Raw genomic sequence first — 112,044 nt, 5'->3', positions numbered from 1 at the left:
GCCGCGGCCCGAGTGCCAGCAAGAGCCCCTCATGGCCCACGGCGGGATAGAGCTTCAGTTCGACGGGCTCCCCCTGCTGCCGGTAACGCCCCTCGAACGCGACGGCCTCCGCCGGCGAGACGATCGTATCCTTCTCCCCCTGCAGCAGAAGCGCGGGCGGCTCGTCACCATCCACGAAGTTGATCGGCTGCGAACGCGCCTGCTCGGCAGGCGTGTGTCCGAAGATGTCCGCGAACTCGGGTTCGTCGAAAGGAATGAAGTCATAGGTGCCGGCGACGCCGATGAACCCGGCGAGGTCGCGCGGGCGCATACCGACCGCACCAAGCCACTGCTTGTCGACAGCGAGCATCGCGGCAACCTGTCCGCCCGACGAATGACCCATCACGAACTCGTCGTGCGGATCGCCACCGAATTCCCCGGCGTGGTCGTGTGCCCAGCGCACGGCTTCCGCACCATCATGCAGAAAGCCATCCTGTCGCGCGGCCGGCCAGAGCCGGACGTCGGCAACGATTGTCACGATGCCGCGAGCGGCCAGTGCCTCGCCCACCCAGCGGAACCACTGGCGCTTCCCGCTCATCCAGCTGCCGCCGTAGAAGTAAACGACGACGGGCGCGTGGGTCGCCTGCGCCGGAGCGTAGACGTCCAGTGCGATATTCAGTGCGCGGTCGTAAACGAGATCGCGATGTGCCACGACGCCATCGGTGGACTGGCGAGCATTCATCGCGCCGAAGAACGCCGACTTGCAGCCGCCGAGGAGCACAACGAACAGAAGGATGAAGGCGCGAAGGGACATGAGCGGGATTGTAGCCGTGGGCGCCTTGCATAGGCCTTCCTGCGGTCCAGCGGCTAGAATCCGGACATGACCGATGTCCGCACGATCCTGCGCCAGGCCGCCGAGGCCCTTGGCGACCGACTCGAGGCCGAGCTGCTGCTAGCCCATGTGCTGGGGGTGAATCGCGCGTGGTTCTTTGCGCATGCCGATGACGAACTCGGCACCGACGCCACTGCGGCTTTCGGAGGGCTCGTGCGCCGACGTGCGGAAGGCGAGCCGGTCGCTTACATCACGGGCACGCGGGACTTCTGGTCGATGACCCTGGAGGTAGGGCCCGCCACGTTGATACCGAGGCCGGAAACCGAGCTTCTGGTGGAGCTCGTTCTGGAGCGACTGCCTGCGGGAGGACGCGTGCTCGACCTCGGTACGGGCAGCGGGGCGATCGCCCTCGCCGTGGCGAAGGAACGTCCCGATGCTTCGGTCACGGCCGTCGACTTCAGCGAGCCGGCGCTGGTTGTCGCTCGGCGAAACGCGGAGCGCCACGGTCTGCAGCGCGTACGCTTCGCTGCCAGCAACTGGTATTCCGCGGTGGTTGACGAGCGTTTCGACGTCATCGTCAGCAATCCTCCGTATATCGAGTCAAGCGACGCGCATCTCGGGCAGGGCGACCTGCGTTTCGAGCCGTCAAGCGCGCTCGCTTCCGGGGCGGACGGTCTCGACGACATCCGGCGCATCGCCTCCGGCGCATCCGCGCATCTCGTCGACGGTGGCTGGCTGCTCATGGAGCACGGCTGGAACCAGGGGCAGGCTGCTCGTTCCATTCTCGAGCGCACGGATCTCATGGACGTCTTCACCGCACAGGATCTGGAGGCGCGGGATCGCGTGAGCGGAGCGAGGTTGGCAGTCCGATGAGCCTGACGAGCGAAAACCTGCCCACGGTCTTTGCTCTTTATCACGTGCACTCGATCGGCCCAGGTGCCGGCGACGTCAAAGATCTGGGCATGCATGCGTCGCGTGCGAACGCCGAAGCGTCCGTCGCGGCTTACCTCGATTTGCCCGGTTTCAGGCGAACCCTCGATGGATTTCGCGTGATCGCTTACGCCATCGACGTGCTGCTCTGGCCCATGGGATTCGCCGTCGCGGACGGGTTGCCCGGGCTGCTCGCCCGCCACTCTCCGGAGGGTGCGGCGACGGAGCTGGCCGAGGTTCACGTGGTCTGGCATGAGTTCGAAGAGCCCGCGGAAATCGACCATGAGCGCGTGGTCGGCGTCTTCTCGACGCGCGCGCTTGCCGAAGAGGCGGTAGCCGCCAGCAGGCGACTCCCGGGTTTTGCCGACTATCCCGATGGCTTCATGACCGGAGCCGTTACGCTTGGAGAGCGTGGCTGGACCGAAGGATTCGCCACCGTCGACGGACGCGAACCTCCATCGCTTTCTTCATTGCTCGCCGGGTGCTCAGGTCGCATCACGCGGCATGGTGATCTCGCGCTTCTCGACGTGGCCGCCCTGTCCGACGTGCTTGTGGCGATGGGTGATATCGGTGTTCGTCCCCTTGGTATTAACGGATTCGTGTCCGGTGGACATGGGATCAATCCCGACCCTGATCAGACACTCGATCTTTCCGGCTGCGCGACGGTTCGCTGTTCGCTTGATGAAGCGCAGCGGTTCGTCGGGACGAGCGCGCGGGCCGATCGGCTTTATGAGCTGGTGACAGCGGATGCCGGGCGTCCACTACTTGTGCCCGAACGCGCGTTGCTCGTGCACGTGATCGGCAAGGCAGGCATGGCTGAACCCGAGGCCGCGTGGCTTGATGCGCTTCGTGTAACCGATCTCGCGAATGGTGGCCTGGGCGGGTTTCGTGTCGTGTTCCCGGAGCCGGGTGACTACACGCGAGCAGTAAGCGACTTTGCCTTCGACGATAGCGACGGCGTACAGGTGCAAGGGCGGTTGAACGTCGACGATGACGGCATGCCGTACGAGGTCGAGATGTCGCGAGTCGACTTGCTGCCTCTACAATCACTTCCCAAGGACTGGGCCGACGGCTGAGTTGCCGACGGCCCACGTGCGATGACTCAGCCCGCGCTGGCCACTTCCGTCGCCACGAACTGCGGAAACCGCGCAACGATCGCGCTGCGGATCTGCGGGAGGTCGAGCCCGGCCATCGTGAGGACTTCCTCGCGGCTCCCGTGCTCGAGATAAGCGTCCGGCAGCCCCAGATGCAGGATCGGCAACGTCACGCCATTGGCGGCCAGCAATTCGGCCACGCCCGCACCGGCACCACCGGCGATGGCATTGTCCTCGATGGTGACGAAAGCTTTGTGCGTCCGAGCCATCTCGAGGATCAGTTCCTCATCCAGTGGTTTCACGAAGCGCATGTTCACCAACGTGGCATCAGTCTCCGCGGCGATAACAGCGGCAGGTGCCAGCATCGTGCCGAAGGAAAGAATCGCCAGACCGTGGTGCCCGCGACGGCGCACTTCGGCCTTGCCGATCGGATACGTCTCCAGCGCCTCGACCATCTTCGCGCCCGGACCGGTACCGCGCGGATAGCGAATGGCGGCCGGGCCGTGGTACTGATAGCCCGTGCTCAGCATGATGCGGCATTCGTTCTCGTCGGCCGGCGCCATGATCACCATGTTCGGCAGGCAGCGCATGAACGACAGATCGAAACTGCCCGCGTGCGTGGCGCCGTCCGGACCGACCACACCCGCGCGGTCGACCGCGAAGGTGACATCGAGGTTCTGCAGGGCCACGTCGTGGATGGCCTGATCGTAGGCGCGCTGCAGGAACGAGGAATAGATCGCCACGACGGGCTTCGCACCCTCGACCGCCATGCCCGCGGCAAGCGTGACCGCATGCTGCTCGGCGATGGCCACGTCGAAATAACGCTGCGGGTATTCCTTCGAGAAACGCACCAGGCCGGAGCCTTCGCGCATCGCCGGGGTGATGCCGAGCAAGCGCTCGTCGGCGGCCGCCATGTCGCACAGCCAGTCGCCGAAGATATCGGTATAGGTCGGTTTGGCGGGCGCGCTCTTCTTGACAAGACCGGCCACCGGGTCGAACGGACCTACGGCGTGGTATTCGATCGGACCTTTTTCGGCAGGCTCGTAGCCCTTGCCCTTGGTCGTCATCACGTGGACGAGCTGCGGGCCGGGGAGGTCCTTGGCGGTCTCCAGGGCCTGGACCAGCTGCGCCATGTTGTGCCCGTCGATGGGACCCGTGTAGTGGAAGCCCAGTTCCTCGAACAGCGTCGACGGCACGAACATGCCCTTGGCGTGTTCTTCCCAGCGCTTGAAGAAACGGCCGAAGAACGACTCCCTCGGCATGGCCTTCTTGGCCCGCTCCCGCCAGGCGTTGAGCGTGCGGCTGGACATGGCGCGGGCCATCATCTTGGTCATCGCGCCGACGTTTTCGCTGATCGACATGCCATTGTCGTTGAGGATCACCAGCATGTTCGGCTCGACGTCGCCGCCGTGGTTCAGGGCCTCGAAGGCCATGCCGGCGGTCATCGCGCCGTCGCCGATGACGGCGACGACCTTGCGGTGGTCGCCTCGGCGCTGCAGAGCGATCGCCATACCCAGCGCGGCCGAAATGGACGTGGACGAATGCCCGACGCCGAAGGTGTCGTACTCGCTCTCCTCGCGGCGGGGGAAGGGAGCCAGGCCGTCCTTCTTCTTGATCGTGGTGATGCGGTCGCGGCGGCCGGTCAGGATCTTGTGCGGGTAGCACTGGTGACCCACATCCCAGACGAGGCGGTCTCGCGGGGTATCGAGCACGTGGTGCAGGGCGACCGTGAGCTCGACGACGCCCAGTCCCGCGCCGAAGTGACCGCCCGACGAGGCGACGGCCTCGATCAGGTACCGGCGCAGTTCGTCGGCGATCGCCGGAAGTTCGTCTTCCGGGAAACGCCGGAGATCCTCCGGCGAGTCGATCTGCGCCAGATAAGGGTAGCGGGAGAGGTCGTTCATCCGCCTATTGTTCGCCTACGGAGGGGCGGGGGCAAGGGACGACGTGTGAAACCTTACGGGCAAAGGCGGGCGGGATTCAGGCGGGGCGTCGATCCCGTGGCAGATGGCTGACCAGAAATTCCATCTGGTCGGCCAGGATATTGCGGTTGGAAAGGATCAGGTGCTCCACCCAGCTGGGCCGGTAGGGCACGGCCAGAAGCGGCATGCGAGCCTGCTGCGGGGTACGGTTGCTCTTGCGCAGATTGCAGGCCAGGCAGGCGCTGACCACGTTCTCCCACTCGTCCGCACCCTTCTTGGACAAGGGCAGCACGTGGTCGCGGGTGAGTTCGTGGCGGGTGTATTGGTGACCGCAGTAGAGACAGATGTGCCGGTCGCGGGCGAAGAGGGCCGTGTTGGTCAGCGCCGGCGCCGGATCGACGGCGTGTTCCCGGCAGTGGCCGGTGCTGGCCACGATGGGGTGAAGCTCGAGGCTGCTCTGCATGCCGAGCGCCCGGTTCATCCCGCCGTGGACGGTGAGGCAGGCGTCGCCCAGTGTCCAGGCCACCACGCCGCGGACATACAGGCAGACGGCGTCCTGCCAGCTGATCCAGTCCAGGATGCGGCCCGCCGCGTCGAGCGACAGCACGCGCGTCGTATGCAGCGCGCTTACCCTCGGCAGGTCCTCTTGGAGCACTTCCATCGTCATCGGGTCTCGTCCTTCACTAAAGCGAAAGAGCGTTCCAGCAAGCCGAACTCCGTGCGGATCGGGGGGCCGATCCCGCCTCCTGGGAGGCGTTCGCCCGAGCATAGCCCATTATTGCGACGGAATCGCGCACGCCCGGTACGGTTCTTGCGGGGCTGTAGCGGTCATGAAGCGCTGATATAGTGGGGGTTCGTTAACGCCTGCGCGGGTTTGGAAGGGGGGCCGGGGTGGCTTCCCAGGTCCGGCGGGTCCATGAGGGTTTCTCAGTGGCAGAAGTGCTTTTCTACGAGCGTCCGGTTCCCCTGAATCGCACGGCGCATCGCGATCTCCGTCTCAAGGCGGTGAACAACATCCGTTTCGCGGCCACGGCGCACTCCGTGCCCCTGACCGGCGTCGAGTTCGCGCCCGCCGCGCGTGACTTCCCGATCCTCTTCGCTGGCAACAGCATGGAAGAGGCCGGCCCGATGGCCCTCCTCGGCCTGCGTCAGGGCGAGAACCTGCTGGTCGGTGAGAACGGCTTCTGGGAACAGGGCATGTACATCCCGGCGTTCGTCCGCCGCTACCCGTTCGTGCTGGCCGAGAAGCCGGCCGGCACCGAGGGCGACGACTTCACCGTGTTCCTCGACGAGGCCTACGAAGGCTTCAACGAAACCGAAGGTGAGCGTCTGTTCAACGAAGACGGCACCGACGCGCCGGCGCTGACCAATGCCGTGAATTTCCTCGGCGAGTTCCAGGACCACGTCGCCCGTACGCAGTGGTTCATGGGCAAGCTCCGCGAGCACGACCTGCTCGAGCCGCGCACCATCACCCTGCAGAAGGAAGGCAAGGGCATCAACCTCAACGGCCTGTTCGTCATCAACGAAGAGAAGCTGCGCGCTCTCGACGAGAAGGTCGCCGGTGAATTCCTCCGCGAAGGCGCCTTCGGCTGGATCTACGCGCACCTGGTGTCGCTGGCCAACATCGACCGCATGGCCGCGCGTCTCGACACGCGCGAGCAGAAAGAAGTCACGACCCCCACGGTCTGATTGTCTGGCTCCATCAAAAAAAGGCCACCCGCGAGGGTGGCCTTTTTCGTTCCACCGCCTCGATCAGCGAACCGGCTTCGCCAGCCGTATCAGGTCCGTATCGAAGCCATGCTTCACATACATGTCGCGGGCCCGCTCGTTGCCGGGGAACACGGCCAGCGTTACAAACTGGCAGCGATGGTCCTTGGCCCAGGCGTAGGCGTGGTCGAGCAGGAAGGTACCGACGCCTTCGCCCTCGTGTTCTTTCGCCACCGCGATATCGGAGATATGGCAGTTGTCGCGATGCGTGAAGAAGTCCTTGGTTTTCTGAAGATGCACGAAGCCCACAGGGTCACCGTCTTCGTTCTCGGCGACGAAGATGTAGCTGTTGGACGGTTGTTCGTCGAGGTGTCTGACCAGGTCCGACTCGATGCCCTTGAGGCAATCGGTCTTGCTGCGCCCGTTGGGCAGCGGGAAGTCGACGAAACGGTGGAGCAGGCCAAGGATGAACTCGTCATCGTCGCTCTCGGCGAGACGGATCAGAAACGGAGAGTCGCTCATCGGGTCGGGCACCGTCGCGGTGGGAAGGCTGGCCAGAGCCTTTTCTACACCTTCGGGGGTGGCGGGGAAACCCCCGCCACCCTCCAGCGGGTTACAGCAGTTCCGGCAACGTCGCTACGCCCGCCTCGATCGCCGCCTTGTGGACGTGGATACGCGGCAGGATGCGGCTGAAATAGAACGTGGCCGTGTCGCGCTTGGCCTGCTTCGCATCGGCGGGGAGGTGTGAGCCCTCGGCGGCGAGCACGCTGCGTGCCCAGCAGTAAGCCAGGGTCACATAGCCCGACAGATAGAGATAATCCACCGCGGCCGCGCCCAGCTCCTCCGGGTTGGCCTGTGCGCTCTGGGCGATCGCCTGGGTCAGATCGCCCCAGGTCTTGGTCGCCACGGCGAGAGGCCCGATGAAAGCCTTGACGCTTTCCGTGGTCTGGTGCGCCTGGCAGAACGCCGAAATCTCACCGAGGAAATGCTTCAGACCGGCGCCCTGCAGCTGCATGACCTTGCGGCCGAGCAGGTCCAGCGCCTGGATCTGCGTGGTGCCTTCGTACAAGGTGATGATGCGCGCATCGCGGACGAACTGCTCCATGCCGTGCTCGGCGATATAGCCGTGACCGCCGAAGATCTGCAGGGCTTCCTTGGTGCATTCCTGCGCGGCTTCGGTGAGCAGGCCCTTGGCGATCGGAATCAGGAAGGACAGCAGTTCACCGGCTTCCTTGCGCGCCTGCGGATCCGCATCGCGCGACTCGATGTCGCTCTGCAGCGCGGCGTAGGCGGCGAGCACGCGGCCACCTTCGACGAAGGCACGCTGGGTCAGCAGCATGCGGCGCACGTCGGGATGCACGGTGAGCGGATCGGCCGGCTTGTCGGGCAGTTTCGCACCGGACAGCGCACGCATCTGCAGGCGCTCACGGGCGTAGTTGAGGCTGTTCTGCAGGGCGCGCTCGGACACTGCAAGACCCTGGATGCCGACGGCGAGCCGCGCGGCATTCATCATGGTGAACATCGCCACCAGACCCTTGTGCGCCGGACCGATCAGCCAGCCTTCGGCTTCGTCGAAGTTCATCACGCAGGTGGCCGAGCCCCGGATGCCCATCTTGTGTTCGATGGCGCCCGCGGCGACAGCGTTGCGCTCGCCCAGGCTGCCGTCTTTGCCTACCTTGAACTTCGGCACGACCAGCATCGAGATGCCCCGGCTGCCGGCCGGCGCGTCGGGAAGCCGCGCGAGCACGAGGTGGATGATGTTCTCGGCGAAATCGTGTTCGCCCGCGCTGATGAAGATCTTGGTGCCGGTAACGCGGTAGCTGCCGTCCTCGTTCGGCTCGGCGCGGGTCTTCAGCAGGCCCAGATCCGACCCGGCCTGCGGCTCGGTGAGACACATGGTGCCGGTCCAGCGGCCTTCGACAAGCGGTTTCAGGAAGGTTTCCTGCTGCCATGCGTCGCCGTGGTGCTCGAGGGCGTCGGTGGCGCCGTGCGAGAGCAGGGGGTAGATGCCCCAGGCCAGGTTGGCCGAGTCGATCATTTCCTTGGTCATTGCGCCCAGCACGGCGGGCAGGCCCTGGCCGCCGAACTTCTCTTGCGCGGTGAGACCGGCCCAGCCGCTTTCCGCGTACTGGCGGTAGGCTTCCTTGAAGCCTTTGGGCGTGGTGACCGACGCGGTGGCCTTGTCGTAATGGCAGCCTTCCTGGTCGCCGCTGGCATTCAGGGGCGCCAGCACCTGCTCGTTGAAGCGTGCGGCCTCGTCGAGCACGGCATCGAGCAAGTCGCGCGTGTGGCCCTCGCCGCCTTCCAGCCGGGCGAGCACGGCTTCGGCGCCGAGTACGTCGTAAAGCGCAAAGCGCATGTCGTCGAGGGGGGCTTTGTAGATCGTCATGGCGAATCCTGGCGTCGCGGCGGGCGCGGCTGGGTGAGGTCAGGGAGAGCGATAGGTATCGGGGATGCCGGGTACCGGCGACAGCCAGTTGCGTCCGTGCACCTCGAAGGTGCGGGGCTTCTTTTCCTGCTCCGGGAGGGCGGTGATCGTTCCTTCGATGGCATAGGGCAACGAGCCGGAGCTGCCTTTGGCGGCCAGTTCGGCCAGCGCTTTCGACATGTCCGGTGTCGGCAAAAGATCGATTTTCGCCACGTCGGCGGCGAACGACGGGATGTCCTGATCGACCTTCGCATCGAGCAACACCCCGGCGAGATTGCCCACCTGCAGGGTGCCCTGGAACGTCTCGAACGACATGCCGCCGTAACTGTTGTTACGGACGCGCAGGGTCAGGTGCCAGACGCCTCCCGGCCTGGCAGTGACTTCCTGCAAGGTCACCGACGGCGGAAAAACACTCTTTTTCGCGGGGCCGCAGGCGGCGAGCGTGGCCACGCCGAGAAGCAGCGCGATGCGTGCGAACGAGTTGCGGACGGTCGAGATCATTCCCTGGGCTTCCGGCATGGGTGCGTCGAACAGGTGTCGGATGGTAGCGCCGGGCATGCATGCGCGCGAGACGTGCGTTTGAAACGCGGTTCCCAAGCGGGGAGCGAGCAGGCATCATCAGCGATCATCATCCAAGACCATCGATTCTCCCTATGACCCGACGCATCGCCGCACGACGTTCGCCCATCCACGGAAACGGCGTCTTCGCCACCGCGCCCATCAAGGCCGGCGACGAGATCGTCGAATACAAGGGCGACATCATCACCCACGCCCAGGCCGACAAGAAGTACGGCGACGGTGGCGAGACAGGACACACCTTCCTCTTCACGCTTAACGAGAAGTTCATCGTGGACGGCAACAGCAACGGCAATACGGCGCGCTGGATCAACCATGGCTGCGATCCCAACTGCCAGGCCGTGGTTGAGGAAGCCGTGGAAGGCAAGCCGTCGAAGAAGGACCGCGTGCTGATCGAAGCCATCCGCGATATCGCGCCCGGCGAAGAGCTGACCTACGACTACGGCATCACGCTGGACATGCCGCATACGGCGCGCCTGAAGAAGATCTGGGCCTGCCTGTGCGGCTCGCCGAACTGCATCGGTACGATGCTCAAGCCGAAGCGCAAGGCCGCCTGATCCTTCTCTTCACGTTTGCTCACGGGGCGCCGACGCCTGCGCGACGCCCCGGTCATGCTCCGCCATTGATCCTCGGAATACACCCTTTCCGAGGAATCATCATCATGGCAAGCCAATCTCTCGACGGTCGTCGCATCGCAGTGATCGCCACCGACGGCTTCGAACAGTCCGAGCTGACCGAGCCGAAGCGCCTTCTCGAAGCCGCCGGCGCGACGGTGGACGTCATCTCTCCCGGCGATGCCACGCAGATCAAAGGCTGGGACAAGAAGGACTGGGGCAAGAGCGTCGATGTCGACGTACGGCTCGACGACGCCGACGCCGGTAAGTACGACGCACTGGTGCTTCCAGGTGGCGTGATCAATCCGGACAACCTGCGCACGGACGAGAAGGTGCTGGCCCTGGTCAAGGCGATCGCTGGCGCGGGCAAGCCTGTCGCCGCGATTTGTCATGGGCCGTGGACGCTGATCAACGCCGGGCTGGTAAAGGGCAAGAAGCTGACTTCATGGCCTTCGCTGAAGCAGGATCTGGTCAATGCGGGTGCGAACTGGGAAGACAGTCAGGTCGTGCAGGACGGCAACCTGATCACCAGCCGCAAGCCGGATGACATCCCGGCGTTTACGGATGCCTTGATCAAGGCTGTGGCGGCCTGATCCGGGAGCACTGCCAGGGCCGGCTTCCAAAGCCTGCCCTGGCGGGAGCCGGCTCCGCTGGCGATCGACCCGCCTCGGCCTGAGGTCCCCGGGATCAGTCCTCGTCCACCCGCGGCCTCCACTGCTCCGCCAGCTTTCGCTGAATGGCCAATGGTGCCGTGTCGTAATGACTGAACGCCACGGCGAACCGCCCAAGTCCCCCGGTCGTCGACTTCAACTGTGTGGGATAGTCGGTGAGTTCCGCCAGGGGCACGCGCGCACGAATGAGCGTCTCGCCGCCCCGTAGCGCGTCGCTACCCATGATCTGTCCACGCTTGCCGGCTAGCCCACCCGTCACGTCGCCGACATAGCGGTCCGGGATCGACACCTCCAGATCCATCACCGGCTCCAGGACCTGTGGCCGTGCTCGTGAGGCGGCATCGAGAAAAGCCTTGTGCCCCGCGCTGATGAAGGCGACTTCCTTCGAGTCGACCGGGTGATACTTGCCGTCATATACGGTCACACGCAGGTCCTGCATCGGGTAGCCCGCCAACGCTCCGATTTCCAGCGCCTGACGCACACCTTTCTCGATCGCGGGGATGAACTGGTTCGGGATGACGCCGCCCCTGGTCTCATCCGCGAAGATAAGACCCATGCCGCGCTCCAGCGGCTCCACGCGCAGGAATACTTCAGCGAACTGTCCCGCGCCGCCCGTCTGTTTTTTGTGCCGATGATGGCCCTCGGCGCGCGCGCCGATGGTCTCGCGGTAGGCAATGCGCGGCGGGTGCGTAACGACATCGATGTCATATCGCGACTTCATCCGTTCGAGCATGAGTCTCAGGTGCAGGTCCGACAGACCTCGCACCACGGTCTCGTTCAGCTCCTTGTGATGTTCGACGCGGAAGCAGGGGTCTTCTTCCGCGAGCCTCGCCAGTGCCTGCGACAGTTTCTGTTCCTGCCCGGGATGTGCCGGTTCGATCGCCAGTCCGAACATGGGCGACGGGAAAGGTGCCGCATCGAGATGGATGCCCGCTTCGTCCGGGGCATCATGCAACACGGCGTCGAAGTGGATGTCCTCGACCTTCGCCACCGCGGCAATGTCACCGGGCAGGGCTTCGTCCACTTCGACATGTTCACGCCCCTTCAGGCGGAAGAGATGCGCCACCTTGAACGGCTTGCGTCCGTCGTCGACGAGCAGTTGCGAATCCCGGCGCACCGTTCCCTGCCAGACGCGAAAAACGCCGAGCTTGCCGACGAAGGGATCGTTGATGATCTTGAACACGTCGGCGACCACATGGCCTCCGGCATCGGCGGCCACCTCGAAACGCGTGCCGGCGTCGTCATGGAAGGGGGGAGGATTCGTTTCACCGGGACAGGGCAGAATACGCTCCACGATCTCCAGCAGTTCACTCACGCCGATACCGTCGCGTGCGCCGGTGAATACGATGGGCACCAGATGACCGTCGCGGAGACAGTGCTCGAACGCGTTGCGCATTTCCGTAGTGCTCAACGCCGACTCGCCCGCGTCGAGATAGTGCGCCATCACGTCGTCGTCGATCTCGACCACCTGATCGATGATGCGCTGGTGTGCCTCTCCGGGGGACGAGAAATCCGTATCTCCCGTCGTCTGGAAAAAGGCATCACGCACGGTGTGTCCCTGCGATGCGGGGAGGTTGAGGGGAAGGCATTCGTTCCCGAATTCGTTACGCAGATCGTCCACCAGCAGAGCGAGGTCCGCGCCCTCGACGTCGATGCGATTGACCACGATGATGCGTGCGAGCCGGCGCTCCTTCGCGTAACTCATCATGGCGCGCGTGCCGTGTTCGATGCCGTTGGCCGCGTTGACGACGATCGCTACCGTGTCGGCGGCGGCGAGCGCCGCGAGTGCCGGGCCTCGAAAGTCGGCATAGCCGGGGGTGTCCAGCAGATGGATGCGATAGCCGTTGCGCTCGATGGAGGCGATCGAGGCATCGATTGAATGCCCGCGCGCTTTCTCCATCGGATCGGTGTCGGAAACGGTACTGCCTCGCTCCACGCTGCCCATGGCGGTCAATGCGCCGCCGGCGTGGAGCATGGCTTCGAACAGGGTGGTCTTGCCGGCGCCGGCGTGTCCGGCGAGGGCGAGGCTGCGGATGCGTTCCGTGGATTGGGACACGATGCGACCCTCCTTCAGTGACACGAAGGATCCCCCCCAGACCGCTAGCCTTCTCCTCCCGGGATGAAGAATCAAGGGGAATCTTCCGGGCGCCGCGCGGTCTCAAGCCCGGGCTTACGTTGCACTCAGCAGTACCCCGCTAACATTTGCGACTTTTCATCGAGCCCAAGGGATATTTCCCCGCGTGCAATACCCCGGCAAGGCGCCACCGCCGTTCGTCGACACCCACCGGCTCGAGCCGGAGGCGTCGTCGCGCCTGCATGGGCTGGTGCCGCTGGACCCGGAGACGCTCGCCGTCCTCAGGGCTATGCGACGGCAGCCGCCGCCGCGGAACCGGGTGCGTTTCATCCTGGCGCTTGCCGCGGTCCTGGTCTTCCACGTCCTGCTGATTCTGGTCATCCGCTACGAGATGGAGCCGCGGGTCCAGGTCGGCTTCTTCGTCCCCCAGGACAAGGCTGACGTACTCGAGGTGCGCTTCATCGAGCCGACCGCGCCGGCGCCCGCGGTCGAGGCACCTCCGCCGCCGCCGGTAAACGAACCGCCGCCGAAAGTCCGCTCACCGGAGGCTACCCGTCCCGAACCGCCGCCGCCGAAAAAGAAGCCGGAGGCGCCGACGCCGGCCGACACTGCGCCCGCCGTGACGTCTGCCGATGCGCGGCCCCCGCCTAACCTGTTCGGCACCGACGGCTCGATTGCCCTGCCGAAGACCGGTGCGAACCCGGCGGGCTCGGACTACACGCCCCCCCGGCCGACCGATAACACAAGCGTGATGTCGCACAAGACCACGGTCACGTACACGCAGACCCGCTTCGAGAAGGACTGGGCACCGCGCGACGAGAACGTGGTCAGTCAGGGCATGCGCCGCGTCATCGAGAAGACCACGGTGAAGAAGACCATCGATCTCGGTCATGGCACGCGGGTGAACTGCTCCACGGTCTTGTTCGTGCTGCCGGTGGGCTGTGGCGGCGAGGACCCCTCGAAGGCCGCGCATAAGGACGGAGACACACGCCTGAACATGGCTAATGCACCGCTGGTAAAGGATCTGCCGGGCGCGCCGCCTCAGCGCACGGAAGCCGAATGCATCGCCGCGTACCGTGCCGACGAGCGGGTCAAGGAGGGCTGCCCGACCGACACGCCGCTGAAGGCGATGGATCAGGAAAACGCCGAGCGCGCACGCCGCACGGGTAACTGACGCCTGCGACGCACGCCACGATTGTGCGGCGCGGCGTCAGCGTGGACACTAGCGCCCGATGCCGAACACTCTGCCCCCGGACAGCGAGCGACCCGACGCCGCCACATCGCTGCCCGTCTCGCCGCGCGAGGCGGCGATGCACGCGCTTGTCTACCGTCGTCTGCTGCGTGAGAGTCCGCGGGCGAGCGGCCGCCGGATCGCAGGCTGGGTCGGCACGCTGGTCATCCATCTGTTGTTTCTGTTCGGGATGATCCTGGGGCCGGCGTATGACGTTCTCCCGCCACCGCCCGAACCGGAGCACCCGGACGCCCTGCAGGTGCGCCTCATCGACAAGCCGCCACCGCCGAAGCCACCCGTGCGCGGCACGCCGTCGACGGCCGCCGTGGCCAAGGTCAAATACACCACGAAGTGGTCCACCGCAGCCAGCCGCGCGGCCCAGGGTTCGCACGCGGCCGCCGTGGCGGCGGCGAAAACGCCATCGCGCCCTGCCGTGGCGGTGCCAGCCGCACAAGCCCCCAGGGTGAAGGCCGCTGCGAAGCCCGCGGCGCCACCGCCGAGCGTGGCGGCGGTGGCGGATCGCCCTGTGGTTCAGCCCAAGGCGCCGCCACCGCAGCCCGAGCTGGAGAAGGTCCCGGTTCCCACTCAGACACCGCCCGATCTGGCGATGGATACGCCCAAGCCCCAGGTCGTGCCCCCGACATTCCAGCCGGAACCCGTGCGTCCGCCGCAAGCGGAAGGCCTCGCGCCGATGCCTCCGCCGGCCTCGCTGGCGATTCCGCCGACGCCAGCGTCGCAGATGACCGTTACGCCGACGCCGCCCACGATCACCTCCGAAAGGACGGCGCCCGTTCCCAAAACGTCGATGACGCTGGCGACGGTGCCGCGTCCGGACGTGGAGGAAAGCGCCGCACCGCCGACGCCACAGGACGCGCCCTTGCCCGAGGTCGCTCCCGAGCCGGTGGCGCCGCCGAAGCCCGACCTGGCGATGGATACGCGCCCCGTTCCGCCGAAGGTATCCGTGCAGCCCGTGACCGCGCCGCCGGTCGAGGCCGATGCCGATCTCGAGGCCGTACCGCTCCCGGACGCGGCCGCCAGACCGACGGTGTCGGCACCCGTCGCTACGGTGGACCGCCCGGCGGTGCAGGCGCCGGCGGTGTCGCCGGGTGAGATGCAGCGTCCGGTGGCCGGCGCCGAGACGGCGCCATCGGCGCCTGGTCAGGCCCCGGGCGACACGGCCGCCGGTGAATCGACGGCACAGGCGGCCGCCAGCCAGGGCAAGCAGGGTGACAACAAGGCGGCCGAGCCCGTGCAAGGCCAGTCGGCGGGTAAGGCATCCCCCGGCGACGCCAACGTCGCCGGCTCGAACACTCCTGGCGCGAACCAGGAGTCCGGCAAGCCGGGCGCGGCCAGGGGCGCGGACGAAGGCGACCGCGTCACCGGCGCCAACGGCACGTCGGATCGCAGCGACGGGGTCGCTGGCGGGCAGGGCGTAAAAGCGGGGCAGGTCGGCGCGTACACCGAGCTGAGGCCACGCGGAAACGTTCTGCCGCAGAACGGCGCGCGCGTGCATATCGACTACAAGGCGACCCGTTTCGACGGCGCCTGGACGCCCAAGGGCGAATCGTCCGTCGATACGGCCGTGCGTCATGGTGTCGAGGCGACGACGGTGAAGTTCGCGGTGCCGCTCCCTCGCGGCATCCGCCTCAATTGCACGGCGGGTCCGGGTAACGCCGGCAGCAAGGCGGCGGGCAATCCGGGAATGAATGCGATCTCCCTGCTGACGCTGGGCTGCAGCGGCGGCGACGGTCCGCCCAAGCCGGCCAGTCAGGACGCCGTGGCGAAGACCCAGACCATGGCGCCGGCGAAGCCGCTGGCGGAGAACCTGCCGCCCGCGAACAGCTCCACCGTCGCCGCCGCACCGGTCGCACTGGATAACACCGCGCTCTGCACGACGGCGCGCATCACGGGCGGGCCCTTGCCACCCGGTTGCGAGGGGTCGATCAAGATCAACGTGCCCGCGCCGTCGGCGAATTCCGGCTCGTGGGTACCCGCGAGCGATCAGTTCAAGTAGGCAGACGGCGAATTTCGGTGCCCGCGACCATGTCGTGGATCGCACGGCGCCGATGATCGAACCAGGCGGGGCTCAGCAGGATCGCCCAGCCGATGACCGGCGCCCACAGGGCCGCCTTCAGCGACGTCAGCGGAAAAATCAGCACGAGCGCGAGCGGAAGCGCCGCGATGACGAGGCGCACGGATCCGCGCTTCCAGCTCGCTCGCTCGCCCCTGGCATCCGTGACACGGATGCGCCACGGCCGCATGCCGAGCGTCTGTCCGCCGCGCACCCACGACAGCAGAAAATAAGCGCCCACCACGAGGCCCTGTAGCGGCTGATACCACCAGGTCAGCATCCGCCCGTGCTCGTCGAACAGCTTCCCGCCGGTGACCATCTGCGCGAGCAGGCCCACCACCATCACGATGGCGACGACCGCGAGCACGTCGTAGACGATCGCCGCGAAGCGGCGCCATGCGGGAGCGGGCGAAGTCGGAGTCATGCGATTCCACGGCGTTGGCGACGCGGCATTGTAGACGGGTCCAGGCATGCGAAGATTTGCGCATGCCCACGGATACCCAGCCTCAGACGGCCGCCGAACTCGCCGCCGACGATACGCGCCTGATCGCCCGCTTCATCGAGCGCGTCTGGTCGGAAGACGGTCTCGCCGAGCGCACGCTCGAAGCCTACAAACGCGACCTTGAGGGGCTGGCGCGCTGGCTCGGCACGCGGGGAAAGGGGCTGGCCACGGCCGGTCGCGACGATCTGTCCGCGTATCACGGGAGCCAGCCCGTCGCCGTGCGCAGCATGGCGCGGCGACAGTCGGCCTTTCGCCGGTTTTACGCGCAGCTGGCGCGCGACGACGGTGCGCGAGAGGATCCGACCTTGCTGATGCAGCGCCCGCGCATGCCGCGTGGCCTGCCCAAGGCGCTTGCCGAGCGGGAGATCGAGTCGCTGATTGTCGCACCGGACAGCGGCACTCCGCTGGGCCAACGTGACCGCGCGATGCTCGAATTGATGTACTCCTCCGGCTTGCGGGTGTCGGAACTGGTCGATCTGCCACTGGCGGGTCTGAACACGCGGCAGGGCGTACTGCGGGTCACCGGCAAGGGGGGCAAGGACCGGCTCGTGCCCGTGGGAGAGGAGGCGCTGGCGCATGTGGAAACCTACCTGCGCGAGGCGCGTCCCCTGCTGGCGAAAGGGCACGGCCAGCCGGCGGCGTTGTTCCTTTCGAAGCGGGGCGGAGCGATGACCCGGCAGATGTTCTGGACCCTCGTCAAACGTTATGCCGTGCAAGTAGGCATTCCATCGAAACGGGTATCCCCGCACGTCCTGCGTCACTCCTTCGCTACGCATCTTCTCAATCACGGCGCCGACCTGCGTGCCCTGCAGATGCTGCTCGGTCACAGCTCGCTGAGCACCACACAGATCTATACCCTGGTGGCTAAGGAAGGTCTCAAGCGCCTTCACGCCCAGCACCACCCGCGCGGCTGACGCCCATGCCACAATCGGGGGAACCGAAAGCGGCGAACGTGTTCCAACGCTCTCCCGCATCCCCCCGGTGACAGATGGAGTCGTACCGATGTTGAAAAAATTCCTCCCGGCGCTGGTGGCTGGCGCTTTCGCCATGGGCGCCCACGCCGCCGACGATACGAAAGCCGTCCGCGACGCGGTCGAGGCGCTTGGCCCGGGCATTACGGTGGATAGGATCTCCGCCGCGCCGATGCCGGGTTTCTATCAGGTCGTGGCCTCGGGCCGCATGGTTTATGTCAGCGCCGATGGCCGTTACATGATCAACGGCAACCTGATCGACCTGAAGTCGAAGACCGATCTCAGCGCCGCCAGCTGGGCCGCCACACGCAAGGTCGAGCTCGCCAAGGTGCCGGCCTCGCAGCGCCTCATCTACGCGCCCGCCAATCCCAGGCACACCGTCACCGTCTTCACCGACGTCGACTGCGGTTTCTGCCGCCAGCTGCACTCGCAGATCGCCGAGTACAACAAGCAGGGTATCGCGGTGGAATACGTGTTCTGGCCGCGCGAGGGCGTGAAGACCACGGCGGGCAACGACACCCCCTCGTATACCAAGGCCGTCTCGGTCTGGTGCGCCGCCGACCGCAAGAGCGCCTTCAACGCGGCGATGAGCGGCGCGACCCCCAAGGCCGCCACCTGCGCCAATCCGGTGAAGGACGAGTTCGAGCTGGGCGAGCGTCTGGGCGTGAACGGCACCCCGACCATCGTTACCGAGAACGGCGACGTCGTAGGTGGCTATGTCACCCCGGCTCAGCTGCTGAAGGCCCTTCAGGCCCCGGCCGGCACCATCCGCGGCGGCTGATCCAGCCGGTCGCCGGCAACATCGGGCCCGCCCCGATGTTGCCGCGCAACATCATGTAGAATGGGCGTTTTCCTTCAGCGCCTATACCTCCCCGCATGATCGCACTCGACGGGCAGAGCGCCCTCTCTCCATTTCGCCTGGAACGACTGAACGCCCACCTGGATGCCCTGCATCACGGAACGCGGGTTCAGGCCGCCTGGTTCACGTACTTCGTGGACGGCTCCGCCGCGCCGGAGGGTGAGGCGCGTGCGCGTCTGCTCGCCGTGCTCGAGGCGAAGACCACGGCCCCCGAAAACGCGACGTTCTGGGTCGTGCCGCGGCTGGGCACCATTTCCCCCTGGTCGAGCAAGGCCACCGACATCCTTCACGGCGCGGGTTTCGACGTGCGCCGTGTGGAGCGTGGCACCGCGTGGCAGGTCACCGGCATGCCGGCGGCCGGCGATCCGGCCTACGCCTCGGTGATGGCCGCGTTCTGCGACCCGATGGTGCAGTCGCCGCTGATCCGTCTGGATGACGCCGCCGGCCTGTTCCTGGCGGGCGAGCCGGGTCCTCTGGGTCATGTGGAACTGGGCAGCGACGCCAGCGCGGCGCTGGCCGCCGCCAACAAGGAACTGGGCCTGGCCCTGGCCGACGACGAAATCGCGTACCTGGCGGATCGTTACGCCGAGATGGGTCGTCCGCCGACCGACGCCGAGCTGATGATGTTCGCCCAGGCGAACTCCGAGCACTGCCGGCACAAGGTGTTCAACGCCAGCTGGACGCTGGACGGCAAACCGCAGGACATCTCGCTGTTCGGCATGATCAAGAACACGCACCAGAAGTCGCCCGCGCACACCTTGTCCGCGTACCACGACAACGCGGCGGTGATCGAAGGCTATGAAGGCCAGCGCCTGTTCGTCGATCCCGCCGACGGCGTGTTCCGCACGGTGGCGGAATCCGCGCCGTACGCCATCAAGGTGGAAACGCACAACCATCCGACGGCGATCGCCCCCTGGCCGGGCGCAGCCACCGGTGCCGGTGGCGAGATCCGCGACGAGGGTGCCACGGGCCGCGGTGGCAAGCCGAAGGCCGGCCTCACCGGGTTCTCGGTATCGCACCTGCGTATTCCGGGCTTGCCGCGCCCGTGGGAAAAAGATCGTCCGCTGCCGCCGCGCATGGCCTCGGCGTTTGAAATCATGCGTGACGGTCCGCTCGGCGCCGCCGCGTTCAACAACGAATTCGGTCGTCCCGCGCTGGGCGGCTACTTCCGCACCTTCGAGCAGGAAACCGGCGAGAAGGGCGTCCGTCGTGGTTACGACAAGCCGATCATGATCGCCGGCGGCCTTGCCGCCATCCGTCCCGACCACGTGCAGAAGCGTGCCGTCCGTCCGGGCGACAAGGTCATTGTGCTCGGTGGCCCCGCGATGCTGATCGGGCTGGGCGGCGGTGCCGCCTCGTCGGTCTCGTCGGGTACCTCCAGCGCGGAGCTCGATTTCGCCTCCGTGCAGCGCGATAACCCGGAAATGGAGCGTCGCTGCCAGCAGGTCATCGACGCCTGCTGGGCGCGCGGCGACCACAACCCCATCGTCAGCATCCACGACGTCGGCGCGGGCGGTGTGTCCAACGCCATCCCCGAAATCCTCAACGACGCCGGCGTCGGTGGCATCATCGACCTGTCGAAGCTGCCTTGCGACGATCCGACGCTCTCGCCCATGCAGGTGTGGAGCAACGAATCGCAGGAGCGCTACGTACTCGCCATCGGGCCGGACGAACTCCCCGAGTTCGAAGCGTACTGCGCGCGCGAGCGCTGCCCGTACGCGGTCGTCGGCGATGCGACGGAAGAAGCCCGCCTGATCGTTCGCGACACGCGTCGCGACATCACCGTTATCGATCTCGGCATGGATGTGCTGTTCGGCAAGCCGCCGCGCATGCACCGCGATGCCGTGACGGTAAAACCGCGCGTCGACCTGGTCGCCGACCTCTCCGGCATGGGCATGGATGAAGCGCTGCTGCGCGTGCTTCGTCTGCCCGCCGTCGGGAGCAAGAGCTTCCTCATCACCATCGGCGATCGCACCGTCGGCGGCCTCAACGCGCGCGACCCGATGGTCGGCCCGTGGCAGGTGCCGGTGGCCGATGTGGCCGTCACCATGACGGACTTCGACGGCTACACGGGTGAAGCGATGGCGATGGCGGAACGTGCTCCCGTCGCGCTTCTGTCCAGCGCCGACGCGGCGCGCATGGCCGTGGGTGAAGCGATCACCAATCTCGCCGCCGCCTCCATGAAGCTGGACGAAGTGCGCCTGTCCGCCAACTGGATGGCCGCGGTCAATCACCCTGGCGAAGACGCCGCGTTGTTCGACGCGGTCAAGGCGGTCGGCATGGAACTGTGCCCGGCGCTGGATATCTCGGTGCCGGTCGGCAAGGACTCCCTGTCCATGCAGACCGTGTGGACCGACGAGGCCGGCAAGGCGCAGAAGACCGTCTCGCCCGTCTCGCTCGTCATTACCGGCTTCGCCCGCGTCGACGACGTGCGCCGCACGCTCACGCCGCAGCTCAAACTCGATCGTGGCGATACGGAGCTCTGGCTCATCGATCTGGGAGCCGGTCGCGATCGCCTCGGCGGCTCCGCGCTCACCCAGGTATTCAATCGTGGCGGCGGTGTGCCGCCGGATCTGGATGACCCGAAGCGCCTGCGCGCCATGTTCGAGCTCATCCAGGAAGCCAATCGCTCCGGCCTGCTGCTCGCGTATCACGATCGCGCGGACGGCGGTGCCATCGTCACGCTCCTCGAAATGGCGTTCGCGGGTCATTGCGGCCTCGAAATCCGTCTCGACGGCTGGGCCGAAGCCACGCTTCGCGCACTCTTCAACGAAGAGCTCGGTGCCGTGGTGCAGGTGGCTTCGGCCAATCGCGAAGCCTTCGAAGCCTTGCTGGTGAAGTACGGCCTCGCGAGCATGACCCACATGGTCGGCCGGCCGAAGGAAAAGCTTGGCATCAAGCTGCACCTGAACGGGGAAACCGCGTTCAAGTGGAACTGGACCGAGCTGTTCCGTGCCTGGAACGAAACCAGTCACGCCATGCAGCGTCTGCGCGACAACCCGCACAGCGCCGGCCAGGAAAGCGAGTGGCGCCTCGACGATGCCGATCCGGGCATCTCGCCGAAGCTCACGTTCGACCCTGCCGACGACATCGCCGCGCCGTACATTCAGTCCGGCAAGCGCCCGCGCGTGGCGATCCTGCGCGAGCAGGGCGTGAACGGCCAGGTGGAAATGGCCGCCGCGTTCGATCGTGCCGGCTTCGACGCGGTCGATGTGCACATGACCGATCTCGTTTCCGGTCGTCATCATCTGAAGGACTTCGTGGGCCTCGCGGCCTGCGGTGGATTCTCCTACGGTGACGTCCTGGGAGCCGGCCGCGGCTGGGCTACCTCGATCCTCTACAACGACGCGCTGCGCGAGCAGTTCGCCCGGTTCTTCGAAGACGGCAGCAAGTTCGCGCTGGGCGTGTGCAATGGCTGCCAGATGCTTTCGCAGCTGAAGGACATCATTCCCGACGCGAAGCACTGGCCGCAGTTCCTGCGCAATCAGTCGGAGCAGTACGAAGCCCGCGTGGCCACGCTCGAGATCCTCGACACGTCGAGCGTCTTCTTCCGTGGCATGGCGGGTTCGCGCATTCCGGTCGCGGTCGCGCACGGCGAAGGCCGTGTGTACTTCCCGAACGTCTGCAGCCCCTCTAAGAGCCACGGCGCCGCACGTTTCGTCGACAACCGCGGCAGGCCGACCGAGAGCTACCCGCTCAATCCCAACGGGTCGCCGGGCGGTCTCGCCGCGTTCACCGCCGCCGACGGTCGCGTCACGATCATGATGCCGCATCCGGAGCGTGTGTTCCGTAGCGCGCAGCTGAGCTGGCATCCGGAAAACTGGGGCGAAGATTCCCCGTGGATGCGCATGTTCCGCAACGCGCGGGCCTGGGTCGGCTGATTCTCCGGAGAAGACGGTGAATACACCCGGCCTCACGAGCGTTGTCGTCGTCCTTGCGGACAGCGGCCCGTTCACCCGCGAGTGCGTGGATCACGCGCTCGCCAGTGACGTGCCCGTCGAAGTCATCGTCGTCGATAACGGCTCGGCCGATGGCGTTCCCGAGTCGCTGGACCGCGCCTATGCGGGCGACGACCGGGTGCGGGTCGTTTACAACCGCGCCAATCTCGGCTTCGGCCCCGCCGTGAACCGCGGTGCGGCGCAGGCGCGCGGGGAACGTCTGCTCATCCTCAATCCCGACTGCCTCGTCGAGCCGGACACCATCGCGCGGATGTCCGCACATATCGATGTCCACACCGGCATCGTCGGCGCGGTCGTATGCGACAACGAGGGTCATCCCGACCCGGCATCGCGCCGCCGCGATCCGTTGCTGGCTCGCGCGCTGCGTACCAAGCTTGGACTGGCCGGTGACGCGGGTATCGATATTCAGGGGCCCATTCCCAGTGGCGCGGAAGAGGTCGAGATCGTCTCCGGCGCCATCATGCTCATCCCGCGTCAGGTGTTCGACCGCCTGGCGGGTTTCGACGAAACCTACTTCCTCCACTGCGAGGATATGGATCTCTGTCGCCGTGCGCGCGACGCCGGATACCGGGTCGTCCTCTCCGGCGACGTGCGTGTCCTGCACGGGAAGGGCGGATCCAGCCGTCATCGTCCCGTTTTCGTCAGCCGCCACAAGCATCGCAGCATGTACCTCTGGTTTCGCCGGCACGATCCCTCCGCGCGTAACCCGTTCGTGCGCTGGGCGGTCTGGCTCGGCATCTGGAGCCATTTCCTGCTGAAGATCCCCGGCCAGCTGATGCGCAAGCCGCGATGAGCGCGCGGAAAGGCGGTGGTCTCGCCACCATCGGGCTGCTATCGGTCACGGCGATCTGGGGATCCACTTTCGTCCTGATCAAGGACGTCGTCGGTCGTATGGCCGTGGTCGATTTTCTTGCCGTGCGCTTCTTTCTCGCCGCCATCGTGATGCTCGTGCTCTTCGCGCGGCCGGTCTGGCGTCTTGGCCGTGCGGAGCGCAGGCGTGGCCTCGCACTCGGCGTGCTCTACGGGTTCGCGCAGTGGCTGCAGACGGAAGGCCTTGCGCTGACCTCGCCCAGTGTCAGTGGCTTCGTTACCGGCATGTATGTCGTGCTTACACCGATTCTGGCGCTCGTGCTGTTCCGCCAACGTATGCCGCTGAGTACATGGCTGGCCGTCGTGCTGGCGACCGCGGGCCTCGGGGTTCTGGCCCTGAACGGCTTCCAGATCGATATCGGTGTGCTGCTGACCCTCGCGTCCGCGGCCCTGTACGCGCTGCACATCGTTGGACTGGGCCATTGGTCGAAACCGGGCGATGCCTTCGGCATGTCGGCCGTCCAGATGGTCGGTATCGCCGCCGTGTGTCTGCTTGCGACGTTGCCCCACCATGGCCCGTCGTTGCCGCCGGACGGCAAGGCCTGGATTGCCGTGCTGTACATGGCGCTGGTCGCGGGCGCCTTTGCGATGCTGGTCCAGACCTGGGCACAGGCGCACATGCCGGCGACCCGCGCCGCGATCGTGATGACGACCGAGCCGGTGTTCGCGGCGGGATTCGCCGTGCTGCTTGGCGTCGACGCGCTTACGACGCGCATGGTCGCTGGCGGAACGATGGTGCTTGCCGCGATGTATCTGGTGGAGCTGGCGCCACGCTTCCGCCGGCGTCGGCCGGCGGAAGCGTTGCATCACGACGTCGGATAGCGGTTACTTCGTGGTCGTGAACTTGTAGGTCATCGTGTTCTTGTAGGTCTTGCCCGGCTCCAGGCGCGCGGAGCCGAAGTCAGGATGGTTCGGGGTATCGGGGAAGATCTGCGGCTCGAGCGCGAAGGCATCGCCCTGACGATAGATACCGCCCGATTTGCCCGACGACGTCGCGTCGAGGAAATTACCCGAATAGAACTGCAGGCCCGGCTGTGCGGACCACAGCGACAGCACGCGTCCGCTCTTCGGATCCGTCACCCGCGCCACCTCGCGCGGCTGCGCGGCTTCCTTCCGTGAGATCACCCAGTTGTGGTCGTAGCCCCGGCCAAAGACCAGCTGCTGTTCTTTCGAGTCGCGGATGTCCTTGCCGATCGGCTTGGCCTTGCGGAAATCGAAATCGGTTCCCGCCACGTTGCGCACTTCGCCCAGCGGAATCGCCGTCGCGTCGGTGGGCAGATAGGCATCGCCCGCGATCATCAGTACCTGGTCCATGACGCTGCCGCTGCCTTCACCGCTGAGGTTCCAGTAGGTGTGGTTGGTGATGTTGACGATGGTCGGCGCGTCCGTCGTCGCGGTGTATTCGATGGTCAGCTCGTTCTTGTCATCCAGCGAGTACTTCGCCGTGGCGGTGAGCTTGCCGGGGTAACCCTGGTCGCCATCGGGACTGACGTAGGTCAGCGTGACGCTGGGGGTGGCGCCGGATTCGACCTTGTCGACGGTCCAGATGACCTTGTCGAAGCCGACCTTGCCGCCGTGGAGGGAGTTCGGGCCATTGTTCACCGGCACCGAGTACTGCTTTCCATCGAGCGTGAACTTGCCCCTGGCGATACGGTTGGCATACCGGCCAACGGTGTTGCCGAAGTACTGCGGATTGTCGAAAGTGCCCTTCAGGTCGGGGTAGCCGAGGACGATGTCACCCGGTTTACCGTTGCGATCCGGCACATCGAGTGCATAGAGCGCGGCCCCGAGCGACAAGACTTTCGCGGTCATCCCCTTGCCGTTGGTGAGGGTGACCACGGTGACGTCCTTGCCATCCGGCGTCGTGCCGAAAGAGGCCCTGGAAGCTTCGCCGGCGGTTGCCGCGGCGGAAGTTGCCAGGAGGATCGCCGAGACCAGTGCGCTTACCGGTTTCATCACAACTCGACTCCTTTGGGTGGGTAGTCCTGCGACCAGATCATATTTGTCCGACAAGTGACAAGTTGCGCTGCATCATCGCGTAACGCCGTTACGTCGCTAGGATGGGCGGGTCGTTGCGGAAAAGGCATGGTGTGATGGCTGGGAAGGCGGGCGGGGCGAAGAATCTGCATGCGAGAGTGACCGAGGACATCGGCGAATCCATCGTCAGCGGCGTCTTCGCGCCGGGCGATGCCTTGCCCGGGGAAGCCGTGCTCGCCGAGCAGATGGCGGTCAGCCGGACCGTGCTGCGCGAGGCGCTGAAGGTCCTGGCCTCGAAAGGCCTGATCGAGACACGCCAGAAGACCGGTATGCGCGTGCGCGAGCCGAAATTCTGGAAGCACCTCGATGCCGACGTGCTGGGCTGGCGCTGCGCGTCCATGCCGACGGAAGACTTTGTCGAGAAGCTGGTCGAGATGCGCGAGATCATCGAGCCCGCCGCCGTCATGGCCGCGGCGCGGCGACGCGAGCCGGAGCAGCTTGCCGTCATCGCCGCGGCACTGAAGGGTATGGAGGATGCCGCCGATCTCGATGCCTGGGCCGCGGCGGACCTGCGCTTCCACGAGGCGGTGCTGGCCGCGACGAATAACGAACTGCTGAGCGCCTTGTTTTCGGTGATCGAGACGGCGCTGGCGACCTTCTTCGTGATGTCCGCGCGCACAGCGAAGCATTTCAAATACTCGCTGCCGCAGCATCGGGCGGTGTACGAAGCCATTCGTCGACGTCGTCCGAATGAGGCCGCCGTGGCCGTGCGTGCCCTGATCGCCGATTCGCGGGCGAACATGCGTAAGGGGCGGAAGAAGTAAGGGTGGCCGCTTCGCGCCGCGTGCCCGGCGGCAATCGTCTTCGATTTTCAGAATAGTTCCATATCCATGGACGCTTGACCTGCTTAGTCTGCCTCATTCGGTTCGCCCGTCGGTGCAAGGAGGCAGAAATGTATGAATCTCGTTTTTCAGTCGGGTTTCGCGAGGTGTCGCCATGAGCTCGCTACCCGTAGCCGCCAAGGGCGACACGACCACCGGCGGCGGGGAAGTCCTCCAGGGGACCCCTTGCGCGTTCCTGCGCGGAGGTGTCCTCGCCGCCTATCTCGGCGCGGCTGTGCGATGCGATGTTCATGGCATGACCGTGATCGCGGAAGCGACGGCCAGAATTACTGGCGGTGACAACCGACTGGCCCGCGATGGCGACAGGCTGGCATGCGGGCATCTGATCGTCGTCCGAGAACCTCATGGCGTGTTCTCAGATCATTGGCTCGAAAACAATGACGATCCGTCCTCTCCCTCTCCCTCTCAGGCTCAGCGCAGAAGAGTCGAAAACTCGGGGGAAGGGCCACGCTCCCGTCGGATCACCCCTGCCTGGCGGTCGATCGGGCGTCTTAGATGAAGCGTATTCCCTCGTAGTCCGTTTTTGCGACACCGAAGGACGCCCCCACGCTTTGCCGCGATGCCTGAAGCAGATAGCCGGAGATCGCGCCTTGTCAGCTGCCGTGGACACCGCGGGCGTCTCACGGCGGGTCACGTATGGAGGCCCCGCTGTCATCGACGTGGCCCACTCCATTCCATTGGTCGAGGTCGCCTGATATGTCCCTCAACAGTTTCTCCGACGCCCTCGATGGTGCCCCTCAAGATGCGCTGGTGAGTCCCCAGCACCTGGATCTTCGGCTCAAGCCGGCCACCGACACCTCGCCCGTGGACATTGTGATCCCTACGATGAAGTTAACGGCCATCCCGGGCGCGATGCGAAAGATGGGATGGGAGGTGGCGGCCTCGCTTATGGATCGTTGGTTTGCTTCTCCGGCATGGGAGATGCCTTCGTACTGGAAAGATCCCGGCAGCCAGCCGCCGGGGAATATCGCGCTACCTCGAGCGACCCAGATCCCAGCGGCACACGTAGATAACCGCATCGTCACGATGGATTGGGCGATGACGTTTCCAAGATGCCAGGCAGCTTGCAGGCAGTTGCTCGAAAAGGTGAGCAACCCAGCCGCAGTAAATCGTCTTCGGCGAGTGCTCAAGGATGCTCGGTGGGACGGTGTTAGCCGGTTTTCATTGGGTCGGGTTGATTACGATGCAAGAGAGATAGATGAGACCTGCCAGGTCAACATGGTGACCCTGGGGACAATGGGCGACACACTCGACGACATGTATGGTGCTCTCGGCGTTGCGACGGTAAAGATTGGAGTTGTTGGCGAGGCGATGCTGGATACCATAACCGGCCGCCAGATTTTCACGGTGCAGAAGGTCGGGATATACATTCGCGACTACTACGATTTCAATGGCTTTTAGTTTCTTGGGACGTGGACTGAGAGCGGCGTCCTATCAAAGGGGCAGATGCTCGCGAATGCGTTTATGGATGCACAGGTCTACGCTTGGCAGGGCGATGGCATCGGGACAGTTTTTAATAGCGACTTTGCCGAATACCGCAAGCGGTACGGCAGAGGGGGCGACTTTGTGATCTATTCCGATGTGCTCTGGATCAGCTATAGCTACGCAATCGACCTCAGTGATCCGACGTGAAGACCGCTCTAGCCTTTGTGTCAACGGCAGCACTCGGCTCACTCTCGCTCTATCAAGTATCGGAGTGGTGGCAGGTCGCGTTGGCTACCCCTCTCTACTCGGCGACGAGTCCGGATACTTGCCTACGACTGGAAGCATATTCTCCGTACTGGGTGCTACCGGGAAACCTTCATCGACAGCCTCATCCCGATCCCGAGTCAGAGGTTCCTTTCCTGCTGCCGTGGAGGTCTCCGGTGTTCTTTCGACTCTACGAGATGTCGTCTAACCGTTTGCTCGGAGAGTCCGTTGTTTTCGAGAAGGAGCGCCTTACGCCCTGGATGAGTTGGGGCGACTGGCGTGTGCCTGGTATGAGAACTGTGTCGGTGGATGGCTTTACAGTCGCGACCACGGACCGGTGCGCAAGTGAGGAAGCTCGTCTGACCATTTCCCGTTTTGATCAAAGGGTGGGCGAGTTCGCTGCCATTCCTCCTTGACGATCCACGGGGACAGAATTTGAGACCGGCCTGGCTTTTAACTTTCGGTCAAAGGCGCATTTGAGGTGAGGTGGTTCCTCCGTACAGGAAGGATCGTTTCGATATCGCTTCTTTCTCTTCACGGAGTATCGCAGTGGTGGGAGCGGGCGTTCGCAACGCATGACTACTCGGCATTGAGTCCGGATGGCTGCCTGAGACTGGAGGGATTTACGCCTTACTGGATTCTTCCGTCGATGTTCCACAATGCGCCCGACCCCGGCGCCGAATCACAATCTGTATTTCCCTACGCCTTCTTTGGTCCCACGTGGGATTCTCCGGTGTTCTTCCGTCTCTTTGACGCTGGGTCCGGCAGCTTTCTTGGTGAGTCCATGATCTTCGACAGGGAGTCCTTCTCGTCTTCAATGAACTGGGGGCTGTGGAGAGATCCGGGCAAACGAAGCGTGACGGTGGGTGGCGTCGAAGTCGGAACGACCGAAAGGTGTGCTGGCGACGACGCCCGGCTCACCATCCGGCGCTTCGTCCGGAGAGAGGGAGAATTTGCTGCTGGTGACGTGGGCGTCAGCAACAACGCCCACCCGTCCCTCGATACCGCGCTTCCTGCCTCTCACGGAAAAACTGCGAGTAAGTAGGAATATCGCGTTCGGGGTGATGCTCGCGCAGGTGTTTCACATACACGTCGTAATCCGGCACGCCGCAGCAGAGGCGGGCGGTCTGGACCGCCCACTTCCATAGCGAGCGCGGCGCGGTCGGTGTATTCGTGTCCATGGCGGCCTCCTCAGTTCGCCACGCTCGACAGCGCGACATAGGGTTCTTCCTGCGCGGTCGGGCGGTTGGCCTTCCACGCGCGGACGATCGCACGCAGCGAGAAGAACAGCATGGTCAGCACCAGCAGCATGAACAGCGCGGTGAGGATCATGTCCACGCGGTTATTGGTGATGATGCGCTGCATTTCATCAGCGGTCTTCGCGGGTGCGAGCAGCTTGCCGGACGCGGCGGCGTCGGCGTACTTCTGCATGGCAGCCGTGAAGCTGATCTTCGCGTCGAACAGCTTCTGCCAGCCGGCGGTGAGCGTGCAGATCACCAGCCAGGCGGCGGGAACCGCGGGCACCAGCACATAGCGCTCGCGCTTCAGCTTCACCGTCACCACCGTTGCGAGCATCAGCGCGATCGCGGCCAGCATCTGGTTGGCGATGCCGAACAGCGGCCACAGCGTATTGATACCGCCGAGGGGGTCCACGGCGCCCTGATAGAGGAAGTAACCCCAGAGGCCGACGCAGATCACGGTGGCGACGACATTGCCCAGCCAGGAATCGGTCCGCTTGAGCGGCGCCCAGGCCATGCCGGCCAGTTCCTGGATCATGAAGCGGCCTACACGCGTGCCGGCATCGACGGTGGTGAGGATGAACAGCGCTTCGAACAGAATCGCGTAGTGGTACCAGAGCGCCATCATGCCTTCGCCGGGCATGATTCCGTGCAGCAGCTGGGCCATGCCTACGGCTAGGGTTGGCGCGCCGCCAGCGCGGCCGAGGATGGTGCTTTCACCGATGTTGCGTGCCGTGTCCGTCAGCTCGGCGGGAGTCACCGTGAAGCCCCAGCCGCTGATGGCCTGAGCGGCCGCTTCAGCGGTGGTGCCGACCAGGGCACCGGGGGAGTTCATGGCGAAGTACACCCCCGGGTGCAGCGACGACGCGGCGATCAGGGCCATGATGGCGACGAAGGCCTCCATCAGCATGCCGCCGTAGCCGACCATACGGGCCTCGCCCTCATTGGCCAGCAGCTTGGGCGTGGTACCCGACGCGATGATCGAGTGCCAGCCCGATACCGCTCCACAGGCGATCGTGATGAACAGGAATGGGAACAGGTTGCCGGCGAAGACGGGCCCGGAGCCGTCGATGAACTTGGTGACCGCCGGCATCTGCAGGGTCGGTGCGGCCAGGAAGATCGCGAGGGCGAGCAGGGCGATCGTGCCGATCTTGAGGAAGGTCGACAGGTAGTCGCGCGGTGCCAGCAGCAGCCAGACGGGCAGGACGGAGGCGAAGAAGCCGTACCCGATCAGCCACCAGGCCAGCGCCCTGGCGTCGTAGTCGAACAGGTTCGCCAGGGCCGGCGTATCGGCCACCGTCTTGCCGTACCAGATGGACGCCAGCAGCAGAACGAGGCCGATGATCGATACCTCGAGAATGCGTCCGGGTCGGACGTACCTCAGATAGAGACCCATCAGCAGGGCGATGGGGATGGTTGCCGCGACGGTGAACGTGCCCCAGGGGCTGTGCGTCAGTGCCTTGACCACGACCAGTGCGAGCACCGCCAGCACGATCATCATCAGGACCAGTACGCCGACCATGGCGATGACGCCGGGCACTTCACCCAGCTCGGCACGAAGCATGTGGCCGAGGGAGCGGCCATCGCGACGCAGGGACAGTCCGAGGATCATGAAATCCTGGACGGCGCCGGCGAAGACAACGCCGACCAGAATCCAGAGCGTGCCCGGCAGATAGCCCATCTGAGCCGCGAGAACGGGACCGACGAGGGGACCGGCGCCGGCGATAGCGGCGAAGTGGTGCCCGAAGACCACCCACTTGTCGGTGGGGACATAGTCCAGCCCGTCATTGCGCAGCACCGACGGTGTCGCGCGGCTCGGGTCGAGCTGAAGCACCTTGTCGGCGATCAGGCGGCTGTAAAAACGGTAGCCGATCAGGAAAACGGCGATGGAAGCCGTCACCAGCCAGATCGCGTTGATAGGCTCGCCGCGTCGCAGGGCGACGACGCCGAGGCACCATGCGCCGACGATGGCGATGGCGGCCCACAGGATTTTCCCCGCGGGACTGGGTTTGGGAATGGCGCTTTGCATCGTTTGGGTGCTCCCCTTGCGGATGTGACAAGGGTCGTCCTGCCCGGGATGGGGGTCAATGTCCCAGGAGCGGTTCACGCATTAGCCATTGGTCGTATGGCTCCGTACCCGGGCGCGTGCTGCGGTGCGGCGACGGGAGGCTTGAGCCCGGCGCCGTCCGCCGCCATGCTTGAGGCAATCCAACTCCCCGGGCACGACCATGATCCGCGACATTCTCAAGATGGGTGACGAGCGCCTGCTGCGCGTGGCACCGCCGGTGCCCGATGCGATGATCGGTTCGCCCGAACTGGACGCGCTGATCCACGACATGTTCGACACGATGCATGACGCAGGCGGCGTTGGCCTTGCCGCGCCGCAGATCGGCGTGGACCTGCAGCTGGTGATCTTCGGCTTCGATTCGAGCGAGCGCTATCCGGACGCGCCGCCGGTTCCGCAGACGATCCTGCTCAATCCGGTGATTACGCCCTTGTCCCAGAATATGGAGGAAGGCTGGGAAGGCTGCCTTTCGGTTCCCGGCCTGCGCGGGGCGGTGAATCGCTATTCGCTGATTCGCTATCAGGGCGTGGACCCCGGCGGGGCGCCGATCGATCGTACCGCCGAAGGCTTTCATGCCCGCGTGGTGCAGCATGAGTGTGATCATCTCATCGGTCGGCTGTATCCGTCGAGGATCACCGACTTTACGAAATTCGGCTTCACCGAGGTGCTTTTCCCCGGCGTGGACATTGGTGACGACTGAAGGCGCTTTGCTTCGAGATTCGCCGTATAGACGCCTATACGGCGAAATTACTTAAGTAATTTCTTGCCGGGATCCTGCTTGATACGGTTCCGGGCCTCGCAGGACATGGCACGGCTGCCGAAGCTGCGGCGATTATTCCGCTTCCGCGAGCGCCTCGACTATCACCAGCAACGCCTTGCGACGCTCCTTCGGAAGCCGGCTTACAAGACCGACAAGGCGTAGCTGCTCACGCGAATCCGCGCGGTAGAGAGCCGGACTCTCGCGCACGCCGGTGGCGCCATTGGGGGAGCCGCGACCTGTCGCAAGCCATTCAAAGTTCACGCCAAATCGGGTCGCCATATCGATCTGGCGCTCGAGTTCGGGAAGGCCAAGATCGCTCAGCCACTTGCGTGCCGTCTCACGGCTGACATCGAAAAGATCGGCCAGCTGCGTGATGCGGCCGCGGCCTTTCTTCACGCCAGCCATGTCCAGCGCGACATGCAGGCGTTGGGAAAAACCTCGGTTCATAGGTGGCATGACAACTCCGGTAGAACGCGGTGGCGCCTTAAGCCCGGTATTGTTGGATAGCGTGCAGCGCGAGCGTAAGCCTTTTGCAGTTGCCAAGTCGTGCAATTTGCGACTGCCTTTTGTTTTGCTTAGTGCTCGCGGTGCAAGTTGACCAACTTTCTCAAGTCATCAGCGGCGCGATGTGCTACGTCCGCAAAGTCCGGACCGCCGCTAGCGTAAAGGATGGCGCGCGAGGAAGAAATCATCAGTCCCGTGCCATCGACGGTCTTTCCTTGCCTGAGAACCGCTTCCACGTCACCGCCCTGTGCTCCGATGCCCGGAACGAGGAGCGGCATGTCACCCACCGCCAAACGCACCCTGCCAAGCTCTTCCGGCCACGTCGCACCGGTCACGAGGGCGCAATTGCCGTTTGTGTTCCATTCGCGGGCGATCGTTTCGGCGACGCGTATGTAAAGCGGCTGTCCGCCGCAATCGAGTGCCTGAAAATCTTTCCCGCCCGGATTGGACGTGCGGCAAAGCAGGATCACGCCTTTGTCCGCGCGTTCGAGAAACGGGGCGATCGAGTCGTGACCGAGGTATGGATTGAGCGTTACCGCATCGGCGTCGTAACGGTCGAAAGCCTCGGCGGCATAGTGTTTCGCCGTCGATCCGATGTCGCCACGCTTGGCGTCGAGAATGACGGGGATGCCTGGCTGGGTCGCATGGATATGCGCGATGACGCGCTCCAGCGCATCCTCCGCGCGCTGCGCGGCGAAATGAGCGATCTGCGGCTTATAGGCGCAGACCAGGCCTGCCGTCGCATCGACGATGGCGCGGCAGAACTCGAAAATGCCTTCGTTGCCGGACAGCCCGGCCGGCAGACGACCCGGTTCCGGGTCGAGGCCCACGCAGAGCAATGAATCGTTGCGACGCCAGGCGTCCTTCAGTGCGGTCATGAAGTTCATGGATGGCTTCGCTCGTTGGATGGAAAGGGTGGTGCGTAAAATTACTTAGGTAATTTCGTAAGCCGCTTCCGGTAGGAGCGCGCCCTGCGCGCGAAAGGCACTCTCGCGACGGGCCTTTCGCGCGCAGGGCGCGCTCCTACACAGGGTGACGACTTCGTCAGACCAGTTTCTTGTATTTGACGCGCTTCGGGCCGGCGTCATCACCGAAGCGACGCTTCTTGTCGGCTTCGTATTCGTTGTAGTTGCCCGGGAAGAACTCGACGTGCGAGTCGCCTTCGAACGCGATGATGTGTGTGGCGATGCGATCGAGGAACCAGCGGTCATGCGAGATGACCACGGCGCAGCCCGGGAACTCGAGCAGGGCGTCTTCGAGCGCGCGCAGGGTTTCCACGTCGAGATCGTTGGACGGCTCATCGAGCAGCAGCACGTTGCCACCCTGGAGCAGCGTCTTGGCCATGTGCAGGCGGCCACGCTCACCACCCGACAGCTGACCGACGATCTTCTGCTGGTCGGTGCCCTTGAAGTTGAAGCGACCGATGTACGAGCGTGACTGGATTTCGAAGTTGCCGATGGTGAGGATGTCCGAGCCGCCCGACACTTCCTGCCACACGTTGTTTTTCGGATCCAGGGCGTCGCGCGACTGGTCGACGTAGGCGAGCTTGACCGTGTGGCCATGCTTGACCTCGCCCGAGTCCGGCTTTTCCAGGTTCATGATCATCTTCATGAGCGTGGACTTACCGGCGCCGTTCGGGCCGATGATGCCGACGATGGCGCCCGGCGGGATCTTGAACGACAGGTCTTCGATGAGCATGCGGTCGCCGAACGACTTGGTGACGTTCTTGAACTCGATGACCTCCTGACCCAGGCGCTCACCGGGCGGAATGAAGATTTCGTTCGTCTCGTTACGGCGCTGGTACTCGACCGAGTTCAGTTCCTCGAAGCGGTTGATACGCGCCTTGCCCTTGGACTGACGTCCCTTGGCTGCCGTGCGGATCCAGTCGAGTTCCTTCTGCAGGGCCTTCTGACGCGACTTCTCCTGGTTGGCTTCCTGCTTCAGGCGCTCGCCCTTCTGCTCGAGCCATTCGGTGTAGTTGCCCTTCCAGGGGATGCCGCGACCGCGATCGAGTTCGAGGATCCACTCGGCGGCGTTGTCGAGGAAGTAGCGGTCATGGGTGACCGCGACCACGGTGCCCGGGTAATCGTGCAGGAAGGTTTCGAGCCAGTCGACCGACTCGGCGTCGAGATGGTTGGTGGGCTCGTCGAGCAGAAGCATGTCCGGCTTGGACAGAAGCAGGCGGCACAGGGCGACGCGGCGCTTCTCGCCGCCGGAGAGGGGGCCGACGAGGGCATCCCAGGGCGGCAGGCGCAGCGCGTCGGCGGCCACTTCGAGCTGGCGCTCGAGCGCATGCGCATCGTTGGCGGCGAGGATGCCTTCGAGGGCCTCCTGCTCCTTGGCGAGCTTGTCGAAGTCGGCGCCTTCTTCCGCGTAGGCCGCGTAGACCTCTTCGAGGCGCTTCTGGGCGTCCAGGACCTCGGAGACGCCTTCTTCGACCACTTCGCGTACGGTCTTGTTCGGGTCGAGGTCCGGCTCCTGCGCGAGATAGCCGATTTTCGTACCCGGATTGGCGCGGGCCTCACCCTGGAAGTCCTTGTCGACGCCGGCCATGATCCGCAGCACCGTCGACTTGCCCGAGCCGTTGATACCAAGCAGGCCGATCTTGGCGCCAGGGAAGAAGGACAGGGAAATGTCCTTGATGATGTGGCGTTTCGGGGGGACGATCTTGCTCACCCCATTCATGGTGTAGATGTATTGCATGCGGCCTCCGGAAGGCGCGGCCGCCTGCCCTCCGAGGTGGAGGGGGCGTCGACGCGCGGGTACAAACTCCCATTATAGCGGGTCGCGGGAGGTGCCAGTGACGCCCCGGGCGGGTCTGCGACCGGTTCCGGGAGCAGGGCGGATATTCCCGTAGGCCAGCCGCCCGGCGGTTGTCCGTGGACCCACCGCGGCGGTCCGAGGCCGGTAACCTTCCTCTCCCCGGCGGGTCTTCCGCCCTCATTCAAGGACTGAATGCATGTTTCTCCCCGTCTTTCGTTCCGGCCCGTGCCTGCTGGCGGCTCTCCTCCTCGCCACGCCGTGTGCGTTCGCGCACGGGCCGGAACATCCGCTCCCGCCCGCCGTGCCCGCCGACGATCCGGTGAGTGGCTTCGTCGAGGCATTCGATAAAGCGGTGGCTGCCGGGCTGCCCGCCGACATCGCCGTGCCGGGCGACGTCCACCGCCCGCGCCGCGACGTCGCGGCGGCGCAGCTCGTCGTGCAGGATGCTCTGAATATCGAGGTGGACATTCCGGGGATGCCGGCCGGGCGCATGTATCGCGGTCTGTTCGGCGGGCGGGAGGCGGCGATCACCCGGATCGGCACTCAGGTAGATATCAGCGTGCCCGTCCGGGACGGCGTCGATGTCACGGGCTATACCGCAGGGAGTCCGGATGTGCTGCGGGAGCGTGTACGGAACCCCGACGCTCCCGCGGCCGGACGCCGTCCCGTCCCCCGGCCGCGTGACGAGTCGCACGTCATGCCGGGGTGGCCGTTCGACATGGACCCGCCGTTATCGTCCGAGCCGGCATCGCTGGGGCGCGGCGTCCGCGCCATCGAGGATCCGCTGGCCTATTCCCCTCATTTCTTCGTTCTGATTCACGACGATCTCGACGCCAGACCGCTGCATATCCATTCCGTGTTCGCCGCCTGGTGGCTTACGGAACTCGCGCGCAAGATTCTGCCGGCGGAGAACATCCGCATGTCCTACCGCTATCGGATACCCGGCGTCACCGACATGCCTTACGGCTACCCCGAGGCGCTGGACAACTGGCACGAGACCGTCAAGGCCTACGCCGAACTTTACGGCCTGGCCCATGGCAAGACCTACAAACACAAATACCTGCTCATGAGCCGCGACCGCCCGATGACGGATGCGTTCGGGGTGGCCTTCGAGGGCGGCAACGAGGCCATGGCGTCCACCGAAGGCCGGGTCAACATCGTGGCCCACGAGTTCGGTCACACCCTGGGCGCCGAGCACGGACTGGCCGAGCGACGTTACGAAGGCTGGTGGTGGTGCGTGACCAACATGGCGACAGGTACCGACGATCTCATCGGCGACTGCCACCGCTTTTCGTACGACAACGCCCGGCGCATCCGTTCATATCTCCGGCACGGTCCCGACCCGGAGGTGCTGGCCGAACGCAGCTTCTCCATGATCCTGAACTGAGCCGGTCAGGGTTCCAGGGCGCGCCTCACGTAGGCGCGAATCTGGTCGTCGTTGCGCCCGGAGTAGTAGCGGCAGCTGACGAAGCCGATGGTGTAGTCCTTCATGTTGGTCACGCACCAGCGGGTCTCGGCGTATTCGTGGCGCGCATCCAGCAGGTGACCGAATTCATGAGCCACGATGTGACGCGGCCCCCAGCCTGTGGCCATGGCCACCCCTCGCATGGCTTCGGACTCCCCGTACGTGCCTTCCTGCCTCCATCGGGTCGGTCTGTCACCGACGAAAAGCATGTATTTGGTCAGTCGATCGGGTCGTTCGCCCCGCGCCTCCGCGTACTTCCGCGCGTTGACCAGTAGCTCCCGATAGAGCGCCTCCGGCTTTGCATTCATGTAATCGAGATCGGTGATACCCGGTACGTTGGCCTGCAGGATGACCTTGATCGCGACGCCGGGCCGCACCGCCGTTTCCATATCCTTGATCCACCAGCCCAGGTACCAGTGATGGAACTTCGCATAGTCGGGCTCACCCGCGCGGTCGTGCAGGAAGATCCAGAAGCGCAACGCATCGGGCCCCGCCGGGTCGTCGTTCTCCGGCGGCGTCGGCGAGCGGTTCGCAAGGGCGGCGGCTCGCCGGGAACGCGCCAGCTTGCCTTCCGCGGGCTCGTCGACGGAAATACTCAGCGTCTCGCCAGTCCGGGAGAACACGGCGTCCTGGCCGGCGACGTTACCCGTATACAACGTGGCGTGATTGCCGTCCGGGAGCACCACGTCGGTGTTGAGGCGCCGGGCCACCAGCACCCGGCGGGCGGTCTGGCCGTCTTCGACCGGGAGGGAGAACGCCTGCGGGAGGCCGGCCGACACGTGCTTGTCGAAGGTGGTGACCCGGGCATCGGCGGTTGTGGCGCCCGCGTGCCACGCGGTGGCGAAGAGAATCAGGCTGACGGCGAGTCGGCCGGAGCAAGGCAGGTGCATCGATGCAGAATCCATTCTGTGTGGGGAAATGCGCACATAGCGCGGACAAACCTTACTTTGCGAGCGAAGGCGCACAGAGTCGGCGCCCGCCCCGGAGTCGGGCGGGGCGTGGCCCCGGCGATACGTAGGTGCGGGTCCCAATTGCCTTGAGACGGGGCGGCAGTGGCCGCAAATCGCCGCTACCGCTACACTTTCGGTCTTGTTTCCCCACCTGCCCCATGAGGTCGAGATGTTCCCGAAGGATGCAACGATCGCTGGCTATGACGACGAACTCGCCAGGGCCATCGCCGACGAGACCCGTCGCCAGGAAGATCACGTCGAGCTGATCGCCTCCGAGAACTATGCCAGCCCGCGCGTCATGGAGGCCCAGGGCTCGTCGCTGACCAACAAGTATGCCGAGGGGTATCCCGGTAAGCGCTACTACGGCGGCTGCGAATACGTGGACATCGCCGAGAAGCTGGCCATCGAGCGTCTGAAGAAGCTCTTCGGGGCGGACTACGCCAACGTGCAGCCGCATTCCGGCTCGCAGGCCAATCAGGCCGTGTACTTCGCGCTGCTGCAGCCGGGTGACACGATTCTCGGCATGAGCCTCGCCCACGGCGGTCACCTGACCCACGGCGCCAAGGTCAATTTCTCCGGCAAGATCTTCAACGCCGTGCAGTACGGCATCGACCCATCGTCGGGCCTGGTCGACTACGACGAGATCGAAAAGCTCGCCGTCGAGCATAAGCCGAAGATGATCGTCGCCGGTTTCTCGGCCTATTCGCAGATCATGGACTGGGCGCGTTTCCGCGCGATCGCCGACAAGGTCGGTGCGTACCTGTTCGTCGACATGGCGCACATCGCCGGCCTCGTCGCCACGGGGCACTATCCGAGCCCGATCGACCATGCCCACGTCGTGACGTCCACCACGCACAAGACCCTTCGCGGTCCGCGCGGCGGCATCATCGTGGCGAAGGGTCTCGGCGAGGAGCTCGAGAAGAAGCTCCAGTCGATCGTGTTCCCGGGTATCCAGGGCGGTCCGCTGATGCACGTCATCGCGGCCAAGGCCGTGGCCTTCAAGGAAGCGCTCGAGCCCGAGTTCAAGGCGTACCAGGGTCAGGTCGTGAAGAACGCCAAGGCCATGGCGAAGACGCTGATCGAGCGTGGCTACAAGGTGGTCTCCGGCGGTACCGAGAACCACCTGATGCTGGTCGACCTGATCGGCCGCGATGTCACCGGCAAGGACGCGGAAGCGGCCCTCGGCAAGGCGCACATCACGGTCAACAAGAATGCCGTACCTAACGACCCGCGCTCGCCGTTCGTCACCTCGGGCCTGCGCGTCGGTACGCCGGCGATCACCACCCGTGGCTATCTGGAAGCGGACACCATCGAGCTGACCCAGTGGATCTGCGACGTGCTGGACGCGCCTGGCGACGAGGCGGTCATCGCCTCGGTCCGCGAGAAGGTCACGGCGCAGTGCGCCAGGTTCCCGGTTTACGGCTGATCGATGCATTGTCCGTTCTGCCAGCATGAAGACACCCGCGTCATCGACTCCCGCCTCACCGAAGACGGGAGCACGGTGCGTCGCCGGCGCGAGTGTCCTCAGTGCGGCGAGCGGTTCAATACGTTCGAAACGGCGGAACTGAAGCTCCCGGCGATCGTCAAATCCGGCGATCGTCGCGAGCCGTTCGACGAACACAAGCTGCGCGTCAGCTTCGAGAGAGCGCTGCAGAAGCGGCCTGTCGCCAGCGATGCGGTGGATACCGCGGTGCGTGCGGTCATCAACGATCTGCGTCGGCTCGGCGAGCGCGAAGTCCCGTCGCGCCAGGTCGGCGAACTCGTGATGCGTGAGCTCAAACCCCTCGATCAGGTGGCCTACGTGCGCTTCGCGTCGGTCTATCGCCGGTTCGAGGACGTCCACGCGTTCCGCGAGGAAATCGAAAAGCTCGAGCGCGATCTGCCCTCGGTCGAAGGCCTGCAATTGCCGCTGCTGGATGCGGCCAGGCGCGGGCGCAAGAGCTGAGGATGTCGCGGCCGTTCTTCCCCGCCGTGGATCACGTCCACATGGCGCACGCGCTTCGGCTCGCCGGGCACGGGCTTGCCACCACCCAGCCGAATCCTCGCGTGGGCTGCGTCATCGCACGTGGCGACACCGTGCTCGGCACGGGCTGGCACCCGCGTGCCGGCGAGCCGCATGCGGAAATCTTCGCCCTGCACGAAGCCGGTGAGTCGGCACGTGGCGCGACGGCTTACGTGACCCTCGAGCCGTGCGCACATCACGGCCGCACGCCACCGTGCGCCGACGCGCTGATCGCCGCGGGTGTCGGTCGTGTGGTCATCGCGCACGAGGATCCCTTCGACAAGGTCGACGGCGAAGGCATCGAAAAACTGCGTGCGGCGGGCATCGGCGTGCAGGTCGGTCTGATGCGTGACGCCGCGCACGAACTCAACATCGGGTTTTTCAGCCGGATTCAGCGCGGTCGGCCGTGGGTGCGCGTCAAACTCGCCATGAGCCTCGACGGTCGCACGGCGCTCGCCGACGGCTCGTCGAAATGGATCACGGGCGAAGCGGCGCGCGCGGATGTGCAGCGCTGGCGCGCGCGCTCCTCGGCGATTCTGTCCGCCAGCGGCACCGTCCTCGCCGACGACCCGCAACTCACCGTCCGCCTGCCGGAAGGCCAGCCCTTCGTGCCTCCGCTGCGGGCCATCATCGATACCTCATTGCGTACGCCCGCCGGTGCGCGCGTGCTCGACGGGTCGGCGCCGACGGTTCTGTTCCATGCCGCGGATGCGGCGATTCCCGCGCATCTCGCCGACGTGCAGCGCGCGCCCCTGCGTCGCGAAGCGTCGGGAGGCCTCGACCTGCGCACCGTGCTCCACTGGCTGGCGCTGCGTGACGTCAACGAGGTTCATGTGGAGGCGGGGCCGGTGCTTTGCGGTGCCTTGTTCGCCGCCGGGCTTGCCGACGAACTGCTCGTTTACGTCGCGCCGATCCTGCTGGGTCACACCGGGCGACCGATGCTCCACCTTCCGCCGCTCGACGACATGGCGTCGCGCTGGCGCCTGACCACGGTGGATCGTCGCCAGGTCGGTGACGACACGCGACTGCAGTTGCGCCCGACGTCATGACGTACGCGCGTGTTCGCTGGGGCATCATCGGCTGCGGCGCGGTGACCGAGGTGAAGAGCGGCCCCGCGTTCCAGAAAGTCCCCGATTCCTCGCTGGTCGCGGTGATGCGTCGCGATGGCGACAAGGCGCGCGATTATGCGCAGCGCCACGCTGTTCCTCGCTGGTATGACGACGCCGCGGCGCTCGTCGCCGATCCCGACGTCGACGCGGTTTACGTGGCGACACCGCCGTCGAGTCATCGCGACTATGCGTTGATGGCGATCGCGGCGGGCAAGCCGGTGTACGTCGAGAAGCCGATGGCGATCGATCGCACCGAATGCGACGCGATCATCGACGCGGGCAGGGCGGCCGGCGTACCGGTGTTCGTGGCCTACTACCGCCGCGCCCTTCCGCGCTTCCGGCGTATCGCCGGGCTGCTGCGTGAAGGCGCCATCGGCACGCCTCGGCTGGTCAATGTGGTCCTGCACCATCCGCTCGAAGCGCGCTACCGCGATCCCGACAATCTGCCGTGGACGGTGCGTCCTGAAATTTCCGGGGGTGGCGTGTTCGTCGATATCGGCTGCCATACGCTGGACATCCTCGACTTCCTGCTCGGCCCCATCGTCGACGCGCGGGGCATGGCCACGAATCAGGCGAACGCTTATGCCGCGGAAGACACCGTCGCCATGGCGTTCCGTTTCGACAGCGGGGTGCTCGGCACGGGCGTGTGGAATTTCTGTGCCGATCGCCGCGAGGACCGCGTCGAGATCGTCGGCGACCGCGGTCGCCTGATCTTCGCCACCTTCGGCGACGGGCCGGTCGTGCTCGAGTCGGACGGGCGCCGCGAAGACATCCACATCGACAATCCCGAACACATCCAGCAGCCACTGATCGCGTCGATCGTGGCGGAGCTGACGGGGAAGGGCGTCTGCCCGTCCACCGCGGAGAGCGGCGCGCGCACCAGCTGGGTCATGGATCAGGTGCTCCGACCCGCTCGCGGCTGATCCGGCCCGGCGGAAGCTTGTATTCGCTGCGTTCGATGCCCATCTCGCTCAGGGCGAGGGATGGCGGCATGCTATTCTCTCGCCTCCACAGCGTCTTCAGGGCGGGGCGAAACTCCCCACCGGCGGTAGGTTTCCGTAAGGAAACGAGCCCGCGAGCGCTCCCGGTGTCATGCCGGGAGGTCAGCAGATCCGGTTCGATGCCGGAGCCGACGGTTACAGTCCGGATGAAAGAAGACGGCGGTCGCACGTTCCCCAGGGAGCGAGCGGCGCCATGCGCCTTGGGGCGTTTTTCGCTCACCACCGCGGGAAACGTTTCATGAAAAACCGACTCTCCATCGCCGCCTCCATCCACGGAGGTCGCTGACATGTTCACCGGCATCATCCAGGCCGTCGGCCGCATCGCGCGGCTGGAGCCGCGTGGCGGTGACGTCCGTCTCGTCGTCGATACCGCTTCCCTCGACATGTCCGATGTCGCCCTCGGCGACAGCATCGCCGTGTCCGGCGTGTGCCTCACCGTGATCGAGTTCGACGCGAAGCACTTTGCCGCCGACGTCTCCAACGAGACCCTCGCACACACCACGCTGGGCCAGCACAAGGCCGGCGACCCGGTGAACCTCGAGAAGGCGCTGCGCCTGGCCGACCGCCTCGGCGGTCACCTGGTCTCCGGTCACGTGGATGGCGCCGGCAAGGTCGTCTCCGTCGTCCCGGACGGGCGTTCTCAGCGCTGGACCTTCGAAGTGCCGGCCGACCTCGCTCGCTACATCGCGCACAAGGGTTCGGTTTGCATCGACGGCACCAGCCTCACGGTGAATGAAGTGAGCGGTCACCGTTTCGGGGTGAACCTCATCCCCCATACCGTCGAACATACGGCGTTCTCGGATCGCCGTCCCGGCGACGCCGTGAACATCGAGGTCGACGTGGTCGCCCGTTACGTCGAGCGCCTCCTCGCCAGTGGCGATGCCCCGCGCCTCGACGAGGCCTTCCTGAAACAGCACGGTTTCGCCTGAGGAATCCCGGCATGTCTTTTCATACCATTCCCGAGATCCTCGAGGATCTTCGTCAGGGGCGCATGGTCGTCATCCTCGACGACGAAGACCGTGAGAACGAAGGCGATATCGTGATGGCCGCCGAGAAGGTCCGTCCCGAGGACGTCAACTTCATGGTCCGCGAGGCCCGTGGGCTGCTCTGCCTCACCCTCACGGAGCGGCATACCCGCCAGCTGGGCCTGAAGCCGATGGTCAGCGACAACACGTCGCCGTACCACACCAACTTCACCGTCTCGATCGAGGCCGCGGAAGGCGTCACCACCGGCATCTCGGCCCAGGATCGCGCGCACACGATCCGCGTGGCCGCCGCGAAGGATGCCAAACCGGCGGACATCACCATGCCCGGCCACATCTTTCCGCTCACGGCACAGGCCGGTGGCGTCCTGAGCCGCGCCGGCCACACCGAAGCGGGTTGCGATCTCGCCGCGCTGGCCGGACTCGAGCCATCGTCGGTGCTGATCGAGATCCTCCACGACGACGGTTCGATGGCGCGCCGTCCCGAGCTGGAGATCTTCGCCGCGAAGCATGGGCTGAAGATCGGCACCATCGCCGACCTCATCCGCTACCGCCTGGAAACCGAGAAGACGGTCGAGCGTGTGCACGAAGAAGATGTCGACACGGAGTTCGGTGCTTTCCGCCTGGTCGCTTTCCGCGATGCGATTCGTGACGGTCTGCACTTCGCGCTGGTGCGCGGCGACGTCGCCGATGGCGAGCCGGTGCTGACCCGGGTCCATGTCCGCAACACCTTGTCGGATGTGCTTCACCTGAAGCGGGACGACCTCGGCCAGACGGTCACCGATGCCTTGCGTCGCATTGACGAGGCGGACCGTGGCGTCCTCGTGGTCCTTTCCGGTGGCGATACGGCCGAATCCTTGCTCGGCCGGCTCAAGCGGGACGTCGCGCCGACGCCCGCCCCCGGGGACGATCAGGAATGGCGACAGCTGGGCCTCGGTGCGCAGATCCTGGCGGACCTGGGGGTCAGACAACTGCGTGTCATGGGGACCCCGCGTCGCTTCGTCGGCATCGCGGGTTTCGGGCTCGAGGTGGTGGAACAGGCAGGCTGAGCCCGGCGGGTTGCCATCCCGCCGCCTACCCCTTATTGCTAGGCAGTCCCTGGCAGATCACGCAGACTCCATGCCCCAGACCTACGACATCCGTCTCATCGCCCCGTCCGGCTACCCGCAATCCGCTGAAGCCATGCAGCGAGGCATCGCCCGCCTCGAGGCCGCAGGCCATCGGGTGAGTGGTCTGGAGGTTCTCTCGCGACGCGAACTCCGGTTCGCGGGCAGCGACGCCCAGCGCGCCGCGGACATCAACGCGCTCGCCGATCCGTCGCGGGAGCTGCCGGATATCGCGCTTGCCATCCGTGGCGGCTACGGTGCGCATCCCATCCTTCCCCTGCTCGACTACGACGGCCTGGCAAGGCGGCTGCGCGACGCACCCATCGCCCTGGTGGGGCAGAGCGATTTCACCGCCGTGCAATGCGCTCTCTATGCGAAGTCCGGCCTGATCACGCTCGGGGGCCCCATGCTCGGCGGCGATTTCGGGGCGTTGCATCTCGACGAACTGACCTGGAAAAGCTTCTGGCAGACGCTCTCCTCGGCGGAGGGCTCGGCGACGTGGGCCGCGCCGGCAACCGTCGACCTCGCCGTCGAAGGTCCGGTCTGGGGCGGCAACCTGGCGATGCTCGCCGGCCTGGTGGGTACGCCTTACTTTCCCGCCATCGAAGGCGGCATTCTGGTGGTCGAGGATCTAGCCGAGCCGCCTTATCGCGTGGAGCGCATGCTTTATCAGCTGCTCCATGCCGGTGTCCTGCGTCGACAGGCCGCCCTGGTGATGGGCGACTTCATCAACTACCGCGTGACCGAATACGACAACGGCTATGACGTCGATGTCGCCTTCGACCGGATCGCCGCCGCCAGCGGCGTACCAGTGGTGCGCGGCCTGCCTTTCGGCCATGGGCCGAGCAAGTTCACCCTGCCTTTCGGCGCCCCGGCACGTCTTCGCGTCGACGCCGGTGAGGCCGCTCTCACGTTTACCGGCCACCCCCGGCCGAAAACCCCGTAAAATACCCGGCCGCGCGGCGGCCGATCCGCCACAGGACAACCGAACATGAAGATCATCGAAGGCGATTTCGCCACCCCCAAGGGCCGTTTCGCCATCGTCGCGGGCCGTTTCAACAGCTTCGTCGTCGAGCCGCTGATCCAGGGCGCGCGTGACACCCTCGTTCGTCATGGCGTGAATGATGATGCGATCGACCTCATCCGCGTTCCTGGCGCCTGGGAAATCGCTCAGGCCGCCTATAAGGTAGCCGGCGCCGGCAACTACGCCGCGGTGATCGGCCTGGGCGCGGTCATCCGCGGTTCCACGCCGCACTTCGACTACGTGGCCGGCGAAGCCGCCAAGGGTCTCGGTCAGGCCGCCTACGCGTCCGGCGTACCCGTGTCGTTCGGTGTGCTGACCACCGACAGCATCGAGCAGGCTATCGAGCGCGCCGGCACCAAGGCCGGAAACAAGGGCAGCGACGCGGCCATGGTTGCGATCGAAATGGCCAACCTCTACACGAAGCTGGGTAAATGAACACTCCTCCTCACGGTATCGACCTCGCCGCGCGTTCGCGCGCCCGCCGCCGCGCGCTGCAGGCGCTGTATGCCTGGCAGGTGGGTGGCTCGAAAATGGGTAGCGTGATCGAGCAGTTCCGCCACGAGCAGGACATGGTCGTCGCCGATCTCGAATACTTCGAGGACATCCTGCGCGGCGTCGAGAAGCACGTGAAGGAACTGGACGACGGCATCAAGCCCTTCGTCGACCGTGAGGTGTCGCAGATCGATCCCATCGAGCTGTCGGCCCTGCGCATGGGCGCGTACGAGCTGAAATACCGCCCGGACGTGCCGTATCGCGTGGTGATCAACGAGGCCGTGGAAGCCACCAAGCGGTTCGGCGCCGATCACGGCCACAGCTATGTGAACGGTGTTCTCGACAAACTCGCGACGCACTGGCGTACGGCCGAGAAGCGATCCTGAGCGGACCGCGAATCCTCGCGGGACAAGGAACCTGCATGGAATTCGACCTGATCGATCGTATCCGTCGTCACACGAGCGTCCATCGCGACGATGTGGTGACCGGCATCGGTGACGATGCCGCCGTGGTGGCGGTACCGGCCGGACGTGAGCTCGCGATCGCCGTGGACACCCTCGTCGAGGGTGTCCACTTTCCCGTCGGCACGTCCGCATCCGATATCGGCTGGAAAGCGCTGGCGGTCAATCTGTCGGATCTGGCGGCCATGGGTGCCACGCCTGCGTGGGCGCTGCTCGCGCTGACGACGCCCGATGGCGATGAAGCCTTTTTCGACGGCCTCGCGCAGGGTTTCGCCGAACTGGCGACGCCTTATCGGCTCGCCCTGATCGGTGGCGACACCACGCGCGGCCCGCTTACCGTCACCGTTGCCGTGCATGGCTTTACCGCACCGGGCGAGGCGCTGCTCCGGTCGGGCGCGCGCGTCGGCGACGTGGTGATGGTCACCGGGACGCTCGGTGACGCCGCCGCGGGTCTGCGTTGCCTCGATGAAGCCGACACGGCGCCTTACGCCGCCATGATCGAGCGACTGAATCGCCCTGTGCCGCGTGTCGCGGCAGGGCAGGCGCTGCGTGGCGTGGCAACGGCGTGCATCGACGTCTCGGACGGCCTGGTCGCCGACCTTGGCCACATCTGCACGGCGAGCAACGTGGGCGCGTCCATCGATGCCGCGCTGCTGCCCCGATCGTCGGCGCTGCTGACGCACTTCGCCGAGGCCGACGCACAGGATTTCGCTCTGAGCGGTGGCGACGACTACGAGCTGTGTTTCACCGTACCAGCCGACAAGGCGGCCGAAGTCGGCGCCGTGCTGTCGCGGCTGGGTTGTGGCGCGACACGCATCGGCCGCATCGTCGATGGTGCCGGCGTGCGCGTGGTCGATGCGGCAGGTGAAACCCTCATGCCCGCTCGCAGCGGCTGGAATCACTTCGCGGCATGAGCACGAAGTACGTCCTCGATCCTGCCGATCGTCGTCGCCTGCTGGCCTCGCCGTGGGGCTGGATCGCCTGCGGCTTCGGCTCCGGACTGACGCCGAAGGCGCAGGGGACGTTCGGGTCGCTGGCGGCGATCGTTCCGTGGCTGTTGCTGCGGGAGCTGTCCGTGCCGGCCTGGCTCGTCATCATCGCCCTGTCGTTCGTGCTGGGCGTATGGGCCTGCGAAGTCGCCGGGCGCCTTCTTGGCGTGGCCGATCATCGCAGCCTCGTCTGGGATGAATTCGTCGGGCAATGGATCGCCTTGCTGCCTGCGCTGCTTGCACCGTGGTGGGCCGTGGCTGCCGGATTCCTCCTGTTCCGTCTGTTCGACGTGTGGAAACCCTGGCCGATCGCCTGGTTCGACCGCCGCGTGAAAGGCGGCTTCGGTGTCATGCTCGATGACGTTATCGCCGGTATCTTCGCCGGTGTCGTGCTGTTGTCGATCCTTCACTTCGTTCGCTAGGAACTCGCCATGGAATACCGTCGCCTCGGTTCGACCGGTCTCAAGGTTTCGGCGCTGTCGTACGGCGCGTGGGTCACGTTCGGTCGCCAGGTCGGCCGGTCGGAAGCGCGTGAGCTGATCGCGCTGGCCTACGACCATGGCGTGAATTTCTTCGATAACGCCGAGACGTACAACGCGGGCGATGCCGAGCGCCTGATGGGCGACGTGATCGCCGACCTGCGTCTGCCGCGCGACGCGTACACGGTGTCGAGCAAGGTGTTCTTCGGCGCGGTGAAAGATCCGAAGCCGACGCAGCGCGGCCTCTCGCGCAAGCACGTGTTCGACGCCTGTCATCAGGCGCTCGATCGTCTGCGCGTCGATTACCTCGACCTGTATTTCTGCCACCGCGCCGATCCGGATACGCCGATCCTCGAGACGGTGCTGGCGATGGACACGCTGGTCCGGCAGGGCAAGGTCATGTACTGGGGCACCAGCGAATGGGCCGCCAGCGAGATCGAGGAAGCGCACCGGCTTGCGCGCGAACATCATCTTATCGCGCCGTCGATGGAGCAGCCGCAGTACAACCTGTTGCATCGCGAGCGCTTCGAGCAGGAGTACGCACCGCTGTACGAGCGCTACGGCATGGGTACCACGATCTGGTCGCCACTGGCGTCGGGGCTGCTCACGGGCAAGTACAACGACGGTATCCCTGACGACTCACGCATGGGCCATGCCGACTACGCATGGCTGCGTGAGTCGCTGCTCGGTAACGACGGCGCGCGGCTTGAAACGGTGCGCTCGCTCGCCCCGATTGCCGCTGATCTCGGCATTCCGCTGGCGCGGTTGTCGCTCGCCTGGTGTCTGAAAAACCCGAACGTTTCGACCGTGATCCTCGGTGCAAGCCGCACCTCTCAGCTCGAAGAAAACCTGAAGGCGCTGGACGCTTTGAAGTTGCTCGACGATGGGGTCATGCGCCGTATCGAAGCCGAGCTGTCGCGCTGAGGCGGGGGAGTCGCCGGCTGACATTCTTGTCGCTAGGTCCTCCTACGGCCTTCGCCTTCGTGCGGAAGCGCTCCAAGAACGCCAGCCGGCGACTCCCCATCCAGCGTTACGGTGCAGTGGGGTGCGAGCAGAGCGCTCTTTGCTTTCCTGCCCGCAATCGCAGGAGTCGGAGGGTGCTGTTGGGTGTCGTTCTCGGAGCGCTTCCGCACGTAGGCGACGGCCGAAGGAGGACTTAGCGACGAGAATGGCACCCAACAGTACCCATTCGTCAGCGCGTGCTGTGCAACGCCGAGGCCGCGCCCGTCACGGCGATAATGCTCAAATGTCGCCGTAAAGCGCCTGCAAGGCTGCGATCGCCGCCAGACCCGCTGTTTCCGTCCGCAGAATCCGTGGTCCCAGCTTCAGTCCCGCAAATCCATGCGCCGCCAGCGCCACACGATCCCTGTCTCCGAACCCGCCTTCGGGGCCAATAGCCAACATCGCCGCACCCGTCAGTCCGAGTTCGCCGGCGCGCTTCGTTCCTTCGGGCAGTAGCGCGAGCCGCATCGGGCCGCCTTCGCCCAGCGAGGCAAGCCAGGTCGCCATCGGTACGGCGGCTTCCACCTGCGGCACCCGGGCGCGTCCCGACTGCTCGCATGCGCTGGCGGCGACCGCGCGCCAGTGGAGCAGGCGTTTCTCGGAGCGCGCCGCGTCCAGCTTCACTTCGGAACGCTCGGTCAGGATCGGCACGATGCGGGCGATGCCCAGTTCGGTGGCCTTCTGCACGATCAGGTCCATTTTCTCGCCGCGCGCCACGCCCTGTGCCAGGGTGAGAGACAGCGGGGATTCGTTCTGGAGCTGCCGCCCTTCGCCCACGCTCGCCACCACTTCGCGTTTGCCCACGCTGGTCAGCGTGGCATCGAACTCCGTGTCGTCGTGGCCCGAAAACAGCACGACCGGCGCGCCGGCCTCCATACGCAGGACGCGGGCGACGTGCTCGCCCGCCTGGGCGGGCAGCGTGATGTCAACTCCGCTGGTCAGCGGCATGTCGACATGGATGCGGATGGTGCGCATGGTGGGGCCTTCTGTCACGGAACATGCATTGTAGCCAGCGATGCGGACGGCTATCGTCGTCCCATCGACGAAGGAGCCGCGTAATGCCGATCGCCTGGTACTTCGATTTCGTCTCCATGTTCAGCTGGCTGCAGTGGCCGGCGGTGCGCGAACTGGCTCAGGAGCGGGAGGTCGTGCTGCGGCCGATCCTGTTCGGCGGCCTGCTGAAGCAGATGGGGCAGCGCGGCCCGGCGGAGATCCCGCGCAAGCGCGAGTTCACCTATCGGTATGCGCTGTGGCGGGCACGGCAGGCGAACGTGCCGCTGAAGTTTCCCCCGACCCATCCGTTCAATCCGCTGCCGGCGCTGCGCCTGTGTGTTGCCGCTGGGTCGACGCCCGAGGCCGTCGGCGCCATCTTCGAGTGGATATGGGTGCATGGCCGTGCGGCGGATACGCCCGAGACGATCCAGCCACTGGCGACGTCGCTGGGCGTCGGCGACGTCAGCGCCGCGCTCTCCGCGCCCGACGTCAAAGCCGCCCTGCAGGCGAATTTCGAACAGGCGATGCGCGACCAGGTCTACGGTGTGCCGACGCTGGCGATCGGCAACGAGCTGTTCTGGGGCGCGGATGCGCATGCGTTTGCGATGGATTACCTCGCTCATCCCGAGCTGTTCGATGACAGTGAGATGACGCGTCTTGGCGATCTGCCGATCGGGCTGTCGCGGATCCGATAAGGCCGTCGCAAAGTCGAAGCTGGCGACCGGTCAAGAAAAACGGATTTTTCAGAATTTTCGCGTATTACGGCGCATGGCCTGAAACCTAGGCTTCACTTGCGGCCGTCGAATGGCGTGACGTCATTCGGCACCTGCATCGTGAATCTACGGAGTCGGGCAGATGATGAGAAGAAGAAATCGCACTAAAGCAGGCTTGTGGATGCTTGCTGCGCTCAGCGTGGCAGCGGGGGCGGAATTGCCAGGCGCGGCAAGGGCAGATGACCAGAATCAGGTTTCGGTGTCGTCGATGAGCATCGATGCCCGCCGTGACGTCGAGCGTCGCGTCGACGAGGTCGCTAATCGCATCGCGAACTCGAAGTCTTTCTTTGAGGAAGATCATCTCCCCATCCATATCAAATCCCAATTTGATCCGGTGGGCCAGTCGCTTCTCATGGAAGTGGATGAAAGGTTCGGCCCGGTTTCCGGCTACGTGGAAATGGAAAATCTCCAGTCGGAAATTGCCAATGAGATCTGGCCGATGCTGGAGAATATCCGTGGATTCCAGGGGCTTGATTGGCGCTACGGTGGGAAAGACTTGTACTTCTGGTTCCCTGGCGACAGGCGTGAACCCGAAAAATCGAAACGAACAAAGCCCACTAGCCGGAACGGTCTCGGGTCAGTCTTGATCAACGATGGACATGGTTACTACTACCACCATGGCTTTCACGACTGGCGATTCCAGCGAGAACCGGCGAATGGAATTATCGAGGACCGGGTCACTTCAGAGATTGCTACCCCACTATGGGCGTGGCTGAGCATGGACGGCGTGGCTGTGAAAAGTAGCCGGGAGTCGTCTTTCGGGAATCACGAGCCGAGCGGCAAACCTCTTTATCTGATGGCCGCTCGTTACCTTCTTGAGCGGTCCCTTCCGGAGAGACCGGATATCTGGCATTCGTTGCCCGATGATGTGAGCGACTTGCGGGAGTATAGGGAAGACATTCGAAGTCGGCCGCTGTTCGCAAATGCGCTTGGCGTAGACGCCATGATAAGCATTCACACCAATGCTTCGGACAACACCAGTGTACGGGGTACAAGGGTCTTCTCTCAGCCCGGTCGCCCCGAGTCGGCTGAATTTGCATCCATGGCTCTCTGCTACATGCGTGAACATATCCATGCGAGCAAAGCTTATGAGGATTTTGCGGTCGCACCGAATCCCCAGTTTTCCGACAAGGGTGAGAATCGCTTGGCCGATATGCCGGCGATTATCGTTGAGCTCGGTTTCCATACAAACGCCGAGGACGCCGCGGCATTGAAAGATCCGCTTTTCGTCGGAAGCGCGATGCGCGGTTTGGCCAAGGCCTATCGTCTCTTCCGTAACGGTGAACGTTGCGAGGAGTTCGCCGTTCGGGTCCCAGACAAAGCAGAGAGCATAGTGGGTGACGTAACCAAAATTCCCATTACCTGGACCGGGCATCCCGATTATCCGATGAGCGTCAGTGCGGAGCGAGGATGGGCTATGGTGCCCGAAGCCCCGGCTGAGCAGCGCGTCGACCTTGGTTATCAGTGTCTTGACGATGACGTAGGGCGGTCTCCGTTCGCACTGAAAGTCGTAGGAAGAGACTTTGCTGGCATAGAGACGAAACCAGCGGAAATCATCATGACCTGTCTGCCCAGGCCTGAGATAGGCGTTGCTCAGCGATAGACAACCGTGCGGGGAAAAGGCGGCAGCGTAGAGCTACGACTCGACGGCGTGATGAGTTGCCGTACCCGGCAGTTCGTCACGCCACAGCCTTTCCGATTCCCGCGATCGCCGTATCCACCATGAAGTCGATCTCGCCCTCCGTAATGCAATACGGCGGCATGAAGTAAACGATGTTGCCTAGCGGCCGCAGCAATGCTCCGTTCTCCAGTCCGTGGCGATACACCCGCAGGCCACGTCGGTCGGCGGCCGGGAACGGCGTACGCGAGGCTTTGTCGGCGACCAGTTCGATCGCCGCGATCATGCCGGTCTGACGCACCTGCGCCACATGAGGATGATCCACCAGCGGAGCGATGCGCATAGCCATGTGAGCTGCAAGCACGCGATTGCGCTCCAGCACCGGATCGTCACGGAAGATCTTGAGCGTCGCGGTCGCGGCGCGGCAGGCCAAAGGATTGCCGGTATAGCTGTGCGAATGCAGGAAGGCCTTGCCCGCCGCATATTCCGCATAGAACGCCTGATACACGTCGTTCGTCGTGACCACGGCGGACAACGGCAAGAACCCGCCGGTCAATCCCTTCGACAGGCACATGAAATCCGGTGACACGACTGCCTGCTCGCAGGCAAACAACGTGCCGGTACGGCCAAAACCCACGGCGATTTCGTCTGCGATGAAGTGCACGTTGAACTCGTCGCACAGGGCGCGTAACCCGGTGAGATACGAGGGGTCATACATGCGCATGCCGCCGGCGCACTGGACCAGCGGCTCGACGATCACGGCACAGGTTTCGTGCGCGTGGCGTTCGAGGATCGTGCGCATCTCGCCGAGACGCCGGGTGGCTATCTCCCGGGGAGTCTCGCCTGGCTCACCTTCAAACGTATCCGCGGAGGGTGCCAGTTCCGGCGTGAGCAGCAGGGGCGCATACGTCTTGCGGTAAAGCGCCACGTCGCTCACCGACAGGGCACCCAGCGTCTCACCGTGGTAGCTGCCGGTAAGGGCGATGAAGCGGGTCTTCTCGCCGTGGCCCTGGTTCAGCCAGTAATGGAAACTCATCTTCAGGGCGACTTCGATGGCGGCGGAGCCGTTGTCGGCGAGGAATACCCGGTCGAGGCCCTTTGGCGTGATCCGGACCAGTTCCTCGGCCAGTTCCACGGCGGGCTCGTGGGTGAAGCCGGCGAAGATCACGTGCTCCAGCCGGTCGAGCTGGTCCTTCAGTGCCCCGGCGATGCGCGGCTCGGCGTGGCCGAACAGATTGGTCCACCAGGAACTGACGGCATCGAGGTAGCGTTTCCCGTCCGCGCCCACCAGCCATGCCCCTTCGCCGCGTACGACGGGTACCATGGGCAGGGTTTCGTGGTCGTGCATCTGGGTGCACGGGTGCCAGAGGACGGAGAGATCGCGTGCGATAAGGGTGTCGGTCATCCGCCCATGATCGCCCCCGGTCCTTCGTGGCTCAAGTGAGGATGTTGAGGTGATGGTTTGAAATGGCTTCGCCGGGTCGCCCTGATCGTTGTCGTACTGCTGCTGGTCTCGGGCCTGCTGTACTGGTTCCTGCCCGCCAGTCTGGCCGTGCCGTTCGCCGCGTCCCGCGCGAAAGGGCTGGTGCTGGACGATCTCTCGGGCACCTTGTGGGATGGGCGGGCAGGGCGTGTCACGGGCCGTGACGGCCGCGAACTGGGCAGCGCCACGTGGCGCCTCGGTCGGGACGCCATCCTCGGCCGCATTCATCTCGATCTTCATCTCGAGGGGCGCGCCGGCCGCTTCGACGGCCATCTCGAACGGACCGATCCCGATGCCATGCACTGGACCGGCATCGACTTCCGGCTTGACGCCGCAGCGCTGGCCGGCCCGGCTCTGCCACCCGAACTGATCCCGATGGGCGTCGTCGACGGCCAGATCCCGCGCGCCGACCTGCAGGGTAACTGGCCTGTCGCGCTCGACGCCGATATCCACTGGCGCGCCGCGGCCATACGCACGCCGGAGGGCTACGTCGCCCTGGGAGGTCTCGCCCTGAAGGCGGCCAGCGTCGGCGGCGTGCTTCGCGCCACGCTCGCGGACGACGGCAAGGGCTCGCTGGCGGTCGACGCCGCGCTCGCCGCGTCGCCGCTGGGCTGGCGTCTGGACGGCAAGCTGGTCCCGCGGGTCGCGGACAGTGCGCTGTCGCACCTCATCGCACGTTTCGGCCCCATCGGGCGCAACGGCTCCGTCAATCTGCAACGCAAGGCCGGGTTAGCGCCCGCGAACACGCCATGACCGACACCCTCGACAAGGCGCTTGCCGCCGCCCGTGACGCCGCCGGCGCCGCCGCGGAGATCATCCTTCACTACTGGCGCTCGGGCGTCGACGTGATCGTCAAGGGCGACGACACGCCCGTGACCGTCGCCGACCGCGAGGCCGAGCTGGCCATCCGTGCGATCCTCTCGAAGGCATTGCCGGAGGCCGGTATCTACGGCGAGGAGTACGGCGCCGACGACACGACGCGTGACTACCTGTGGCTGGTCGATCCGCTGGACGGCACGAAGAGCTTCGTCCGCCGCACACCGTTCTTCTCCACGCAGATCGCGCTGATGCACCGGGGCGAGCTGGTGCTCGGCGTCTCCTCCGCCCCCGTGTATGACGAGCGGATGTGGGCCGTACGCGGACGCGGGGCCTTCCTCGACGGTGAGCCGGTGCGCGTGGCCGCCACCGAGGCCATGTCCCAGGCCTCGATCTCCACCGGTAACGTAAAAACGTTGACGAGCGATGCCCGCTGGGATGCGCTGGGCGCGATGATCCGCGACAGCAACCGCATCCGCGGCTACGGCGATTTCTGCCATTACCACCTGCTGGCACGCGGTGGCCTCGATCTGGTGGTCGAGTCCGACGTCAACATTCTGGATATCGCCGCGCTGGCCGTGATCGTCAGCGAAGCCGGTGGCGTCTTCACCGACCTGTCCGGCGCCGCGCCTGGCCTGGAGACGCGCAGCGTACTGGCCGGTACCCCCGCGATCCACGCCGAGGCGCTCGCCCGGCTTACCGGGGCTACAATCGACCGATGAACAAACGCCCGACGATCCTCGCGACGCGCGACGCGTCCAGCAGCTACTTCCGCCATGCGGAAGAAGTCGACCTCGAATTCTCCAACGGAGAACGCCGCACGTTCCAACGGCTGAAGAGCGGCGGTCACGGCGCCGTGCTCATCGTTCCGATGCGGGATGCGGACACCGTGCTGCTGGTGCGCGAATACAGCGTCGGCGTCGAGCGCTACGAGCTCGGCGCACCGAAAGGCCGCATGGATGCCGGCGAAACCGCGGAAGAGGGCGCGAACCGGGAGCTGAAGGAGGAAGTCGGCTTCGGTGCGCGCAAGCTCACCTTCCTCGGCACGCTGTCGCTGTCGCCGGCGTATATGACCCACCAGATCCACATCGTGCTGGCCGAGGATCTGTACCCGGAACGCCTCGCGGGTGACGAGCCCGAGGAACTGGAAGTCCTGCCATGGCGCATGGATAACCTCCACGAGCTCATCGCGCGCGACGACGTGACCGACGGGCGTTCCATCGCCGCACTCTTCATGGCCCGCGAGTTCCTCGCCGGGCGCTATACGCCGGCATGAGCGGCGCGCACGCCGCATGGCTCGACCCGGTCTGCGCGATCGCGCGCGACGCGGCCGAGGCCATCCTCGCCATCTACGCGCAGGATTTCGAAGTCGTCTGCAAGGACGACAATTCACCGGTGACCGCCGCCGACCTCGCCGCGCAGCGTGTCATCGCGGAAGGCCTGCGGAAGCTCGCGCCGGGCGTGCCGGTGATTTCCGAAGAGGCGCTCGCCGCGCCCTGGGCGGAGCGTCGCACCTGGCGCCGTTACTGGCTGGTCGACCCACTCGACGGTACGCGTGAGTTCGTGAAGCGCAACGGCGAGTTCACCGTGAACATCGCACTGATCGAGGACCATCGCTCGGTACTGGGTGTCGTGCTGGCGCCCGTCACGGGCGATCTCTACGCCGCGGTGGCTGGCGGCGGCGCGTGGCGCCAGCGCACGGTCGATGCACCACGCGAAGCCATTCGCACGCGATCCGCCGACAGTCTGCTGATGGTCACAGGTAGTCGCTCTTACGGCACGGGCGGTCGCACGATGACCTTGCTCGAACGCCTCGGTAAGCACGAGACCTTTGCGCTGGGCTCGTCGCTCAAGTTTTGTGTGATCGCGCGCGGTGAAGCGGACATCTATCTGCGCCTGGGTGCCACGTCCGAGTGGGACACCGCGGCGGCTCAATGCGTGCTCGAAGAAGCGGGCGGCGCGGTGCTCGATCTGGCGGGTCGTCCGTTCCGGTACAACACGCGCGACTCGTTGATCAACCCCGAATTCATTGCCTGCGGCGACACCGGCGTCGACTGGACCGCGCGGCTGATCGACCCGGAGAATCCCGCGTGACACGACCGGTCGACGACCTCATCGCGATCATGGCGCGCTTGCGCGATCCGGAGAACGGTTGCCCCTGGGATGTGAAACAGAACTTCGCCACGATCGCGCCGTACACGATCGAGGAAGCGTACGAAGTCGCCGACGCGATCGATCGCAACGACATGCGCGATCTTCGTGATGAACTGGGCGACCTTCTCCTTCAGGTGGTCTTTCATTCGCGCATGGCGGAAGAGGCCGGGCACTTCGCATTCGGCGATGTGGTCGACGCGATCTGCGACAAGATGGTGCGCCGCCATCCGCACGTGTTCGAGGATGTGACGCACGCGAATGACACGGCACGTTCGCGTGACTGGGATCGTCTGAAGGCTGAAGAGCGTAAGGCGCGTGGCGTGGAAGACACCAGTGCGCTGGCCGGTATTTCTCCCGGACTGCCGGAGTGGCAGCGTGCGGTGAAACTTCAGAAGCGCGCGGCTAACGTCGGCTTCGACTGGCCGGATCACACGCCGGTGCTGGACAAGATGGCGGAAGAGATCGAGGAGGTCCGCCACGAGTTCGATAACGGTGCGGACGAGGACCGGCTGGCCGATGAGATCGGCGACGTGCTGTTTGTCGCGGCGAATCTGGCACGGCATGCGAAGGTCGACGTATCGCGCGCGTTGCGTGGGGCGAATGCGAAATTCGAGCGACGTTTTCGCGGGATGGAAGCGATGGCCGCGGCCGAAGGGCGTAAGTTGTCGTCGTATTCGCTGGAGGAGCAGGAAGCGCTCTGGGTTCGCGTCAAGCGCGACACCGCCATGTAGGAGCGCGCCTCGCGCGCGAACCCAGAACATCGCGCGCAAGGCGCGCTCCTACAGGCAAGAAACGGGGCCTTGCGACCCCGTCGTGTCTTATTTGCCGTCAGCCGACTTCGAAGCGGCCCGTGCCTGCATGCGCTGCCTGAAGGCTTCCATGTCCTGATGACGCTTCTGGTCCTGCGCGAGGTTCTCGTCAAGGCTCTTGCGCAGTGTCGCGATCGCGGCATCGACGTTCTGCGGCTGCATCTGCGCACGTGCCAGGTGACGGTACGCATAGTCACGCACGCGCGGATTCTGCGACTTGGCGAGTACCTCGTTGTACAGCGCCGGCAGTTCCTTCTGGCGACCGGTGGTCACATAAAGGCGCTCGAGCGAACGAAGGTCGCCGATTACACCACCGTCTTCCGGACCGCCATGGCCATGCTGGCCCCAGCCGCCACGCTCGCCGCGGCCGTGCCCATGATCGCCACCGTGGCCCCATTTCGGACCGTCGGGACCCTGCGGGCCCGGGCCACGCTGCGGGCCGCCGGTCTGGGCGGACGAGGTTGCCGGAGCGGCGGGGGTCCTGGGAGCGGCATCCTGCGCATACGCGAAGGCAGCCGAGCCGGCGAGGAGGAGGGAAGCGGCACTGGCGAGAAGGGTCTTGCGTTGCATAGGTTATCTCCCGGTTGGACTTGCACGGTGAAAAACGTGCTGCCGCGCGACCGGTTGACCAACCCGTTGTGATCCAGTCAGCATTCCGTGCAGGCAGCTTGCAACCTTTTCCGTCCGGCCGGCATCCATCACCGGTACACCGAATCACTCCGGAGGGTTTTCCCCATGCGGCACCTGATCTTCGCGTCACTCCTGCTTCTTCCCGCCATCGCTCTTGCCGATGACGTGCCTTCCTGCCAATTTCACGCGGACCGCAACCTCGATCTCGATCTGTCGGGCGTGCGTTCCGTACGTTTCATCGTGAACGCTTACGACCTCTCGGTCGAAGGTGGCGCGGCCGCTGGCAAGGGAACCATCCGTGGCAAGGCGTGCGGTTCGAGCCAGGAACTGGCCGATAACCTCGTCGTGACCCAGGAAAAGCGCGGCGATACGCTCGTGGTCGAACTCACCACCAAGCGCAAGGGCTGGTCAGGCGGCTGGGGCAGCAATTACAGCTATCTCAAGGTCAATGCGAGCATCCCCGCGACGCTGCCGGTGACGGTCGAGGGTGGCTCGGGCGATGCGAAGGTGCGCGGCGTCGCTTCGGTGGAGAGTACGGCGGGTTCCGGCGATATCGAGGTCTACGACGTGAAGGGTGCCGTCAAGGCACGCATCGGTTCGGGTGACTTCACCAGCGACGGCACCGGTCCGATCGAGGTCGACTCCGTCGGCTCGGGTGACTTCAAGGCTCGCCATGTCCATGGCGACGTTCGCATCGGCACCGTCGGGTCGGGCGACGCCAAACTGGTCGATGTCGACGGCAACGTTGAAGTCGGCACCATCGGTTCGGGCGACCTCGAGGTCGACGGCGTGAAAGGCAACCTCACCGTCCGGACCAAGGGCAGCGGAGACATCGAACAGCACGGCGTGAGCGGCAAGGTCGACGTCCCGAATTCGGACCGCTGAGTCCACACGTTCCGGCGACATCGTCTGACGATATGATCCCGCCCTCACCGGCGGGATTTTTTCAGATGGCGTGGCTACCCGAATCGTTGCGCAACCTTCGCCGCGATGTACTTTTTCTCGTACTGCTGGCCGTGGCCGTGGTCTTCGCGGTGGCGAAACCGGCGCATCTGAAGGCGTGGCCTGGCCTGGTCGACTGGCCGACGATCGCGACCCTCTCCGGGTTGCTGGTTCTGACCAAGGCCGTCGAGAACAGCGGTGCGCTCAACGTCGCGGGGCGCTGGCTGATCGATCGTACTTCCACACGCCGCATTGCCGCGCTGGGGCTGATCGCGCTCACCGCGCTGTTGTCGATGCTGCTGACCAACGACGTGTCGCTGTTCGTCATGGTTCCGCTGACGCTGAGCATGTGTCGCATCGCACGCATGCCCGCGACGCGTCTGGTCATCTTCGAGGCGCTTGCGGTCAACGCGGGCTCGATGCTCACGCCGATCGGCAATCCGCAGAACCTGTTCCTGTGGCAGCAGTGGAACAACGGATTCGGTGGCTTCGTGTGGGCGATGCTGCCTCTGGTCGCAATCGTACTGGTCCTGCTGCTCGGCCTGACCGCGGTCGCATTCCCCTCCACGGCGCTCGAAGTTCACGAAGACACGGACGATCGTGTCGATCGCGGCATGCTCATCGTTGCCGCGGCGCTCTACGTTCCCTTTCTGGTGCTGGCCGATCTGCACCACGAAATCTGGGCCCTGGCGGGCGTGCTCGTCGTGTTTCTCGCGTACCGACGCCGCATCGTCGCCGCGATCGACTGGGGCCTGCTGCTTACCTTCGTACTCATGTTCATCGACCTGCGCATGCTCGCGGGGCTCGAAGCGATCAGGTCGTTTATCGGCGGGTTGGGGCTGGACACGCCGCTGCATCTCTATGCGACGGGCGCGCTGGCGTCGCAGGTGGTCAGCAACGTGCCGGCGGCGATCCTGCTGGCGGAGTATTCGCATGACTGGCGCACCATCGCGTTCGGGGTGAACGTGGGCGGCTTCGGTTTCGTGCTGGGGTCGCTGGCCAACCTGATCGCGTTGCGGCTGCTGGGGGAGCGCAAGGCATGGGGCACGTTCCACGTATGGTCGGTGCCGTTCTTCGTGGTGGTCGGCCTGATCGGCTGGGCGTTGTTGTAGGAGTCGCGCGCGGAGCGCCCTCAGACCTTACGGTTGCCCTTGGCGCCCGTGTTGCTGTTGCCTCTGTCATGCGCCTTGATGAAATCGCGCACGTCCGGGTAAACGATGTCGCGCCAGCGACGACCGCTGAAGATGCCGTAATGACCGGCGCCTTCCACCGTGATGTGCTTCTTGCGCTTCTTCGCGATGCCCTTGCAAAGGCTGTGCGCGACCTCGGTCTGACCGGGGCCGGAGATGTCGTCGAGTTCACCTTCGATGGTGAGCAGGGCGGTGTCCTTGATTTTGGCCGGCTGCACCAGTTCGCCGTGGATCTCCCACGTGCCCTTGGGCAGGCGGTGCTCCTGGAACACCGTCTCGATCGTGTCGAGGTAGTACTCGGCCGGCATGTCGAGCACGGCGTTGTATTCGTCGTAGAACTTGCGATGCTGCTCGGCGTCGTCGAGGTCGCCCTTGCGCAGGTTCTCGTAGAAGTCCCAGTGCGACATGACGTGGCGGCTCGGGTTCATGGCCAGGAAGCCCGCGTGCTGCAGAAAACCCGGGTAGACCTCGCGGCCGGCACCGGGATACTGGTACGGCACCTTGTGGATCAGCTGGTTGCGAAACCACGACAGCGGCCGCGTGGTGGCCAGGTTGTCGACACTGGTGGGACTCTTGCGCGTGTCGATCGGGCCGCCCATGAGGGTGAGCGTGGCGGGCGTCGCCTCACCGCGCGCAGCCATCAGCGAGACGGCGGCGAGCACCGGCACGGTCGGCTGGCAGACCGAGACGACGTGCGCGCGGTGCACGCCGACGTGACGGATGAATTCCTCGACGTAGGCGACATAGTCCGCCAGCGAGAACGAGCCTTCGTCCAGCGGGATCATGCGTGCGTCGACCCAGTCGGTGATGTACACCTTGTGGTCGCGTAGCAGGGTGCGCACGGTGTCGCGCAGCAGGGTCGAGTGATGGCCAGACAACGGAGCCACGACCAGCACCGCCGGATCGTTCTTCATCTTGTCGACGGTCGACTGATCGTCGGAAAAGCGTTTGAAACGCTTCAGTGTGCAGAACGGCTTGGCCAGCGCCACCTGCTCGACGATGGCGACGTCGTGCCCGTGCGCGTGCACACTGTGGATATCGAATTCAGGCTTTTCGTAAGCCTTGCCCAGGCGGAACATGAGCTCGTACCCCGCCGCGGCGCGATCGGCGCCGGGCATGCGGGCAAACGGGCTGGCAACGTCGCCAAACATCTTCGCGCTCGCCTCGGCCCAGTAGGTCAGAGGGCTGAGCATCGAGCGTTGCCATTCGTGCATGAGATAGAGCATGCAGGTTCCGGAAGGGGCGGGGAGGGTGGCGCATCATAACCAGTTGCGCCGCGCCATATGTAAAGCCCCTGTTTTTGCTCGATTTAAACGGCGGCCTTGCGGCAGACCAGCAGGACCTCGTCCACGCCCGGGCCCGGCTCGAAGCCCGGCCTGAAGTCCAGGGCCTTCTGGAAACGCACCCCGAGCGGCATGAACACGCGGTTGTACCACCACATGGCGCGGGCGCGCTGGTGGGTCAGGTACCACTGGCCGAGGTCGAGCAGCTTCGAGGATTTGGGCTGCATGCCGTAGACGGCGCTGCGCTCGATGGTGAATCCGTGGCGGGCGAGCAGGTCGCGGATGGCGTCCGGCTCGTAGCGGCGGTAATGCCCGACGAAATCGTCGAAAGCGGTCCAGGCGTCGGGATGCAGCGGCACGGAAATCAGCAGGCGGGCACCCGGCTCGGCGACACGCGCGAGTTCACCGAGCGCGCCTTCATCGTCCACCACGTGCTCGAGGATGTCGAAAGCGCAGACGAAATCGAAGCTGGCGTCGCGGAACGGCAGGGCGCCGATCATGGCGTTGGCGACCCTGGCACCGTTGCGGCCGAGCTCCGCCAGCGCGGGAACGCTGAGATCGACGAACTGGGTGCCCTCGAGCGGCAGGCGCGGACGCAGGCCCGGCGCGACTTCGAGGCGGCGCGACGTCTGGGCCGCCAGTTCGGAAACCAGCGGCCAGGTATTGAAGCGCTTCGGTGAAAACAGCTTCGCTTCGGACCACAGCGCGTCATAGAAACGCTTATTGCTGCCGATCAGGTCGGCGTCGGTCCGCGAGGCCGTCGAGCCCGAGGTGACTGATGCAGTGGACATACGTTACCTCGGGCGGGACGGAACATCAGCGCAGGCGGGAAAGCTCACGCAACAGGGGCAGGCGGCGGACGCGAACCGCGGTGGCGCGGAACACGGCGTTGGCGAGCGCGGGTGCCGCCGAGGGTACACCGATGACGCTGGCGCCGGTGGGTTCGGCCGTGGAGGGCACGATCACCGTTTCGACTTCGTAGGGCAGCGGCTGCGTCGCCGAGACCGGGTAGTCGCGGAATCCCGTCTGCTGCACCTTGCCGTCCTTCACCGTGATGGCGAGGTTGAGGGCGGTCGAAAGGGCGTCCATGGTGGCGCCCTGCAACTGCGCTTCCAGGCCCAGCGGGTTGATCGCCCGGCCCACATCCGCGACGCAGACCGCGCGGCGGATATCGATGCCGTCCGCCGTGGGCGCCACTTCGATGGCGTGCGCCACGTAGGCGCCGAATACGTACGAGCAGGCGATGCCGAGGCCGTTTTCGCTGCGCAGCCAGCGGCTCCAGTCGATCTTCTCGGCAGCCAGCTTCAGCACGTTGGCGAGGCGGGCCGTGTCGAGGGGGCCGCCACGGCCGTTGTAAGGCAACTGGCGTCCCTCGCCGAGCATGGCGAGCCGGAAATCGAGCGGGTTCAGCTTCAGCGAATGGGCGATCTCGTCGATGAAGCTTTCCGTGGCGAACGCGGGTGTGACATGCGGCGAGCCGCGCCATTCACCGCGTGCCAGCTGCGATTCCAGGGGGTACCAGTCGCTGCGGAAGTTCGGTACCAGTCCGGCGGGAAGCGCGTCGGGGACCAGCTCGGACTGCCACAGGCGGCTGTCCGGCGTGGCGCGGCCGACCAGCATCGACGGGCTGGCCATGCGCTGGTGCCAGCCCACGATCGCTTTCTTGCGGTCGATGGACGCGTTCAGTCGATGCACCGCCAGGGGACGGTAATAGTCGTGTGCGAGATCGTCGTCACGGGTCCACAGCAGCTTGATCGGCCGGTTGCGAACGGTGTCGGCCTTCTTCGCCAGAGCGACGGCGACAGCCTCTGCGATGTAATCCTGCTCAAGACGACGGCCAAAGCCGCCGCCACCGCGGGGCACCTGGATATCGATCTGTTCCGGCTTGAATCCGGTCATGCGCTGCACGACGGCGTAGGCCGCGCGCGGAGACTGGGTAGCCGCGATCACCGTGATGCTGGTGTCGGCATCCAGGCGAACCACACAGTTCGGTGTCTCCGCCGTGGCATGGGCGATCCAGGGCTGGAAATAGGTGGCTTCGAGCGCGCGCGCGGCCTTCTTGCGCGCGGCGGCGACGTCGCCGTCGTTGCGAACGGTGGAAGGCTCCGCCGCCCCGGCCTCGTCGCCAAACAGCTCCAGCGCCTTCTGCTCGAGCGTGTAGGCGGAAGGTTCGACGCTGGGGCCCTGCTTCCAGGTGGCCTTCAATGCGGCACGACCGGCGAGGGCGCTCCAGGTATCCGTGGCGAGCACGGCTATCGAGGGCACCTGCACGGCGGTGCCGGCAAGCTGGCCCTGTTCGGGTGTGATGTCGATGACGTCGTAGACGCCGGCAATCTTCCCGGCCGCTTCGCGATCGGCGGTATCCAGCGAGCCGCCCGGGTAGGGGCAGCGCGCGAGCACGGCGACCACGGCGTCGCCGATACTATCGTCACCGGCATAACGAAGCTGTCCGGTCACCGCCGCGCGGGCGTCCACGTCACCGGCAGGCTGACCGATCAGGCGGTAGGCGTCGGTGGCCTTCAGCGGCGGCGCCGTCGACGGCGCATCGATCGAGGCAGCGGCCGATGCGAGATCGGCATAAGAAAGACGACGCCCATCGCTCGCGATGACGACGCCGTTCTCCGTGTGCAGCTGGTCGGCAGGCAGGCCGAGGCGACGCGCGGCCGCCTGCAGGATCAGCCAGCGACCGAGGGCGCCTGCCTGGCGCAGGTCGGCCCAGGCGGCGGGAATGCTCGTCGCGTCGCCGCTGCGCTGCCGGCCATAGGTGAATCTGGGTTCGCCGTTGCCAGCCTGGATGCCAAGCCCGAGTGGCTCGACGATGACACGCGACCAGTCGGCATCGAGTTCTTCGGCGATGATGCGCGCCAGCGACGTCGCGGTGCCTTCGCCGTTGTCCGGATCGCGCACGCCGATGTAGATGCGACCATCGGCTGCGACGCGCAGGTACGAGCCGACCTGGGCCCAGGCGTCGCCCAGCAGGCCGACCGGCGGCGGTCGGTCGAGGGCTTCGGCGCTGCCGATACCGATGACCAGTGCCCCCGCGGTGCCCGCGGCGTACTTGAGAAAGCGGCGGCGGGAGAGTCGGACTTCGCCACTCATGCCTTGCCGTCCTTCATGTTGCCCGCGGCGCGTTTGATCGCCTTGCGGATGCGGCCATAGCTTCCGCAGCGGCAGAGGTTGCCTATCTTGTCGATGTCGGCGTCCGACGGGTTTTTCTGCCGCGAGAGCAGCTCCACCGCCGCCATGATCTGGCCGGGCTGGCAGAAGCCGCACATGATCGCGTCCTCGTCGATCCACGCCTGCTGTACCGGATGCAGCTTGCCGTCGGCGCCGGCCAGACCTTCGACCGTGGTGACACGCTTGCCGGTGAGCTTCTCCATCGGCGTCTGACACGAGGCCACGGCCTTACCGTCGACGATGACCGTGCAGAAGCCGCAATCACCCTGATCGCAGCCGTATTTGGCGCCGGTCAGGCGCAGGACGTCGCGCAGGTACCAGAGCAGGGGCATGGTCTTGTCGCCCGAGTGCCGGTACCGCTTGTCGTTGATGATGAGGTCGATGCCTTCGCGTACGGGCTTGGGCGCCGGTTGCGAGGCGTCCTGTCGGGTCGGAACGGGTACGGGAGACGTCGGGCCTTGCTGTGCCATCTGCTTTCCTCAGCTGAACCGGTTCATTGTGGCATCCGTGCCCATGATCAGCGAGCCACTTTACTGAACAGATGTCGCCAGACCGCATACACAGGCAGTCCGGCGAGCACCACGAGGCACACCACGCCGGCGCTCAGCGGCTTGTCCCAGGCGTAGGCGACGACCACCGCGATCACGGTGCCGAGGAAAATCATCGGCAGCAACGGATACGCCGGCGTGGCGAACGCCGGCCGGCTGCCGCCGTGGCGGCGATACCAGAACAGCGTGGCGATGGTCACGGCGTACGCGACCCAGTCGCCGAACGCCGCGAAATCCAGCAACTGCCCGTAATTGGCCGACAGGACCAGCACGATGGCCCACGCCGCGAGCGCCATCAGGGCGATGTTGGGCGTGCGGTAACGCGGATGCAGCCGCGCTACGCTGGAGAAGAACAGGCCATCCTCGCCCATCACCTGGAGCACGCGGGCGCCCGCCACGAGGGTGATGTTGCAGAAACCCAGTGTGGAAACGGCGATGCCGATCGCGATGACTTTGGCGCCGGCCGCACCGAACACACGGCTCATGACGTCGGCGGCGGGTGCCTGGCTGGCGGCGAGGCCATCGTGACCCAGCACGGCCATATAAGCGTAGTTGGTGAGCACGTAGGCGGCGATGACCACCAGCATGCCCAGTACCAGCGCGCGTGGCAGCGTCCGCTGCGGGTCACGTACTTCGCCCGCGAGATTGTTGAGGTAGCTGAAGCCGGAAAAGGCGAACAGCACCGGCAGCAGGGCGCCGGCGAGGCTGCCGCTCGTCGGCGCGACGCCCGGTGCCAGTGCATGAGTGGTGCCGACGCCGGCGAAGGCCAGGCCGGTCACCACCAGGGCGGCGATGGCGAGCAGCTTCAGGATGGCGAAGAGATTCTGTACCTGGGCGCCGAAGCGGATCCCGAAAAGATTCAGCCCGGTCACGAAAATCAGCGCGCCCACGGCCAGCGGCTTGACCAGGTCGGGCGACAGACCGAACACCGACGTGGCGTAGCTGCCGAAGATCGTCGCCACCGCGGCGCTGCTTCCGCTGTAGATCACCAGCAGCATGGTCCAGCCGAACAGGAAGCCGGCCAGACGGCCGAACGCCTCACGCAGGTAGACGTAGCTGCCGCCCGCTTCCGGGCGCCGGGCGCCGAGTTCGGCGTAGCAGAGGCAGCCGATCAGGGTCAGCAGGCCCCCGCCCACCCACAACGCCAGCAGTACCCAGCCCGAGGACGTGCGTTGCGCGACGATGCCCGGGTTGAGAAAGATGCCGCCCCCGATGATGCCGCCGACGACGATGAGTGCGGCATCCATGAGGGTGAGACGGCGGGCGTAGCCGGGATTTTCCATGAGACGTGGGTCGTGATCGGGATAAAGGACGGAGAATAGCCCAGATTGCGTTTTCTCCGTTGCGGCGCAACACTTCGGGGGATAGTCAGCCCTGGCTGACCGCTTCTTTCCCCAGCCAACAAAAGAGTCCCGTGAGCGAAAACGCAAACGCGCCGTTGCCTCTCAACGCGCCCTGGATCGTCATGAAGTTCGGCGGCACTTCGGTGGCCACCGCCGCACGCTGGCGCAATATCCTCGAGCTGGCCGCCAGCCGCCGCGCCGAAGGCGCGCGCGTGCTGATCGTGGTCTCGGCCCTGTCCGGCATTACGGACGGCCTGAAACAGCTTTGCACGCACACGGAATCGAAACGCCGCTCGGACGCGGCCGCCGCCCTGGCCGATCGCCACCACGCCCTGCTCGCCGAAATGTCGCTCGCCATGCCGGAGACGCTCGGCGCGCGCCTGGCCGATCTGGCCGGTCTTGCCGACAGCGGTGCCGGCGAGCTCGGTGAACTGGCCTGGCAGGCCCGTGTTCAGGCGCATGGCGAGCTGATGTCCAGCGCGCTCGGTGCGGCATTCCTCAGCGCGAACGGTCTGCCCACCACGTGGGTGGACGCGCGCGAGTGCCTGCATTCGGTGGCCTTGCCAAACCAGAACGAGCGGACCCGCCTGCTCTCGGCGATGGTCGAGCCGCATCACGATGCCGCCCTGACGGCCTCGCTGGCCGCGCGCGGCGAGGTCTTCATCACCCAGGGCTTCATCGCCTGCGACGAGGATGGCCGCACGGTGCTGCTCGGTCGCGGCGGTTCGGATACGTCGGCGGCTTATTTCGGGGCGCTGCTGGCGGCATCCCGCGTGGAGATCTGGACCGACGTGGCGGGCATGTTCAGTGCCAACCCGCGCCAGGTCGCCGGCGCGCGCCTGCTCCAGCGCCTGGACTACGAAGAAGCCCAGGAAATCGCCTCCACCGGCGCCAAGGTGCTGCACCCGCGCTGCCTGTCTCCGCTGCGCGAGCCCCGCGTGCCGCTGCTGATCAAGGACACCAACCGGCCCGAGCTGGAAGGCACTTTCATCGGTCCCGAGATCCGCGAACACGCACCCAGCATCAAGGCGATCAGCGCGCGAAAGGGCATCACGCTGGTCTCGATGGAGTCGGTGGGCATGTGGCAGCAGGTCGGCTTCCTGGCCGACGTGTTCGATGCCTTTCGCCGGCATGGTCTCTCCGTCGATCTGATCGGCTCGGCGGAAACCAATGTCACGGTGTCGCTCGACCCGACCGAGAACCTGCTCGATTCCGACGCCATCGCCGCGCTTGCCGCGGATCTGGCGCGCGTCTGCAGAGTGAAGGTGATCGCGCCGTGCGCGGCGATCACGCTGGTCGGCCGCGGCATGCGCTCGATGCTGCACAAGCTGTCGGGTGTGCTGGCCGAGTTCGGCCAGCTTCGCGTCCACCTGATCTCGCAGTCGTCCAACAACCTCAACCTGACCTTCGTCGTCGACGAGGACGTGGTGGACGACATGCTGCCGCGTCTGCACGAACTCCTGATCGGTGCGGGCGCCCTGCGCACGGACGACAGCGTGGTGTTCGGGCCGTCGTGGCAGGCCTTGTACGGTGCGGGCGAACAGGTGCTGCCGGCCGCCGCATGGTGGCAGGGCGAGCGCGTGAAGCTCGTCGACCTCGCGAAAGAGCGCACGCCGCGCTACGTCTATCATCTGCCGACCGTGCGTGCGCAGGCACGCCGGGTGAAATCGCTGCAGGCGGTGGACCGCGCGCATTACGCGGTCAAGGCCAATACGCATCCGGGCATCCTCAAGGTGCTGGCGGAAGAAGGCTTTGCCTTCGAGTGCGTCTCGCCGGGCGAGCTCGCCACCGTCTCGGCGGCGGTGCCCGAGAGCACGCCGCTGCTGTTCACTCCGAACTTCGCCGCGCGTCGCGATTTCGAAGCCGCGTTGCGGACGCGCGCGACCATCACCATCGACGCGCTGTATCCGATCGAGCACTGGAGCGATCTGTTCGCCGGTCGCGAGATCATTCTGCGCGTGGACCTCGGTCGCGGGCTGGGGCACCACGACAAGGTGAAAACGGGCGGTACCGGCAGCAAGTTCGGTGTGCCGATCGAGCAGATCGACCGTTTCCTGCGTCTGGCCGATGCCGCGGGCGCACGGGTGATCGGCCTGCATGCGCATCTGGGCTCGGGCATTCTCGATGCCGCGCACTGGGGCGAGGTCTACTCGCAGCTGGCGGCACTCGCGGAGCGTATCGGCACCATCACCGTGCTGAACATCGGCGGAGGCCTGGGCGTGCCGTCGCATCCGGGCGAGACCGCGCTCGACATGCCGGCGCTCGATCGCGTGCTGACCTCGGTACGTCAGGCCTATCCGCAGTTCCAGTTGTGGATGGAGCCCGGCCGCTATCTGGTGGCCGATGCCGGCGTGCTGCTGGCGCGTGTCACGCAGGAAAAGGAGAAGGGCGCCAACGTGCGTTACCTCGGTCTCGACACGGGCATGAACAGCCTGATCCGTCCCGCGCTCTACGATGCCTGGCACGAGATCGTGAACCTCACGCGCCACGGTGAAGCGGCGACCACGATGTACCAGGTGGTCGGCCCCATCTGCGAGTCCGGTGACATCCTCGGTTCGGACCGGCGCCTGCCGGAATCGAAAGAGGACGATGTGATCCTCGTGGCGCAGGGCGGCGCATACGGTGCCGTCATGTCGTCGCGCTACAACCTTCGTGACGAAGCCGACGAGGTGCTGCTGCCGTGACCGCCAACCTCACCGATCCACGCGGAAGCGAGCGCTTCCGCTTCGTCCGTCACACCTTCGTCGATGGTGTCGCCGAGCTGGTCTACGCCTTCGACGACGGCCTCGAGCTGATCGAGCGCGTTACGTTTCCGGGGGCGCCGGCGGTCCCGCCGGAGCGCGAGGCGGCGTTCGCGTCGGCACTCCGTCTGCTGCATATCGTCGCCGGTGTCAGCTACTACAAGGCGGGCATCCCGCCGTCGATCGTGATCGAAGGCGAGCCGCTCGACGAAGAGACGGCGACGCTTGCCGATGCGCTGTATCTGCATGGTCTGGCCGAGTTCGCCTATCGCAACCGGCTGGATCTGCGTGGGCGTATCGCGTTTCCGTTCGAAAGTCGCGATCGCGTCGCGGCCCCCGCGATCGGTTTGCCGGCACGCTCGTTGCTGCCGATCGGTGGCGGCAAGGATTCCGTGGTCGCCGTCGAGGCCGTGAAGTCGATCGGTGGTGACGCGACGGCGGCGTGGGTCGGCAATTCGCCGCTCATCGCCGAATGTGCGGCGCGAACCGGTCTGTCGACGCTGAACATTTCGCGCGAGCTGGCGCCGGGTCTGTTCGAACTGAACCGCCTGGGCGCGTGGAACGGGCATATCCCCGTGACGGCGATCAACTCGGCCATTCTGACGCTGGCGGCTCTGTTGTACGGCTACGACTCCATCGTATTCGCCAATGAACGTTCGGCATCGGTCGCCACGCTGGAATACGAAGGCCAGGAAGTGAATCACCAGTGGAGCAAGGGCTTCGGTTTCGAGAAGACCTTCCACGACTACCTGCATTCGCATGTCGCCGCCGATCTCGACTACTGCTCGCTCCTGCGACCGTGGTCGGAGCTCGCGGTGACCAGCGCATTCGCGCGCCTTGGCGCGGCGTATTTCGATGCGTTCTCCAGCTGCAACCGGAACTTCCGTATCCTCGGCCCCAAGCCGGCGGATCGCTGGTGCGGTCAGTGCCCGAAATGCCATTTCGTGTTTCTCGCGCTCGCGCCGTTCATGGCCAAACCGCGGCTGGTATCGATCTTCGGGCGCAACCTGCTCGACGACGACTCGCTGGCCGACGCGTTCGACGCGTTGCTCGAATACAAGAACCACAAGCCGTTCGAGTGCGTGGGCGAGGGCGCCGAAGCGCGCGCCGCGCTCGCGTCGCTGGCGGAGCGTCCGGAGTGGCGCGAAGACGCGCTGGTGTCGCGTTTCCGTCGCGAGATTCTTCCGCAACTCGACTCGTCCGAGCTCGCACTCGAGCCCTGGCTGAAGCCGGGTGCGTCGCACCTCGTGCCATCGCGTCTGCTCGGAGCGCTGGATGCGCTGGGCTGATCTCGAGGGGCGCCGCGTCGCCGTCTGGGGTTTCGGTCGCGAAGGGCGTGCGGCCCTCGACGCGCTGGCCCGGCATCTGCCGGGTCAGCTGGTCGATGTCTACTGTTCGTCCGACGAGGCGGCCGCGGCACGTGCTTCGTTTCCATGGGCGCACGTACATGACGTGGCCCCCGATGCCGATGCGCTCGCGTCGTACGACATCGTCATCAAGTCCCCCGGTATCTCCGCGTACAAGCCCGAACTGCTCGATGCGCAGGCGCGCGGCACGCGTTTTACATCGGGCACCGCGCTCTGGTTCGCCGCCCATGTGACGGCGAAGACCATAGCGGTGACGGGTACCAAGGGCAAAAGCACCACATCCGCTTTGATCGCGCATCTTGCGCGTTCGTTGGGTGCGCGCACGGCACTGGCCGGCAACATCGGCTTGCCAATGCTCGAGCTCGATGGCGAGAGCGCCGATCTGTGGGTGATCGAACTGTCGAGTTTCCAGACCGGCGAAGCGTTTGGTGTCGGGCTTGGCGTCGTCACCAGTCTCTACGAAGAACACCTCGACTGGCACGGCTCGCGCGAGCGTTACGTCAGCGACAAACTGAAGTTGCTGGCGTCATCCGCGCAGGTGCTGGTCAACGCGATGCAGCCTGCGTTGATGGCGCGAGCGGCGGGCCATCCCGGTCTGCATACGTTTGGCGACGAGGCACACTGGCATGTCGCCGACGGCTGGATTCGGCGTGGAAGCGAAAACGTGATCGGGGCGTCCGCCGTGTCCGCGCCGGGTCTTCACAACGCGGTCAACGCGTGTGCCGCCCTTGCCGCACTGGAGATCGCCGGCCTCGATGCGCGTGCCGCCGCGCCTGCGTTGTCCACCTTTGTGCCTCTGCCGCATCGGTTGCAGCCGCTGGGCGAGATCCATGGCCTGCGCTGGATCAACGATTCGATCAGCACGACGCCGCTGGCGAGTCTTGCCGCGCTCGAAAGCGTGGGAGCGGAACGTGTCGCGCTGATCGTCGGCGGGCACGATCGCGGTCTCGACTGGACGCCGTTTGTGGAAGCGATGCGCCTGGATGCGCCTGAGGCGATCGTGTGCCAGGGTGCCAGCGGTTCGCGTATCGCGGATGCGCTGGAGGCGGCGGGTGTCGCGAATGTTTATCGGGCAGCGGATCTCGCCGCCGCCGTCGGTGCCGCGCGTAACGCCCTGAGCGGCGAGGGCGTCGTCGTGCTGTCGCCGGGTGCGCCGAGCTTCGACCAGTTCAGGGATTATGCGGAGCGTGGCAAACGCTTTGCCGAGCTGGCGGGGTTTGAAGCCGGCGCGGCCCGTATTCAGGGGCTGGGCGTCAGCTGACGCCGTCGCCGACAGGCTGACGTGAGCCGCGGCGCATCAGGCCTCGACAGCCCCGAGTAAGGTCCCCACCACCGCCGCCAGTGCCGCATACAGCTCCGGCGGCACGTCGTCGCGCAGCCGCACGGCCGCCAGCAAGGTAGCGATCTGCGGATCCAGTTGCGGTGCGAGCCCCAGCGCCTGCGCGCGCTCCAGCATGTTTTTCACGCTGTCGGCGTCGACACGCTGGGTTTTCCCATTGCTGGTCGGCGTCGCGAGCCGCAGCGTGACACTGCGGCGCGGGGAGGGCAGGGACGGATTCATGCGCGGGCTTCGAGGAGGACCGCGCTATACGCGCTGGTCGGCACGGGCAGGCCGTGCATGCAGGAGAAATGATCGAGCTGCAGGCCGCTTTTCTCGAGCACGCGCCGCAGCGAGACGAATTCGGTTTCCAGGCGCGACACGGTGTCGGCCTGTTGTACCCACAGGCGCACCGACACGCGCGGTATGCGCAGCTGGATCTCACCCTGTACGGCGCCCAGCGCGGGCGGGTCGATGGCGAATCCGACCGTCCACAGGCCATCCGGCTCGCCAGGGCCTGGCTTGCCTTCCTCGATCCGCAACTGGAGCACGTCGTAACCGCGCGCGTTCGCCAGCGGCACTTCGATCATCCATAGTCCGGCCTGCGGCTGGGATTCCAGCTGACCGATCTCGACACGGGACAGTGCGGCACGTGTGTCGGTCCGTAACTGGCCGACCAGCGCGTCGACGTCGTCTTCGGTGATGGCGAATTCCGCCACGCGAGGCTGGGCAATCAGTGCGCGCTGGGCGAGCGGCGGGGGTGTGTCACCAAGCTGGCGCGGAAGTCCGGGGCCGGTGCTGACGCCCGATGCGCTTCGCGTCGGCGGAAGATCGGCCAGCGTGCGGCGGAGCGCCATCAATGCCGCCTTGAAATCGTCGGCCGCCGGGGTCTCTTTCGTCGGCTCGGCGAGATGGGATTCGAGGAAGCTGCCGCTCTTGGCGATGGCTTCCTTCATGCCCATCGGCGTGCTGACGTCATCGGGTCCGCTGATCGAAGCCTCGAGCGTGGCGAGTGCGGCTCGCAGGGGTGCCGGCAGCGAGCGGGCCACCGGGCTGCGCGCCAGTGAGGCCAGTGCGCCGAGCAGCGGCGCGTAACCATTCTGCAGCGGCAGCCGTTCGCGCAGTCCCTGCATCGTGACGCCTTCCTCGGGGTGGGCGATGAGGACTTCGAGCTGGGGCTGAGCGCCCTGGGTCAGGACGCGCACCTGAAACTGCTGGGGAAGCTGGGTGCCCGTGGTGTCGGCCTCCACCGTGATACCGCCGATGTCCAGCAGCAGCTTGCCGATGTCGTTCTGCCCCATGACGCGTGCCGTCAGCAGCGTACCCACCCGCCAGGCATCAACGGCCGCGGTGGTGCCCGCTGCCGCGCCGGCCCATAGCTGGGCGGCGATACTGGTCGGCTGGATGATCAAAGGGCAGGTCCTCCGAGGGCCTGGGCGGACCCCGGTCTGGGCTCGCTCCTGTGGCATAGGAATCGGCGGAAACGTGCGGAACTTTAGGTTGGCGCTTGCCGACACCTGTACGCGTAAACGGCGAGCGCGGTGGGCCGCCGCCCCGGCAAGGTAATGCTCTCCGTCCGCGCAGCGCCCGACCTGCAGGTCCGAAGGGCCGACTCCCGGTACACTACGCGGATGACCCAGCTTCCCTTCGAACTCCTCGCCACCGATGGCGCGGCCCGGCGTGGCCGTCTCCGATTCGGCCGCGGCACCGTCGAAACCCCGGCCTTCATGCCGGTGGGCACCTACGGCTCCGTGAAAGCCATGACCCCGCGCGATGTCCTCGACACCGGCGCGGAGATCATCCTCGGCAATACCTTTCACCTGTTTCTGCGGCCTGGCCTCGAGATCGTCGGCGAATTCGGCGGGCTGCATAAGTTCATCGGCTGGAACAAGCCGATCCTCACCGATTCGGGTGGTTTCCAGGTCTTCTCGCTGGCGCACAAGCGCAAGATCACCGAAGAGGGGGTGACCTTCGCCTCCCCGGTGGATGGGTCGAAGGTGTTCCTCTCGCCCGAGGAGTCGATGCGGATCCAGAAGGTGCTGGACTCCGACGTCGCGATGATTTTCGACGAATGCACGCCGTATCCGGCGACCGAAAAGGTCGCCTCTGACTCGATGGAGCTCAGCCTGCGCTGGGCCGAGCGTTCCCGCCAGTCTTTCGACCACCTGAAAAACCCCAACGCGCTGTTCGGCATCGTCCAGGGCAGTACGTACGAAAAGCTGCGCCACCGTTCGGCGGAGCGGCTGGTGGAGATCGGCTTCGACGGTTACGCCGTGGGTGGTCTGGCCGTCGGCGAGCCGGAGGCGGAGCGCAATCACACGCTCGACCTGACCCTGCCGATGCTGCCAAAGGATCGCCCCCGTTATCTGATGGGGGTGGGACGCCCCGAAGACATTGTCGAGGCCGTCCGTCGCGGCATCGACATGTTCGATTGCGTGATGCCTACGCGCAACGCGCGCAACGGGTTCCTCTTCACGTATGAAGGCACGTTGCGCATCCGGAACGCGAAGTTCGCTACCGATACCCGCGTGATCGAAGAAGGTTGCGACTGCTACGCCTGCGCCAACGGCTTCTCGCGCGCCTACCTGCGACATCTCGATCGCTGCAACGAGATCCTGGCCAGCCAGCTGGCGACGATGCACAACCTGCGGCACTACCAGCGCTTGATGGCCGGGCTGCGAGGCGCGATCGAGACGGGTACCCTCGACGACTTCGTTACCGCCTTCTATGCGGCCCGCCAAAAGGCCGTCGTCGACGGCTGACCGGGCTTGAGGGCGCTGTCCGGCGCCCCCAGAAGCCTTGACGAGTCCGGTACATAAGCACCGGGGCGCGTGGCATAATCCACGATCTTTTTACGTGAGCAGCCGCTTTTCCTTGGCTGTTCCATGACTTGCGAGATATCCGATGAGCCTTCCGACGTTCGCCGCCATTGCCCAGGCCACTGCCCCCGCTGCCGCACCCCAGGGCGCTCTGAGCTTCTCGCCGCTGATCATGATGGCGGTGCTGTTCGGCATCTTCTATTTCATGATGATCCGCCCGCAGATGAAGCGTCAGAAGGAGCACCGCAACCTGCTCTCGGCGCTGAGCAAGGGCGACGAGGTCGTGATGAGCGGCGGCATGGCCGGCCGTATCGAAGACGTGGGTGAGGCCTTCGTCCGTGTCGAGATCGCTCCGGGCACCGTCGTCCAGGTCCAGAAGAGCTCGATCACCCAGGTGCTGCCGAAGGGCAGCCTCAAGAAGTCCTGAGCTTCATCTCATCGCGTCAGCTGCGGCCGGCACCCGGCCGCCTCCACGGAATGTAAGGCATGAGTGATTTTCCACGCTGGAAATACGCGCTGGTTGTGATCGTATTGCTGTTCGGCATCGTCTACGCGCTGCCGAACGTCTATACGCCGCAGCCCGCCGTGCAGATCTCGGGTAACCACGGCAGCGCCGTCGACGCCACGCTGAAGACCAAGGTCGAGAGCATTCTTGCCACGGCCCACGTTCCGGCAGCGAGCGTCGACGTGACGTCGTCCGAGAAAGGCAGCCGCCTGCTGGCGCGGTTCGCCAGTGCCGACGCGCAGGCGAAGGCGTCCGACGCGCTTCGCGGCGCGCTCGGTGACGACTACACGGTCGCGCTCAACCTCGCCTCGACCGTGCCGTCGTGGCTGCGCTCGATCAACGCGTACTCGATGCCGCTGGGCCTCGATCTGCAGGGCGGTGTGCACTTCCTGATGGAAGTCGACCAGAACGCCGTGATCGACGGTCAGGAAACCCGCTACGCGGACGACGTCCGCTCGCTGCTGCGTGACAGGAAGATCTCGTACGACTCGGTGGCGCGCAATCCGCGCGGTCAGGGCATCGGCATCATCCTGCGCAGCGACGCCGATCGCCAGGCCGCCGCGTCGCTCATCGCTACCGAGTTCACCGATCTGACGGTTTCCGATGGTCCGTCCACGGGCAACCGCTTCACGCTCAATGCCGTGGTCAAGCCGGCCAAGCTGCGCGAGCTCGCTCAGAGCGCCATCACCCAGAACGTCACCACGCTGCGCCAGCGTGTGAACGAACTGGGCGTGTCCGAGCCGCTGATCCAGCAGCAGGGCCAGAGCCAGATCATCGTCGAGCTGGCCGGCGTGCAGGACACGGCCGAGGCCAAGCGTCTGATCGGCGCGACCGCCACCCTGGAATACCGCGCCGGCCTGTACACCCCGCAGCAGGCCATGGATGCCGCCCGCAGTGGCAGCGTGCCGCCCGACGCCAAGCTGTATTACGGCCGCGATCGTCGCCCGTACCTGCTCAGCAAGACCGTCATCGCCACGGGCGATCAGCTGACCTCGGCCGTCTCGGGTCGCGACCAGCAGAACGGCACGCCGAACGTCAGCGTCACGCTGAACAGCGCCGCCGCCCGCAAGATGCAGGACTTCACCAACGGTAACGTCGGCAAGCCGATGGCCGTGCTGTACATCACGCGTACCAACGACATCAAGATGGTCGACGGCAAGGAAGTGAAGACGCCGAAGACGACCGAGGAAGTCATCAACTACGCGAACATCAGCTCGCCGTTCGGCAAGCAGTTCTCGACCAACGGCCTGCCCAGCGACGCCGAAGCCTCCGATCTCGCCCTGCTGCTGCGCGGCGGTTCGCTCGCGGCACCGGTCGACATCGTCGGCGAAAGCGTCATCGGTCCCAGCCTCGGCGCGGACAACATCGACCGCGGTTTCAAGGCGGTGATGCTCGGCCTCGGCCTCGTGCTGATCGCCGCGGCCATCTACTACAAGCTGTTCGGCATCGTCGCGGACATCGCCCTGTTCTTCAACCTCGTCCTGCTCGTCGCGGTGATGTCGCTGATCCACGTGACGCTGACGATGCCCGGCATCGCCGGTATCGTGCTGACGCTGGGTATGGCGATCGATGCCAACGTGCTGATCTGCGAACGTATCCGCGAGGAACTCCGCAACGGCTCGTCGCCGCTCGCGGCTATCCGCACCGGTTACGACAAGGCGTGGGCGACGATTCTCGACGCCAACGTGACCCACTTGCTCGCCGCGCTCGGTCTGATGACCATGGGTTCGGGTCCGATCAAGGGCTTCGGTGTCACGCTCTTCATCGGTATCCTGACCTCGATGTTCACGTCGGTGACGGTGACCCATGCCATCACGGCGCTGATCCACGGCGGCCGCAAGCTCAAGACCCTGTCGGTCTGACGGGAGGACGCCATGGAAATCTTCAATCACAACTCGAACTTCAACTTCCTCGGTCTGCGCAAGTACAGCATCGGCCTCGCCGTGCTGCTTATGCTGGGCTCGATCGGCCTGATCCTGACCAAGGGTTTCAACTACGGCCAGGACTTCCTGGGCGGCGTCTCGGTCATCGTCGACTACGCGCAGCCGATCGAGGTCAACGAGGTCCGCGCCACGCTCGAAAAGGCCGGCATCGAAAACCCGCTGGTGCAGTCGGTCGGCGGCACGCGCGAGTTCAACGTGCGCATGTTGCCCAAGGACGACAAGGGCTCGGTCACGCTGGTCGGTGAGGAGGCGGCAACCAAGGTCTCCTCAGACATCATCGCCGCCCTGAAGACCACCCGCCCCGATGTGACGATGAAGAGCAAGTCCTTCGTCGGCCCGCAGGTGGGTGAGGAGCTCCGCAGCGACGGTATCGTCGCCGTCGCCTTCGTCATCATCGGCATTATGGGTTACCTGTGGATCCGCTTCGAGAAGCGCTTCGCCATCGCCGCGCTCGCCACCGAAGTCCACGACGTTCTCGTGACCCTGGGTATCTTCGCGCTGACCCAGCGTGAGTTCGACCTGACGGTGCTCGCCTCAGTGCTGGCGGTGGTCGGTTACTCGATCAACGATAAGGTCGTCGTCTTCGACCGTGTCCGCGAGCTGTTCCGCTCCAGCCGTAACGCCACGCCGGAAGAAGTGCTCAACCGTTCGATCAACAGCACGCTGTCGCGAACGATCATCACCTCGCTGTTCACCGGCATCACCATGGCCGCGCTGTTCTTCATCGGCGGTCCCGTCGTCCATGCCTTCGCGATCACCATGCTGATCGGTATCGTGGTCGGCACGCTGTCCTCGATCTTCGTCGCCAGCCCGATCCTTCTCTGGCTCGGCGTGTCGAAGCAGGACCTGATGCCCGTCAGCAAGGAAGACCCGGAACTGGCGCGCCGCCCGTAAGGCTGCTTCGTTCCGCTTCGGAAACCCGGGGGCTTCGGTCGCCGGGTTTTTTTTTGCCCTTGTAAATTGTGAGGGCTCGGCTGGCGCCATCGCGTTTGGCTTTGTCGCGGCGTGCGGTGTTGTCGGTAAGAGCCGGCGGAGGTGACCCTCGAGGCCACGCCTGCGGCGACCCCTCAGGGAAGGGCCGCTACCGCGGCCGTATGCTTATTGCCCTACGGGCGGGGTCGGGCTTCGCCTGGGGGTTTTCGAGTCGGCTGTCCCTGCCTCCCCGAAAACGGCCGGTCATCCCTGACCGGCCCCGCCTGCGCGGCCTCGTCCAGTCGAAGCCCTCGCCTGCGGCTACCGGCCTCGAGGGTCACCCCCGCCGTCTCTTTGGTGTACCGAGGTGGGTTGGTGGTCGAGCGGGGTGTGGCTTCTTCGCTTCGTTGGCTTTTCGCGCGCAGGGCGCGCTCCTACAGGCCGCCATGTATCCCCCCATTGCGGTCGCCGTGCGGTAGGAGCGAACCCTGTTCGCGAACCCTCACCCCGGCTAAGGCGAACGAGGCCATCCGAAACAGGCAGGCGAGCGGTCCCAGCCAACGAAGCGAACCGCCGCTCGACCCCACGCAACCTCAGTCCCCCAAAGAGCCGGCGGGTGCCACCCTCGCGTCCGGTAGCCGCAGGCGAGGGCTTCGACTGGGAGAGGCCCGCAGGGGGCCGGTCAGGGATGACCGGCCGTTTTCGGGGAGGCAGGGACAGCCGACTCGAAAACCCCCAGTCGGAGCCCGACCCGGCCGAAGGCCATTGATACACGGCCGCGGTAGCGGCCCTCCTTGAGGGGTCGCCGCAGGCGTGGACGCGAGGGTGGCACCCGCCGGCTCTTGAACGCGACATCACACGCCGCGGCAAGCCAAACGCGATGGCGAAGCCGAGCCCCCCAAAAAGACGACCACAAAAAAAGGCCCGCCACCGGCGAGCCCTCAGTTTTCACCCCATCCCTGAGATCAGAAGTCGTCCCTGTCCTCGGTGGCGCCTTCGGCATCGTTCGCAAGCGTGACGACGACGTAAGCGGAGCCCACGAGGGAAGCACAGAGCCATGCGTAAACCATCTGGATAGCCGTGCGCGGGATCGCGGCGGCGACCATGGGCGCGAGTGCCAGGCCGGCGATGCCGGCAATAGCGAGTACGGCCGCGACGGCCCACGCAAGGCGCCGCGACGGCGACGTGGTGGTGGTGAGATTCATTCGGTACTGCCCCTGTTCCCCTGTTTCGCGCCCTTCGTGAAGTCTATGTGAGGACGCTTGATGTAGGAAATACCCTACAAAATTCCGCAAGGCAAGTGACTTTTTCTGAACAATCGGTGGGATTTGCTGAGGGTTTCGATGCAAGAGAACCGGCAACCCTCCGGCTACGTTAGACTTTCCGCCCCATCGAGGTCACGGTACATGGCACAGCGCGAATTCCCCGGCTTTACCCTGAAGAGCAGTGCGATCCGTGAAGGCTCGCGCTACACGGCCCTGATCGCTTCCCATCCGGCGGACGGCAGCTTCCCGTCGTACTTCGCGGTCTACGAGAATCGCAGCTTCCGCGACGAAGACAGTGCCGCTGAGGCGGCGGAGAAGGCCCTCGGCCTGGTGCTGGGCGTGGACGACGACGGCGCGCCTGCGTTTGCCGAAGGCGAGACCGGCTTCGACGACGACCGGACGGACGACGCGGACGACTGATTCGCCGGCCCGCACCCGCACGGTCTGACCGCTCCCGCTGTCGATTCGCTTGACACGCCCCGGCGCCGCGGTGCGTCATAGGGGCGGCGGGGCAATGTGATCAGGGGATAACGAGCGGGCCATGACAAGCGAAGACGGGCTGTACAGGCAATTCGTCGAGGCGTCCGCCGACTGCATGAAGGAACTGGATCGGCACGGCGTGATCCGCTTTATCGCCGGCATGGGCAGCTCGGCGCTGACATCCGAGGAGCCGGAGCGCCTGATCGGCACGCGCTGGGTCGATCTGTGGCCGCCGGAAGCGCACGCGATGGTCACCCGGGTACTCGACCGCGCCCTGTCCGGCGAGCGCGTCGACTTCGTCGCGCCACGGCCGTCGGCGACCGGGGCGTCGCGCTGGTGGGAAGTGATGGTCGCCGGGGTCGTGGCCGACGACCGGCTCGACCATCTGGTCGTAATCAGTCGGGACGTGACCGAGAGGGTCGAACTGCAGGCCGCGATCGAGTCCATCAACGAACTGCTTCAGGACCGTCTCAACGAGACAGTCGCCCGCTCGGCCACCGCGTCGAGCCGGTATGGCTCACTGCTGGAGCGATTCGAGTCCGAGCACGGAGCGCGCCGCGACGCCGAAAACCGGCTCGCCGGCGTGAGCGAGCAACTCGCGATGGCGACCCACGCGCGCGACCTCGCCGAGGCGAGCGCTCGTCAGGCGCAGAAACAGCAGGCGGTCGGCCAGCTGGTCAGCGGCATCGCGCACGACTTCAACAACATGCTGCAGACGGTGATCGTCAGTCTTTCAGGACTGGAGGACGATGCCGCCGAACTGCAACCCAGGCACCGCCGCATGCTGACCTACGCGATGGAGGGTGCGCGTCATGCGACGGCGCTCACGCGTCGTCTGCTCGCCTTCGCACGCAACCACCCCTACCAGGCGGAACCGGTCGATATCGGTGTCCTGGTGGAGGGTTTTGCGGACTTCGCCCGCCATGCCCTTGGCGGCCGGGTCGGCATCGAGGTGCTTCGCCAGCCGGCACCACTGCCCGCGTTGCTCGACCGGCAGGGGCTGGAGCAGGCTCTGATGAATGTGTGCCTCAACGCCCGGGACGCCATGGAGGGCTTCGGCACCGTGGTCATCGAAGTGGGCGAGCGACGGGGCGACCCGGTATCTGCCAGCGCGATGCGCGATAGCGAAACCCTGCGTCAGGTCTTCATCACCGTGGCCGATACAGGGGGAGGGATGTCGGAGGAAGTCCGGCATCGCCTGTTCGAGCCGTATTTTACGACGAAGCCCGGTGGCTCAGGCCTGGGCCTGGCGCAGGTATACGGCACGGTGGCGCAGGCCGGCGGCGGGGTGGAGATCGAGAGCGACGCCGGCATCGGTACGCGCATTCGGCTGGTCTTTCCGCACTACGCCGGACTACTCGAATCCGGCGGGTAAAACGTGCAGTAATTGTGACGGAATTCCTCAACTATCGGCCGGTCCGGCCGATACGCACAGGGTTAGGAGGAAGCAAGTCATGCTGGTCATTATCGGGTCCATCGTCGTCCTCGTCTCCGTACTGGGCGGCTACGTTCTTTCACACGGCTCGATCGGTGCGCTCTGGCAGCCGTACGAACTGCTCATCATCTTCGGCGGCGCCATTGGCGCCTTCATCAGCGCCAACTCGATGGACATCGTCAAGGGCTCGGTCCGTGACGGCATCGCGCTGCTCAAGGGCCCGAAGTACCGCCGTCAGGACTATGTCGATCTGCTGTCGCTGCTCTACGACATCTTCATCAAGATGCGTAAGGAAGGGCAGCTCGGCATGGAAGCGCATATCGAGGATCCGGCGAACAGTTCGCTGTTCTCGGCGTATCCGCGTCTCATCGCGGAACATCACCTCATCGACTTCATCACCGACTGCCTGCGCCTCATCGTCGGCGGCAGCATGGATCCGCACGAGCTCGAGCAACTGCTCGACGTCGAGCTGGAGACGCATCATCACGAAGCGGCCGCTCCGGCGCATGCCGTGCAGAAAATGGCCGATGCGCTGCCTGGCTTCGGTATCGTGGCGGCGGTGCTCGGCATCGTCATCACCATGAAGTCGATCGACGGCGACGCGGCGGTTATCGGTGAGCACATCGCCGGCGCGTTGGTGGGCACCTTCCTCGGCATCCTGCTGTGCTATGGCTTCATCGGTCCCCTGGCGGCGGCGATGGAAGCGCGCGTCAACACCGATGGCAAGGCGTTCGAGTGCGTCAAGGTGGCGCTGCTTGCCAACCTTCGCGGTTACAACCCGATGGTCTCGGTGGAGTTCGCCCGCAAGTCGCTGCAGTCCGGCACCCGTCCGACCTTCCAGGATCTGGAAGCGCACCTGAAGGCCGCACGGTAAGTCCCGATGAGCGAGTTGAAGCAGGTCATCATTGTCCGCAAGAAAAAGGCGGGCGGCCACGGCCACCACGGTGGAGCGTGGAAGGTCGCGTACGCGGACTTCGTGACCGCGATGATGGCCTTCTTCCTCGTGATGTGGCTCGTCGGTGCGGGGACGAAACAGCAGCGCGCCGCCATCTCGGAATACTTCAAGAATCCGAGCATGACGGCGGGGCAGTCCACCATGGCGCCGTCGGGCAAGATGGGGCCCGGCGGTGCCAGCACCAGCATGATCAAGCTCGGTGGCGCGATGGACCTGCCCAAGGGGCCGGGTGACCAGCAGGCATTCGCCAGGCCGGCCACCGCCGCCGACGCCGAGAAGCTGGCGAAGGCGCAGGAAAAGCGCCGCCTCGAACAGCTGATGAAGGACCTCAACGAGGCGATCGCCAGGAGTCAGGCGATGGCCCCGTACAAGGATCAGCTGCTGCTCGATATCACGTCGGAAGGCCTGCGCATTCAGATCGTCGACAAACAGAATCGCCCGATGTTCGACACGGGCAGCGGTGCGCTGAAACCGTACACCGTGCAGATCCTGCACGAACTGGCCGGCTTCGTGAACCAGGTGCCGAACCAGATCAGCATCTCCGGCCACACGGATAATTCGCCTTACGTGCGCGCGAGTCAGGCTTACGGTAACTGGGAGCTTTCGGCCGACCGTGCCAATGCCGCGCGTCGCACGCTCACGGATGGCGGTATGCAGGCGGACAAGGTGGCGCGTGTCGTCGGCCTCGCGGCATCCGTGCCGTTCGACAAGAACGATCCGTCCTCGCCGATCAACCGACGCATCAGCATCGTGGTCATGACGCACGACGCGGCCAGGGCCGCGCTGTCGCCTGAGGTCGCATCGGTGCCGCCAGCCACACTGCCGCAGGCGGCGACGCTGCACTCGGCCGAGGAAGAGCACACCGCCGGCGGTGCCGCCGCCGCGGCGCCGCCGGCACCGCAGGCAGCGGTCGCGGGCAACGTCGCGCCTGCGCCTGCGGCGGCGCCGGCTGCGCCAGGCGGTTGACCGGGTGCCTTCGGGACGAAACCGAAGTCACTTGCAACAGTCATCTTCCCCGGTCAGTATCGGAGACGTGACAGGGGGGAGGAGTTGCAGTGGAAAACCAGAGCAAGTTCCGAGTGGTTGCGAAAGCGGTGAAACACAATGGTATCGGCGGTGAGCAGGTCTATCGCGCGAGCTACCGGATTCTCGATCACGTCGGTGAAGAAATAGAAGCCAATACCGGCACGCATGACTTCGTCGATATCACCAGCGCCTTCAATCAGGCGTTCGCGATGGGTCACGAGCGATTGCGTGAACTGAACACCGTCACCGTTCAATAACGTCGTCCGCGACGAAGAGGGTGGCGATAGCCCTCTTCGTTCGCCGGCATCGTCGGTCGGTCAACGTAGCGTGCGCAGTTCGTCGAGTTGCGCCGGTGTACCGACATTTCGCCAAAATCCCTCGAATTTTTCGCCAGAAAGGCGTCCCTGTGCGATCGCGCGCCGATACATCGGAAGCAGTTTGAACCTGCCCGGTGTCTCGTGTTCGACGATCTCCCGCCGGTAGACACCTACGTTACCGAACGTCAGGCGCTGCGCCGACGCGGGCGCGTCATCGCCATATAGACGTCCATCCCCGAGCGCGAAATCGCCCGCCGGATGGAAGTCCGGGTTGGGCACCATCACCAGATGCGCGACGCCTTCCGGTTCGGCCGGCAATGCCGCGTAGTCGATATCGCTCCAGATATCCGCACTGACGACGATAAACGGCGCGGTGCCGAGTAAGGGCAGCGCTTTGAGCATGCCGCCGCCCGTCTCCAGCGGCGTCGGGCCTTCATACGAATAGCGAAGCCGCACGCCCCACCGCGAACCGTCGCCGAGTGCCTCGGGGAATCGATCCGCCAGATGGGAGGTGTTGATCACGATGTAGCGGACATCCGCCGCCGCCAGCTTCTCGATATGGTGCACGATCAGCGGCTTGCCATGTACGTCGAGCAGGGGCTTCGGCGTGTGATCGGTCAGTGGCCGCATGCGCTCGCCGAGCCCGGCGGCGAGGATGAGTGCATGCCTCACGCGGGATTCGCCTGACGCAGGTCACGTCCGCCGATCTTCGCTTCGATCAGGTCCGCAAGGGGAGCGACATCCGCATGTCGGCGTGCGGTGTCGAGCACGTAGCGCAGGACGCGGGGAAGGTCGTCGAGATAGCCCGGTTTGCCATCGCGGTAGCAGAGGCGGCAGAACAGGCCCAGGATCTTGATGTGGCGCTGCAGTCCGGCGAGATCGAACCAGCGGCGGAAACGATCGGTGTCGACGGTCTCATCGAGCAGGCGCGCATCGAGCAGACGAAGGCGGTACGCCTCGACCCAGCCCTCCACGCGTTCGTTGTCCCAGACGATGTAGGCATCGCGCAGCAGCGATGCCAGGTCGTAGGTGATCGGCCCGGACATGGCGCCCTGAAAATCGATAATGCCGGGCGAGCGTTCCGTGGTGACCAGCAGGTTACGGCTGTGATAGTCCCGATGCATGAACGCACGAGGCTGTTCGGCCAGCGTGCGCAGGATCGCGGTGAAGGCTCCCTCGACGACGTCCCATTCCTCACAGGCCAGCGTGACGCCCAGGTGCCGTTCGAGCAGCCACGTCGGCATGATTTCCATTTCCATCGTCTGCCATGCGTGATCGAACGACGGCAGTCCCGATGTATCGACATGCGACTGCATGCGGAGCAGTGCGTCCAGCGCATCCCCGTAGAGCGCGTCGACGGTCGCGTCGCCGAGTTCGGGCAGATACGTACGCGTGCCGAGATCTTCGATCAGCAGGAAGCCTTGCCCGAGGTCCGCGACCATCACCGTGGGCACGTGCAGGCCCGCGTCGGCAAGACGTTTACCGATCTCCACCCATGGTGCGGGGTTCTCTTTGTCCGGTGGAGAATCCATCACGATCACCGGTTGTCCGTCGACGTAACCGCGCCAGTAGCTGCGAAAGCTGGCATCGGCGGAAGCGGGTTCGAGCACGAGCGTGGCTTGGCCGGTAGCGTGGCGCGCCCACGTAAGGCGGGCTGCGGAACGGTCATCGGAGACGGTCATGGATGATCTTTGCAGTGGACTGTGCGGGCAGCTTAGAGCCTTTGTGCAGACGTGTCATTGCACCGGATTGGTGCGTGACGTTTGACCAGTTGTTGTGCGTCGCAACATGTGGTTATTCTGCGTGAACGGGGTTCCTGCTCGGGGGTGAAACTTGATGGAAGGCGACTGTCGGCCGACGTCCATGACGCGGCGAGATCTCTTGCGAATGATCGGTGTGGCCGGGGGCGGCGCACTGATGTACCAGTCCATGACTCAGCTGGGTTTTGCGAAGGAATCGCCGTATCGGCGACCCTCGCCACTGCAGGGTTCGGGTAAGGGGACGGTGCTGATTCTCGGTGCCGGACTCGCGGGCCTGGTGGCGGCATACGAGCTGGGCAAGGCGGGCTACAAGGTTCAGGTGCTCGAGTACAACGCACGTGCGGGTGGCCGCAACTGGACGATCCGCGGCGGTGATGTCTACACCGAACTGGGTGGCCATACGCAGACCTGCGGGTTCGACAAGGACCAGTACTTCAATCCCGGTCCCTGGCGCATTCCCTACCATCACCATGGCGTGCTCGACTACTGCCGACAGTTCGGCGTTGCGCTCGAACCATTCGTGCAGGTGAATCACAACGCTTATCTGCACAGTACGAAAGCCTACGGCGGCAAGCCGCAACGGCTGCGCGAAGTCCAGGCCGACCTGCACGGCGGCATCGCCGAGCTGCTTGCCAAGGCGACCGGGAAAGGGCGCCTGGACGACATGGTAACGAAGGAGGATCGCGAGATCCTGCTCGAGGCCATGCGTGAGTTCGGCGGCCTCGACAAGGACTTTCGCTACGTCGCGGGCCGCGCGAGCAGCGAGCATCGCGGTTATGCGAAGCACGCCGGTGGTGGTGTCGACGGCAAGCCTGAGTTTTCGACACCCAATGGCCTCTCCGAAGTGCTTCAGGCAAAGCTCTGGGCCGGTCTGGGGATGAATGCGCAGTACGAATACCAGACGACGATGATGCAGCCGGTCGGCGGCATGGATGCGATCGGCAAGGCCTTTACGCAGCGCGTCGGCGAGCACATCGAGTACAACGCCAGGGTCACCGCCATCGCTCAGGACGAGCACGGCGTCACCGTGACCTACGAGGATGCGCGAAAGCCCGGTCAGCCCCGTCAGGCGAAAGCGGACTGGTGCGTGTGCACGATTCCTCTGTCGATCCTCAGTCAGATTCCCGTGCAGGTATCGCCGGCCAAGGCCGCCGCCATCTCGGCCGTGCCGTACTGGTCGTCGTCGAAGATCGGTCTGCAGTTCGATCGTCGATTCTGGGAAGAGGACGAGGCGATCTACGGCGGCATCAGTGTCACCGACACGCCGATCGGCATGATTTCCTATCCGAGCCATGGCATCGGCACGAAGAAGGGCGTGCTGCTCGGCTCGTATACGTTCGCGATGGAGGCCTTTGAATTCACCGCGCTCGATCCCGCCGCGCGTATCCGCAAGGCCGTCGAGTACGGCTCGCAGATCCATCCGCAGTACAAGACGTCATTCGAGAACGGCATGTCGGTCGCCTGGCACCGGGTGCCGTTCACGCTCGGCTGCTTCGGCGGCTGGACCGACGCGACGCGCGAAAAGCACTTCGCCGATCTCTGTTCGCTCGACGGTCGCATCGTGCTTGCCGGTGAGCACGCGTCCTATCTTCCTGCATGGCAGGAGGGCGCGATCCTGTCGTCGCTCTCGGCCATCGATCAGCTGCATCGCAAGGCGATGGCGGGAGGTCGCGCATGAGAGGCTTCGCTCTGGCCACCGCCGTCGCGGCCTTGTTGTCCGCCGGTATCGCGCAGGCAGCGCAGACCACCGATGCCGATTTTCTCGATGCGAAAGACATCTCGCACGTCACCGGTCAGCAGATCTTCACGCACATCTGCCAGGGCTGCCACATGCCCGACGGCAAGGGCGCGGTCGGTGCCGGGCACTACCCGGCACTGGCTGACAATCCGAAACTCGCCGCCGCCGCGTATCCCACCGTCATGGTCGTGAACGGGCGAGGTGGCATGCCCGCGTTCGGGAGGCAGCTGTCGGACGCCCAGGTCGCCGACGTGGTCAACTACGTGCGCACGCACTTCGGCAATCACTACGCCGATACCCTTAAGCCGGAAGACGTGAAGCCATTCCGTCCACCCGCCGACAACTCCGAGGAAGACTGACGCATGACCAAGACAAGCCGTCTCCTGCCGATCCTGGCCCTTCTTGCCACGACGCCCGCTTTCGCCGCCGACGTGGTCCGGCACAAGATCCCCAACAGCACCTTTCCGATTTCGGCCGCCGTGGAGATCCCGGCGGGCAAGACGCTGGTCTTCCTCAGCGGCGCGGTGGCGCCGGTCGCCGACGCGAGCGCGCCCAAGGACAGCCCGCAGGCCTATGGCGACACCAAGACGCAGACGGTGGGCGTGCTGACCTCGATCGAGAAGCAGCTCAAGGGCATGGGCCTGACCATGGGCGACGTGGTCAAGATGCAGGCGTTCCTGGTCGGTGACCCGGCCAAGGGCGGCAAGATGGACTTCACCGGTTTCATGGCGGGCTACACGCAGTTCTTCGGCACGGCGGCCCAGCCCAACCTGCCGTCGCGTTCGGCGGTGCAGGTGGCGGCCCTCGCCAACCCCAGTTTCCTTGTCGAAATCGAGGTCACCGCCGTTCGTCCGTGACGCACCTGACGGGGCGGTGGTACTAAGCCGCCGCTCCGCCGTGTACGCTTCGTTTCTTTTGGAAGCCCGGGCGCCTCATGGCTCTTACTCCTGATCCGCGGATCGGCATCATCGGTCTCGGTTACGTTGGACTGCCGCTTGCCGTCGAATTCGGCCGGCACTTCGATACCCTCGGTTTCGACATCGCACCGGCACGCCTCGCCGAGCTGCGCGCTGGCCACGACCACACCCTGGAAGTCACCGGCGAAGCGCTGAGCGCCGCCGCGCGCCTCCGCTACACCGGTGACGTGACCGATCTAGCCGACCGCAACGTCTATATCGTCACCGTGCCCACGCCGATCGACGAGGCGCAGCGGCCGGACCTCGAGCCGCTGGAGAAAGCCTGCCGCATGCTCGGTGGAGTGCTCACGCGGGGCGACCTGGTCATCTTCGAATCCACCGTCTATCCGGGTACGACCGAAGAGATCTGCGTGCCGATTCTCGAAGCGGGCTCCGGACTGGTCTTCAACGTGGACTTCCACTGCGGCTACAGCCCCGAGCGCATCAATCCCGGCGACCACGCCCGCCGTGTGGTGGATATCCGCAAGCTCACCTCGGGCTCGACGCCCGATGCCGCCGACCGCGTGGATGCGCTGTACCGCACGATCATCACCGCCGGTACGCACAAGACCTCATCGGTACGCATCGCGGAAGCGGCCAAGGTGATCGAGAACGTACAGCGCGACGTCAACATCGCGCTGGTCAACGAACTGGCCCTGATCTTCAACCGTCTTGGGATCGACACGGGTGAGGTGCTCGAGGCGGCCGGAACGAAGTGGAACTTCCTGCCGTTCCGTCCGGGTCTGGTGGGCGGGCATTGCATCGGTGTCGACCCGTATTACCTCACGCACAAGGCGGAGGTCACGGGATATCACCCGGAACTGATCCTCGCCGCGCGGCGGATCAACAGCCGCATGGGCACATACGTGGCCGACCGCGTCATCCGCCTGATGAGCGAGCGGCGCCTGCACATTGTCGATGCACGCGTGCTGGTGCTCGGGTTCGCCTTCAAGGAAAACTGCCCGGACCTGCGCAATACGCGGGTGATCGACATCGTTCGCGATCTGGAGCAGTCGATGGCCCGGGTCGATGTCTACGATCCGTGGGTCGATAACGAAGAGTGCGCCCGCGAATACGGCGTGCGTACGATCGAGGCAATTGAAGAGGGCGTCTACGATGCGGTCATCGTCGCCGTGGCGCATGACGAGTTCCGTGCGTTCGGTCCGGAGAAGATTCGCGCGTTCGGTAAGGCGGGTGCGGTGGTGTACGACGTGAAGTCCGTGCTGCCTCAGAACAGCGTCGACGGGCGCCTGTGAGTGAGCGAAAGAACTTGCGGTTCTTCGCTTCGCATCAACCTTGCTGAATGCCGTCATGGCAGTTTTTACGAACGTATTGACTCGCTCAGCCGGAACGGCGACGTTGTGTTCCCGCCCACTGGAACAGGAACGCAACATGACGCTCACCACCGGAAGCACCAACCGCAAGGGTTCGCGGGCCCTCGGCATTCTCGTGATGGCTGCCGCCTTCATGGCGCCTCTGGCCGCCAACGCTTATGACCATCATCCGGTTCCGCCGCATCGCCCGGTGCATCATCGCCACCAGGTCTGCAAGCCGGTACGCGTGTACGATCATCATCACCACTATCACACCGAGCGTCGCTGCCACTGGGTGAACTGATCGCTCACGGATGTGGAAATGGAAAGGCCAGGCGATTGCCTGGCCTTTCTTCATCCACCGGACGGACAGAACCGCTCAGGAGAGGTTGTAACCACGCTCCTCGTGCAGCGCGATGTCCAGGCCCACCTGTTCCTGTTCTTCATCCACACGCAGACCCATCGTCACGGCGATGCCCTTGAAGATGACATAGCTCAACACCGCGCTGTAGACGACGGTGAAGCCGACGCCCTTGCACTGGATCCAGAACTGGCCACCCAGGTCGGTGACCGTGCCGAAGCCACCCAGGACCGGCGCGGCCAGCGGACCGGTAAGCAGCGCACCGATGATGCCGGCGATGGCATGCACGCCGAATACGTCCAGCGAATCGTCGTAGCCGAACTTACGCTTCAGCCTGGTCGCACAGAAGAAACACACCACGCCGGCAACGAGACCGAGTACCAGCGCGCCACCCGGACCGCACGTACCGGCGGCGGGCGTGATGGCGACGAGGCCGGCCACGGCACCCGAGGCGATACCCAGCACGCTTGGACGGCGATGGGTCAGCCATTCGATCGCGGTCCAGCCGATCGCCGCGGCGGCGGTGGCGATCTGCGTCACCAGCATCGCCATGCCCGCGCTGCCGTTAGCCGCGACAGCCGAGCCGGCGTTGAAGCCGAACCAGCCCAGCCAGAGCATGCTCGCGCCGATCAGGGTGTAGCCGAGGTTGTGCGGCGGCATGGGCGTGTTCGGGTAACCGCGACGCTTGCCGATCACCAGGCAGCCGACGAGACCGGCGATACCCGCGTTGATGTGGACCACCGTGCCACCGGCGAAGTCGAGCACGCCGAGGTCGCCGAGGAACGAACCGGGGCCACCCCAGACCATGTGCGCGACCGGCAGATAGACCAGCGTGAACCACAGGGCGGTGAAGACCAGTAGCGCGGAGAACTTCATGCGCTCGGCGATGGCGCCGACGATGAGCGCGGGCGTGATGATCGCGAATGTCATCTGGAACATCACGAAAACCCCTTCGGGGATCGTGAGGTACAGACTGTCCGGCTTGAGCCCCGCCAGCATCGCGTGGCCGAAGCCACCGATGAACGAGTGGATGTTCGTGGAGCCCGCCGCCATGCCCGTGTTGTCGAAGGCCACGGAGTAGCCATAGACGACCCAGAGCACGGTGACCAGCGCGGTGATGGCGAAGCACTGCATCAGAACTGAGAGCAGGTTCTTCGCACGGACCATGCCGCCGTAGAACAGGGCGAGGCCGGGGATGGTCATCAGCAGCACCAGCATCGTAGCCGTGAGCATCCAGGCGGTATCGCCGGAGTCGAGCTTCGCCGGTGCGGCGGCCTGCGCAAAGGCCAGGCCGGGAAGAAGGAGAGCGCTCGCGGCGAGCGCGCGTGGGAGCTTAAAGCGCATCGCCGTCGACCTCCTGCGTGCGGATACGGATGGCCTGCTCGAGGTCGATGACGAAGATCTTGCCGTCGCCGATCTTTCCCGTGCGTGCCGCGGTGCTGATGGCCTCGACGGCGCGCTCGAGCTGCTCGTCGGTGACGGCGATCTCGATCTTCAGCTTGGGCAGGAAGTCCACGACGTACTCGGCGCCGCGGTAGAGTTCGGTGTGGCCGTGCTGGCGGCCGAAGCCTTTGACCTCCGTGACGGTCATGCCCTGTACGCCGACCTCGGCGAGCGCTTCGCGGACGTCGTCCAGCGTAAACGGCTTGATGATGGCGTTGATCCACTTCATGTGCCGCGGTTCCCCTTTGGTTTGGCTGGGGAGAGCAGAGCAGGATGCGTGCCAGCTTCGATGGGACCGCCAACCCATTGGGCCGCAGCCCATTCAGTCACATCGGAGGTCGCACCCCGAGACGATTTGCCTCAGAAAGGGGAAGTATTTTGCACCATATGGGTGCCTTGTGGCGCACGCTTTCCGACGACTGGAAGCTCACGTCGTTGCCGACGCCGCGGAATTCGTCGGCCACCGTATTCACCAGTTCCGACAGATTGAACCGCGTGGACGGCTCATGCTCACTGTCGTCGCGGAAGAAGTTGAGCGATGTATCCACCATCGTCTGCATTTCGTCGACATCGCGGAACAGCTTGCGCTGTTGTTCTTCATCTAAGCCGCTCCGCGTTGCATCGAGGGCCGGAAAACAGTACCATTTTGGTCCGGTATTGACTGTGCCCCTTCCCCCATGCTCCGTGTCAGCCGATTGACCGACTACGCGACGGTGGTGATGACTTGCATCGCCGCCCATCCTGCCGACGTTCTGAGCACCGCTCAGATCGCGGAGGAGGCGCGCCTGGAGTTGCCCACGGTGTCCAAGCTGCTCAAGCTGCTGGGACACGCCGGGCTGGTGGAATCGTTTCGCGGCGTCAACGGCGGCTACCGTCTGGCGCGGCCGGCCGAGGCGATCAGCCTGGCCGACATCGTCGAAGCGATGGAAGGGCCGATCGGGATGACGGAGTGCAGCGTGGCCCATGGCCAGTGCGAACGTCAGTCCCAGTGCGGCGTCAGCGACAGCTGGCGCTCCGTTTCCGGGGCGATCGGTGGCGTGCTGCGCGCCCTGACCCTGGCCCAGATGCTGGCCGACCGCTCCATGGCGTCGGCGAAGAACGCGACCACCGTCGCGCAGGCGAACGCATGAACGAGAGTGAGAACATGACACGCGACGTGGCAGACCCCGTGCGCGACAACGCCGAAGTCGTGGAGGCGCTCAACCGCCGCTACGAAGCCGGTTTCGTCACCGATATCGAATCCGACAGCCTCCCGCCGGGCCTGAGCGAGGACATCGTCCGTCAGCTCTCCGCGATCAAGGGCGAACCGGAGTGGATGACCGAGTGGCGGCTGTCCGCTTACCGGCACTGGCTGACCATGCCCGAGCCGGAATGGGCCAAGCTCGACATCGCGCCGATCGACTACCAATCGGTCAGCTACTACTCGGCGCCCAAGGCGGGCCCCAGGTCGCTCGACGAAGTGGATCCGAAGTTGCTCGAGACCTACGAGAAGCTCGGCGTCCCGTTGCATGAGCGGGCGAAGCTCGCCGGCGTGGCCGTGGATGCGGTCTTCGATTCCGTATCGGTCGGCACCACCTTCCGCAAGGAACTGGCCGAAGCCGGTGTGATCTTCTGCTCGATGTCCGAAGCCATCCGCGAACACGGCGACCTGGTGCGCCAATACCTGGGCAGCGTGGTGCCGACGGCCGACAACTATTTCGCGGCGCTCAATTCCGCGGTGTTCTCCGACGGCAGTTTCGTCTTCATTCCCAGGGGCGTGCGTTGCCCCATGGAGCTGTCGACGTACTTCCGCATCAACGCGATCAACACCGGGCAGTTCGAGCGCACGCTGATCGTGGTCGAGGACGACGCCTATGTCTCGTACCTCGAAGGTTGTACCGCGCCCATGCGCGACGAGAACCAGCTGCATGCGGCGGTGGTCGAACTGGTCGCGCTCGAGCGCGCGCAGATCAAGTACTCCACCGTGCAGAACTGGTATCCCGGCGACGAGAACGGCGTGGGCGGTATCTACAACTTCGTGACCAAGCGCGGCGATTGCCGCGGCGCGGATTCCAAGATTTCCTGGACCCAGGTGGAAACCGGCTCGGCGATCACCTGGAAGTACCCGAGCTGCGTGCTGCGCGGCGACCGTTCGGTGGGCGAGTTCTACTCGGTGGCGCTGACGCACCATCGCCAGCAGGCCGATACCGGTACCAAGATGATTCACATCGGCAAAGGTACCAAGTCGAAGATCGTCGCCAAGGGCATCAGTGCGGGCCGCAGTTCCAACAGCTACCGCGGCCTCGTAAAGATCGAGAAAGGTGCCGACGGCGCGCGCAATTACACGCAGTGCGATTCCCTGCTGATCGGCAAGCAGTGCGGCGCGCACACTTTTCCGTACATGGAAGTGAAGAATCCCTCGGCCATCGTCGAGCACGAGGCCACCACCTCGAAGATTTCGGACGACCAGCTGTTCTACTGCCTGTCGCGCGGGATCGGCGAAGAAGATGCCGTGTCGATGATCGTCGACGGCTTCTGCAAGCAGGTCTTCCGCGAACTGCCGATGGAATTCGCCGTGGAAGCCAAAAAGCTGCTCGAGGTTTCCCTCGAAGGCGCGGTGGGCTGACGATGGGCATCGCCGGTTCCGCTCCGGGCCTGACCGATCTGCGCGCGCTGCTCGCCGCGCTGGATCCGGATATCGACCCGATTCCCAAGCGCTTCCTTCACGTCTCGCACGAGAAGGCGCGCGAGCGCATGGCCGACGCCCTGATGATGTTCCGCGAAGCCGAAGGCACCACGCTGATCGTCGATGTCGACGAGGACAGCGCGGGCAACGAACGCATGCTCTGGGCCCGGATCACGCTGCGCGTGCAGTCCAGCCTCACCGCGGTCGGCATGATGGCCGCCGTATCCGCCGCGCTGGCAAAGCGCGGCATTCCCTGCAACCCGGTTTCCGCGTTCCTGCACGATCATATCTTCGTGCCCTGGGAACGCCGCGACGATGCGCTCGATGCGCTCTCGCACCTCACGCCCTGATGGACAGCCACGCCATGCACATGCTCAAGATCGACAACCTCCATGCCCGCGTCGAAGGCAAGGAGATCCTCAAAGGCCTTTCGCTCGAGGTGAAGCCCGGCGAAGTGCACGCCATCATGGGTCCGAACGGTGCGGGCAAATCCACGCTCGGCAACGTGCTGGCCGGCCGCGAAGGTTACGAAGTGACCGCAGGCTCGGTGCTGTTCAACGGTGTCGACCTCCTGGCGCTGGAGCCGGAAGAGCGCGCCGCGACCGGTGTGTTCCTGGCGTTCCAGTATCCCGTCGAGATCCCGGGTGTGAACAACACTTACTTCCTGCGTGCCGCGCTCAATGCGCAGCGGAAGTTCCGGGGTGAGGATGAGCTGGATTCGATGCGCTTCCTCAAGCTGGTGCGCGAGAAGCTGAAGGTGATGCAGATCTCCGACGAACTGCTCCACCGCGCGGTCAACGAAGGCTTCTCCGGTGGCGAGAAGAAGCGCAACGAGATCTTCCAGATGGCCGTGCTCGAGCCGAAGCTGGCGATTCTCGACGAAACGGATTCGGGTCTCGACATCGACGCGCTCAAGCAGGTCGCCGAAGGCGTCAATGCGCTGCGTTCGCCGGATCGCTCCTTCCTCGTCGTGACGCACTACCAGCGCCTGCTCGACTACATCGAGCCGGACTTCGTGCACGTGCTGGCCGGTGGCCGCATCGTCGAGAGTGGCGACAAGAACCTCGCGCTGAAGCTGGAAGAGCAGGGCTACGCCTGGCTCGCCGACACGCATCCGGAATTGCGCAAGGTCGACCTGACCGGAGCGCCGGCATGACCCAGGCGCCGTCCCCGTTCGTGCGGGCGGCACTAGATGCCGCCAGCGCGCTGCCTGAGAGCGGCATCGCGTGGCTCGACGCCGCGCGCCGCGACAACCTGCAGGCGTTCGCCGAAGCCGGTCTGCCGGAAGGGCGCAACGAGGCCTGGAAGTACACTCCGTTGCGTGCGCTTTCGCAGCGTGCGTTCGCCGTCGCCGACGCGGCGTTGGCGCGCGACGTCGCCATCAATGCGGCGTCGTTTGCGCTGCCGGGTGTCGACAGTGCGCGCATCGTCTTCGTCGACGGCGTCTTCCGTGCCGACCTGTCCGCTCTGGACCGCGTTGACGGTGTATCGCTCGCGCCGCTGGCGGCCGCCCTAAAGGAGCAGCCGGAACCGCTTCGCTTCGCGCTGGCCAGCCGTTACCGCCGTGGTGCGGCCGACGCATTCGCGCATCTGAATGCCGCATTCGCCACCGATGGCGTGGTGCTGCGGATCGCCGACGGCATCGACGTGGCGAAACCGCTGCATATCGTCCATGTTTGCAGTGGCGGTCAGCCCGACACGGCCTGGCACGTTCGCGTGCTGGTGGAGGCAGGGAAGGGTTCCCGGGCCGACATCGTCGAGCAGTTCGTCTCGGCGGGTGAAGCGAATCAGCTCGGCACCGTCGTCGCCGACTACGTCGTTCGTGAGGGTGCGCGGCTCGGTGTGGTGCTGCTGCAGGCGGCGTCGACGGCGACCACGCTCGTACGTCGCGGTCACGTCCGTCTTGAAGCGAACGCGAGCGCAACCGTCCATGCGCTGGAAGTGGGTGGTGCTCTGGTGCGTCATGAACTCACGGCCGAACTGGCGGGCGACCACGCACGCTTCGATTCGCGCGGTGTGTTCGCACTCGACGGTCGCCAGCATATCGATACTCAGCTGGAAGTCCGTCATAACGCACGCGATACGGCGTCGGACGCCCTGTGGCGCGGTATCGCCAACGGTCGCTCGCGCGGCGTATTCCGCGGTGCCATCGTCGTCGCCGAAGGCGCAGACGGCAGCGATGCCTCGCTCAGCAACAAGAACCTCCTGCTCTCGGGCTCGGCCGAGATCGACACCAAGCCGGAGCTCGAGATCTACGCCGACGAGGTCAAGGCCGCGCATGGCGCGACCATCGGTCAGCTCGACGAGCGCTCGCTTTTCTATCTCCGTTCGCGCGGTATCCCGCTCGCCCAGGCGCGCAGCCTGCTGACGCTGGCTTTCTGCCGCGCGGCACTGGAATCGCTGCCGAACGAGGCCCTGCGCGAACACCTCGGCGACCTGCTGGTGGCGCATCTGCCGACCGGTCCGTCCGCCGGCTAACGAAGTACGGAGCCAGCCATGAACGCCAAGCCCGAGTCAGCCATTCTGCCGCTCGACGTCGAGCGCATCCGCGCCGACTTCCCGCTGCTGTCGCGCACCGTCCACGGCAAGCCGCTGATCTATTTCGACAACGCCAACACCGGGCAGAAGCCGGTGTCGGTGATCGAGGCGGTCGATCGTCACTATCGCGAGCACAACGCCAATGTGTCGCGCTCCGTGCACGCCCTGGGCGAGGAAGCCACGGCGTCTTACGAGGCGGCACGCGACGCACTCGCACGTTTCATCAATGCGCCGTCGCGCGACGAAGTCATCCTGACCTCGGGCACCACGCAGGCGATCAACCTGGTGGCGTACAGCTACGCCATGCCGCGCATGAAGCCGGGCGACGCCATCGTCACCACGGTGATGGAGCATCACGCCAACATCGTGCCGTGGCAGCTGGTCGCCGAGCGCACCGGGGCGACGGTGAAGGCCGCGCCGATCGATGCCAGCGGCGAGCTCATCCTCGAGAAGTTTTTCGACCTGCTCACCCCCGAGGTGAAGCTGGCCTGCGTCACCCATGTGTCCAACGTGCTGGGCACGGTCAATCCGATCCGCGAGATCGCCCGTGAATGTCGTAAGCGCGGCATCCCGCTGCTGGTCGACGGCTCGCAGGCGGCACCGCATCGTCCGATCGACGTGCAGGCGCTGGGCTGCGATTTCTACGCGGTTACCGGCCACAAGATGCTGGCGCCCACCGGCACCGGCGCGCTGTGGGCGAAGCGCGAGCACCTGATGGCGATGCCGCCGTTTTTCGGCGGTGGCGAGATGATCCGCGAGGTGCGCTTCGAAGGCACGGTGTTCGCCGACCCGCCGCACCGCTTCGAAGCGGGCACGCCGAATATCGCGGGCTTTGCCGGCGTGGCGGCAGCTATCGAGTACATCGAGAACATCGGCTTCGACCGTCTGAAGGCCTATGAGCAGGACTTGCTGGCCTATGCCGTCGACGCACTGGAAACCGTGCCAGGCGTGCGGATCTTCGGCAACGCGAAGGAAAAGGAACCGGTCATCTCCTTCCTGATCGAAGGGGCGCATGCCAACGACATGGCGACGTTGCTCGATCTGCAGGGTGTCGCCGTGCGCTCAGGTCACCACTGCGCTCACCCACTGATGCACTTCTTCGGCGTGCCGGCCACGTTGCGTGCGTCGCTGGCTTTCTACAACACGAAGGCGGAAGTGGATGGCTTTATCGAGGCGATCGCCAGGGTCCGCAAGCTCCTGATGTAGGAGCGCGCCCCGCGCGCGATTACAATCCCGCGATGATCTCCCATACCTTCCGCACCGCCACCCCCGCCGACGCGGCCCTGATCGCCTCGCTGGTCGAGTCCGCCTATCGCGGCGAAGCCAGCCGCGCGGGGTGGACCACCGAAGCCGATTTCCTTCACGGCCGCCGTACGGACGTGACCGAGATCGAGGCGCTGCTCACCGGTTCCAACGGCCGCTTCGTGCTGTTCGAGCGCGCTGAGCAGGTCCTTGCCTCCTGCTACATCGAGCGCCAGGGCCCGGTCTGCTATTTCGGCATGTTCTCGGTGCACCCGCCGGCGCAGGGCACCGGCATCGGCCGTCTGGTCATCGAAGAAGTCGAGCATTTCGCCCGCGACGAATGGGCCAGTGAGCGGATCGAAATGACCGTGATCGACATCCGTGCCGAGCTCATCGCCTGGTACGAGCGACGTGGCTACGTGCGTACCGGCAAGACCAGGCCCTTCCCCTATGGCGACGAGCGCTTCGGCCTCCCGCAGCGCGACGACCTCCGTTTCGAATACCTGGTGAAGGAGCTTCGCGCATGAACGGCTGGGTACGCGTCGGCTCCCGCTCCGAGCTGTTGCCGGGTGAACACAAGGTCGTCTGGGACGGCGATACGGCCATCGCCGTGTACAACATCGACGGCCAGCTCTATGCCATCGAGGACGTATGTACGCACGACGGCGGGGAGCTCGCCGGCGGCCCCGTCATCGGCTTCGAGGTCGAATGCATTCGCCATGGAGCCCGTTTCGACGTGCGCACCGGCGAGGTGACCTGCCCGCCGGCGTACGAGCCGGTCACCGTCTTCCCGGTCACGGAAGCCGACGAAGCCATCTGGACCCGCGACGACCGCTGAGCGAGACGCGTAAGGGCAAACCAAAAAGACTATGGCGCGCAACGCTTTCCGGCCCTAAGCTTCCGCCCTGCGTCACCGATCATGCGGGGGGTCCATGTCACTCAACGAACGTCGGCGTGCCGCGATCGCGTTCGCGCTCCTGTTCGTTCTGTACCAGGGCGCTGAAGGCATCGGCGCGCGCCTGCTCGGCAGCTTACCGGTCCAGGCCGCCTTCACGGTGGGCGTGGTGCTGGCGGCGTGGCCGCTCGGCCGCTGGCTGGGGTTCCGCGGATATGACGCGTATGCGCTGGAATGGCGCCGGACCGCACCGGTGCTCCTGGTCGGTGGACTGGCGTTGGCGCTGCTCACCAAGTACCTCGCCGTCTGTGTCGGCATGGCGCTGAACGTCTATGCGGCCAGGGCACCGCAGGCGCCCGCCGTAGCCGCCGTGTCGTTCCTGTCATCGATTCCCTGGGCGCTCGTGGCGACGTTCGTGCCGGCGCTGGCTGGCGACATCCTCACCCGCGGGTTTCTGTTCCGTGCGCTGCGTATGGCGTGGACGCCGTGGGTTTTCGTCCTTGCATCCACGCTGCTGCAGACGCTCAATCACCTGTACACCCTCGATCAGGGGCCGGTCGAATGGCTGCGTCTGATCTGTTTCGGTCTGGCCTATGCGATGGCCGTGGCCCGCACGGGCTCGCTCTGGCTCGCGGTCGGCGTGCACTGGGGCTGGAATCTTGCCTATGTGCTGGTGGGCGACATCCTGCCGTACGAGACGTTGGCACCGGGCTGGTCGGCACTCCTTTCCGCAGGCGCGCACCTGGTCATGTTCGGTGTGTTGTTCGCCATCCCGACACAGATCGAGCGCGAAGATTTCAACGCGGATCCGGCATGAGCCTGAAGGCTCAGAAGTGATACACGAACGCCAGCGTTTCGGTGACCTGACGAGGCGATCCGTACGACTTCACCAGCGGACTCGCCGCCGCATCGCCAAATAGCCGTCCATACGATATCGCCAGTGCGAAACCCGTCTGTTTCGACGTCGGAATGAAGGCGTCGTACTCCAGGTTGGCCGACTGCCCGCCGGCCCCGGGACGCCACGATCGCGTGCCGATGCCGGCCGCTTCGGAGGGCGTGACACCGAAGAATCGTCGCATCGCCGGCCCGTTCATGCCTTCGACCTGCAGTTCGACCGAGTGCTGGATGTACCAGACATCCGGTAGCTGGTAGTCGGCATACAGCGCGACATAAGCGCCGGCACCATCGGTGTCGTGCGCGACATGCCCGCCGACGCTGAAGTGTTTGTCGAACGCGTATTCGAGGTATCCGCCGCCCTGGAATCGCGGGGACAGCGAGGCGACCTTACCGCCGAGCGGACCGAGATCGTCATGCGTACGTCCCCATAGCCAGTTCCCATAGATCCCGGCATGCCAGTGCTCGCCGGCCAGCAGATCGATGGTCAGGCCATCGGCGGTCGAAAGCTCGCCCTTGCCAGGCAAATCGATGTCGATGTACGGAATCGGCTGGTTGCGTCGGTCTTTTGAGCCCATCCACGCGGGCATGCGCTGAACGCCCGCGCCGAAGGCGTAGGTCGGGCCGTCGTCGTCCTGCGCATGCGCGGAAGCGGCCGCCAGCAACGTGACGAGGAGGGTGAGACAGATTCGACGCATGGGGGAATGCCGTTCCGCGGTGGACGTGCGCAGGGTATCGGCCGACACCTTACGGCATGCTTTGCGCCCGGGAAAGGGCTTCGAAAGGATGTGCGATTAGCCTGCGCTGCAACCTGATCACCGGCCCATCCACGTGTCGAGCCCTTCCTCCTGGAACATCCTCTGTGACTTCGACGGAACGATTGCCGTCGAGGACGTGATCGACTCCCTACTGGACCGGTACGGCCGTCCGGGCTGGGAGATTCTCGAACGCGACTGGCGCGCCGGCGTCATCGGATCCGCTGTTTGTATGGCGGGGCAGGTCGCGCTGCTCGACATGAGTCGTGACGAGCTCGCCCGTCATCTGAACGGTCTTCACATCGACCATGGCTTCGCGTCCTTCGTGAGGGCCACCATCGAGTACGGCGTTCCGATGGAAATCGTCAGCGACGGCCTGGACCATGCGATCCACGCGATCCTGGCCAATCACGGCATCGACACGCTGCCGACCGTCGCCAACCATCTGCTGCAGAGCGGTCCGCGCGACTGGAGCCTCACCTCGCCGTTCAGCGTTTCCGGTTGCCGTGCGGGTACCTGCAAGTGCGCACGCGTCGAAGCGGCGAATGCACGTGGCGGCAAGACTTTGCTCATCGGCGACGGCGCATCCGACTTCTGCGCCGCCGATCGCGTCGACTTCGTCTTTGCCAAGAATCGCCTGATCGAACACTGCCGCGCCGCCGGTATCCCGTATGCGCCTATCGCCAGTTTCGACGAGGCGCGCGAACTGCTTCCCGAACTGCTTGCCGGCCGTCTGCCGGCACAGACCGTCATTCCCCTTCACGCGACGAGCTCCCAGGAACTGCCTGCATGAACATCCTTTCCAAGAACCCGCAGCTCGTCATCGACGACGCGACCCTGCTGGCCGACGAAGCGAAGTACTGCTCGTTCGGTGACACCGTGCACTACGTGGATCCGCCGAAGATCTTCCGTCACGCGGAAGGCAGCTACATCTACGACAGCGAGAACATTCCGTTCCTCGATCTGCAGATGTGGTATTCGGCCGTCAACTTCGGCTACGGCAACAAGCGCCTGAACGACACACTGAAGGCGCAGATCGACCTGCTGCCGCAGGTGGCCAGCCAGTACCTCCACCAGGGCAAGATCGAGCTCGCCAAGACCATCGCCGTCGACGCCAGGCAGAAATTCGGGCTCGACGGTCGTTGCCACTTCAACGTGGGTGGCGCGCAGGCGGTCGAAGACTCGCTGAAGCTCGTGCGTAACGCGCGCGGCGGCAAGAGCCTGATGTTCGCCTTCGAAGGCGGTTACCACGGTCGCACGCTCGGCGCTTCGTCGATCACCTCCAGCTACCGGTACCGTCGTCGCTTCGGTCACTTCGGCGAGCGCGCGCAGTTCATCCCGTTCCCGTACCCGTTCCGTCGCCCGAAGGGCATGACGCCGGAAGAATATTCCGATGCGTGCGTACGCCAGTTCGAGCGCCTGTTCGAAACCGAATACAACGGCGTGTGGGATCCGAAGGTGGGCGAGGCCGAATACGCCGCGTTCTACGTCGAGCCGATCCAGGGCACCGGCGGTTACGTCATCCCGCCGAAGAACTTCTTCATCGATCTGAAGAAAGTGCTCGACAAGTACGGCATCCTGATGGTCGTCGACGAAATCCAGATGGGTTTCTGGCGCACGGGCAAGCTGTGGTCGATCGAGCATTTCGGCGTCAACCCCGACGTGCTGGTCTTCGGCAAGGCGCTGACCAACGGCCTCAATCCGCTGTCCGGCATCTGGGCGCGCGAAGAGCTGATCAACCCCGAGATCTTCCCGCCGGGCTCGACGCACTCGACGTTCAACTCCAACCCGCTCGGTACCGCGCTGGGTCTGGAAGTGATCAAGATGGGCTATGAGCTCGACTACGGTACCCGCGTCGCCGAGAAGGGCAAGCACTTCCTAGACGGCCTGCGCGACCTGCAGAAGCGTCACAAGGAGATCGGCGACGTCGACGGCCTCGGCCTCGCACTGCGCGCCGAGATCTGCACGGACGACGGTTTCACGCCGAACAAGGCGCTGCTCGACCGCATGGTCGACATCGGCCTAGCCGGCGGTCTCACTCACGAAGGCAAGAAGATCGGTCTCGTGCTCGATGTCGGTGGCTGGTACAAGAACGTAATCACGTTCGCCCCGTCGCTCGACATCAGCCACGAAGAAATCGACCTCGCTATCGCGTTGCTCGACCAGTGCCTCACGCTGGCCAAGCGCGGCTGATACCCGGCAGCCACGCGATGGCGTTCGTGAACCAGCTCGAGCCGGATGCCTTGCTCGGGCATTTTGAACGCCATCCACCGCACGGGTTCACCCCGACCCGTGCGGTGGATGGTTCGCCACTTTTCGTGGCTCCGTTCGACCTGCTGACCACCGCCGACGACGAGCTTCGCCGGCGTGTGGCCAGTTTTCCGTTTCAGTCGCTGCTGAAGCGTCTGCTGACGCCGCGTACCTGCTTTGCGGGTACGACGGTCTCCGAATATTCGCTGTTCGATGCATGCAACGACCCTGCCGCGGTGGCCGCATCGTGGGCGCGCTCGTTCGGTGCCAGCCATCCGCTGCTGATCGTGAAGGACCTCGCGGTGGATTCGCCGCTGACCAGCGTGCGCGATCGTGCCTGGACCGCGCGCTTCGTCGATGCCGCGCGCGATCGCGGTTACATCATCGTCGAGGGGCAGGCGCTGGCCTATGTGCCCATCGACTTCGGCTCGGTCGACGAATACCTCGGCCGGCTCTCCGCGTCGCGGCGAAAGAATCTCCGTCGCAAGCTTCGTTCGCGCGACAAACTCGACATCGCTGTGATCCCCACCGGCGATGCCTTCGCTTCGGACGAGATCGTCGACGGGTACTATGCGCTGTTCGAAAACGTCCACGCGCAGAGCGAAGTCCACTTCGACAAGCTGTCACGCGATTTCTTTGCCGCCGTGCTGCGCGATCCGGGCGGGCAGGTGTTCACCTACCGCGTCGACGGCCGGCTCATCGGCTGGAACCTCTGCTACGAACACGATGGCAAGTTGCTCGACAAGTACGTAGGCTTCGCGTACCCCCAGGCGCGTGAGTTCGATCTGTACTTCGTCAGCTGGTTCGTCAATCTCGAATTCGCCTTGGCGCGCGGCCTCCGGTTCTATGTCGCCGGCTGGACGGATCCCGCGGTCAAGGCGTCGTTGGGTGCGCGTTTCCACCTGACCCGGCATGCCGTGTACATCCGTCATCCGCTGCTGCGCGCCGTGCTTCGGCGTTTCGCCCATCGTTTCGAATCCGACAGCGTATGGGAGGCCTCCGATGCGGACGCCCATCGTACTTGACCTCGATGGGTCGGTCGGCGCATTGCCGGGTCGCCTCGTGCTTCCGCTGAGGGAGTGGGAAGAGCCGATCCGCTTTGGCTGTTCGGTATCCAGCCTTCGTCGCTTCTCAGCCGACCTGGTGGAAACCCTCCCGCGTGAGCACGGCACGGTCTTCATGGGCAGCGGCGATTTCCATCATCTGACCTGGCCGCTGGTCGAGCGCGTCCCCGGTAAGGAAAGTTTTCAGGTCGTCGTGCTCGACAACCATCCGGACAACATGCGTTTTCCGTTCGGTGTCCACTGCGGATCCTGGGTACGCCGCGTCGCGATGATGCGGCGGGTCAGCCATGTCCATGTGATCGGCATCACGTCGGGCGATATCGGACGCGGACATGCCTGGGAGAACTACCTCGGGCCACTGCGTGCCGGCAAGCTGACGTACTGGTCGACGGGCGTGGACACCAGCTGGGCGCTGAAGCTCGGGCTCGGTGCGCGTTTTCGTTCATTCCTTACCAGCGAAGGCATGGTCGACGCGTTCGTAAAAATGCAGGCGAGCAGCAGCGAGCCTGTGTATCTGTCGATCGACAAGGATGCGTATGCGCCCGATGTCGCCATGACGAACTGGGACCAGGGCACGCTCAGCGAAGCGGGAGGCGAGGCCATCATCCGGGTGGTGCGCGGGCGCGTCATAGCCAGCGACGTGACCGGCGAGATCTCGCGCTATCGGTACCGGAGCTGGTGGAAGCGCACGCTCAGCGCCATGGATGGTCAGGATGAAATCGACGCCGGAAGGCTGGCGGTGTGGCAGGCGCAGCAGCATGCGTTGAATCTGAGGATCCTTGCAGCGATGTGTCCCTCGTTCTCACCGGCATGATCGCTTGCAAAGGATTTCCTCGATTCCGATACGCGTTTTCGTAAGCAGGGTGCGAGCGACATTGGTGCATTCGTCGGCGGTAGTTTCCTCAATGGGATCGCCCGAGTAGTCACTCAGATTTCGTTTCTTGCGGAATGCATCGAGAAGAACGATGAGGCTGCTGTCAGTGTCAAGCGTCTTTCCGAGAGACTGAATGGCCGTTTGGTGATGTCCCGGCTGGCTATGGGCAGTTCGATACCCGTTTGCCGCAAGCGCTGCGATCGCACACTGCATGAATGCCTTGTAGGCGACATCGAAGCGTGTGTCCGCGCAGATCTGAGGGTTCACGGCATCGACAAGATTGCGCTCAGCCGCGATTAAAAGTCGGTTTATGGCGTCCCTGTCAGAGTGAACAGGGACGAGTCTCCCTATGACCACCAGGTTGTCCAAGGTCATCGTCGCTACCTGTTATGAAAATCTTCGGTTGGGCGATGACGTCCTGAATGAATGCATCGCGTAACGAGAGCTTCCGCGTGTACTCGTCACGGCTGTAGAGGCAGGGATTGATTTCGCGCTGGAGGCTTGCCTGATAGGGATGAAGGGCAACGAGGAGTTCGGAGAACGCGAGCTGGCCGATGACAAACAGATCGACGTCGCTGGTCAAGGTCGCGGTGCCTTTGGCCATAGACCCATACACGAATGCTGTGTCGACTCGTTCCTCAAGTGGCAGCAATGCCTCGCGCAATACACCACACAGTCCGGATGTTTTGCGAAAAATCGAAGCGAGTTCGTTGAAAATCGGAAACGCCCGGTTCGCTTGATAACGCACCTGGTTTCCGACGAGCGTCCTTGTGATCAGACCGGCCGATGCAAGGCTGGCGAGCTCCCTGTGCAGGGAGCCCGCGTGCGCCCCTGTCCGGCGCGCGAGGTCTCGCACGTGGACGTCGCAATCGGGGTTTAGCAGGAGCCAACCGAGCGCTTTCTGGCGCTGGCCGTCGAACAGGGCATTGAGTGCGGCATTCATGTAGCCAATGGTGCTACGAATGTAGCGGGAGTGGCTACATCTCGGCAGTCATTCGGTCCGAAGAGGCGCCAGCACGTATCGAGCGCGCCGGCTGCGAATGAGTTGGATAGTTCATTGCGGAGCGGGGCGGGCGACGACGGTGACGACGTCCAGTGCGACTTCGAGAGAGTTGATTTTCCGGCACAGGTGATTACCAACGGCCGATCAGGTGCTGCACGAGCAGGCTGGTGAGCGCCACGGCGGCCCAGACACCGAGTCCGAGAAGGATCGGGCGGGGGCCGGTGGATGCCATGCGACGCAGGTCGGCCGACAGGCCGATGGCGGTGAGGGCGACCACGATCAGGCATTCCGCGATGAAGTGGATCACCGGCAGGGCGACCTCGGGAACGAGACCCGCGGTGCGGATACCCGAGGCGACCAGAAACCAGAGAATGAACCAGGGAAAGATCTTCGCGAGACTGAAGTCGCTGGCGCCCGAGCGTTTCTGACGCCACGCCACGATGAGGGCGATGCCGAGACTGATGGGGATGATCAGGGTGGCGCGTGTGAGCTTGACGATGGTGGCGTAGTCGCCAGCCGCATGACTGAAGCTGTAGCCGGCGGCGACGACCGACGAGGTGTCGTTGATCGCGGTGCCTGCCCAGAGGCCGAAGCCCAGATCCGTCAGGCCCAGCAGATGGCCCAGCAGGGGGAAGAGCAGCACGGCGACCAGGTTGAACAGGAAGATCGTCGAGATGGCGAAGGCGGTGTCGTGTTCGTCCGGCTTGATGATCGGCACCACGGCGGCAATGGCGGAGCCGCCGCAGATCGCGGTGCCGATGCCGATCAGTACCTGAAGCTTGTCATGGACATGCAACATGCGACCGAGCAGCCACGCCGAGAGGCCTGCCACGGCGACGGTGGCCAACGTCACCGAGAGCGATTCCAGACCGGTATGGGCGACCTGGGTCAGGCTCAGGCCGAAGCCCAGCGCGATGATCGACCACTGCAGTACCTGCTTCGAGGCGAAGCGGATGCCCGGCTGGAAGCGCGCCGCCGGCGGCGCAAAATGGCGGACCAGGATGCCGAGCACGATGCCGAAGACGGCGCCGCCGATGAGCGGTACGGCGCGGCCGAGCGCGAAGGCCACGGCCGCCACCGCGAGGGCGAGCAGGAAACCGGGAAGACGTGAAGGGGCGATGGGCGAAGCGACGACGGAGGACATGGCGGGGTTCCTGGCAATGTCCCTATTGTCCTGATCGACCACGTATAAGCATATTGAAAATCCCTTATCGGGTGTATAAGTCGAACTTATGCATGCCGTCAGCCCTCGTCAACTAGAGATTTTCGTCGCCATCGCCACCACCGGAAGTGTCCGCGCGGCGAGCGAACGACTGTTCCTCAGTCAACCGGCCGCGAGCATGGCCCTCGCCGAACTGGAGCGGCAGCTCGGTGCCGAACTGTTCGCTCGCGAGCGGGGGCGGTTGCGGATCAACGACCGCGGGCGCGAGCTGCTGCCGCTGGCGCAGGAACTGATCGAGCGGCATGCCGAGTTCGGTCGCAGGGCCGCCGGTGAACCGGCCGAGCTTGCCGGGGAAATTCGTGTCGGCGCCAGCAATACCGTCGGCAATTACCTGGTGGGCGATCTGCTGGGGACGTTCGCGTCCGCGCATCCGGGCGTTTCCTTGCGCCTGGGTGTCGCCAATACGGCGCGAATCGCCCAGGGCGTGCTCGACCATGACTTCGATATTGGTTGCGTCGAGGGGCCGGTGACGCACCCGTCGATCGAATCGCGCCCGTGGCGCGACGACCGGCTGGTGGTCTGCGCACGGCCGGATCACGTACTGGCCGGAAAGAAGCGATTGCGCCGCGAGGATTTCGCCGGCGAACGCTGGGTGCTGCGCGAGCGAGGCTCGGCGACGCGGGCGCTGAGCGAGCGGGCGTTGGCCGAGTTGCCCGAAGGAAGAACCGTGCTGGAACTCGATCAGTCCGAGTCGATCAAGCAGGCGGTGATCGCCGGGCTGGGTATCGCGTGTCTCCCGGAGGTGGCGATCGGGGACGCGAGGGCGACGGGGCGGCTGGTGGTTCTGCCAACCCCTTTCCTGGATCTCAGGCGGGTGTTGTCGGTGTTGTCGCACCGGCAGCGGTATCGCGGGGCGGTGCTGGAAGCGTTTCTGGCCGGGCTGGGCCGATAAAAGCATCGCCAGCGAGGTTTGCTCCCGCCATGAGAGCGGGAGCCAGCCTGCCGGCGATACGGTCAGGCCAGAACGCAGCGGTTCTTGCCGCTGCGCTTCGCCTCATACATCGCCCCATCGGCAATCGCCACGATCTCGTCGTACGCCATGCCGTGATGGAACATCGTTACACCGATGCTGGCGCCAACGCGGGCGGGTACGCGAATATCCCCGATCGTCAGCGTATAGGGTTCAGCCACGGCATCGCAGAGTGCCTGGCAGCGCGTCAGCGCACCCGCGGCGTCCGCCGTATCGTGCAGCAGCACGGCGAACTCGTCGCCGCCCAGGCGGGCCACCGTATCCGTACCACGCGTGCGGGCGTCGATGCGCAGCGCGATCGCCTTGAGCAGCTCGTCGCCGGCGGCGTGTCCGCTGGCGTCATTGACGCCCTTGAATCCATCGATGTCGATATAGGCCAGCGCGAAGGTCGCGCCGCCCCCGTTACCGAGCGTGATGGCGCCTTCGAGGCGTTCGCGGAACAACAACCGGTTCGGCAGCCCGGTAAGCGCATCATGCGTCGCCTGATGGCGAACCAGCTGCTCCATCCGCGTGCGTTCGGCCACCTCGTTGGTCAGCTGCTCGTTTCGCGTCGACAGTTCGTCGAGCGCACTCTGTAGCAAGGCGCGGGCGCGATACAGCTCGAGGAAGATCTTCACCTTCGACTGCAGGATGACGTCGTTGATCGGCTTGGCGATGTAATCGACCGCGCCGGCCGTATAGCCCTTGATGCGGTTGACGTCGTCGGCGTAGGCGGCGGTCACGAAGATGATCGGCGTCTCGTTCAGGTGGTCGTTTTCCGAGATGAATTCCGCCACCTCGAAGCCGTCCATCTCGGGCATGTTGACGTCGAGCAGCACCAGTGCGAACTGGTGATCGAGACACAGCGCAAGCGCCTCGTTGCCACTGGATGCTTCGAAAATGTCGGCATCGGCACGGGCCAGCAAGCGGCGCATGGCGACGAGGTTGGCGGGCGTGTCGTCGACGACGAGGATCTTGGGTCGGATCGGATTCATGTCAGGCATAGTTCGTTGAGTCGCGCGGCGATGGCGTCGAGGGGCAGGCAGGCGTCCGCTCCCGCGCGTTCGAGGCCGGTCAATGGCATCACCTTCGCTTCGGCGGTCTGGGGATCCTGAATCACGGCATAGCCACCGGCGTGGCGTACGGCGACGAGGCCGTTGGCGCCGTCCGAGTTGGCGCCGGTCATCAGCACGGCGACGAGGGCATCGTGCCAGGCATCCGCGGCGGTTTCGAAAAGTACGTCGATCGACGGCCGTGCATAGGCGACCTTGGCGTCGATGCTCAGGGAGAAGTGCAGGTTCGGTTCGATCAGCAGGTGGTAGCCGGCGGGAGCGACGTGGATCACGCCCGGATCGACGGGCGCGCGCTCCTGGGCTTCGACGACCGGCAGCGGGCTGACTCGCGCCAGCAATTCGACCAGAAGCGATACGTCGGCCGAGCCGGTATGGCAGCAGATGACGACAGGCACGGCGAGCCGTCTGTCCAGTCCGGGGAGGACACGTTGCAGCGCCGACAGGCCACCGGCGCTGCAACCCATCACGATCGCCTGATGCGTGCTCATCGCGTCAGCGGCCTCGCACCGGAACCGCCCACCTGGTAAACGCGCAGCGCGTTGTCGACGTCCGAGAAGCCCGCCGCCGCGGGCGAGAAATCGATGTTCTCCCGGGTGCCGAGGCAGAGAAAACCGCCGCGCACGAGACTGTCGCGGAACAAGCCCAGCGTGCGGTCCTGCAAGGTGTTGGTGAAGTAGATCAGGACGTTGCGACAAAGGATCAGATGCGCCTCGCAGAACACCTCGTCCGTCACCAGGTTGTGATTGAAGAAGGTGACGTTGCGGCGCAGGCGGGTGTCCAGCTTGATGAAGTCGTAGCGCGCGCTGTAGTAGTCGCTGAGCGAGCGCTGCCCGCCGCCTTCGAGATAGTTACGGGACCAGTCCCGCGCTTCGCGGGTCGCGTAGATGCCTTCGCCCGCGATCGCCAGCGCCGCGTCGTTGAAATCCGTGGCATAGATGCGCGAGCGCTCGTAGAGTCCGGCTTCCTCGAGCAGGATGGCCAGCGAATAGACCTCCTGTCCATGCGCGCAGCCGGCCTGCCAGATGTTGATCTCGGGATAGGAGGCCAGTACCGGGAAGACCTTGTCGCGCAGGACGCGAAAGACCGCGGGGTCCCGGAACATTTCCGACACCGGGACCGACAGACCTTCGATGATCCTGGCGACGAAGCCCGGCTCGTGCAGCAAGCGCCGGGTAAGCTCGCTGACGCTGCCCGCATCGTGCGTGCGCACGAGCTGCTGCACCCGCCGCTTGAGCGAGGCGGGCGCGTATTCACTGAAATCGTGCCCGTGGCGCAGCTGCATCGCGCGCACGAACAACTGGATTTCGATGTCTTCGATATCCATATCAGCCGCGCTGCGGCAGCCACACGCGAATCAGCGAGAGCAGGCGGTCCACGTCGATCGGCTTGGACAGGTAATCGTTGGCCCCCGCCTCCAGGCACTTTTCACGATCGCCGCGCATGGCCTTCGCGGTCAACGCGATGATCGGCACCTTCGCGACCGCCGGCTTCGCGCGGATCGCGCGCATGGTCTCGTAGCCGTCCATCACCGGCATCATGATGTCCATCAGCACGAGTTCGATGTCCGCGTCCTTGTCCAGGGTGTCGAGTGCTTTCTGGCCATCCTGTGCCATCACGACGTCGACGCCCTTCGCCCGGAGCACCTTGGACAGGGCGAACAGATTGCGCATGTCGTCGTCCACCAGCAGCAGGCGACGGCCGCGGAGGTCCGCCTCGTCCATGCCGCCGGCAGGAGTGATCGCTTCGTCGCGCGCGCCGCCGCCATGACGGATCGAGTGCAGGAACAGGCTCACTTCGTCGAGCAGGCGGTCTGGCGAGCGGGCGCCCTTGACCACGATGCTGTCGGTGTACTGGCGGATCTTCATGCTTTCCTCGCGACTGAGGTCGCGACCCGAATAGACCACCACCGGCGGCGTATGACCACCGCGCGCGAGCCGCTCGAGGAACTCGATGCCCGACATGCCAGGCAGGCCGAGGTCGAGCACGATGCAGTCGTACGGCGTATCGCCGGTCATGGCGAGCGCTTCCTCGCCGGAGGAAGCTTCGTCGATGACGACCGAGTCGTCCTTCAGCAGCGTGCGCACGGCGGCGCGCGCGCTGGCATCGTCGTCCACGACCAGCAGGTGGCGCGTGCGTCCTTCCGCGAAATGCAGCAGGCGCTCGAAAGCGTCCGAGATGGATTCGCGGCTGACCGGCTTGGTCAGGAATCCCACCGCACCCAGCTCGAGGCCGCGGGTGGAATCGTCCGTGGCCGAGATGAAGTGCACGGGGATGTGCCGCGTGGCGGCATCGCCCTTGAGGCGCTCGATCACCGTCCAGCCGTCCATGCCCGGCAGCATCACGTCGAGCAGGATGCCGGTGGGGCGGTAACGATTGGCCAGGGCCAGGCCGGTCTCGCCATCCGCTGCCGCCAGCACACGGTGGCCCTTGCGATGAATCATGTCCGCCAGAATGCGCGCGAAGGCCGGGTCGTCCTCGACGACGAGAATGATCGTATCGCCCGGATTGAGCGAGCCGCGGTCGTCATCGATGCTGTCCACGAGCAGGCCGGGCGACAGCGGGAGCGTCGCCTCGGCAGCCGCCTGCTGGAGCGGGATCGGCTCCGCGATCGAATCGCTCTCGGGCGCCGTCTCCGGCAGGAAAATGGTGAAGGTACTGCCCTTGCCGGGTTCGCTGACGAGGGTGATGTCGCCGCCCAGGAGCATCGCGATGCGCCGGGAGATGGCGAGGCCCAGGCCGGTGCCGCCGTACTGGCGGCTGGTGCTGGCGTCGACCTGCTCGAAAGCGTGGAACACACGCTGGAACTTGTCGGCCGGGATGCCGATGCCCGAGTCGATGACGGCGATCGCGATGGTGTGAGCCGGATCGAGACCGTCCGGCAGCGCCGCCCCGGCGGCGGGCCGAGAGATGCGCAGGGCCACGGTGCCGCTGGAGGTGAACTTGAACGCGTTGCTGAGCAGGTTGTTGGCGACCTGTTCGAGCTTGGCGCCATCGGTGCGGATGGACACGGGAAGCCCGGGGGCGACGGTCACCTCGAAGCCGAGCTTCTTCTCCTGCGCGACATGGTTGAACGTCCGGCTCAGGGTGCGTGAGAGATCGGCCAGCGGGAACGTATCGACCATCAGTTCCATCTTGCCGGCCTCGACCTTGGACAGGTCGAGGATGTCGTTGATCAGCCGGAGCAGGTTGGAGCCCGCGTCGTGGATGATCCGGGCCGACTCGACCTGCTCGCCGGTGAGGTTTTCTTCGTCGTTGTCGGCAAGACTGCGCGAGAGGATCAGCAGGCTGTTCAGCGGCGTACGCAGCTCGTGCGACATGTTCGCCAGGAACTCGGACTTGTACTGGCTGGCGCGCGCGAGCTCTTCGGCCTTTTCCTGGGTTTCGTTCTGCAGGGCTTGCAGCGAGTCCTTCTGCTGGTTGAGGGTGAGGCTCTTCTCTCGCAGTTCCTCGTTCGACGCATGCAGTTCTTCCGTCTGCACGCGCAGTTCTTCCTCGGAGGCGACCAGCCGCTGCGACTGCTCCTGCAGCTCGTTCGTCCGGTTCTTGAGTTCTTCGTTGGTCGAACGCAGGTCCTCCTGCTGCGAGCGCAGCGCTTCTTCCGAGGCGCGCAGTTCGTCGGCCTGGCTCTGCGTCTGCTCGAGCAGCGTGCTCGTGCGCAGCGCTCGCGAGAGATTTTCCAGCGACAGGGCGACGATCGGCATCAGTTCGTCGAGCAGGCGTTCCTGGACCGACGACAGGTGATCGAAGCTGGCGATCTCGAGGACGCCGAGCAACGTGTCGCGTGAGAGCACGGGCACCAGGATCACGCTGCGCGGCGACGCTTCGCCGGTGCCCGAGTGGATGCGCGTGTAATCGTCCGGCACGTCCTGCAGCACGATGGGCCGGCGCTCGATGGCGGCCTGGCCGACAAGGCCCTCGCCAAGAGCATAGGACGTGGTGACGTGGCGTCGCTGGCG

Annotated in this window: 107 protein-coding genes, 1 pseudogene and 1 riboswitch (2 of these 109 cut by a window edge); of the genes and pseudogenes, 68 read left to right on the top strand and 40 right to left on the bottom strand. The window is 65.2% G+C overall.

The genetic code is table 11. The features are described from left to right. A protein-coding gene (locus BLT40_RS08090; protein ID WP_079522631.1) for an alpha/beta hydrolase crosses the window boundary here: on the bottom strand, positions 1-793 show its 5' portion. The gene continues 65 nt to the left of window position 1, outside the view; 793 of the gene's 858 nt are visible here — the first part of the coding sequence; the start codon lies at positions 791-793; the stop codon falls past the left edge of the window. A gap of 66 nt (positions 794-859) precedes the next feature. Here BLT40_RS08090 and prmC point away from each other — a divergent pair, with 66 nt between their 5' ends. Continuing rightward, positions 860-1,684, top strand: a complete 825-nt coding sequence (gene prmC / locus BLT40_RS08085; protein WP_090352622.1) for a peptide chain release factor N(5)-glutamine methyltransferase — start codon at positions 860-862, stop codon at positions 1,682-1,684. Then, complete coding sequence (locus BLT40_RS20260) at positions 1,681-2,817, top strand: DUF6984 family protein (RefSeq protein ID WP_176809128.1); 1,137 nt, start codon at positions 1,681-1,683, stop codon at positions 2,815-2,817. The genes prmC and BLT40_RS20260 overlap by 4 nt, the downstream gene beginning before the upstream one ends. Before the next feature lie 26 nt (positions 2,818-2,843). Here the strand turns inward: BLT40_RS20260 and dxs are convergent, their stop codons facing one another. Further along, complete coding sequence (gene dxs / locus BLT40_RS08075; protein WP_036110713.1) at positions 2,844-4,739, bottom strand: 1-deoxy-D-xylulose-5-phosphate synthase; 1,896 nt, start codon at positions 4,737-4,739, stop codon at positions 2,844-2,846. A 76-nt stretch (positions 4,740-4,815) separates the two neighbouring features. Further along, on the bottom strand, positions 4,816-5,418 hold the full coding sequence (locus BLT40_RS08070) for an HNH endonuclease (RefSeq protein ID WP_090353818.1): 603 nt from the start codon (positions 5,416-5,418) through the stop codon (positions 4,816-4,818). Positions 5,419-5,687: 269 nt separating this feature from the next. Here BLT40_RS08070 and BLT40_RS08065 point away from each other — a divergent pair, with 269 nt between their 5' ends. Further along, positions 5,688-6,446 carry a SapC family protein gene (locus BLT40_RS08065; protein ID WP_090352621.1) on the top strand — a complete coding sequence of 253 codons (759 nt, stop codon included), beginning with the start codon at positions 5,688-5,690 and terminating at the stop codon, positions 6,444-6,446. Positions 6,447-6,509: 63 nt separating this feature from the next. Here BLT40_RS08065 and BLT40_RS08060 read toward each other — a convergent pair whose 3' ends face one another. The 3 genes from BLT40_RS08060 to BLT40_RS08050 form a co-directional block, all read right to left on the bottom strand. Then, positions 6,510-6,986 carry a GNAT family N-acetyltransferase gene (locus BLT40_RS08060; protein WP_036110721.1) on the bottom strand — a complete coding sequence of 159 codons (477 nt, stop codon included), beginning with the start codon at positions 6,984-6,986 and terminating at the stop codon, positions 6,510-6,512. Positions 6,987-7,077: 91 nt separating this feature from the next. Then, positions 7,078-8,853, bottom strand: a complete 1,776-nt coding sequence (locus tag BLT40_RS08055) for an acyl-CoA dehydrogenase C-terminal domain-containing protein (RefSeq protein WP_090352620.1) — start codon at positions 8,851-8,853, stop codon at positions 7,078-7,080. Between the two features lie 39 nt (positions 8,854-8,892). After that, on the bottom strand, positions 8,893-9,393 hold the full coding sequence (locus BLT40_RS08050; RefSeq protein WP_051943337.1) for a hypothetical protein: 501 nt from the start codon (positions 9,391-9,393) through the stop codon (positions 8,893-8,895). 152 nt (positions 9,394-9,545) lie between these two features. Between BLT40_RS08050 and BLT40_RS08045 the strand changes: the two genes are divergently transcribed. Further along, positions 9,546-10,025: an SET domain-containing protein gene (locus BLT40_RS08045; RefSeq protein ID WP_036110728.1), complete on the top strand. Its 480-nt coding sequence runs from the start codon at positions 9,546-9,548 to the stop codon at positions 10,023-10,025. Between the two features lie 104 nt (positions 10,026-10,129). Further along, positions 10,130-10,675, top strand: a complete 546-nt coding sequence (locus tag BLT40_RS08040; RefSeq protein WP_036110731.1) for a type 1 glutamine amidotransferase domain-containing protein — start codon at positions 10,130-10,132, stop codon at positions 10,673-10,675. 94 nt (positions 10,676-10,769) lie between these two features. Here the strand turns inward: BLT40_RS08040 and fusA are convergent, their stop codons facing one another. Then, positions 10,770-12,809, bottom strand: a complete 2,040-nt coding sequence (fusA, locus tag BLT40_RS08035; protein ID WP_090353816.1) for an elongation factor G — start codon at positions 12,807-12,809, stop codon at positions 10,770-10,772. Positions 12,810-12,993: 184 nt separating this feature from the next. Here fusA and BLT40_RS08030 point away from each other — a divergent pair, with 184 nt between their 5' ends. Continuing rightward, on the top strand, positions 12,994-14,001 hold the full coding sequence (locus BLT40_RS08030) for a hypothetical protein (RefSeq protein ID WP_090352619.1): 1,008 nt from the start codon (positions 12,994-12,996) through the stop codon (positions 13,999-14,001). Positions 14,002-14,059: 58 nt separating this feature from the next. Beyond that, entirely contained in the window at positions 14,060-16,072 is a 2,013-nt protein-coding gene (locus BLT40_RS08025) for a hypothetical protein (protein ID WP_090352618.1), read from the top strand. Here BLT40_RS08025 and BLT40_RS08020 read toward each other — a convergent pair. Beyond that, on the bottom strand, positions 16,065-16,553 hold the full coding sequence (locus tag BLT40_RS08020; RefSeq protein WP_090352617.1) for an RDD family protein: 489 nt from the start codon (positions 16,551-16,553) through the stop codon (positions 16,065-16,067). The two genes, BLT40_RS08025 and BLT40_RS08020, sit on opposite strands and share 8 nt — an antisense overlap. Positions 16,554-16,615: 62 nt before the next feature. Here BLT40_RS08020 and xerD point away from each other — a divergent pair, with 62 nt between their 5' ends. The 5 genes from xerD to BLT40_RS07995 all read left to right on the top strand — a co-directional run bounded on the left by xerD (position 16,616) and on the right by BLT40_RS07995 (position 24,112). Continuing rightward, a complete protein-coding gene (gene xerD, locus BLT40_RS08015) occupies positions 16,616-17,545 on the top strand; it encodes a site-specific tyrosine recombinase XerD (protein WP_090352616.1) in 930 nt (309 codons plus the stop codon). Positions 17,546-17,633: 88 nt separating this feature from the next. Then, positions 17,634-18,383 (top strand): DsbC family protein, encoded by a 750-nt coding sequence (locus BLT40_RS08010; RefSeq protein WP_090352615.1) that lies wholly within the window; start codon positions 17,634-17,636, stop codon positions 18,381-18,383. 95 nt (positions 18,384-18,478) lie between these two features. Next, the gene (gene purL, locus BLT40_RS08005; protein ID WP_090352614.1) at positions 18,479-22,342 is read left to right on the top strand and encodes a phosphoribosylformylglycinamidine synthase; all 3,864 of its coding nucleotides are present in this window, start codon (positions 18,479-18,481) and stop codon (positions 22,340-22,342) included. Positions 22,343-22,358: 16 nt separating this feature from the next. Further along, positions 22,359-23,213 (top strand): glycosyltransferase family 2 protein, encoded by an 855-nt coding sequence (locus BLT40_RS08000; RefSeq protein WP_090352613.1) that lies wholly within the window; start codon positions 22,359-22,361, stop codon positions 23,211-23,213. Beyond that, a complete protein-coding gene (locus BLT40_RS07995) occupies positions 23,210-24,112 on the top strand; it encodes a DMT family transporter (protein ID WP_090352612.1) in 903 nt (300 codons plus the stop codon). Before BLT40_RS08000 ends, BLT40_RS07995 begins: the two co-directional genes overlap by 4 nt. Before the next feature lie 3 nt (positions 24,113-24,115). Here BLT40_RS07995 and BLT40_RS07990 read toward each other — a convergent pair whose 3' ends face one another. Then, on the bottom strand, positions 24,116-25,246 hold the full coding sequence (locus BLT40_RS07990) for an aldose epimerase family protein (RefSeq protein ID WP_079522616.1): 1,131 nt from the start codon (positions 25,244-25,246) through the stop codon (positions 24,116-24,118). A gap of 137 nt (positions 25,247-25,383) precedes the next feature. On the opposite strand from BLT40_RS07990, the gene BLT40_RS07985 reads away from it, so the two are divergent. Continuing rightward, positions 25,384-26,091: a FadR/GntR family transcriptional regulator gene (locus tag BLT40_RS07985; RefSeq protein WP_079522615.1), complete on the top strand. Its 708-nt coding sequence runs from the start codon at positions 25,384-25,386 to the stop codon at positions 26,089-26,091. Positions 26,092-26,272: 181 nt separating this feature from the next. On the opposite strand, the gene BLT40_RS20600 is transcribed toward BLT40_RS07985, so the two are convergent. Next, a complete protein-coding gene (locus BLT40_RS20600) occupies positions 26,273-26,515 on the bottom strand; it encodes a hypothetical protein (protein WP_255363977.1) in 243 nt (80 codons plus the stop codon). Between the two features lie 290 nt (positions 26,516-26,805). On the opposite strand from BLT40_RS20600, the pseudogene BLT40_RS07975 reads away from it, so the two are divergent. Next, positions 26,806-27,801, top strand: a pseudogene (locus BLT40_RS07975) (DUF6402 family protein). Between the two features lie 1,031 nt (positions 27,802-28,832). Here the strand turns inward: BLT40_RS07975 and BLT40_RS07965 are convergent. Both BLT40_RS07965 and BLT40_RS07960 read right to left on the bottom strand, forming a co-directional pair. After that, positions 28,833-29,039, bottom strand: coding sequence for a YbdD/YjiX family protein (locus BLT40_RS07965; protein ID WP_079522612.1), 207 nt, complete (start codon positions 29,037-29,039; stop codon positions 28,833-28,835). 10 nt (positions 29,040-29,049) lie between these two features. Beyond that, positions 29,050-31,125: a carbon starvation CstA family protein gene (locus BLT40_RS07960; RefSeq protein WP_036110758.1), complete on the bottom strand. Its 2,076-nt coding sequence runs from the start codon at positions 31,123-31,125 to the stop codon at positions 29,050-29,052. 199 nt (positions 31,126-31,324) lie between these two features. Between BLT40_RS07960 and def the strand changes: the two genes are divergently transcribed. Continuing rightward, positions 31,325-31,861, top strand: a complete 537-nt coding sequence (def, locus tag BLT40_RS07955; protein WP_090352608.1) for a peptide deformylase — start codon at positions 31,325-31,327, stop codon at positions 31,859-31,861. 132 nt (positions 31,862-31,993) lie between these two features. Here def and BLT40_RS07950 read toward each other — a convergent pair whose 3' ends face one another. From BLT40_RS07950 to ettA, 3 genes are all read right to left on the bottom strand, one after another. After that, the gene (locus BLT40_RS07950) at positions 31,994-32,377 is read right to left on the bottom strand and encodes a hypothetical protein (protein WP_036110760.1); all 384 of its coding nucleotides are present in this window, start codon (positions 32,375-32,377) and stop codon (positions 31,994-31,996) included. A gap of 119 nt (positions 32,378-32,496) precedes the next feature. After that, positions 32,497-33,312 (bottom strand): orotidine-5'-phosphate decarboxylase, encoded by an 816-nt coding sequence (gene pyrF, locus BLT40_RS07945; protein WP_090352606.1) that lies wholly within the window; start codon positions 33,310-33,312, stop codon positions 32,497-32,499. Between the two features lie 157 nt (positions 33,313-33,469). Further along, a complete protein-coding gene (gene ettA / locus BLT40_RS07940; protein ID WP_036110767.1) occupies positions 33,470-35,128 on the bottom strand; it encodes an energy-dependent translational throttle protein EttA in 1,659 nt (552 codons plus the stop codon). A 256-nt stretch (positions 35,129-35,384) separates the two neighbouring features. On the opposite strand from ettA, the gene BLT40_RS07935 reads away from it, so the two are divergent. After that, positions 35,385-36,575: a hypothetical protein gene (locus BLT40_RS07935; protein WP_090352605.1), complete on the top strand. Its 1,191-nt coding sequence runs from the start codon at positions 35,385-35,387 to the stop codon at positions 36,573-36,575. A 5-nt stretch (positions 36,576-36,580) separates the two neighbouring features. On the opposite strand, the gene BLT40_RS07930 is transcribed toward BLT40_RS07935, so the two are convergent. Beyond that, positions 36,581-37,543: a hypothetical protein gene (locus tag BLT40_RS07930; protein ID WP_090352604.1), complete on the bottom strand. Its 963-nt coding sequence runs from the start codon at positions 37,541-37,543 to the stop codon at positions 36,581-36,583. A gap of 229 nt (positions 37,544-37,772) precedes the next feature. Between BLT40_RS07930 and glyA the strand changes: the two genes are divergently transcribed. The 12 genes from glyA to BLT40_RS07870 all read left to right on the top strand — a co-directional run bounded on the left by glyA (position 37,773) and on the right by BLT40_RS07870 (position 48,173). Further along, positions 37,773-39,029 (top strand): serine hydroxymethyltransferase, encoded by a 1,257-nt coding sequence (gene glyA / locus BLT40_RS07925; RefSeq protein WP_090352603.1) that lies wholly within the window; start codon positions 37,773-37,775, stop codon positions 39,027-39,029. A gap of 3 nt (positions 39,030-39,032) precedes the next feature. Continuing rightward, on the top strand, positions 39,033-39,548 hold the full coding sequence (gene nrdR, locus BLT40_RS07920) for a transcriptional regulator NrdR (RefSeq protein WP_079522607.1): 516 nt from the start codon (positions 39,033-39,035) through the stop codon (positions 39,546-39,548). A 41-nt stretch (positions 39,549-39,589) separates the two neighbouring features. Further along, complete coding sequence (ribD, locus tag BLT40_RS07915) at positions 39,590-40,654, top strand: bifunctional diaminohydroxyphosphoribosylaminopyrimidine deaminase/5-amino-6-(5-phosphoribosylamino)uracil reductase RibD (protein ID WP_090353812.1); 1,065 nt, start codon at positions 39,590-39,592, stop codon at positions 40,652-40,654. Then, a complete protein-coding gene (locus tag BLT40_RS07910) occupies positions 40,651-41,637 on the top strand; it encodes a Gfo/Idh/MocA family protein (RefSeq protein WP_090352602.1) in 987 nt (328 codons plus the stop codon). The genes ribD and BLT40_RS07910 overlap by 4 nt, the downstream gene beginning before the upstream one ends. An 88-nt stretch (positions 41,638-41,725) precedes the next feature. Continuing rightward, positions 41,726-41,877, top strand: a riboswitch (FMN riboswitch). 125 nt (positions 41,878-42,002) lie between these two features. After that, the gene (locus BLT40_RS07905; RefSeq protein WP_036110775.1) at positions 42,003-42,644 is read left to right on the top strand and encodes a riboflavin synthase; all 642 of its coding nucleotides are present in this window, start codon (positions 42,003-42,005) and stop codon (positions 42,642-42,644) included. Between the two features lie 11 nt (positions 42,645-42,655). Further along, positions 42,656-43,747 (top strand): 3,4-dihydroxy-2-butanone-4-phosphate synthase, encoded by a 1,092-nt coding sequence (gene ribB, locus BLT40_RS07900; RefSeq protein WP_079522606.1) that lies wholly within the window; start codon positions 42,656-42,658, stop codon positions 43,745-43,747. 70 nt (positions 43,748-43,817) lie between these two features. After that, positions 43,818-44,750, top strand: a complete 933-nt coding sequence (gene ldcA, locus BLT40_RS07895) for a muramoyltetrapeptide carboxypeptidase (protein ID WP_090352601.1) — start codon at positions 43,818-43,820, stop codon at positions 44,748-44,750. 45 nt (positions 44,751-44,795) lie between these two features. Further along, complete coding sequence (ribE, locus tag BLT40_RS07890; protein WP_036110782.1) at positions 44,796-45,263, top strand: 6,7-dimethyl-8-ribityllumazine synthase; 468 nt, start codon at positions 44,796-44,798, stop codon at positions 45,261-45,263. Next, positions 45,260-45,706 carry a transcription antitermination factor NusB gene (gene nusB / locus BLT40_RS07885; protein WP_036110783.1) on the top strand — a complete coding sequence of 149 codons (447 nt, stop codon included), beginning with the start codon at positions 45,260-45,262 and terminating at the stop codon, positions 45,704-45,706. The genes ribE and nusB overlap by 4 nt, the downstream gene beginning before the upstream one ends. Before the next feature lie 35 nt (positions 45,707-45,741). After that, entirely contained in the window at positions 45,742-46,695 is a 954-nt protein-coding gene (gene thiL / locus BLT40_RS07880; RefSeq protein ID WP_090352600.1) for a thiamine-phosphate kinase, read from the top strand. Next, positions 46,692-47,192 carry a phosphatidylglycerophosphatase A family protein gene (locus tag BLT40_RS07875; RefSeq protein WP_090352599.1) on the top strand — a complete coding sequence of 167 codons (501 nt, stop codon included), beginning with the start codon at positions 46,692-46,694 and terminating at the stop codon, positions 47,190-47,192. The genes thiL and BLT40_RS07875 overlap by 4 nt, the downstream gene beginning before the upstream one ends. A 9-nt stretch (positions 47,193-47,201) precedes the next feature. Beyond that, positions 47,202-48,173, top strand: coding sequence for a potassium channel beta subunit family protein (locus BLT40_RS07870; RefSeq protein WP_090352598.1), 972 nt, complete (start codon positions 47,202-47,204; stop codon positions 48,171-48,173). A 318-nt stretch (positions 48,174-48,491) separates the two neighbouring features. Here BLT40_RS07870 and BLT40_RS07865 read toward each other — a convergent pair whose 3' ends face one another. Continuing rightward, on the bottom strand, positions 48,492-49,226 hold the full coding sequence (locus BLT40_RS07865; protein WP_090352597.1) for a 16S rRNA (uracil(1498)-N(3))-methyltransferase: 735 nt from the start codon (positions 49,224-49,226) through the stop codon (positions 48,492-48,494). An 83-nt stretch (positions 49,227-49,309) separates the two neighbouring features. Here BLT40_RS07865 and BLT40_RS07860 point away from each other — a divergent pair, with 83 nt between their 5' ends. Beyond that, a complete protein-coding gene (locus BLT40_RS07860; RefSeq protein ID WP_090352596.1) occupies positions 49,310-49,939 on the top strand; it encodes a 2-hydroxychromene-2-carboxylate isomerase in 630 nt (209 codons plus the stop codon). Positions 49,940-50,099: 160 nt separating this feature from the next. Beyond that, complete coding sequence (locus BLT40_RS07855) at positions 50,100-51,620, top strand: N-acetylmuramoyl-L-alanine amidase family protein (RefSeq protein WP_090352595.1); 1,521 nt, start codon at positions 50,100-50,102, stop codon at positions 51,618-51,620. A gap of 76 nt (positions 51,621-51,696) precedes the next feature. Here BLT40_RS07855 and BLT40_RS07850 read toward each other — a convergent pair whose 3' ends face one another. Next, entirely contained in the window at positions 51,697-53,040 is a 1,344-nt protein-coding gene (locus tag BLT40_RS07850) for an adenosylmethionine--8-amino-7-oxononanoate transaminase (protein ID WP_090352594.1), read from the bottom strand. 57 nt (positions 53,041-53,097) lie between these two features. Here BLT40_RS07850 and gspN point away from each other — a divergent pair, with 57 nt between their 5' ends. The 5 genes from gspN to mazG are packed head-to-tail and all read left to right on the top strand — an operon-like array spanning position 53,098 to position 56,819. Then, positions 53,098-53,871 (top strand): type II secretion system protein N, encoded by a 774-nt coding sequence (gspN, locus tag BLT40_RS07845; RefSeq protein WP_036110802.1) that lies wholly within the window; start codon positions 53,098-53,100, stop codon positions 53,869-53,871. Then, positions 53,868-54,656, top strand: a complete 789-nt coding sequence (locus BLT40_RS07840) for an inositol monophosphatase family protein (protein WP_043695567.1) — start codon at positions 53,868-53,870, stop codon at positions 54,654-54,656. The genes gspN and BLT40_RS07840 overlap by 4 nt, the downstream gene beginning before the upstream one ends. Continuing rightward, positions 54,653-55,210, top strand: coding sequence for an ADP compounds hydrolase NudE (gene nudE / locus BLT40_RS07835; RefSeq protein WP_043695564.1), 558 nt, complete (start codon positions 54,653-54,655; stop codon positions 55,208-55,210). The genes BLT40_RS07840 and nudE overlap by 4 nt, the downstream gene beginning before the upstream one ends. Further along, complete coding sequence (cysQ, locus tag BLT40_RS07830; protein ID WP_079522598.1) at positions 55,207-56,028, top strand: 3'(2'),5'-bisphosphate nucleotidase CysQ; 822 nt, start codon at positions 55,207-55,209, stop codon at positions 56,026-56,028. Before nudE ends, cysQ begins: the two co-directional genes overlap by 4 nt. Then, complete coding sequence (gene mazG / locus BLT40_RS07825) at positions 56,025-56,819, top strand: nucleoside triphosphate pyrophosphohydrolase (protein WP_090352593.1); 795 nt, start codon at positions 56,025-56,027, stop codon at positions 56,817-56,819. The genes cysQ and mazG overlap by 4 nt, the downstream gene beginning before the upstream one ends. Before the next feature lie 87 nt (positions 56,820-56,906). Here mazG and BLT40_RS07820 read toward each other — a convergent pair whose 3' ends face one another. Continuing rightward, positions 56,907-57,467, bottom strand: a complete 561-nt coding sequence (locus tag BLT40_RS07820) for a hypothetical protein (RefSeq protein ID WP_079522596.1) — start codon at positions 57,465-57,467, stop codon at positions 56,907-56,909. Between the two features lie 165 nt (positions 57,468-57,632). Between BLT40_RS07820 and BLT40_RS07815 the strand changes: the two genes are divergently transcribed. Beyond that, positions 57,633-58,412: a DUF4097 family beta strand repeat-containing protein gene (locus BLT40_RS07815; protein ID WP_079522595.1), complete on the top strand. Its 780-nt coding sequence runs from the start codon at positions 57,633-57,635 to the stop codon at positions 58,410-58,412. Between the two features lie 65 nt (positions 58,413-58,477). Continuing rightward, positions 58,478-59,581 (top strand): SLC13 family permease, encoded by a 1,104-nt coding sequence (locus BLT40_RS07810; RefSeq protein ID WP_090352592.1) that lies wholly within the window; start codon positions 58,478-58,480, stop codon positions 59,579-59,581. Positions 59,582-59,601: 20 nt separating this feature from the next. Here BLT40_RS07810 and phaZ read toward each other — a convergent pair whose 3' ends face one another. The 5 genes from phaZ to BLT40_RS07785 all read right to left on the bottom strand — a co-directional run bounded on the left by phaZ (position 59,602) and on the right by BLT40_RS07785 (position 65,950). Continuing rightward, positions 59,602-60,885, bottom strand: a complete 1,284-nt coding sequence (gene phaZ, locus BLT40_RS07805; RefSeq protein WP_051943347.1) for a polyhydroxyalkanoate depolymerase — start codon at positions 60,883-60,885, stop codon at positions 59,602-59,604. A gap of 83 nt (positions 60,886-60,968) precedes the next feature. Next, positions 60,969-61,733 (bottom strand): class I SAM-dependent methyltransferase, encoded by a 765-nt coding sequence (locus tag BLT40_RS07800; protein ID WP_036110825.1) that lies wholly within the window; start codon positions 61,731-61,733, stop codon positions 60,969-60,971. 25 nt (positions 61,734-61,758) lie between these two features. Continuing rightward, complete coding sequence (locus BLT40_RS07795) at positions 61,759-64,041, bottom strand: xanthine dehydrogenase family protein molybdopterin-binding subunit (protein WP_090352591.1); 2,283 nt, start codon at positions 64,039-64,041, stop codon at positions 61,759-61,761. Further along, positions 64,038-64,589, bottom strand: coding sequence for a (2Fe-2S)-binding protein (locus BLT40_RS07790; protein WP_079522592.1), 552 nt, complete (start codon positions 64,587-64,589; stop codon positions 64,038-64,040). The genes BLT40_RS07795 and BLT40_RS07790 overlap by 4 nt, the downstream gene beginning before the upstream one ends. A 47-nt stretch (positions 64,590-64,636) precedes the next feature. Continuing rightward, positions 64,637-65,950, bottom strand: coding sequence for an amino acid permease (locus BLT40_RS07785; protein ID WP_036110831.1), 1,314 nt, complete (start codon positions 65,948-65,950; stop codon positions 64,637-64,639). Positions 65,951-66,081: 131 nt separating this feature from the next. On the opposite strand from BLT40_RS07785, the gene BLT40_RS07780 reads away from it, so the two are divergent. The 3 genes from BLT40_RS07780 to murD are packed head-to-tail and all read left to right on the top strand — an operon-like array spanning position 66,082 to position 71,379. After that, positions 66,082-68,694 carry a bifunctional aspartate kinase/diaminopimelate decarboxylase gene (locus BLT40_RS07780; RefSeq protein ID WP_255363976.1) on the top strand — a complete coding sequence of 871 codons (2,613 nt, stop codon included), beginning with the start codon at positions 66,082-66,084 and terminating at the stop codon, positions 68,692-68,694. Beyond that, entirely contained in the window at positions 68,691-70,040 is a 1,350-nt protein-coding gene (murL, locus tag BLT40_RS07775; protein ID WP_090352590.1) for a UDP-N-acetyl-alpha-D-muramoyl-L-alanyl-L-glutamate epimerase, read from the top strand. Before BLT40_RS07780 ends, murL begins: the two co-directional genes overlap by 4 nt. Continuing rightward, the gene (gene murD, locus BLT40_RS07770) at positions 70,027-71,379 is read left to right on the top strand and encodes a UDP-N-acetylmuramoyl-L-alanine--D-glutamate ligase (RefSeq protein WP_090352589.1); all 1,353 of its coding nucleotides are present in this window, start codon (positions 70,027-70,029) and stop codon (positions 71,377-71,379) included. The genes murL and murD overlap by 14 nt, the downstream gene beginning before the upstream one ends. Before the next feature lie 36 nt (positions 71,380-71,415). Here the strand turns inward: murD and BLT40_RS07765 are convergent, their stop codons facing one another. Next, positions 71,416-71,679, bottom strand: coding sequence for a hypothetical protein (locus tag BLT40_RS07765; protein ID WP_036110839.1), 264 nt, complete (start codon positions 71,677-71,679; stop codon positions 71,416-71,418). Further along, positions 71,676-72,848 carry a flagellar hook-length control protein FliK gene (locus tag BLT40_RS07760; protein ID WP_090352588.1) on the bottom strand — a complete coding sequence of 391 codons (1,173 nt, stop codon included), beginning with the start codon at positions 72,846-72,848 and terminating at the stop codon, positions 71,676-71,678. Before BLT40_RS07760 ends, BLT40_RS07765 begins: the two co-directional genes overlap by 4 nt. 219 nt (positions 72,849-73,067) lie before the next feature. Between BLT40_RS07760 and tgt the strand changes: the two genes are divergently transcribed. The 4 genes from tgt to secF all read left to right on the top strand — a co-directional run bounded on the left by tgt (position 73,068) and on the right by secF (position 77,597). Continuing rightward, entirely contained in the window at positions 73,068-74,198 is a 1,131-nt protein-coding gene (gene tgt, locus BLT40_RS07755; protein WP_090352587.1) for a tRNA guanosine(34) transglycosylase Tgt, read from the top strand. A gap of 142 nt (positions 74,199-74,340) precedes the next feature. Beyond that, a complete protein-coding gene (gene yajC, locus BLT40_RS07750) occupies positions 74,341-74,682 on the top strand; it encodes a preprotein translocase subunit YajC (protein WP_036110847.1) in 342 nt (113 codons plus the stop codon). Between the two features lie 59 nt (positions 74,683-74,741). Further along, on the top strand, positions 74,742-76,622 hold the full coding sequence (gene secD / locus BLT40_RS07745) for a protein translocase subunit SecD (protein WP_079522588.1): 1,881 nt from the start codon (positions 74,742-74,744) through the stop codon (positions 76,620-76,622). Positions 76,623-76,634: 12 nt separating this feature from the next. Further along, complete coding sequence (gene secF / locus BLT40_RS07740) at positions 76,635-77,597, top strand: protein translocase subunit SecF (RefSeq protein ID WP_036110852.1); 963 nt, start codon at positions 76,635-76,637, stop codon at positions 77,595-77,597. A 983-nt stretch (positions 77,598-78,580) separates the two neighbouring features. Here secF and BLT40_RS07735 read toward each other — a convergent pair. Further along, on the bottom strand, positions 78,581-78,820 hold the full coding sequence (locus BLT40_RS07735) for a hypothetical protein (protein ID WP_036110855.1): 240 nt from the start codon (positions 78,818-78,820) through the stop codon (positions 78,581-78,583). A 201-nt stretch (positions 78,821-79,021) separates the two neighbouring features. Here BLT40_RS07735 and BLT40_RS07730 point away from each other — a divergent pair, with 201 nt between their 5' ends. The 5 genes from BLT40_RS07730 (at position 79,022) to BLT40_RS07710 (ending at position 83,033) form a co-directional block, all read left to right on the top strand. Next, positions 79,022-79,300: a hypothetical protein gene (locus tag BLT40_RS07730; protein WP_036110859.1), complete on the top strand. Its 279-nt coding sequence runs from the start codon at positions 79,022-79,024 to the stop codon at positions 79,298-79,300. A gap of 121 nt (positions 79,301-79,421) precedes the next feature. Beyond that, positions 79,422-80,735, top strand: a complete 1,314-nt coding sequence (locus tag BLT40_RS07725; RefSeq protein WP_090352586.1) for a two-component system sensor histidine kinase NtrB — start codon at positions 79,422-79,424, stop codon at positions 80,733-80,735. A gap of 79 nt (positions 80,736-80,814) precedes the next feature. Beyond that, positions 80,815-81,669: a flagellar motor stator protein MotA gene (motA, locus tag BLT40_RS07720; RefSeq protein ID WP_036110862.1), complete on the top strand. Its 855-nt coding sequence runs from the start codon at positions 80,815-80,817 to the stop codon at positions 81,667-81,669. 6 nt (positions 81,670-81,675) lie between these two features. Next, on the top strand, positions 81,676-82,716 hold the full coding sequence (gene motB, locus BLT40_RS07715) for a flagellar motor protein MotB (RefSeq protein ID WP_090352585.1): 1,041 nt from the start codon (positions 81,676-81,678) through the stop codon (positions 82,714-82,716). Between the two features lie 89 nt (positions 82,717-82,805). Then, positions 82,806-83,033, top strand: coding sequence for a hypothetical protein (locus BLT40_RS07710; RefSeq protein WP_036110866.1), 228 nt, complete (start codon positions 82,806-82,808; stop codon positions 83,031-83,033). 60 nt (positions 83,034-83,093) lie between these two features. Here the strand turns inward: BLT40_RS07710 and murU are convergent, their stop codons facing one another. Together murU and BLT40_RS07700 are read right to left on the bottom strand one after the other, a co-directional pair. Next, on the bottom strand, positions 83,094-83,765 hold the full coding sequence (gene murU / locus BLT40_RS07705; RefSeq protein ID WP_090352584.1) for an N-acetylmuramate alpha-1-phosphate uridylyltransferase MurU: 672 nt from the start codon (positions 83,763-83,765) through the stop codon (positions 83,094-83,096). Next, positions 83,762-84,775, bottom strand: a complete 1,014-nt coding sequence (locus BLT40_RS07700) for an aminoglycoside phosphotransferase family protein (protein ID WP_090352583.1) — start codon at positions 84,773-84,775, stop codon at positions 83,762-83,764. The genes murU and BLT40_RS07700 overlap by 4 nt, the downstream gene beginning before the upstream one ends. Positions 84,776-84,929: 154 nt before the next feature. Between BLT40_RS07700 and BLT40_RS07695 the strand changes: the two genes are divergently transcribed. From BLT40_RS07695 to BLT40_RS07675, 5 genes are all read left to right on the top strand, one after another. Then, the gene (locus tag BLT40_RS07695; protein ID WP_218124537.1) at positions 84,930-86,531 is read left to right on the top strand and encodes a flavin monoamine oxidase family protein; all 1,602 of its coding nucleotides are present in this window, start codon (positions 84,930-84,932) and stop codon (positions 86,529-86,531) included. Continuing rightward, entirely contained in the window at positions 86,528-86,950 is a 423-nt protein-coding gene (locus BLT40_RS07690) for a c-type cytochrome (protein ID WP_090352581.1), read from the top strand. Before BLT40_RS07695 ends, BLT40_RS07690 begins: the two co-directional genes overlap by 4 nt. A 3-nt stretch (positions 86,951-86,953) precedes the next feature. Next, positions 86,954-87,448, top strand: a complete 495-nt coding sequence (locus tag BLT40_RS07685; RefSeq protein WP_090352580.1) for a RidA family protein — start codon at positions 86,954-86,956, stop codon at positions 87,446-87,448. A 77-nt stretch (positions 87,449-87,525) separates the two neighbouring features. Continuing rightward, positions 87,526-88,803, top strand: a complete 1,278-nt coding sequence (locus tag BLT40_RS07680; protein ID WP_090352579.1) for a nucleotide sugar dehydrogenase — start codon at positions 87,526-87,528, stop codon at positions 88,801-88,803. A 136-nt stretch (positions 88,804-88,939) separates the two neighbouring features. Continuing rightward, on the top strand, positions 88,940-89,164 hold the full coding sequence (locus BLT40_RS07675; protein ID WP_090352578.1) for a hypothetical protein: 225 nt from the start codon (positions 88,940-88,942) through the stop codon (positions 89,162-89,164). 75 nt (positions 89,165-89,239) lie between these two features. Here BLT40_RS07675 and BLT40_RS07670 read toward each other — a convergent pair whose 3' ends face one another. The 3 genes from BLT40_RS07670 to BLT40_RS20250 all read right to left on the bottom strand — a co-directional run bounded on the left by BLT40_RS07670 (position 89,240) and on the right by BLT40_RS20250 (position 91,404). Then, on the bottom strand, positions 89,240-90,565 hold the full coding sequence (locus BLT40_RS07670; RefSeq protein WP_090352577.1) for an ammonium transporter: 1,326 nt from the start codon (positions 90,563-90,565) through the stop codon (positions 89,240-89,242). After that, positions 90,555-90,893: a P-II family nitrogen regulator gene (locus BLT40_RS07665; protein WP_036110894.1), complete on the bottom strand. Its 339-nt coding sequence runs from the start codon at positions 90,891-90,893 to the stop codon at positions 90,555-90,557. Before BLT40_RS07665 ends, BLT40_RS07670 begins: the two co-directional genes overlap by 11 nt. A gap of 97 nt (positions 90,894-90,990) precedes the next feature. Then, on the bottom strand, positions 90,991-91,404 hold the full coding sequence (locus BLT40_RS20250) for a hypothetical protein (RefSeq protein ID WP_176809125.1): 414 nt from the start codon (positions 91,402-91,404) through the stop codon (positions 90,991-90,993). Between BLT40_RS20250 and BLT40_RS07655 the strand changes: the two genes are divergently transcribed. The 9 genes from BLT40_RS07655 to BLT40_RS07615 all read left to right on the top strand — a co-directional run bounded on the left by BLT40_RS07655 (position 91,342) and on the right by BLT40_RS07615 (position 98,821). Continuing rightward, a complete protein-coding gene (locus BLT40_RS07655) occupies positions 91,342-91,794 on the top strand; it encodes an SUF system Fe-S cluster assembly regulator (RefSeq protein WP_079522868.1) in 453 nt (150 codons plus the stop codon). The two genes, BLT40_RS20250 and BLT40_RS07655, sit on opposite strands and share 63 nt — an antisense overlap. Positions 91,795-91,808: 14 nt before the next feature. After that, on the top strand, positions 91,809-93,269 hold the full coding sequence (gene sufB, locus BLT40_RS07650) for a Fe-S cluster assembly protein SufB (protein ID WP_090353805.1): 1,461 nt from the start codon (positions 91,809-91,811) through the stop codon (positions 93,267-93,269). Positions 93,270-93,271: 2 nt separating this feature from the next. Further along, positions 93,272-93,679 carry an ACT domain-containing protein gene (locus BLT40_RS07645; protein ID WP_036110905.1) on the top strand — a complete coding sequence of 136 codons (408 nt, stop codon included), beginning with the start codon at positions 93,272-93,274 and terminating at the stop codon, positions 93,677-93,679. Between the two features lie 20 nt (positions 93,680-93,699). After that, positions 93,700-94,485, top strand: a complete 786-nt coding sequence (sufC, locus tag BLT40_RS07640; RefSeq protein WP_043698219.1) for a Fe-S cluster assembly ATPase SufC — start codon at positions 93,700-93,702, stop codon at positions 94,483-94,485. Further along, on the top strand, positions 94,482-95,807 hold the full coding sequence (gene sufD / locus BLT40_RS07635; RefSeq protein ID WP_090352575.1) for a Fe-S cluster assembly protein SufD: 1,326 nt from the start codon (positions 94,482-94,484) through the stop codon (positions 95,805-95,807). Before sufC ends, sufD begins: the two co-directional genes overlap by 4 nt. Before the next feature lie 18 nt (positions 95,808-95,825). Beyond that, positions 95,826-97,073 carry an aminotransferase class V-fold PLP-dependent enzyme gene (locus BLT40_RS07630; protein WP_090352574.1) on the top strand — a complete coding sequence of 416 codons (1,248 nt, stop codon included), beginning with the start codon at positions 95,826-95,828 and terminating at the stop codon, positions 97,071-97,073. Positions 97,074-97,105: 32 nt separating this feature from the next. After that, the gene (locus tag BLT40_RS07625) at positions 97,106-97,636 is read left to right on the top strand and encodes a GNAT family N-acetyltransferase (RefSeq protein WP_090352573.1); all 531 of its coding nucleotides are present in this window, start codon (positions 97,106-97,108) and stop codon (positions 97,634-97,636) included. Continuing rightward, positions 97,633-97,947, top strand: coding sequence for a non-heme iron oxygenase ferredoxin subunit (locus tag BLT40_RS07620; RefSeq protein ID WP_036110912.1), 315 nt, complete (start codon positions 97,633-97,635; stop codon positions 97,945-97,947). Before BLT40_RS07625 ends, BLT40_RS07620 begins: the two co-directional genes overlap by 4 nt. 94 nt (positions 97,948-98,041) lie before the next feature. After that, positions 98,042-98,821: a CPBP family intramembrane glutamic endopeptidase gene (locus tag BLT40_RS07615; protein WP_036110914.1), complete on the top strand. Its 780-nt coding sequence runs from the start codon at positions 98,042-98,044 to the stop codon at positions 98,819-98,821. Positions 98,822-98,831: 10 nt separating this feature from the next. On the opposite strand, the gene BLT40_RS07610 is transcribed toward BLT40_RS07615, so the two are convergent. Further along, positions 98,832-99,596, bottom strand: coding sequence for a MipA/OmpV family protein (locus BLT40_RS07610; RefSeq protein ID WP_090352572.1), 765 nt, complete (start codon positions 99,594-99,596; stop codon positions 98,832-98,834). Between the two features lie 133 nt (positions 99,597-99,729). Between BLT40_RS07610 and BLT40_RS07605 the strand changes: the two genes are divergently transcribed. From BLT40_RS07605 to BLT40_RS07590, 4 genes are read left to right on the top strand one after another with little or no spacing between them, the layout of a single operon-like run. Then, a complete protein-coding gene (locus BLT40_RS07605; protein WP_090352571.1) occupies positions 99,730-100,446 on the top strand; it encodes an MtnX-like HAD-IB family phosphatase in 717 nt (238 codons plus the stop codon). Continuing rightward, on the top strand, positions 100,443-101,846 hold the full coding sequence (locus BLT40_RS07600; RefSeq protein WP_043695487.1) for an aspartate aminotransferase family protein: 1,404 nt from the start codon (positions 100,443-100,445) through the stop codon (positions 101,844-101,846). Before BLT40_RS07605 ends, BLT40_RS07600 begins: the two co-directional genes overlap by 4 nt. Positions 101,847-101,863: 17 nt before the next feature. Beyond that, on the top strand, positions 101,864-102,928 hold the full coding sequence (locus BLT40_RS07595; protein ID WP_036110918.1) for a GNAT family N-acetyltransferase: 1,065 nt from the start codon (positions 101,864-101,866) through the stop codon (positions 102,926-102,928). Next, a complete protein-coding gene (locus BLT40_RS07590) occupies positions 102,906-103,781 on the top strand; it encodes an arginase family protein (protein ID WP_090352570.1) in 876 nt (291 codons plus the stop codon). Before BLT40_RS07595 ends, BLT40_RS07590 begins: the two co-directional genes overlap by 23 nt. On the opposite strand, the gene BLT40_RS07585 is transcribed toward BLT40_RS07590, so the two are convergent. The 3 genes from BLT40_RS07585 to BLT40_RS07575 form a co-directional block, all read right to left on the bottom strand. Then, positions 103,770-104,216: a hypothetical protein gene (locus BLT40_RS07585; RefSeq protein ID WP_090352569.1), complete on the bottom strand. Its 447-nt coding sequence runs from the start codon at positions 104,214-104,216 to the stop codon at positions 103,770-103,772. The genes BLT40_RS07590 and BLT40_RS07585 overlap by 12 nt on opposite strands. Continuing rightward, on the bottom strand, positions 104,164-104,784 hold the full coding sequence (locus BLT40_RS07580; protein ID WP_090352568.1) for a nucleotidyltransferase domain-containing protein: 621 nt from the start codon (positions 104,782-104,784) through the stop codon (positions 104,164-104,166). Before BLT40_RS07580 ends, BLT40_RS07585 begins: the two co-directional genes overlap by 53 nt. Before the next feature lie 190 nt (positions 104,785-104,974). Beyond that, positions 104,975-105,988: a YeiH family protein gene (locus BLT40_RS07575; RefSeq protein ID WP_090352567.1), complete on the bottom strand. Its 1,014-nt coding sequence runs from the start codon at positions 105,986-105,988 to the stop codon at positions 104,975-104,977. A gap of 88 nt (positions 105,989-106,076) precedes the next feature. Between BLT40_RS07575 and BLT40_RS07570 the strand changes: the two genes are divergently transcribed. Further along, positions 106,077-106,958, top strand: a complete 882-nt coding sequence (locus tag BLT40_RS07570; protein ID WP_090352566.1) for a LysR substrate-binding domain-containing protein — start codon at positions 106,077-106,079, stop codon at positions 106,956-106,958. A gap of 62 nt (positions 106,959-107,020) precedes the next feature. Here the strand turns inward: BLT40_RS07570 and BLT40_RS07565 are convergent, their stop codons facing one another. The 4 genes in view from BLT40_RS07565 to BLT40_RS07550 are tightly spaced (at most 1 nt apart) and all read right to left on the bottom strand, a layout consistent with a single transcriptional unit that may run on beyond the window. Further along, complete coding sequence (locus tag BLT40_RS07565; protein ID WP_176167894.1) at positions 107,021-108,010, bottom strand: diguanylate cyclase domain-containing protein; 990 nt, start codon at positions 108,008-108,010, stop codon at positions 107,021-107,023. Next, on the bottom strand, positions 108,007-108,576 hold the full coding sequence (locus tag BLT40_RS07560) for a chemotaxis protein CheB (RefSeq protein ID WP_036110928.1): 570 nt from the start codon (positions 108,574-108,576) through the stop codon (positions 108,007-108,009). Before BLT40_RS07560 ends, BLT40_RS07565 begins: the two co-directional genes overlap by 4 nt. Beyond that, complete coding sequence (locus tag BLT40_RS07555) at positions 108,573-109,412, bottom strand: CheR family methyltransferase (RefSeq protein WP_043695468.1); 840 nt, start codon at positions 109,410-109,412, stop codon at positions 108,573-108,575. The genes BLT40_RS07560 and BLT40_RS07555 overlap by 4 nt, the downstream gene beginning before the upstream one ends. A 1-nt stretch (position 109,413) precedes the next feature. Beyond that, positions 109,414-112,044: the 3' portion of a response regulator gene (locus tag BLT40_RS07550; protein WP_090352565.1), read on the bottom strand. The gene runs 1,023 nt beyond the window's last position; 2,631 of the gene's 3,654 nt are visible here — the last part of the coding sequence; the start codon falls outside the window, past its right edge; the stop codon is at positions 109,414-109,416.

The organism is Dyella sp. 333MFSha, from assembly GCF_900102405.1.
GTDB lineage: Bacteria > Pseudomonadota > Gammaproteobacteria > Xanthomonadales > Rhodanobacteraceae > Luteibacter > Luteibacter mycovicinus.
Note: the sequence above shows the minus strand (reverse complement) of the source record. Positions and strands in the feature narration are given on the sequence as shown.

Excerpts from the sequence above, each read along its gene's own strand:
- BLT40_RS07725 (WP_090352586.1), top strand. The coding sequence starts at position 79,422 with ATGACAAGCGAAGACGGGCTGTACAGGCAATTCGTCGAGGCGTCCGCC.
- dxs (WP_036110713.1), bottom strand. The coding sequence starts at position 4,739 with ATGAACGACCTCTCCCGCTACCCTTATCTGGCGCAGATCGACTCGCCG.
- BLT40_RS07855 (WP_090352595.1), top strand. The coding sequence starts at position 50,100 with ATGATGAGAAGAAGAAATCGCACTAAAGCAGGCTTGTGGATGCTTGCT.
- BLT40_RS07695 (WP_218124537.1), top strand. The coding sequence starts at position 84,930 with ATGGAAGGCGACTGTCGGCCGACGTCCATGACGCGGCGAGATCTCTTG.
- secF (WP_036110852.1), top strand. The coding sequence starts at position 76,635 with ATGGAAATCTTCAATCACAACTCGAACTTCAACTTCCTCGGTCTGCGC.
- BLT40_RS07865 (WP_090352597.1), bottom strand. The coding sequence starts at position 49,226 with ATGCGCACCATCCGCATCCATGTCGACATGCCGCTGACCAGCGGAGTT.
- BLT40_RS07585 (WP_090352569.1), bottom strand. The coding sequence starts at position 104,216 with ATGACCTTGGACAACCTGGTGGTCATAGGGAGACTCGTCCCTGTTCAC.
- BLT40_RS08025 (WP_090352618.1), top strand. The coding sequence starts at position 14,060 with ATGCCGAACACTCTGCCCCCGGACAGCGAGCGACCCGACGCCGCCACA.
- BLT40_RS07765 (WP_036110839.1), bottom strand. The coding sequence starts at position 71,679 with ATGAATCCGTCCCTGCCCTCCCCGCGCCGCAGTGTCACGCTGCGGCTC.
- BLT40_RS20250 (WP_176809125.1), bottom strand. The coding sequence starts at position 91,404 with ATGGGCGGCGATGCAAGTCATCACCACCGTCGCGTAGTCGGTCAATCG.
- BLT40_RS07810 (WP_090352592.1), top strand. The coding sequence starts at position 58,478 with ATGGCGTGGCTACCCGAATCGTTGCGCAACCTTCGCCGCGATGTACTT.
- sufD (WP_090352575.1), top strand. The coding sequence starts at position 94,482 with ATGACCCAGGCGCCGTCCCCGTTCGTGCGGGCGGCACTAGATGCCGCC.
- nudE (WP_043695564.1), top strand. The coding sequence starts at position 54,653 with ATGAACAAACGCCCGACGATCCTCGCGACGCGCGACGCGTCCAGCAGC.
- BLT40_RS07610 (WP_090352572.1), bottom strand. The coding sequence starts at position 99,596 with ATGCGTCGAATCTGTCTCACCCTCCTCGTCACGTTGCTGGCGGCCGCT.
- murD (WP_090352589.1), top strand. The coding sequence starts at position 70,027 with ATGCGCTGGGCTGATCTCGAGGGGCGCCGCGTCGCCGTCTGGGGTTTC.
- BLT40_RS07670 (WP_090352577.1), bottom strand. The coding sequence starts at position 90,565 with ATGCGCTTTAAGCTCCCACGCGCGCTCGCCGCGAGCGCTCTCCTTCTT.
- purL (WP_090352614.1), top strand. The coding sequence starts at position 18,479 with ATGATCGCACTCGACGGGCAGAGCGCCCTCTCTCCATTTCGCCTGGAA.
- BLT40_RS07665 (WP_036110894.1), bottom strand. The coding sequence starts at position 90,893 with ATGAAGTGGATCAACGCCATCATCAAGCCGTTTACGCTGGACGACGTC.
- BLT40_RS07620 (WP_036110912.1), top strand. The coding sequence starts at position 97,633 with ATGAACGGCTGGGTACGCGTCGGCTCCCGCTCCGAGCTGTTGCCGGGT.
- BLT40_RS08045 (WP_036110728.1), top strand. The coding sequence starts at position 9,546 with ATGACCCGACGCATCGCCGCACGACGTTCGCCCATCCACGGAAACGGC.
- BLT40_RS07930 (WP_090352604.1), bottom strand. The coding sequence starts at position 37,543 with ATGCACCTGCCTTGCTCCGGCCGACTCGCCGTCAGCCTGATTCTCTTC.
- BLT40_RS07795 (WP_090352591.1), bottom strand. The coding sequence starts at position 64,041 with ATGAGTGGCGAAGTCCGACTCTCCCGCCGCCGCTTTCTCAAGTACGCC.
- ettA (WP_036110767.1), bottom strand. The coding sequence starts at position 35,128 with ATGCAATACATCTACACCATGAATGGGGTGAGCAAGATCGTCCCCCCG.
- BLT40_RS08070 (WP_090353818.1), bottom strand. The coding sequence starts at position 5,418 with ATGGAAGTGCTCCAAGAGGACCTGCCGAGGGTAAGCGCGCTGCATACG.
- BLT40_RS08055 (WP_090352620.1), bottom strand. The coding sequence starts at position 8,853 with ATGACGATCTACAAAGCCCCCCTCGACGACATGCGCTTTGCGCTTTAC.
- BLT40_RS07820 (WP_079522596.1), bottom strand. The coding sequence starts at position 57,467 with ATGCAACGCAAGACCCTTCTCGCCAGTGCCGCTTCCCTCCTCCTCGCC.
- def (WP_090352608.1), top strand. The coding sequence starts at position 31,325 with ATGATCCGCGACATTCTCAAGATGGGTGACGAGCGCCTGCTGCGCGTG.
- BLT40_RS07935 (WP_090352605.1), top strand. The coding sequence starts at position 35,385 with ATGTTTCTCCCCGTCTTTCGTTCCGGCCCGTGCCTGCTGGCGGCTCTC.
- BLT40_RS07555 (WP_043695468.1), bottom strand. The coding sequence starts at position 109,412 with ATGGATATCGAAGACATCGAAATCCAGTTGTTCGTGCGCGCGATGCAG.
- BLT40_RS07985 (WP_079522615.1), top strand. The coding sequence starts at position 25,384 with ATGGCTGGGAAGGCGGGCGGGGCGAAGAATCTGCATGCGAGAGTGACC.
- BLT40_RS07600 (WP_043695487.1), top strand. The coding sequence starts at position 100,443 with ATGAACATCCTTTCCAAGAACCCGCAGCTCGTCATCGACGACGCGACC.
- cysQ (WP_079522598.1), top strand. The coding sequence starts at position 55,207 with ATGAGCGGCGCGCACGCCGCATGGCTCGACCCGGTCTGCGCGATCGCG.
- tgt (WP_090352587.1), top strand. The coding sequence starts at position 73,068 with ATGACCCAGCTTCCCTTCGAACTCCTCGCCACCGATGGCGCGGCCCGG.
- BLT40_RS07565 (WP_176167894.1), bottom strand. The coding sequence starts at position 108,010 with ATGAATCCGATCCGACCCAAGATCCTCGTCGTCGACGACACGCCCGCC.
- BLT40_RS07995 (WP_090352612.1), top strand. The coding sequence starts at position 23,210 with ATGAGCGCGCGGAAAGGCGGTGGTCTCGCCACCATCGGGCTGCTATCG.
- BLT40_RS07950 (WP_036110760.1), bottom strand. The coding sequence starts at position 32,377 with ATGCCACCTATGAACCGAGGTTTTTCCCAACGCCTGCATGTCGCGCTG.
- BLT40_RS08020 (WP_090352617.1), bottom strand. The coding sequence starts at position 16,553 with ATGACTCCGACTTCGCCCGCTCCCGCATGGCGCCGCTTCGCGGCGATC.
- BLT40_RS07595 (WP_036110918.1), top strand. The coding sequence starts at position 101,864 with ATGGCGTTCGTGAACCAGCTCGAGCCGGATGCCTTGCTCGGGCATTTT.
- prmC (WP_090352622.1), top strand. The coding sequence starts at position 860 with ATGACCGATGTCCGCACGATCCTGCGCCAGGCCGCCGAGGCCCTTGGC.
- BLT40_RS08010 (WP_090352615.1), top strand. The coding sequence starts at position 17,634 with ATGTTGAAAAAATTCCTCCCGGCGCTGGTGGCTGGCGCTTTCGCCATG.
- thiL (WP_090352600.1), top strand. The coding sequence starts at position 45,742 with ATGGAATTCGACCTGATCGATCGTATCCGTCGTCACACGAGCGTCCAT.
- BLT40_RS07905 (WP_036110775.1), top strand. The coding sequence starts at position 42,003 with ATGTTCACCGGCATCATCCAGGCCGTCGGCCGCATCGCGCGGCTGGAG.
- BLT40_RS07575 (WP_090352567.1), bottom strand. The coding sequence starts at position 105,988 with ATGTCCTCCGTCGTCGCTTCGCCCATCGCCCCTTCACGTCTTCCCGGT.
- ribD (WP_090353812.1), top strand. The coding sequence starts at position 39,590 with ATGGCGCACGCGCTTCGGCTCGCCGGGCACGGGCTTGCCACCACCCAG.
- BLT40_RS08060 (WP_036110721.1), bottom strand. The coding sequence starts at position 6,986 with ATGAGCGACTCTCCGTTTCTGATCCGTCTCGCCGAGAGCGACGATGAC.
- BLT40_RS07625 (WP_090352573.1), top strand. The coding sequence starts at position 97,106 with ATGATCTCCCATACCTTCCGCACCGCCACCCCCGCCGACGCGGCCCTG.
- BLT40_RS07675 (WP_090352578.1), top strand. The coding sequence starts at position 88,940 with ATGACGCTCACCACCGGAAGCACCAACCGCAAGGGTTCGCGGGCCCTC.
- nusB (WP_036110783.1), top strand. The coding sequence starts at position 45,260 with ATGAACACTCCTCCTCACGGTATCGACCTCGCCGCGCGTTCGCGCGCC.
- BLT40_RS07910 (WP_090352602.1), top strand. The coding sequence starts at position 40,651 with ATGACGTACGCGCGTGTTCGCTGGGGCATCATCGGCTGCGGCGCGGTG.
- BLT40_RS07790 (WP_079522592.1), bottom strand. The coding sequence starts at position 64,589 with ATGGCACAGCAAGGCCCGACGTCTCCCGTACCCGTTCCGACCCGACAG.
- BLT40_RS07680 (WP_090352579.1), top strand. The coding sequence starts at position 87,526 with ATGGCTCTTACTCCTGATCCGCGGATCGGCATCATCGGTCTCGGTTAC.
- BLT40_RS07615 (WP_036110914.1), top strand. The coding sequence starts at position 98,042 with ATGTCACTCAACGAACGTCGGCGTGCCGCGATCGCGTTCGCGCTCCTG.
- BLT40_RS07735 (WP_036110855.1), bottom strand. The coding sequence starts at position 78,820 with ATGAATCTCACCACCACCACGTCGCCGTCGCGGCGCCTTGCGTGGGCC.
- BLT40_RS07560 (WP_036110928.1), bottom strand. The coding sequence starts at position 108,576 with ATGAGCACGCATCAGGCGATCGTGATGGGTTGCAGCGCCGGTGGCCTG.
- motB (WP_090352585.1), top strand. The coding sequence starts at position 81,676 with ATGAGCGAGTTGAAGCAGGTCATCATTGTCCGCAAGAAAAAGGCGGGC.
- BLT40_RS08050 (WP_051943337.1), bottom strand. The coding sequence starts at position 9,393 with ATGATCTCGACCGTCCGCAACTCGTTCGCACGCATCGCGCTGCTTCTC.
- BLT40_RS07870 (WP_090352598.1), top strand. The coding sequence starts at position 47,202 with ATGGAATACCGTCGCCTCGGTTCGACCGGTCTCAAGGTTTCGGCGCTG.
- BLT40_RS07815 (WP_079522595.1), top strand. The coding sequence starts at position 57,633 with ATGCGGCACCTGATCTTCGCGTCACTCCTGCTTCTTCCCGCCATCGCT.
- BLT40_RS07875 (WP_090352599.1), top strand. The coding sequence starts at position 46,692 with ATGAGCACGAAGTACGTCCTCGATCCTGCCGATCGTCGTCGCCTGCTG.
- BLT40_RS07785 (WP_036110831.1), bottom strand. The coding sequence starts at position 65,950 with ATGGAAAATCCCGGCTACGCCCGCCGTCTCACCCTCATGGATGCCGCA.
- BLT40_RS07685 (WP_090352580.1), top strand. The coding sequence starts at position 86,954 with ATGACCAAGACAAGCCGTCTCCTGCCGATCCTGGCCCTTCTTGCCACG.
- phaZ (WP_051943347.1), bottom strand. The coding sequence starts at position 60,885 with ATGCTCTATCTCATGCACGAATGGCAACGCTCGATGCTCAGCCCTCTG.
- BLT40_RS07580 (WP_090352568.1), bottom strand. The coding sequence starts at position 104,784 with ATGAATGCCGCACTCAATGCCCTGTTCGACGGCCAGCGCCAGAAAGCG.
- BLT40_RS07730 (WP_036110859.1), top strand. The coding sequence starts at position 79,022 with ATGGCACAGCGCGAATTCCCCGGCTTTACCCTGAAGAGCAGTGCGATC.
- ldcA (WP_090352601.1), top strand. The coding sequence starts at position 43,818 with ATGCCCCAGACCTACGACATCCGTCTCATCGCCCCGTCCGGCTACCCG.
- secD (WP_079522588.1), top strand. The coding sequence starts at position 74,742 with ATGAGTGATTTTCCACGCTGGAAATACGCGCTGGTTGTGATCGTATTG.
- BLT40_RS07645 (WP_036110905.1), top strand. The coding sequence starts at position 93,272 with ATGGGCATCGCCGGTTCCGCTCCGGGCCTGACCGATCTGCGCGCGCTG.
- glyA (WP_090352603.1), top strand. The coding sequence starts at position 37,773 with ATGTTCCCGAAGGATGCAACGATCGCTGGCTATGACGACGAACTCGCC.
- BLT40_RS20600 (WP_255363977.1), bottom strand. The coding sequence starts at position 26,515 with ATGAGGTTCTCGGACGACGATCAGATGCCCGCATGCCAGCCTGTCGCC.
- BLT40_RS20260 (WP_176809128.1), top strand. The coding sequence starts at position 1,681 with ATGAGCCTGACGAGCGAAAACCTGCCCACGGTCTTTGCTCTTTATCAC.
- BLT40_RS07860 (WP_090352596.1), top strand. The coding sequence starts at position 49,310 with ATGCCGATCGCCTGGTACTTCGATTTCGTCTCCATGTTCAGCTGGCTG.
- BLT40_RS07960 (WP_036110758.1), bottom strand. The coding sequence starts at position 31,125 with ATGCAAAGCGCCATTCCCAAACCCAGTCCCGCGGGGAAAATCCTGTGG.
- BLT40_RS07570 (WP_090352566.1), top strand. The coding sequence starts at position 106,077 with ATGCATGCCGTCAGCCCTCGTCAACTAGAGATTTTCGTCGCCATCGCC.
- BLT40_RS07850 (WP_090352594.1), bottom strand. The coding sequence starts at position 53,040 with ATGACCGACACCCTTATCGCACGCGATCTCTCCGTCCTCTGGCACCCG.
- BLT40_RS07630 (WP_090352574.1), top strand. The coding sequence starts at position 95,826 with ATGAACGCCAAGCCCGAGTCAGCCATTCTGCCGCTCGACGTCGAGCGC.
- sufC (WP_043698219.1), top strand. The coding sequence starts at position 93,700 with ATGCTCAAGATCGACAACCTCCATGCCCGCGTCGAAGGCAAGGAGATC.
- BLT40_RS07590 (WP_090352570.1), top strand. The coding sequence starts at position 102,906 with ATGCGGACGCCCATCGTACTTGACCTCGATGGGTCGGTCGGCGCATTG.
- BLT40_RS07965 (WP_079522612.1), bottom strand. The coding sequence starts at position 29,039 with ATGGACACGAATACACCGACCGCGCCGCGCTCGCTATGGAAGTGGGCG.
- motA (WP_036110862.1), top strand. The coding sequence starts at position 80,815 with ATGCTGGTCATTATCGGGTCCATCGTCGTCCTCGTCTCCGTACTGGGC.
- BLT40_RS07655 (WP_079522868.1), top strand. The coding sequence starts at position 91,342 with ATGCTCCGTGTCAGCCGATTGACCGACTACGCGACGGTGGTGATGACT.
- BLT40_RS07840 (WP_043695567.1), top strand. The coding sequence starts at position 53,868 with ATGACCGACACCCTCGACAAGGCGCTTGCCGCCGCCCGTGACGCCGCC.
- BLT40_RS07990 (WP_079522616.1), bottom strand. The coding sequence starts at position 25,246 with ATGAAACCGGTAAGCGCACTGGTCTCGGCGATCCTCCTGGCAACTTCC.
- nrdR (WP_079522607.1), top strand. The coding sequence starts at position 39,033 with ATGCATTGTCCGTTCTGCCAGCATGAAGACACCCGCGTCATCGACTCC.
- BLT40_RS07700 (WP_090352583.1), bottom strand. The coding sequence starts at position 84,775 with ATGACCGTCTCCGATGACCGTTCCGCAGCCCGCCTTACGTGGGCGCGC.
- ribE (WP_036110782.1), top strand. The coding sequence starts at position 44,796 with ATGAAGATCATCGAAGGCGATTTCGCCACCCCCAAGGGCCGTTTCGCC.
- ribB (WP_079522606.1), top strand. The coding sequence starts at position 42,656 with ATGTCTTTTCATACCATTCCCGAGATCCTCGAGGATCTTCGTCAGGGG.
- yajC (WP_036110847.1), top strand. The coding sequence starts at position 74,341 with ATGAGCCTTCCGACGTTCGCCGCCATTGCCCAGGCCACTGCCCCCGCT.
- BLT40_RS07690 (WP_090352581.1), top strand. The coding sequence starts at position 86,528 with ATGAGAGGCTTCGCTCTGGCCACCGCCGTCGCGGCCTTGTTGTCCGCC.
- BLT40_RS07800 (WP_036110825.1), bottom strand. The coding sequence starts at position 61,733 with ATGTCCACTGCATCAGTCACCTCGGGCTCGACGGCCTCGCGGACCGAC.
- sufB (WP_090353805.1), top strand. The coding sequence starts at position 91,809 with ATGACACGCGACGTGGCAGACCCCGTGCGCGACAACGCCGAAGTCGTG.
- BLT40_RS08040 (WP_036110731.1), top strand. The coding sequence starts at position 10,130 with ATGGCAAGCCAATCTCTCGACGGTCGTCGCATCGCAGTGATCGCCACC.
- xerD (WP_090352616.1), top strand. The coding sequence starts at position 16,616 with ATGCCCACGGATACCCAGCCTCAGACGGCCGCCGAACTCGCCGCCGAC.
- pyrF (WP_090352606.1), bottom strand. The coding sequence starts at position 33,312 with ATGAACTTCATGACCGCACTGAAGGACGCCTGGCGTCGCAACGATTCA.